Annotated in this window: 102 protein-coding genes, 2 tRNA genes and 1 pseudogene (2 of these 105 cut by a window edge); 51 read left to right on the plus strand and 54 right to left on the minus strand. The window is 67.3% G+C overall.

Annotation, left to right across the window (positions count from 1 at the left end; all coding sequences use genetic code 11):
- The 5 genes from DTS01S_RS11735 to DTS01S_RS11755 form a co-directional block, all read right to left on the minus strand.
- Nucleotides 1-8, minus strand: partial view of a TIM barrel protein gene (locus tag DTS01S_RS11735; protein WP_017404560.1) — the beginning only. It extends 814 nt beyond the left edge of the window; only the first 8 of its 822 coding nucleotides appear in the window; it begins with the start codon at nt 6-8; its stop codon lies beyond the left edge, outside the window.
- On the minus strand, nt 5-952 hold the full coding sequence (locus DTS01S_RS11740; protein ID WP_016452425.1) for a sugar phosphate isomerase/epimerase family protein: 948 nt from the start codon (nt 950-952) through the stop codon (nt 5-7). Before DTS01S_RS11740 ends, DTS01S_RS11735 begins: the two co-directional genes overlap by 4 nt.
- 24 nt (nt 953-976) lie before the next feature.
- Complete coding sequence (locus DTS01S_RS11745; RefSeq protein WP_016449899.1) at nt 977-2,014, minus strand: ABC transporter permease; 1,038 nt, start codon at nt 2,012-2,014, stop codon at nt 977-979.
- A gap of 29 nt (nt 2,015-2,043) precedes the next feature.
- The gene (locus DTS01S_RS11750) at nt 2,044-3,594 is read right to left on the minus strand and encodes a sugar ABC transporter ATP-binding protein (protein WP_034364969.1); all 1,551 of its coding nucleotides are present in this window, start codon (nt 3,592-3,594) and stop codon (nt 2,044-2,046) included.
- A gap of 73 nt (nt 3,595-3,667) precedes the next feature.
- Nucleotides 3,668-4,654, minus strand: a complete 987-nt coding sequence (locus DTS01S_RS11755; protein WP_016452423.1) for a sugar ABC transporter substrate-binding protein — start codon at nt 4,652-4,654, stop codon at nt 3,668-3,670.
- A 262-nt stretch (nt 4,655-4,916) separates the two neighbouring features.
- On the opposite strand from DTS01S_RS11755, the pseudogene DTS01S_RS30450 reads away from it, so the two are divergent.
- From DTS01S_RS30450 to DTS01S_RS11765, 3 genes and pseudogenes are all read left to right on the plus strand, one after another.
- Nucleotides 4,917-5,066: pseudogene (locus tag DTS01S_RS30450) on the plus strand (myo-inosose-2 dehydratase); the annotation flags it as partial.
- A gap of 44 nt (nt 5,067-5,110) precedes the next feature.
- The gene (locus tag DTS01S_RS11760) at nt 5,111-6,208 is read left to right on the plus strand and encodes a porin (RefSeq protein ID WP_061287760.1); all 1,098 of its coding nucleotides are present in this window, start codon (nt 5,111-5,113) and stop codon (nt 6,206-6,208) included.
- 135 nt (nt 6,209-6,343) lie between these two features.
- Nucleotides 6,344-7,318: a DUF4434 domain-containing protein gene (locus tag DTS01S_RS11765; RefSeq protein WP_061287761.1), complete on the plus strand. Its 975-nt coding sequence runs from the start codon at nt 6,344-6,346 to the stop codon at nt 7,316-7,318.
- A 16-nt stretch (nt 7,319-7,334) separates the two neighbouring features.
- Here the strand turns inward: DTS01S_RS11765 and DTS01S_RS11770 are convergent, their stop codons facing one another.
- From DTS01S_RS11770 to DTS01S_RS11825, 12 genes are all read right to left on the minus strand, one after another.
- Complete coding sequence (locus tag DTS01S_RS11770) at nt 7,335-8,480, minus strand: acyl-CoA dehydrogenase family protein (protein WP_016452419.1); 1,146 nt, start codon at nt 8,478-8,480, stop codon at nt 7,335-7,337.
- 26 nt (nt 8,481-8,506) lie between these two features.
- A complete protein-coding gene (locus tag DTS01S_RS11775) occupies nt 8,507-9,208 on the minus strand; it encodes an alginate O-acetyltransferase AlgF (RefSeq protein ID WP_061287762.1) in 702 nt (233 codons plus the stop codon).
- The gene (locus tag DTS01S_RS11780) at nt 9,205-10,689 is read right to left on the minus strand and encodes an AMP-binding protein (RefSeq protein WP_061287763.1); all 1,485 of its coding nucleotides are present in this window, start codon (nt 10,687-10,689) and stop codon (nt 9,205-9,207) included. The genes DTS01S_RS11775 and DTS01S_RS11780 overlap by 4 nt, the downstream gene beginning before the upstream one ends.
- Before the next feature lie 69 nt (nt 10,690-10,758).
- The gene (locus DTS01S_RS11785; RefSeq protein ID WP_016449889.1) at nt 10,759-10,998 is read right to left on the minus strand and encodes an acyl carrier protein; all 240 of its coding nucleotides are present in this window, start codon (nt 10,996-10,998) and stop codon (nt 10,759-10,761) included.
- Nucleotides 10,999-11,020: 22 nt separating this feature from the next.
- Nucleotides 11,021-12,601 carry an MBOAT family O-acyltransferase gene (locus DTS01S_RS11790; RefSeq protein WP_016452417.1) on the minus strand — a complete coding sequence of 527 codons (1,581 nt, stop codon included), beginning with the start codon at nt 12,599-12,601 and terminating at the stop codon, nt 11,021-11,023.
- A 13-nt stretch (nt 12,602-12,614) separates the two neighbouring features.
- A complete protein-coding gene (locus DTS01S_RS11795) occupies nt 12,615-13,748 on the minus strand; it encodes an alginate O-acetyltransferase AlgX-related protein (RefSeq protein ID WP_017404549.1) in 1,134 nt (377 codons plus the stop codon).
- 3 nt (nt 13,749-13,751) lie between these two features.
- Nucleotides 13,752-14,798, minus strand: a complete 1,047-nt coding sequence (locus tag DTS01S_RS11800) for an alginate O-acetyltransferase AlgX-related protein (protein ID WP_017404548.1) — start codon at nt 14,796-14,798, stop codon at nt 13,752-13,754.
- Nucleotides 14,799-14,852: 54 nt separating this feature from the next.
- The gene (locus tag DTS01S_RS11805; protein ID WP_017404547.1) at nt 14,853-17,720 is read right to left on the minus strand and encodes an NfrA family protein; all 2,868 of its coding nucleotides are present in this window, start codon (nt 17,718-17,720) and stop codon (nt 14,853-14,855) included.
- Complete coding sequence (locus DTS01S_RS11810) at nt 17,717-19,438, minus strand: glycosyl transferase family protein (protein ID WP_016452413.1); 1,722 nt, start codon at nt 19,436-19,438, stop codon at nt 17,717-17,719. The genes DTS01S_RS11805 and DTS01S_RS11810 overlap by 4 nt, the downstream gene beginning before the upstream one ends.
- 42 nt (nt 19,439-19,480) lie before the next feature.
- On the minus strand, nt 19,481-21,712 hold the full coding sequence (locus tag DTS01S_RS11815) for a hypothetical protein (RefSeq protein WP_061287764.1): 2,232 nt from the start codon (nt 21,710-21,712) through the stop codon (nt 19,481-19,483).
- Between the two features lie 99 nt (nt 21,713-21,811).
- A complete protein-coding gene (gene wecB, locus DTS01S_RS11820) occupies nt 21,812-22,996 on the minus strand; it encodes a non-hydrolyzing UDP-N-acetylglucosamine 2-epimerase (protein ID WP_061287765.1) in 1,185 nt (394 codons plus the stop codon).
- Between the two features lie 583 nt (nt 22,997-23,579).
- A tRNA-Ser gene (locus DTS01S_RS11825) sits at nt 23,580-23,669 on the minus strand.
- Nucleotides 23,670-24,261: 592 nt separating this feature from the next.
- Between DTS01S_RS11825 and DTS01S_RS11830 the strand changes: the two genes are divergently transcribed.
- The 3 genes from DTS01S_RS11830 (at nt 24,262) to DTS01S_RS11840 (ending at nt 28,300) form a co-directional block, all read left to right on the plus strand.
- Complete coding sequence (locus DTS01S_RS11830) at nt 24,262-25,284, plus strand: hypothetical protein (RefSeq protein WP_227472547.1); 1,023 nt, start codon at nt 24,262-24,264, stop codon at nt 25,282-25,284.
- Nucleotides 25,285-25,329: 45 nt separating this feature from the next.
- On the plus strand, nt 25,330-26,430 hold the full coding sequence (locus DTS01S_RS11835; RefSeq protein ID WP_034364978.1) for a M15 family metallopeptidase domain-containing protein: 1,101 nt from the start codon (nt 25,330-25,332) through the stop codon (nt 26,428-26,430).
- Nucleotides 26,431-26,500: 70 nt separating this feature from the next.
- Entirely contained in the window at nt 26,501-28,300 is a 1,800-nt protein-coding gene (locus DTS01S_RS11840) for an SAM-dependent methyltransferase (protein WP_061287767.1), read from the plus strand.
- A 51-nt stretch (nt 28,301-28,351) separates the two neighbouring features.
- Here DTS01S_RS11840 and DTS01S_RS11845 read toward each other — a convergent pair whose 3' ends face one another.
- A complete protein-coding gene (locus DTS01S_RS11845) occupies nt 28,352-29,569 on the minus strand; it encodes an MFS transporter (RefSeq protein WP_061287768.1) in 1,218 nt (405 codons plus the stop codon).
- Nucleotides 29,570-29,675: 106 nt separating this feature from the next.
- Between DTS01S_RS11845 and DTS01S_RS11850 the strand changes: the two genes are divergently transcribed.
- Nucleotides 29,676-30,632, plus strand: a complete 957-nt coding sequence (locus tag DTS01S_RS11850; protein ID WP_016448914.1) for a LysR family transcriptional regulator — start codon at nt 29,676-29,678, stop codon at nt 30,630-30,632.
- A gap of 179 nt (nt 30,633-30,811) precedes the next feature.
- Here the strand turns inward: DTS01S_RS11850 and DTS01S_RS11855 are convergent, their stop codons facing one another.
- Nucleotides 30,812-31,075, minus strand: a complete 264-nt coding sequence (locus DTS01S_RS11855; protein ID WP_016452405.1) for a hypothetical protein — start codon at nt 31,073-31,075, stop codon at nt 30,812-30,814.
- A gap of 202 nt (nt 31,076-31,277) precedes the next feature.
- Here DTS01S_RS11855 and DTS01S_RS11860 point away from each other — a divergent pair, with 202 nt between their 5' ends.
- Together DTS01S_RS11860 and DTS01S_RS11865 are read left to right on the plus strand one after the other, a co-directional pair.
- On the plus strand, nt 31,278-31,571 hold the full coding sequence (locus tag DTS01S_RS11860; protein ID WP_016452404.1) for a DUF2789 domain-containing protein: 294 nt from the start codon (nt 31,278-31,280) through the stop codon (nt 31,569-31,571).
- An 86-nt stretch (nt 31,572-31,657) separates the two neighbouring features.
- Nucleotides 31,658-33,595, plus strand: a complete 1,938-nt coding sequence (locus DTS01S_RS11865) for a hybrid sensor histidine kinase/response regulator (RefSeq protein WP_061287769.1) — start codon at nt 31,658-31,660, stop codon at nt 33,593-33,595.
- 33 nt (nt 33,596-33,628) lie between these two features.
- Here DTS01S_RS11865 and DTS01S_RS31185 read toward each other — a convergent pair whose 3' ends face one another.
- The 3 genes from DTS01S_RS31185 to DTS01S_RS11875 form a co-directional block, all read right to left on the minus strand.
- Entirely contained in the window at nt 33,629-33,751 is a 123-nt protein-coding gene (locus tag DTS01S_RS31185) for a hypothetical protein (RefSeq protein ID WP_016448910.1), read from the minus strand.
- Between the two features lie 188 nt (nt 33,752-33,939).
- Nucleotides 33,940-34,029, minus strand: a tRNA-Ser gene (locus DTS01S_RS11870).
- A 13-nt stretch (nt 34,030-34,042) separates the two neighbouring features.
- On the minus strand, nt 34,043-35,002 hold the full coding sequence (locus DTS01S_RS11875; protein ID WP_061287819.1) for a LysR substrate-binding domain-containing protein: 960 nt from the start codon (nt 35,000-35,002) through the stop codon (nt 34,043-34,045).
- Between the two features lie 185 nt (nt 35,003-35,187).
- Here DTS01S_RS11875 and DTS01S_RS11880 point away from each other — a divergent pair, with 185 nt between their 5' ends.
- Nucleotides 35,188-35,595: a tautomerase family protein gene (locus DTS01S_RS11880; RefSeq protein ID WP_047472670.1), complete on the plus strand. Its 408-nt coding sequence runs from the start codon at nt 35,188-35,190 to the stop codon at nt 35,593-35,595.
- Between the two features lie 68 nt (nt 35,596-35,663).
- Here the strand turns inward: DTS01S_RS11880 and DTS01S_RS11885 are convergent, their stop codons facing one another.
- Both DTS01S_RS11885 and DTS01S_RS11890 read right to left on the minus strand, forming a co-directional pair.
- Complete coding sequence (locus DTS01S_RS11885; protein ID WP_016448907.1) at nt 35,664-36,581, minus strand: SPFH domain-containing protein; 918 nt, start codon at nt 36,579-36,581, stop codon at nt 35,664-35,666.
- Between the two features lie 127 nt (nt 36,582-36,708).
- A complete protein-coding gene (locus DTS01S_RS11890; protein ID WP_016448906.1) occupies nt 36,709-37,134 on the minus strand; it encodes an NfeD family protein in 426 nt (141 codons plus the stop codon).
- A 151-nt stretch (nt 37,135-37,285) separates the two neighbouring features.
- Between DTS01S_RS11890 and DTS01S_RS11895 the strand changes: the two genes are divergently transcribed.
- Nucleotides 37,286-39,871 (plus strand): arginine/lysine/ornithine decarboxylase, encoded by a 2,586-nt coding sequence (locus DTS01S_RS11895; RefSeq protein ID WP_061287770.1) that lies wholly within the window; start codon nt 37,286-37,288, stop codon nt 39,869-39,871.
- An 87-nt stretch (nt 39,872-39,958) separates the two neighbouring features.
- Here DTS01S_RS11895 and DTS01S_RS11900 read toward each other — a convergent pair whose 3' ends face one another.
- The 3 genes from DTS01S_RS11900 to DTS01S_RS11910 form a co-directional block, all read right to left on the minus strand.
- Nucleotides 39,959-41,014 carry a Bug family tripartite tricarboxylate transporter substrate binding protein gene (locus DTS01S_RS11900; RefSeq protein ID WP_061287771.1) on the minus strand — a complete coding sequence of 352 codons (1,056 nt, stop codon included), beginning with the start codon at nt 41,012-41,014 and terminating at the stop codon, nt 39,959-39,961.
- A gap of 145 nt (nt 41,015-41,159) precedes the next feature.
- Nucleotides 41,160-42,407 (minus strand): CaiB/BaiF CoA transferase family protein, encoded by a 1,248-nt coding sequence (locus DTS01S_RS11905; protein WP_043790188.1) that lies wholly within the window; start codon nt 42,405-42,407, stop codon nt 41,160-41,162.
- Nucleotides 42,408-42,446: 39 nt separating this feature from the next.
- Complete coding sequence (locus DTS01S_RS11910) at nt 42,447-43,400, minus strand: hydroxymethylglutaryl-CoA lyase (protein ID WP_061287772.1); 954 nt, start codon at nt 43,398-43,400, stop codon at nt 42,447-42,449.
- 158 nt (nt 43,401-43,558) lie between these two features.
- Here DTS01S_RS11910 and DTS01S_RS11915 point away from each other — a divergent pair, with 158 nt between their 5' ends.
- A complete protein-coding gene (locus DTS01S_RS11915) occupies nt 43,559-44,290 on the plus strand; it encodes an IclR family transcriptional regulator (RefSeq protein ID WP_016452393.1) in 732 nt (243 codons plus the stop codon).
- Nucleotides 44,291-44,314: 24 nt separating this feature from the next.
- Here the strand turns inward: DTS01S_RS11915 and DTS01S_RS11920 are convergent, their stop codons facing one another.
- The 4 genes from DTS01S_RS11920 to fabI form a co-directional block, all read right to left on the minus strand.
- Nucleotides 44,315-45,235, minus strand: coding sequence for a ZIP family metal transporter (locus DTS01S_RS11920; protein WP_016452392.1), 921 nt, complete (start codon nt 45,233-45,235; stop codon nt 44,315-44,317).
- A 45-nt stretch (nt 45,236-45,280) separates the two neighbouring features.
- On the minus strand, nt 45,281-45,916 hold the full coding sequence (locus DTS01S_RS11925) for a superoxide dismutase (RefSeq protein ID WP_061287773.1): 636 nt from the start codon (nt 45,914-45,916) through the stop codon (nt 45,281-45,283).
- Nucleotides 45,917-45,985: 69 nt separating this feature from the next.
- Nucleotides 45,986-46,111 (minus strand): hypothetical protein, encoded by a 126-nt coding sequence (locus DTS01S_RS31190; RefSeq protein ID WP_255247318.1) that lies wholly within the window; start codon nt 46,109-46,111, stop codon nt 45,986-45,988.
- Between the two features lie 215 nt (nt 46,112-46,326).
- Nucleotides 46,327-47,127: an enoyl-ACP reductase FabI gene (gene fabI / locus DTS01S_RS11930; protein WP_016448897.1), complete on the minus strand. Its 801-nt coding sequence runs from the start codon at nt 47,125-47,127 to the stop codon at nt 46,327-46,329.
- A gap of 123 nt (nt 47,128-47,250) precedes the next feature.
- Between fabI and DTS01S_RS11935 the strand changes: the two genes are divergently transcribed.
- From DTS01S_RS11935 to DTS01S_RS11950, 4 genes are all read left to right on the plus strand, one after another.
- On the plus strand, nt 47,251-49,068 hold the full coding sequence (locus tag DTS01S_RS11935; protein WP_016448896.1) for an extracellular solute-binding protein: 1,818 nt from the start codon (nt 47,251-47,253) through the stop codon (nt 49,066-49,068).
- Between the two features lie 96 nt (nt 49,069-49,164).
- Nucleotides 49,165-50,193 carry a microcin C ABC transporter permease YejB gene (locus DTS01S_RS11940; protein ID WP_016448895.1) on the plus strand — a complete coding sequence of 343 codons (1,029 nt, stop codon included), beginning with the start codon at nt 49,165-49,167 and terminating at the stop codon, nt 50,191-50,193.
- Between the two features lie 104 nt (nt 50,194-50,297).
- Entirely contained in the window at nt 50,298-51,440 is a 1,143-nt protein-coding gene (locus tag DTS01S_RS11945; RefSeq protein ID WP_074924285.1) for an ABC transporter permease, read from the plus strand.
- Complete coding sequence (locus tag DTS01S_RS11950) at nt 51,437-53,125, plus strand: ABC transporter ATP-binding protein (RefSeq protein ID WP_046240372.1); 1,689 nt, start codon at nt 51,437-51,439, stop codon at nt 53,123-53,125. The genes DTS01S_RS11945 and DTS01S_RS11950 overlap by 4 nt, the downstream gene beginning before the upstream one ends.
- A gap of 24 nt (nt 53,126-53,149) precedes the next feature.
- On the opposite strand, the gene DTS01S_RS11955 is transcribed toward DTS01S_RS11950, so the two are convergent.
- Nucleotides 53,150-53,776 carry a lipocalin family protein gene (locus tag DTS01S_RS11955; RefSeq protein ID WP_016448892.1) on the minus strand — a complete coding sequence of 209 codons (627 nt, stop codon included), beginning with the start codon at nt 53,774-53,776 and terminating at the stop codon, nt 53,150-53,152.
- Nucleotides 53,777-54,022: 246 nt separating this feature from the next.
- Here DTS01S_RS11955 and DTS01S_RS30875 point away from each other — a divergent pair, with 246 nt between their 5' ends.
- Entirely contained in the window at nt 54,023-54,184 is a 162-nt protein-coding gene (locus tag DTS01S_RS30875; protein ID WP_012204826.1) for a hypothetical protein, read from the plus strand.
- An 89-nt stretch (nt 54,185-54,273) separates the two neighbouring features.
- On the opposite strand, the gene DTS01S_RS11960 is transcribed toward DTS01S_RS30875, so the two are convergent.
- Nucleotides 54,274-54,609 carry a MerR family transcriptional regulator gene (locus DTS01S_RS11960; protein ID WP_017404303.1) on the minus strand — a complete coding sequence of 112 codons (336 nt, stop codon included), beginning with the start codon at nt 54,607-54,609 and terminating at the stop codon, nt 54,274-54,276.
- Nucleotides 54,606-55,595, minus strand: a complete 990-nt coding sequence (locus DTS01S_RS11965) for a DnaJ C-terminal domain-containing protein (protein WP_061287774.1) — start codon at nt 55,593-55,595, stop codon at nt 54,606-54,608. The genes DTS01S_RS11960 and DTS01S_RS11965 overlap by 4 nt, the downstream gene beginning before the upstream one ends.
- A gap of 168 nt (nt 55,596-55,763) precedes the next feature.
- Here DTS01S_RS11965 and DTS01S_RS11970 point away from each other — a divergent pair, with 168 nt between their 5' ends.
- From DTS01S_RS11970 to typA, 9 genes are all read left to right on the plus strand, one after another.
- Nucleotides 55,764-56,591 (plus strand): c-type cytochrome, encoded by an 828-nt coding sequence (locus DTS01S_RS11970; protein WP_016452385.1) that lies wholly within the window; start codon nt 55,764-55,766, stop codon nt 56,589-56,591.
- The gene (locus tag DTS01S_RS11975; RefSeq protein WP_026062106.1) at nt 56,588-57,928 is read left to right on the plus strand and encodes a c-type cytochrome; all 1,341 of its coding nucleotides are present in this window, start codon (nt 56,588-56,590) and stop codon (nt 57,926-57,928) included. Before DTS01S_RS11970 ends, DTS01S_RS11975 begins: the two co-directional genes overlap by 4 nt.
- A 10-nt stretch (nt 57,929-57,938) precedes the next feature.
- Complete coding sequence (locus DTS01S_RS11980; RefSeq protein WP_016452383.1) at nt 57,939-58,340, plus strand: thioredoxin family protein; 402 nt, start codon at nt 57,939-57,941, stop codon at nt 58,338-58,340.
- Nucleotides 58,341-58,618: 278 nt separating this feature from the next.
- Entirely contained in the window at nt 58,619-59,197 is a 579-nt protein-coding gene (gene rimP, locus DTS01S_RS11985) for a ribosome maturation factor RimP (protein ID WP_026062108.1), read from the plus strand.
- An 86-nt stretch (nt 59,198-59,283) separates the two neighbouring features.
- A complete protein-coding gene (nusA, locus tag DTS01S_RS11990) occupies nt 59,284-60,771 on the plus strand; it encodes a transcription termination factor NusA (protein ID WP_016448885.1) in 1,488 nt (495 codons plus the stop codon).
- Nucleotides 60,772-60,794: 23 nt separating this feature from the next.
- Complete coding sequence (gene infB, locus DTS01S_RS11995; RefSeq protein ID WP_016448884.1) at nt 60,795-63,650, plus strand: translation initiation factor IF-2; 2,856 nt, start codon at nt 60,795-60,797, stop codon at nt 63,648-63,650.
- Between the two features lie 6 nt (nt 63,651-63,656).
- Nucleotides 63,657-64,028: a 30S ribosome-binding factor RbfA gene (rbfA, locus tag DTS01S_RS12000; protein ID WP_016448883.1), complete on the plus strand. Its 372-nt coding sequence runs from the start codon at nt 63,657-63,659 to the stop codon at nt 64,026-64,028.
- Nucleotides 64,029-64,032: 4 nt separating this feature from the next.
- On the plus strand, nt 64,033-64,998 hold the full coding sequence (gene truB, locus DTS01S_RS12005; RefSeq protein ID WP_016448882.1) for a tRNA pseudouridine(55) synthase TruB: 966 nt from the start codon (nt 64,033-64,035) through the stop codon (nt 64,996-64,998).
- A 23-nt stretch (nt 64,999-65,021) separates the two neighbouring features.
- A complete protein-coding gene (gene typA, locus DTS01S_RS12010) occupies nt 65,022-66,851 on the plus strand; it encodes a translational GTPase TypA (protein ID WP_026062109.1) in 1,830 nt (609 codons plus the stop codon).
- 123 nt (nt 66,852-66,974) lie between these two features.
- Here typA and DTS01S_RS12015 read toward each other — a convergent pair whose 3' ends face one another.
- On the minus strand, nt 66,975-67,865 hold the full coding sequence (locus DTS01S_RS12015) for a LysR family transcriptional regulator (RefSeq protein WP_034364354.1): 891 nt from the start codon (nt 67,863-67,865) through the stop codon (nt 66,975-66,977).
- Nucleotides 67,866-67,948: 83 nt separating this feature from the next.
- On the opposite strand from DTS01S_RS12015, the gene DTS01S_RS12020 reads away from it, so the two are divergent.
- The 4 genes from DTS01S_RS12020 (at nt 67,949) to DTS01S_RS12035 (ending at nt 71,945) form a co-directional block, all read left to right on the plus strand.
- The gene (locus DTS01S_RS12020) at nt 67,949-69,145 is read left to right on the plus strand and encodes a CaiB/BaiF CoA transferase family protein (RefSeq protein ID WP_061287775.1); all 1,197 of its coding nucleotides are present in this window, start codon (nt 67,949-67,951) and stop codon (nt 69,143-69,145) included.
- A gap of 1 nt (nt 69,146) precedes the next feature.
- A complete protein-coding gene (locus DTS01S_RS12025; RefSeq protein ID WP_061287776.1) occupies nt 69,147-69,644 on the plus strand; it encodes a MaoC family dehydratase in 498 nt (165 codons plus the stop codon).
- Between the two features lie 42 nt (nt 69,645-69,686).
- The gene (locus DTS01S_RS12030; protein WP_061287777.1) at nt 69,687-70,700 is read left to right on the plus strand and encodes a Bug family tripartite tricarboxylate transporter substrate binding protein; all 1,014 of its coding nucleotides are present in this window, start codon (nt 69,687-69,689) and stop codon (nt 70,698-70,700) included.
- 153 nt (nt 70,701-70,853) lie between these two features.
- Nucleotides 70,854-71,945, plus strand: coding sequence for an enoyl-CoA hydratase/isomerase family protein (locus tag DTS01S_RS12035; protein WP_017403804.1), 1,092 nt, complete (start codon nt 70,854-70,856; stop codon nt 71,943-71,945).
- A gap of 75 nt (nt 71,946-72,020) precedes the next feature.
- Here DTS01S_RS12035 and DTS01S_RS12040 read toward each other — a convergent pair whose 3' ends face one another.
- Nucleotides 72,021-72,686, minus strand: a complete 666-nt coding sequence (locus tag DTS01S_RS12040) for a TetR/AcrR family transcriptional regulator (RefSeq protein WP_017403805.1) — start codon at nt 72,684-72,686, stop codon at nt 72,021-72,023.
- A gap of 156 nt (nt 72,687-72,842) precedes the next feature.
- On the opposite strand from DTS01S_RS12040, the gene DTS01S_RS12045 reads away from it, so the two are divergent.
- A complete protein-coding gene (locus tag DTS01S_RS12045; RefSeq protein ID WP_017403806.1) occupies nt 72,843-73,538 on the plus strand; it encodes a DAPG hydrolase family protein in 696 nt (231 codons plus the stop codon).
- A 15-nt stretch (nt 73,539-73,553) separates the two neighbouring features.
- Here DTS01S_RS12045 and DTS01S_RS12050 read toward each other — a convergent pair whose 3' ends face one another.
- The 4 genes from DTS01S_RS12050 to smpB form a co-directional block, all read right to left on the minus strand.
- Entirely contained in the window at nt 73,554-74,390 is an 837-nt protein-coding gene (locus DTS01S_RS12050; protein WP_016448873.1) for an anti-sigma factor family protein, read from the minus strand.
- A 10-nt stretch (nt 74,391-74,400) separates the two neighbouring features.
- Nucleotides 74,401-74,934, minus strand: coding sequence for an RNA polymerase sigma factor (locus DTS01S_RS12055; protein ID WP_017403807.1), 534 nt, complete (start codon nt 74,932-74,934; stop codon nt 74,401-74,403).
- 30 nt (nt 74,935-74,964) lie between these two features.
- Nucleotides 74,965-75,381 (minus strand): COG4315 family predicted lipoprotein, encoded by a 417-nt coding sequence (locus DTS01S_RS12060; protein WP_017403808.1) that lies wholly within the window; start codon nt 75,379-75,381, stop codon nt 74,965-74,967.
- A 109-nt stretch (nt 75,382-75,490) separates the two neighbouring features.
- Complete coding sequence (gene smpB / locus DTS01S_RS12065) at nt 75,491-75,964, minus strand: SsrA-binding protein SmpB (RefSeq protein WP_016448870.1); 474 nt, start codon at nt 75,962-75,964, stop codon at nt 75,491-75,493.
- Between the two features lie 168 nt (nt 75,965-76,132).
- Here smpB and DTS01S_RS12070 point away from each other — a divergent pair, with 168 nt between their 5' ends.
- Nucleotides 76,133-76,585 (plus strand): type II toxin-antitoxin system RatA family toxin, encoded by a 453-nt coding sequence (locus tag DTS01S_RS12070; protein WP_016452375.1) that lies wholly within the window; start codon nt 76,133-76,135, stop codon nt 76,583-76,585.
- Nucleotides 76,578-76,922 (plus strand): RnfH family protein, encoded by a 345-nt coding sequence (locus DTS01S_RS12075; protein ID WP_016448868.1) that lies wholly within the window; start codon nt 76,578-76,580, stop codon nt 76,920-76,922. The genes DTS01S_RS12070 and DTS01S_RS12075 overlap by 8 nt, the downstream gene beginning before the upstream one ends.
- 19 nt (nt 76,923-76,941) lie before the next feature.
- Here DTS01S_RS12075 and DTS01S_RS12080 read toward each other — a convergent pair whose 3' ends face one another.
- Complete coding sequence (locus DTS01S_RS12080) at nt 76,942-77,496, minus strand: DUF4124 domain-containing protein (protein WP_017403810.1); 555 nt, start codon at nt 77,494-77,496, stop codon at nt 76,942-76,944.
- Between the two features lie 84 nt (nt 77,497-77,580).
- Between DTS01S_RS12080 and guaB the strand changes: the two genes are divergently transcribed.
- Complete coding sequence (gene guaB, locus DTS01S_RS12085; RefSeq protein WP_013803023.1) at nt 77,581-79,056, plus strand: IMP dehydrogenase; 1,476 nt, start codon at nt 77,581-77,583, stop codon at nt 79,054-79,056.
- A gap of 113 nt (nt 79,057-79,169) precedes the next feature.
- On the opposite strand, the gene ilvD is transcribed toward guaB, so the two are convergent.
- A complete protein-coding gene (gene ilvD / locus DTS01S_RS12090) occupies nt 79,170-80,864 on the minus strand; it encodes a dihydroxy-acid dehydratase (protein ID WP_017403811.1) in 1,695 nt (564 codons plus the stop codon).
- 93 nt (nt 80,865-80,957) lie between these two features.
- Between ilvD and DTS01S_RS12095 the strand changes: the two genes are divergently transcribed.
- The 4 genes from DTS01S_RS12095 (at nt 80,958) to guaA (ending at nt 84,387) form a co-directional block, all read left to right on the plus strand.
- Nucleotides 80,958-81,887 (plus strand): LysR family transcriptional regulator, encoded by a 930-nt coding sequence (locus DTS01S_RS12095; RefSeq protein WP_061287778.1) that lies wholly within the window; start codon nt 80,958-80,960, stop codon nt 81,885-81,887.
- Between the two features lie 142 nt (nt 81,888-82,029).
- Nucleotides 82,030-82,308 carry a type II toxin-antitoxin system Phd/YefM family antitoxin gene (locus DTS01S_RS12100; protein ID WP_012204855.1) on the plus strand — a complete coding sequence of 93 codons (279 nt, stop codon included), beginning with the start codon at nt 82,030-82,032 and terminating at the stop codon, nt 82,306-82,308.
- Complete coding sequence (locus tag DTS01S_RS12105; RefSeq protein ID WP_012204856.1) at nt 82,305-82,739, plus strand: type II toxin-antitoxin system VapC family toxin; 435 nt, start codon at nt 82,305-82,307, stop codon at nt 82,737-82,739. The genes DTS01S_RS12100 and DTS01S_RS12105 overlap by 4 nt, the downstream gene beginning before the upstream one ends.
- Before the next feature lie 31 nt (nt 82,740-82,770).
- Nucleotides 82,771-84,387: a glutamine-hydrolyzing GMP synthase gene (gene guaA, locus DTS01S_RS12110; protein WP_016448864.1), complete on the plus strand. Its 1,617-nt coding sequence runs from the start codon at nt 82,771-82,773 to the stop codon at nt 84,385-84,387.
- A gap of 91 nt (nt 84,388-84,478) precedes the next feature.
- On the opposite strand, the gene DTS01S_RS12115 is transcribed toward guaA, so the two are convergent.
- Nucleotides 84,479-86,350 (minus strand): DUF2075 domain-containing protein, encoded by a 1,872-nt coding sequence (locus DTS01S_RS12115; RefSeq protein WP_061287779.1) that lies wholly within the window; start codon nt 86,348-86,350, stop codon nt 84,479-84,481.
- The gene (locus DTS01S_RS12120; protein WP_016448215.1) at nt 86,347-86,721 is read right to left on the minus strand and encodes a nucleotide pyrophosphohydrolase; all 375 of its coding nucleotides are present in this window, start codon (nt 86,719-86,721) and stop codon (nt 86,347-86,349) included. The genes DTS01S_RS12115 and DTS01S_RS12120 overlap by 4 nt, the downstream gene beginning before the upstream one ends.
- Nucleotides 86,722-87,040: 319 nt before the next feature.
- On the opposite strand from DTS01S_RS12120, the gene DTS01S_RS12125 reads away from it, so the two are divergent.
- The gene (locus DTS01S_RS12125) at nt 87,041-88,183 is read left to right on the plus strand and encodes a DUF3883 domain-containing protein (protein WP_061287780.1); all 1,143 of its coding nucleotides are present in this window, start codon (nt 87,041-87,043) and stop codon (nt 88,181-88,183) included.
- 157 nt (nt 88,184-88,340) lie between these two features.
- A complete protein-coding gene (locus tag DTS01S_RS12130; protein WP_034364426.1) occupies nt 88,341-89,627 on the plus strand; it encodes a M16 family metallopeptidase in 1,287 nt (428 codons plus the stop codon).
- Nucleotides 89,628-89,694: 67 nt separating this feature from the next.
- Here DTS01S_RS12130 and DTS01S_RS12135 read toward each other — a convergent pair whose 3' ends face one another.
- Complete coding sequence (locus DTS01S_RS12135) at nt 89,695-90,054, minus strand: 5-carboxymethyl-2-hydroxymuconate Delta-isomerase (RefSeq protein ID WP_237426717.1); 360 nt, start codon at nt 90,052-90,054, stop codon at nt 89,695-89,697.
- A 45-nt stretch (nt 90,055-90,099) separates the two neighbouring features.
- Nucleotides 90,100-91,080 (minus strand): Bug family tripartite tricarboxylate transporter substrate binding protein, encoded by a 981-nt coding sequence (locus DTS01S_RS12140; protein WP_026062744.1) that lies wholly within the window; start codon nt 91,078-91,080, stop codon nt 90,100-90,102.
- A gap of 105 nt (nt 91,081-91,185) precedes the next feature.
- Between DTS01S_RS12140 and DTS01S_RS12145 the strand changes: the two genes are divergently transcribed.
- The gene (locus DTS01S_RS12145) at nt 91,186-92,130 is read left to right on the plus strand and encodes a LysR family transcriptional regulator (protein ID WP_254787929.1); all 945 of its coding nucleotides are present in this window, start codon (nt 91,186-91,188) and stop codon (nt 92,128-92,130) included.
- 25 nt (nt 92,131-92,155) lie between these two features.
- On the opposite strand, the gene DTS01S_RS12150 is transcribed toward DTS01S_RS12145, so the two are convergent.
- Genes DTS01S_RS12150 through DTS01S_RS12160 form a run of 3 tightly spaced genes read right to left on the minus strand, consistent with a single transcriptional unit; the run spans nt 92,156 to nt 94,644 of the window.
- Entirely contained in the window at nt 92,156-92,455 is a 300-nt protein-coding gene (locus tag DTS01S_RS12150) for a putative quinol monooxygenase (protein WP_016452308.1), read from the minus strand.
- A gap of 3 nt (nt 92,456-92,458) precedes the next feature.
- On the minus strand, nt 92,459-93,478 hold the full coding sequence (locus DTS01S_RS12155; RefSeq protein ID WP_061287782.1) for a zinc-binding alcohol dehydrogenase family protein: 1,020 nt from the start codon (nt 93,476-93,478) through the stop codon (nt 92,459-92,461).
- 59 nt (nt 93,479-93,537) lie between these two features.
- Entirely contained in the window at nt 93,538-94,644 is a 1,107-nt protein-coding gene (locus tag DTS01S_RS12160) for an alkene reductase (RefSeq protein ID WP_061287783.1), read from the minus strand.
- A 220-nt stretch (nt 94,645-94,864) separates the two neighbouring features.
- Here DTS01S_RS12160 and DTS01S_RS12165 point away from each other — a divergent pair, with 220 nt between their 5' ends.
- A complete protein-coding gene (locus DTS01S_RS12165; RefSeq protein ID WP_061287784.1) occupies nt 94,865-95,425 on the plus strand; it encodes a dihydrofolate reductase family protein in 561 nt (186 codons plus the stop codon).
- Between the two features lie 29 nt (nt 95,426-95,454).
- Here the strand turns inward: DTS01S_RS12165 and DTS01S_RS12170 are convergent, their stop codons facing one another.
- The 3 genes from DTS01S_RS12170 to DTS01S_RS12180 form a co-directional block, all read right to left on the minus strand.
- Complete coding sequence (locus DTS01S_RS12170) at nt 95,455-96,405, minus strand: LysR family transcriptional regulator (protein WP_016448205.1); 951 nt, start codon at nt 96,403-96,405, stop codon at nt 95,455-95,457.
- 133 nt (nt 96,406-96,538) lie between these two features.
- Nucleotides 96,539-98,053: a 4-hydroxyphenylacetate 3-hydroxylase family protein gene (locus DTS01S_RS12175; protein WP_061287820.1), complete on the minus strand. Its 1,515-nt coding sequence runs from the start codon at nt 98,051-98,053 to the stop codon at nt 96,539-96,541.
- Nucleotides 98,053-99,201: a branched-chain amino acid ABC transporter substrate-binding protein gene (locus tag DTS01S_RS12180; RefSeq protein WP_061287785.1), complete on the minus strand. Its 1,149-nt coding sequence runs from the start codon at nt 99,199-99,201 to the stop codon at nt 98,053-98,055. The genes DTS01S_RS12175 and DTS01S_RS12180 overlap by 1 nt, the downstream gene beginning before the upstream one ends.
- A 287-nt stretch (nt 99,202-99,488) precedes the next feature.
- Between DTS01S_RS12180 and DTS01S_RS12185 the strand changes: the two genes are divergently transcribed.
- The 7 genes from DTS01S_RS12185 (at nt 99,489) to DTS01S_RS12215 (ending at nt 105,713) form a co-directional block, all read left to right on the plus strand.
- Entirely contained in the window at nt 99,489-100,406 is a 918-nt protein-coding gene (locus DTS01S_RS12185) for a branched-chain amino acid ABC transporter permease (protein WP_061287786.1), read from the plus strand.
- Complete coding sequence (locus DTS01S_RS12190; protein ID WP_026062742.1) at nt 100,406-101,587, plus strand: branched-chain amino acid ABC transporter permease; 1,182 nt, start codon at nt 100,406-100,408, stop codon at nt 101,585-101,587. Before DTS01S_RS12185 ends, DTS01S_RS12190 begins: the two co-directional genes overlap by 1 nt.
- Nucleotides 101,577-102,404 carry an ABC transporter ATP-binding protein gene (locus DTS01S_RS12195; protein WP_061287787.1) on the plus strand — a complete coding sequence of 276 codons (828 nt, stop codon included), beginning with the start codon at nt 101,577-101,579 and terminating at the stop codon, nt 102,402-102,404. Before DTS01S_RS12190 ends, DTS01S_RS12195 begins: the two co-directional genes overlap by 11 nt.
- The gene (locus DTS01S_RS12200; RefSeq protein ID WP_016448200.1) at nt 102,397-103,095 is read left to right on the plus strand and encodes an ABC transporter ATP-binding protein; all 699 of its coding nucleotides are present in this window, start codon (nt 102,397-102,399) and stop codon (nt 103,093-103,095) included. Before DTS01S_RS12195 ends, DTS01S_RS12200 begins: the two co-directional genes overlap by 8 nt.
- Before the next feature lie 115 nt (nt 103,096-103,210).
- Nucleotides 103,211-104,494, plus strand: coding sequence for a flavin-containing monooxygenase (locus DTS01S_RS12205; protein WP_061287788.1), 1,284 nt, complete (start codon nt 103,211-103,213; stop codon nt 104,492-104,494).
- A gap of 53 nt (nt 104,495-104,547) precedes the next feature.
- Nucleotides 104,548-104,982, plus strand: a complete 435-nt coding sequence (locus DTS01S_RS12210) for a RidA family protein (RefSeq protein ID WP_012204875.1) — start codon at nt 104,548-104,550, stop codon at nt 104,980-104,982.
- Nucleotides 104,983-105,035: 53 nt separating this feature from the next.
- Nucleotides 105,036-105,713 carry a DUF1028 domain-containing protein gene (locus tag DTS01S_RS12215; RefSeq protein WP_061287789.1) on the plus strand — a complete coding sequence of 226 codons (678 nt, stop codon included), beginning with the start codon at nt 105,036-105,038 and terminating at the stop codon, nt 105,711-105,713.
- A gap of 67 nt (nt 105,714-105,780) precedes the next feature.
- On the opposite strand, the gene DTS01S_RS12220 is transcribed toward DTS01S_RS12215, so the two are convergent.
- Together DTS01S_RS12220 and DTS01S_RS12225 are read right to left on the minus strand one after the other, a co-directional pair.
- The gene (locus DTS01S_RS12220) at nt 105,781-108,750 is read right to left on the minus strand and encodes a diguanylate cyclase (protein WP_082774905.1); all 2,970 of its coding nucleotides are present in this window, start codon (nt 108,748-108,750) and stop codon (nt 105,781-105,783) included.
- A gap of 317 nt (nt 108,751-109,067) precedes the next feature.
- Nucleotides 109,068-110,039 (minus strand): LysR family transcriptional regulator, encoded by a 972-nt coding sequence (locus DTS01S_RS12225; protein WP_016448196.1) that lies wholly within the window; start codon nt 110,037-110,039, stop codon nt 109,068-109,070.
- Nucleotides 110,040-110,155: 116 nt separating this feature from the next.
- Here DTS01S_RS12225 and DTS01S_RS12230 point away from each other — a divergent pair, with 116 nt between their 5' ends.
- Entirely contained in the window at nt 110,156-111,397 is a 1,242-nt protein-coding gene (locus DTS01S_RS12230; RefSeq protein WP_061287790.1) for a serine hydrolase domain-containing protein, read from the plus strand.
- A protein-coding gene (locus tag DTS01S_RS12235) for an MFS transporter (RefSeq protein ID WP_061287791.1) crosses the window boundary here: on the plus strand, nt 111,394-111,835 show its start. Its footprint extends 731 nt past the window's final position; only the first 442 of its 1,173 coding nucleotides appear in the window; the start codon lies at nt 111,394-111,396; its stop codon lies off the right edge, out of view. The genes DTS01S_RS12230 and DTS01S_RS12235 overlap by 4 nt, the downstream gene beginning before the upstream one ends.

A 111,835-nucleotide genomic window follows, 5' to 3' on the forward strand; every position in this document is an offset into this window, starting at 1 on the left:
TTCGTCATGGGCCGGGACTCGGGTGGGAAGCGGTGGTCAGGGGCGCAAAGCGGTCCGGGAAATGCCTTTCCAGCTGTTGCTGTATCTGCTGGCGCATGAAGCGGCTGGATTCGGCCGCACGCTCTTCCCAGGCGAACACGCAGGACGACAGAACGCCGTCGAAGCCGGCGCTGCCCAGCGTGCCGAAGAACAGGTCCCAGTCGATCTCGCCCTGGCCCATGTCCAGGTGCTGGTGCACGCGGATGTGGTGCGAGCCCGGCGGGTTGACGATGTAGCGCAGCTGGCTGCTCTTCCTGTGGTCGAAGGTGTCGGCCACGCGTACATGGGCCAGCAGCGGCGCGGCTTCGCGCAGCATGGCGGCCATGTCGCCGCCGTAGTGGAAGGTGTGCGGGGCGATATAGGACAGCCGCAGCGCCTTCGAGCCCATGTTCCTCACGATGTCCATGGCCGGCCGCAGCTGCTCTATCCAGTCCTCCGGATGCGGCTCCACGGACAGCGTGATGCCTTCGCGCTCCAGGATGGGCAGCAGCTCGTCCATGGAGCGGAACCAGGCGGCCTCGCACATCTCCTTCGGATTCGCGCCGGCAGGACCGTTCACCGAGCGCTCGGGCGAGGCTCCACGGCCGAACTCCGAGACCATCAGCGCGCACTCCATCTCGATGGCCACCTCGATGGCCTTCTTCCAGCAGCGCATCGCCCATTGCCGTTCGTCCTCGAACGGGCTGGCCCAGCGGTACATGGGCTGCAGCGATGCCAGTGCCACGCCGCTGGCGCGCATGGCCTGGCGGAATGCGGCCATGCGCTCCTTGGTGGCGCGCGGCATCACCCACCAGTCCAGGAAATCGCTGCGCGGCGACAGCTCGATGTGCGCATAGCCCAGTTCGGCCACGGCCTGCGGCAGCCGGTCCAGCGGCTCGTGCCGGATCATGTAGGGATCGAGGGCGATTTTCATGGTGTCTGCCTGCAGGGCGCGCCGTCAGCGCCGCGCCTTCTTGTTGCGGTACTGGTCGGCGACCACGGCCGCGACGATGATGGCGCCCTTGACCATCTCCTGGTAGTAGGCGTCGATGCGGATGAAGGTGAAGCCCGAGGTCATGACGCCCAGGATCAGCACGCCGATCACCGTGCCGGTGATGCGGCCCATGCCGCCGGCCAGCGAGGTGCCGCCGATCACCACGGCGGCAATCGCATCGAGCTCGTACATGACACCCATGCCCGACTGGCCCGAGATGGCCCGCGCCGCCGTCACCGTGCCGGCGATGCCGCCGAGCAGGCCGGCAATCATGTAGACCCAGACCAGATGCCGCTGCACGTTGATGCCCGAAACCACGGCTGCCTGGCGGTTGGAGCCGATGGCATAGGTGAATTTGCCGAAGCGCGTATGGCGCAGCACCACGTGGAAGACGGCGGCGAGCACCAGAAAGATGATCACCGGATGGGCGCCGGAGCCGATCGCTGCGAAGTCGTCGGTCAGCATGGAGACGGGCGTGCCGTTGGTGAACCACTTGGCAAAGCCGCGTGCGGCCACCATGGTGCCCAGCGTGGCGATGAAGGGCGGAATGCCCGTGAAGGCGATCAGCGAGCCGTTGAGCAGGCCGACCATCAGGCCCACGCACATGCCGGCCGCCACCGGCCAGACCACGGGCAGGTCGGTCAGCTGCGGGAACACGGCACGCGGAAAGTCGGACACCTGTGCCAGGCTGGCGGACACCACGGCGGTGGCGGCCACCACCGAGCCCGACGACAGGTCGATGCCGCCGGTGATGATGACGAGGTTGACGCCCACGGCGATGATGCCGATCACCGCCATCTGCAGCACGATGATCTGCAGCCGCTCGGCGTTGAGCAAAAAGCTCTGGCCCACGGTGAGCCAGCCGGCCGCCTCGAAGAACAGTGCAATGCCCAGCAGCACCAGAAAGATGCTCAGTTCCGGCGGCCGCCTGGCCCGGTGCAGCGGGCCGGTGCCCGGGCCGGGCGGGGAGGGGGCCTGCGAAATCGATGGGGTATTGCTCATCTTGCCTGTCTCCGCTTGGGGTCCCCGGCTCAGCGGGAAGCCAGTTCCATGATCCGTACCTGGTCTGCGTCCCTGCGCTCGACGATGCCCGTCATGCGTCCCTCATGCATGACCAGGATGCGGTCGCTCATGCCCAGCACTTCGGGCATCTCCGAGGAAATCATCAGCACGGCCGCGCCCTCGGCGGCCAGCGTGCCGACAAGGCGGTGGATCTCGGCCTTGGCGCCGACATCGATGCCGCGCGTGGGCTCGTCGAGGATGAGGATGCGGGGCCGCGTCAGCAGCCAGCGGCCGATCAGCAGCTTTTGCTGGTTGCCGCCCGACAGGTTCTGTATCTGTTCATGCAGGCCGGGCGACTTGATGCGCAGCGTGCGCGCCATGTGCTCGCAGTCGCGGCGCAGCGCAGCCCGCTCGACGAAGCCGCACTTCACATGGCGGCTGCTCAGCACCGCCATCTCCATGTTGGCCTGCAGGTCCAGGCCCGTGAAGCAGCCGGTGTCCTTGCGGTCCTCGGTGAGAAAGGCCATGCCGTGCCGCATGGCCTGCGCGGGCGAGTCGATCTTCACCGGCCGGCCGTCGATGCGGATCTCGCCGCTGGTGGCGGGCACCACGCCGAACAGCGCCTCGGCCAGATTGGAGCGCCCGGAGCCCACGAGGCCGGCCACGCCCAGGATTTCCCCGGCGCGCAGCTCGAAGCACAGACCGCTGAACACGCCCTGCACGCCCAGCCCGTCCACGGACAGCACCACGTCGCCCAGGGCCACGTCCTGCTTGGGGAACATCTGTGTGATCTCGCGCCCCACCATCATGCGGATGATGTCGTCGCGCGTGACGTCGGCGGCCGCATGCGTGCCTATGTAGCGGCCATCACGGAACACCGAGAACTCGTCGGCGATCTCGAACAGCTCGTTCATCTTGTGCGTGATGTAGACGATGCCTTTGCCCTGGCTGCGCAGGTGGCCGATGATGCGAAACAGGTGCTCCACCTCCCTGTCGGTGAGCGCGGAGGTGGGCTCGTCCATGATCAGCACCTCGGAGTCGAAGGACACGGCCTTGGCGATCTCCACCATCTGGCGGCTGGCCACGGTCAGCGTGCGCACCTCGGCCCCGGGATCGATGCCGATGGCCAGCCGGTCGAACAGCGCCTGCGTGCGCTGGCGCAGCTGGCGGTGGTCGACCAGGCCGAGGCGGTTGAGCGGCTCGCGGCCAATCCAGATGTTCTCGGCCACGCTCATGCCGGGCATGAGGTTCAGCTCCTGGTGGATCATGGCAATGCCCTGCTGCAGCGCATCCAGCGGGCCGTGCAGCGTGACGGGCCTGCCCCTGAGGCGGATCTCGCCCTGGTCGGGCGCATGCATGCCGGCAATGATCTTCATCAGCGTGGATTTGCCGGCGCCGTTCTCGCCCATCAGCGCATGCACGCTGGCGCTGCGCACGCGCAGCTGCACATCGGCCAGTGCCACGACGCCGGGAAACGACTTGCCCACGCCACGCACTTCCAGAAGCCAGTCGCCAGCAGGGGATGGGGAAGCTGCAGGCCAGGGGGCGGCCTGCGGCCTGCCCGGCGAGACGGTGGGCATGGGCATTCCTTGGAGGACAGGTTGTGAAGAGGTGGCGGGGGTGACGGGGCGACGCGGACCAGGCGAGGCCGGCTCAAGGCCTGGCGTACTGGTCCATGTTCTCGGGCGTGACCAGTTCGAAGGGCACGTTCACGAAGCGCTCCACGGCCTGCTTGCCGGCCAGGCGCAGGGCGGCATCGACGGCATTGGCGCCCTGGCCCGCCAGGTTCTGGAAGACGGAGACCTTGAGGTCGCCGTTCTTCATGGACGCCAGCCCGTCCGGCGTGGCGTCTATGCCGGCCACGATCATGTCGGGCGTCCATTTCCTGGCCGACTTCAGCGCGTTGATGGCGCCTATCGCCATCTCGTCGTTGTTGGCGAGGATGGCGTCGAACTTCATGCCCGAACTCAGCCAGTTCATGGTGATGTCCTGGCCCTGCGTGCGGCTCCATTTGCCTTCGCGCTTGTCCAGGATCTTCATGCCTGCGCACTCGCGGGTCGCCAGCACTTCCTCGATGTCGCGGGTGCGAACGCGCGCCGAATCGTTGGACAGCTCGCCCATCAGCACCAGCAGGTCGCCCCGGCCGCCCAGCAGCTTGCAGACCTGGCGGGCCTGTAGCGTGCCCGACAGCTTTTCGTCGGACGCGACCACGGCAGTGCCTGCGGGCAGCTTGTCGAAATCCACGGGCTGGCGGTTCACGTAGACCAGCGGAATCCGGGCGGCGCTCACCATGCGGGTGATCTTGGGCGTGGCGTCGGTATCGACCGGGTTGACGATGATGGCGTCGGCCCGCTGGGCAATCATGTTCTGGATCTGGCTCAGCTGCTTGCCCACGTCGTTGCTGGCGTCCTCGATCTGCACGCCGGCTCCGTGCTTTTTCGCTGCATCGACGATGCCGTTGCGCAGGATGGTCAGGCCCGTGTCGTCAAACAGCGCCATCGCCACGCCGATCCTGAGGGGCTGCACCGGGGCCTGGGCCTGCGCTGCCCGTGGCTGAGCCTGAGCCTGAGCCTGGCCATGCAACGGCAGGGCGGCCAGAAGGGCTGCGGCAATGGCAGCCAGCAGGTGTCTTTTACTCATCCCTCGTCTCCTTGTTCCTGAGCGGCAGCGGGGCGCATGCAGGCCTCGCATGGACTCGCCACACACCGGATTGCACCGGACCGTGAGGGGAACTGTAGTTCCGCGCCGTGAAATTTTGGAAGTTAATTTCTAAGTGATTACACCTAAGGAAAATAATTTCCAATAGTTTTAATCTTTTGACCATGTTCTGAACGGCGGACATCGGAGACAAGGCAAGCCATGACAAGCACTGTGAGATTGACCGTCAGCCAGGCGCTGGTCCGAGGCGGTGCTGCGCACGCTCAGGGATGCCGGCTACCAGGGCTGGCTGGTGGTCGAGGCCGAGCAGGACCCCGCCATCGCGCCCGGCTACGCATACGCGAAAAAGGGCTACGAGACGCTGCGCGCGCTCGTGGAGCGGCTGGGCGCCTGAGGCCATCCGGCATCGAGGCATGAAAACCAAGGGAGGACAACGTCATGACATCTGCAATCCACCACGCCCTGTGGGGCCCTGCGGCCCGGGCCACCCTACCTTGCCTGTGCGCTGCGGCGCTGGCCGGCGCAGCCAGTCTGGCCGCGGCGCAAGGCAGCGTCACGCTGTATGGGCGCATCGTCAGCGGTGTCGACTATATGAACCGCATTGCCGGGGGGCCGGGCCGGTCTTCCGATCAACTCCGGCACGCCGGGCAATGGGGCGCGACCTGGTGGGGGATGCGCGGGGCCGAGGACCTGGGTGGCGGCCTGAGCGCCGTCTTCCATCTCGAAAGCCAGTTCTCCGCCGACGATGGCACGGTGGGCGACAGCTTCTTCAGCCGCTATGCGGTGGTCGGCCTGCGAAGCCAGACGTACGGCACGCTGCTGCTGGGCCGGGCCATGGGCATTCCGGACGGCGAGGTCTGGGCGCTGGACCCCATGGGCCTGCAGGCCATGGGCGCGGGCACGCTGCAGGGCAACCGGACCTGGGGGTCGCGCCCCAATGCCATCAGCTACCAGTCGCCTGCCTGGGGCGGGCTCTCGTTTCGCACCCAGCTGGGGCTGAACGGGGAGGCGGGCCGTTCCCGGGCCTGGCGCCAGGCCGCCGCCAGCGTGGGCTATGAGCAGGGGCCGCTGGTGCTCAAGGCCTTCTACGAAGAAATCCGCGACGGCAACGGCGCGTTCAGTTCGCTCTACACGGCATCGCGCCTTTACACGGTGGGCGCAACCTACCGCGTGGGCGGCCTGAAGCTGTTCACGGGCTACAGCCAGATCCGGTCAGGTGCGCTGACGGTGGCCGAAGCCGACAACCCGGCAGGCGCCCGCAGGCAGCAGACCTACTGGATGGGCGCCAACTACCAGGCCACGCCGGCGCTGGTGCTGGTGGGCGGCGCCTACCGCGCCAACCGCAGTGGCGGCGGCGCCAGCCTGCTGAGCCTGGGTGCCAATTACCATCTTTCCCGGCGCACCATGCTGTATGGCACGGTCGGCACCCTCTCCAACGGGGGCACAGCCTCGTTCTCGGTGGAGGCCAACAGCGGCAAGCCGCTGCCCGGCTCCGGCCAGCAGGGGCTTTACGCGGGCGTCGTGCACTCGTTCTGAAGCCGCCTTTGCCGCGCATCAACCCTCAGCCCGGCCGGGTCAACCCCCGCTGGGCCGGCCCCCTTGGGGCGGGGCGATGCCGCTTGGCTGTATTCTTGGCGCTTGCCTTCACGCAGCCTTGCGGCCGTCCCCAACATGCATTTGTCCAGACGCGAATTCCTCGGCGCCGGCGTGGCCGCCGCCTGTGCCTCGCTGGTCGGTTGTGCGGCCTCGGCGCCCGTGTCGGGCAGTTTCCTGCAGCCGTGGCGCAGCCATCTGGAGATGCCGCGCGACCAATGGCGCCAGCGCCTGGCCGCCACCCAGGCGCTGGGCTGCCGCGAGCTGTTCGTGCAATGGAGCGGCCTGCTGGGCGATACCGAGGCGGACAGCTGGATGCTGGCCGACGCGCAGATCGCCGACCTGCTGGACATCTGCACCGAACTGGGCATGGGCGTGCACCTGGGCCTGCCCTATGACGAGCGCTGGTGGAAGCAGATCAGCCTTGACAACGCCGCAGGCCCTGCGCCCTACCTGGTGCATATCGCCGAGCTGGGCGCCAGCCACATGTACGCCAGCACCTGGCCGCGCCATGCGGCCTTTCGCGGCTGGTACATCCCCTACGAGCTGGAGCAGTACCACTGGGCCGCGCCCGAGCGCATCGAGCTGCTGGTGAGCGCGCTGCAACCGCTGGCCCAGGCGGCAGCGGCCACATCCGGCCAGGTGCCCGGCATCTCCACCTATTTCAGCCAGCTGCAGACCCTGGGCAGCCTGCCCACGCTGTGGAGCATCCTGCTGGACCGCGTGTCCCTGCGCCCCATGGTGCAGGACGGCGTGGGCGTGGCGGGCCTGGGCAACTACGAGGCGCTGGCGCCGCTGCAGCAGATGCTGCTCGAGCGCAGGGCGCCGTTCGATCTCATCGTGGAGCTGTTCGAGCAACTGCCGCCCGCGCGGCCCGATGGCTCGGACTTCCAGGCGCGCACGGCCAGCTTCGAGCGCGTGCGTCGCCAATGGGACGTGGCCCGCGACTACGGCGCCCAGCGCGTCGTTGCCTTCGCCATCGATCCCTGGGTGCTGAACGACACGCCCGAAGCCCGGCAACTGCTGCGCGGGTGGAAATCCGCCGCGCGCTGAGCGGCAGGCGGCCGGGTCAGAAGCGCTTGGCGATGATCTCTCGCAGGATCTCGCTGCTTCCGCCGAAGATGCGCAGTGCCCTTGCATCGGCCCAGGCACGGCCGATGCCGTATTCCGCCATGTAGCCGTAGCCGCCGTGCAGCTGCAGCAGCTCGTCCAGCACCTGGCCCTGCAGCTCGGTGGCGTTGAGCTTGGCCATGGCGGCGGTGACGGAGTCCAGCGAGCCTTCCATGTGCTGGGCCAGGCAGTCGTCCAGGAAGACGCGCAGCATGGTGGTCCTGGCCAGGGCGTCGGCGAACTTGAAGCGGGTGTTCTGGTAGTCGAGCACGCGGCGCCCGAAGACCTTGCGGTTGCGCACGAACTCGGCAGCCTCGTCCAGCATGCCTTCGGTGGAGGCCGCCGCACGCAGCGCGATCGCCAGCCGCTCCTGCGCCAGCTCCTGGGTCACATGCTCGAAGGCTGCGTTCTCGCGCCCCAGCAGGTGGTCGGCCGGCAGGTGCAGCTCGTCGAAGAACAGCTCGCAGGTGTCCTGGCTGTGCTGGCCTATCTTGCGCAGCGCCGGGCCCTTGCCCAGGCCCTTCATGCCTTCTTCCACCACGAACAGCGACAGGCCGCGCGCGCCCAGGTCGGGCTCGGTGCTGGCCAGCACCACCATCAGGCCGGCGTTGACGCCGTTGGTGATGAAGGTCTTCTGGCCGTTGAGCACGTAGCCGCCGCCTTCACTCTCGCTCTTGCGGCGGGCGCGCGTGCGCACGGCCTTGAGGTCGCTGCCCGCGCCGGGCTCGGTCAGCGCGATGGCGCCGATCAGCTCGCCCGTGGCCATGCGCGGCAGCCAGCGGTCCTTCTGCACCTGCGTGCCGAAGTTCCAGAGATAGGGCGCCACCATGTCGGAGTGGATGGAAAAGCCGATGCCCAGGCAGTTGGCACGCGCCAGCGCCTCGATGACCACGGCCGCGTGGCCGAAGTCCCCGCCCTGGCCGTAGGGCGGGGGCAGGTCGCAATTGAGCAGGCCGCTGTCGCCAGCCTTGCGCCACAGGGCGCGCGGCGTGATGCCCTCTGCCTCCCAGTCATTGATGTGGGGCAGGATCTCGGTGGCCACGAATCGGTCCACCTGTTCCTTGAACAGCAGGTGGTCTTCACGCAATACGGAGCGGGTGCGCATGTCTGTGTCGGTCTCCTTGGGCTGGGTCAGGGGCGATAGGTGTCGGTGGCGCTGGCCTGGCCGCGCAGCACGGGGGAGGCGGCCGTACCCGTCATGAACAGGCTGTAGTGGTCGCCGGGCTGCAGCTGGGGCAGTGCCAGCGGCGCGCTGACGGCCTTGGCGCAGCTGGCACTGAGCTGGGCGCTGACCGGGTTGATGGAGCGGCTGGCCGATGCAGCCGGCGCCACGCCCGTAAACAGGGGCGTGCCCGCGGGCGCGACCTCCAGGCTGCCCTGGGGGCAGTCCGTGGTGAGGTTGTAGAAACGCAGCTCGGCCTTGAGCGCGTCCTGGCTGCCGCCGGAGTCGTCGATGGCCGTGAAGCGCGTGGCCGCGTTCTTGCCCTGGCGCTGCGGCACCAGGGTGGTGAAGCTGCCCGGCGCCACCTTCATGCTGCCGGCGCTCTTGCCGTCCAGCTGGATGGCAAAGAGCGTGTCGCCCTTGACGATGGCGTAGCTGCTGGCCGGCTTGCTGCCGGACAGCGTCTGCTCGGGGCCGTCGGCGATCTTCACGCGCAGGCTGCCCGCGTCGGGGTGGACCACGCGCACGAAGGACGAGCCTGCGGGGGGGCGCGCGGCGTACAGCTGGGCCAGCGTGCCTTCGGCATGCGCTGCAGGCAGGCAGGACAGGGCCGCCAGCCCGGCCAGGGTGAACAGTGCTTGGCGCCTCACAGCGGAAAAAACGGAAGTCATGCCTGCAGATCCTTGTTTGATTGGGCGGGGCGCATGCGCGAGTCGAGGTACATGCGCTCCAGTTGCTTGCGGTCGGCCTTGTCGGTCTGGGTCAGCGGAAAGCCATGGCAGGCCAGCAGTTCCGACGGAATCATGTAGGGCGGCACGCGCTGGGCCAGCAGTTCGCGCCATCCGGCCAGGTCTTCGGGCAGGGGGTGCATGCCGGGCGGGCCGCTGCGGTCCAGGTCCACGAAGCCGATCATGCGCACGATGAAGCCATCGGGCCGCTTGAGCGCCACCGCCGCGCCTGCGCGCACGCCGGGCAGGGTGGCCAGCACGGCATCGACCTCGGCCAGCTCGATGCGGTAGCCGTGCATCTTGATCTGGTCGTCGCGCCGGCCGTGGAAGGTGACCAGGCCCTCGCCGTCGATCTCGCCCAGGTCGCCCGTGCGGTAGCCTCGCTTGCCGTTGCGCATGAACATGCGTGTGGCGTGCAGGTCGGGGCGGTTGAGGTAGCCGCGCATCACGTGGTCGCCGGCCACGCAGATCTCGCCTTCGTCCAGGAACACATCGGCATAGGGCTTGGCCCGGCCGATGGGAAAGGGCAGCGGCGCGCGCTGGCGCAGCGCGGGGTCGATCTCCACCCAGGTGGTGGAGCAGGTGGCCTCGGTGGGGCCGTAGGAGTTGATGATGCGCGCCTGGGGAAAGCGGCTCCACAGCGCCTCGGCCACGGTGGGCGTGAGCGATTCGGCGCCGAAGACGAAGACGCGCAGGTCGGGCAGGTGCTGCTGGTCGAAGTCGGCATCCAGCAGCTGCTGGCGCACGAAGGAGGGCGTGGATGCCCAGACGTTCACATGGGTGCGCGCCAGGTAGGCGGCAAAGGCCTGGCGGTCGGCAATGGTCTCGCGCGCGCACAGCACGCAGGCACCGCCCGTGACCAGGGCGCCCATCCAGTTGAACAGCGAAAAGTCGAAGCTGAACAGCATCTGGTCCATGAACACCGGCGCCTCGCCCAGGGCCAGGCAGTCGCGTATCCAGCCGGCGAACAGGCCCATGCTCTCGCGCCCGATCTGCACGCCCTTGGGATCGCCCGTGCTGCCCGAGGTGAACATGATGTAGGCCAGCGATTTTTCCTGCAGCGGCTGCGCGGCGATGCCGGTGTCCACAAAGCTGCGGGCCTGCGCGTCGTAGCGCAGGCCGGCCTGCACCAGCGTGGCGATGCGCGCCATGCGCTCGGCCGGGTTGATCACGTCCACGGGGACAAAGGGCACGCCCAGGCGCAGGCAGCCGAGGATGGCCACGAGAAAGGCCGTCTCCTTGTGCCCCGTGATCAGCAGCGGCTCGTCGCGGCGAGCGCCGCGCGCCAGCGCCTGCTGCTCCCATTGCGCCACGGCCTGGGCCAGTTGCTGCCAGTCCAGCGTGCCGGCGGCATCGATGACGGCCGGCCGCTGCGTGCCGGCGTCGGGCTCGATGAAGTCGAAGCGGTCAAAACTGAATCGCATGCGGGCTCCTTGCGGCGGTGGATGGATGGGGATGGCTGCGCAGGCCGGGCCGACAGTGCCGGCGTCTCATCACGCCTTGCGCTGCTCGGCCACGTACTGCGCCAGCGTTTGCACGGACTCCAGGTGCAGGTCGATCTCCGATGGCGGTATCTTGACGCCGAATTCCTTCTCGATGGCCAGGGCCACGTCCACGGCGGACAGCGAGTCCACCAGGCCCGATTCGAGCAGCAGCGTATCGGGCTCGACCGAGGTCAGGATGATGGCTCCGATGATCTGGGCAATCTTGGTTTCGATGTCATTGTGGGACATGCTTTTTTCTCCAACAGGCGTTTCAGAACTGGAAATACAGGAAGCGGGTTTCCTTGTGCAGGTTGACCAGGCACAGGAAGAGCAGGACCAGGGTCACGGCCGTCCAGCCCGCGCTGGGGCGCCAGCGCATCCAGGCCCGGGGCGCCTCCTGCACCTTGAACATGGCGGGCGAGAAGCGGCCCAGGATCTGGTGGGCATTGGGCGTGAACCAGGCAATGGCCAGCAGCAGCAGCACCAGGGCCAGCTGCATATGGTGGCCTATGGCCAGGCGGATGGCATCGCCCAGTGCCAGTCCCTGGACGTGGGACAGCGACTCCAGCGCCTCCACGCCGCGCAGGCCGGCCATGCCCTTGAGCAGCAGCATGGCGTCGCCCACGCCGTGGGCGCGGAAGAAGGTCTGGGCGATGAGCACGGCGATGAAGGTGATGACAACGCACAGCGCCTGCACGCCCCGGCCCGATTTGCGGGCGGCGGCCGGCTTGCGGCTGACCACGAAGATGCGCCAGGCATGGTTGACCGACAGGTAGAAGGCATGCAGCAGGCCGAAGATCACGTACTGCAGGCCGGCGCCGTGCCAGATGCCCGCCAGCCCCATGGTGAACAGCGTGGGCACGACGATGGTGGCCGCAAAGCCGCCCGGCGTGCGCGCGGCGCTCGATCCCACGGACAGCCCGCGCTTTTCGCGTGCGCGCGAGATGGCCATGGCCACGGGGTAGTACAGGTAGGCCGTGAGGTAGCGCGTCAGCGTCATGTGCCAGCGCGCCCAGAAGTCGATGATGCTGCCGGCCTTGTAGGGCGAGTTGAAGTTCAGCGGGAAACGGATGCCGAACATGCGCGCCAGGCCCAGGGCCATGTCCGAATAACCCGAGAAGTCGAAGTACAGCTGCAGCGCGTAGCTGAGGCTGGCGCCCCAGGCGGCCCAGAACTGCAGCTCGCCGGGCGCGGCGAAGCCGGCGTCCGCATAGGGTGCGATCTCGTCGGCCAGCAGCACCTTCTTGGCCAGGCCGATCACGAACAGCGTGCCCCCGATGGACAGGTTGTCCGCGCGGAACCGGTAGTTATCCGGCTGCGCGAACTGCGGCATCATTTCCTTGTGGTGCAGGATGGGCCCGGCAATCAGGTGCGGGAAGAAGGTGACGAACAGCACGTAGCTGAGCAGGCTGCGTTCCTTGACGATGCCCGAGCGGCAGTCCAGCAGGTAGCCGATCTGGGTGAAGGTGAAGAACGAGATGCCCAGGGGCAGGATCAGCTCGTGCATGCCGCCCTGCGTCAGCCCCCATTCGCCCAGGAAGTTGAACAGGGTGGCGAAGTACTTGTAGTGGAACAGTGCCGCCAGGTCCGCGCCCACGCCCAGCGCAGTCACCAGCCCCTGCAGCCGCGCATGGCCGGCAAAGCGCAGGATCAGCCGGCTCACCACGTAGTTGAAGGCAATGGACAGGGCCAGCAGGGCGACGAACTGCGGATTCCACCAGCCATAGAAGACGAAGGACGTCAGGCACAGCCAGAACGCGGCCAGCCGCAGGCTGATGGCGCCGGCCAGGTAGTGGCCCGCCAGCGCGATGGGCAGGAACAGCAGCAGGAAAAGATAGGAGTTGAACAGCATGTAGCGGGCGGTTTCACGCAGGCGGGGAGGCGGCGTCCAGCTCCTTGAGCGCCGCTTTTTCATCGTCCGTCAGGGGCAGGGACAAGGTGTTTTCCGAGAACTCCCAGATCACCAGCCGCAGGCTGGCCGGCCAGGAGGCGCGGCGCTTGAGGGCGGACACCATGGCGCCGCTGAACTGGCCGCCATCCATGCTGAGGTTCCAGACTTCATGGCCCAGCGCGCGGCCCAGCTGTGGCGCGAAATTGCTGCGCAGGCCGTTGGAGCTGCCGGCCAGCAGCACCTGCACGGGCGGCGTCTCGTCCAGCAGGCCGCCGCCGCGCACGGGGGTGATGGCCTGGGGGCGTATTTCGTCGCGCTGCGGGCGCCAGCCTGCCGGTGCGTCGGCCAGGCCGGCCAGGGCCAGCAGGTCGCCGGGCAAGGGCTGCAGCGGCCCGGGTGCAGACTCCTCGAAGGCCTGGCTGCCGCGCTGCCCGCCCAGCAGCGGCAGCGCGGCCCGGGCCACGGCCAGGGCGGCGGCGCGTGCGCCCTCGGCGTTCATGTGCACGTCGGTGCGAAAGAACACGGGCTGCGTCTGCTCCTGGGCCTGCAGGGCGGGGCGCAGGTCGGCAAAGGCAATGCCGTCGGCCTGCAGGCGCTGCTGCCACAGGTCCAGGCGCTGCAGCATCACGGGGGCCACGGGCAGGCCGCACAGGTGGTCGGCCTCGATGCGCGACTTGTCGGGCACGGCCACCACCAGGGTGGCAATGCCCTTGTCCTGCAACTGCCGTGTCCAGTGGCGCAGCAGGCGCTGGCGCGCCTCGAAGGGTGCTGCGCCTACCCCGGGCTGGGGCCGCAGGCCGTCGCGGTAGAACATCCATTGCGGGCAGCCCAGGGCCACCTGCGCGCCCGTATCGCCCAGCAGGCGATAGCGCAGCGCGGCCTGGCCCGTCTCCAGCGAAGACTGGGCGGGCAGGCGCAGGCCCTTGTTCAGCGCCGTGCCCGCGCGGCCATCGAGCCAGGCCGACAGCTGCAGCTCGCCGGCCTTGGGGCCGTGGCGGGCCAGCGACCAGCCACCCCAGGCCAGGCCCGACAGCAGCAGGGCGCCCCAGATCCAGGCATTGCGCCGGTGGCCCTTGTCGGTTTGCAGGTCGTGCGCGGCTTGGTCCACGGGTCAGCCCTTGAGTGCGGCGCGCAGCCGCTCCAGCCAGGTGGCGCTGGGCATGAGGGAGGCGTTGTCCCACTGGCCGGCCGCGTTGGGGCCGTAGCTGTAGGTGGGCTCGAACATCTGCCACACCAGCACCTGGGGCTTGTGGGACTTGAAGGCCGGCGACTCCAGGTACTCCAGCAGCATGGTCCACTGGCCCACGTTGCCGGGCTTCCAGTTCAGCGAGACCGGGCGGTCCAGCAGGTTGGAGAGCTTTTGCGGAAAGCCGAAGTAGGGCTGGACCATGCTGTGGCCCGTCACATGGACGGGCGCGGGCTCGTCGTCGAGCAGGCCCTTGGCGGGGGCCTGGCGGCGCACGGTATAGACCTCGCGGCCCACCTGCTTGCGCTCTTCGGCGGTGAGAAAGAGCTCGGCCAGGTCGCCATAGCGGCGCTCGGTGACGGTGTCGCCCAGGGCCAGGCCGCTGCCGGCGCGGCCCGCCAGCTGGGGCACCTCGCCCTGGACCATGCGGGCCGTGGCTTCGGCCGTGGCGTCGGCCGCCGCCTGGGTCCAGTGCTGGTCGGTGCGGTAGAACACGTCCTTGCCGCTGTCGCGCACGGTGCGCAGCACGGCCTCGTCGTCGAAGCTGGGAATGCCTGCGCCCTGCAGCGCCTGCAGCACCTGCTTGTAGCGGCCCTGGACATCGGCGCTCATGGCCTTGCCATCGGGCATTTTGTCAGCGTAGAAGCGCACCTTGTCGGGCAGCAGCAGCACCTGCAGCTTCACGCCGCGCGCGGCCAGCAGGTTGCGCGCCTCGGTGATCAGCCGCGTGGATTCCGTGATGCCGGCGCGGTCCACCTGGGTCAGGCTGCCCCAGCCCGGAAACAGCCAGCCGTCCTTGCCCCTGAGAACGATGGAGGAGCTGTCCTGTGCCTGTGCCTGTGCCTGTGCCGTTCCCTGCGCTGCCAGCGCGCCCAGCACCAGGGCGCAGCCGGCCAGCCCGCGTGCGGCGCGCGCCATGCCCGAGCGCAGTCCGTGCAGGGCGGGGCGGGGTGCTTGCTTGGTCGAATCCATGGGAGCTTTCTCCTTTTCTCTTGTCTGTGTGGTGGCGGCGGCGGGGCGGGGCTTTCAATAGGACAGCGTCAGCGTCATGAACAGGCCCTTGGCGCGGTCGGCCTGGCCGCCGCCGATGTTGAAGCGGTACTGCATGGACCAGTCCAGATAGGACTGGGCCGTGCTGTAGTGGCTTTCGCGGAACCATTGGCGCAGGCTGATGCCCACGCCGGCGCTGGCCGACCAGCTGCTGCCATTGCCTTGCAGGGCCAGGGTCTGTCCCTGCTGGGCGGCCAATTGGGCTGCGGTGGGCGTGGCGCCAGGGGCGGCCTGCAGGGAACGCACTTGCACGCGGTTCCTCTGTTTGATCCAGTCGGCCGCGACCACGCCGAACGGGAAGATCACCAGGCCCTGGTTGATGCCGTCGGCGCGGAAGCTGCGCCCGATGCGGGCCTCGGTGGAGAAGAACCATTGCTCGCGCTTGTAGCGCCCCGAGCCGTCGCCCACCACGGCGCCATTGGTCTGGTCTGTCAGCGTGAAGCGCGAGGCCATGCTCTGGTTGGCATAGCCGGCCTGGCTGTAGCCTTCCATGGTGAACCAGCTGGAGCGGTCCGTGCGCCGGCCCGTGCCTTCGTAGAAGCCGTGGGTGACATAGGCCAGCCAGCCGCCCTGGCCCGCGCCCGCGCTGTACTTGGCCGAGATGGGATTGCCCAGTGCCGGGCCCGTGGGGTTGAGCGGATCGCGCCCGCTCATCAGGCAGCGCAGCTGGGGCGATTCAGGCGTGATGAAGCCCGAGCGCGTGGCGGAGCCGATGTTGAACTGGCGCTCTATGCCAAAGGTCAGCGCGTACTTGGTGGACGGCGTGAAGCGCATGCCCAGCGAGCCCGTGGTGGTGGGCAGGCCCGAGATGCCGCGGTTGTCGCCTGCCTGCACATTGATGGGCAGGCCCGTGCAGGGGTCGATGGCGCTTTGGCCCAGCGTGGTGCCGCCCCCGTCATGCAAGGTGCTGCCCAGCCGTCCGTAGACATCGAAGATGCGCGTCGATGAGTTGAGGAAGTTGGACGGGCGCCAGTAGGCCTCGGCCGTGCCGAAGACGGCGTCGCCGGCCTGGGTGAGGATGCCGTCCGAGAATGCACGCCCCGCCGGCCGCGCGCCCCGGTAGCCCAGGGAGACGATGGCGCCCCATTCGCGCGAGTAGCCGGAGACGGCGCTGCGCGCGTTCTCGCGCTGGCCCGGCGTCAGCTTGGCGGTGCCGGCATCGTCCAGGTCGATGGCTTGCTTGAAGGTGCGCACGGCGCCCCGGCTGTCGCCGGTGCCGGCCAGGGCATAGCCCTCGTCCAGCATGGCGCCCGCAGGCGCCTCGCCCGTGGCGCGGGCGGCACGAAAATCCTGCAGCGCCTTGGCCGGCTCTTCCTGGCGCGAGTACAGGTAGCCGCGCTGCATCAGCAGCTGGGCGTCGTTGGGGGTGAGGGACAGGGACTTGTCCAGCCGCAGCAGGGCCTGGCCCTGCTGGTCGCGGTTGCCTGCGGCCAGCGTGGTGGTCAGCAGCTTTTGCAGCTGCTCGTTGTCGGGGTCCTGCTCCACGGCCGTTTGCGCATGTTCGATGGCGGCCTTGTAGTCCTGGCGCGCGTAGGCCGCATAGGCCTGGGCGCTGGGGCCGCCTGCGCCCTGGGCATCGGAGGGCTGCAGCTCGCAGACCGTTCCGTAGGGCGTGTCGCGGCAGTCCTGCAGCGGCGGCGGGTAGTCGGCCATGGCCAGGGTCTGCGAGGCACCGCGCGTATCGGCCACCATGGGCGTGTCGCGGCCCGGGCGCAGTCCATCGGCTTGCTTGAGGCGGCGGGCCACGGATTCATCCTGCGCCGGCATGGGCGCCAGCAGCGCGCGGGCGCGTGCCGCGTCGCCCGCAGCCAGGGCTGCGTCGGCCGCGATCAGGCGCAGGTTGGCCGATTGCTTTTCGTCCAGCCAATTCTGCTTGAGCACGTCGTCGAAGTCCTCGTTGGCCAGCGTGGTCTTGCCCTGGCGCTGGCGTATGTAGCCGCGCATGCCCAGGGCGGCCGTGTCCTCGTTGTCCTGCGCCAGTGCCTCGTCGGCAGCCTTTTCCGCGTCGGGCAGCTGCTCGGCCAGCATGAGCGAGGTGATCAGCAGCAAGCGGTGCGATGCCGTTCCCGGCGCCAGCGCCACGGCCTCGCGTGCAAAGGGCACGGCCTGCGCCGGGTTGTTGGCGATCAGCGCCTGGTAGGCCTTTTGCGCGGGCAGCACGGCCTGGCTGCGGCGCAGGGTCTGGCGCTTGGCCACCAAGTCGCTTTTGTTGGGGGGCTCCAGGGCCAGGGCGGCATCTGCGGCCTCGATGGCGGCGCCCAGCTGGTCCTGGGCTTCCAGCGCACCAATCCACAGCAATGCCCATTGGCCTTGCGTGGGGTCCAGGCGAAAGGCCTGCTCGGCCTTGCGCGCGCTGTCTGCGTAGTTCCTGGCGTTGTAGTCGGCGTAGGCCTCGGTGGCGATGGGAAAGGCCTTGTTGTAGGCCTCGGAGGCCGTGGCCGCGCCGCCACCTGCGGCGGCCCCGCCTGCCGCAGCCGCGCGCACATTCGTCTCGGCCTGCTGCAGCGTGGCCTCGTCCATCCCGGCGGCGCGGGCCGAGGCGATGGCCTTGAGCGCTTCCTCGTTCTTGCCCTGCCTTTGCAGCGAGTAGATCAGCAGCATGCGCAGGCGCAACAGGTCGGGACGCAGCTGTATGGCCGATGCGGCGGCGCTGGCGGCCCGCGCAAAGCGGCCGGCCTGGTAATGGGCATAGGCCTGGTTGGCCAGCTGCCATGCGCGGCCCCTGAGCGGCGCCTCGGCCTTGACGGCTGCTGCGGCCTGCGGCCAGGCCGGCGGCGCGTTCCAGCCGGCGCCCAGCAGGGCGGCCAGGGTGAGTGGGCGAACGAGGGGTGCGAGACGCTTCATATGCCGGCCCTTGGTGTGCTTGGATTGCCTGTTGCGGCCAAGCCGGGATGTGCCGGGGGATCGGTGGGCTCCCCCTGCTGGAAGCTGATGGCCTCGCGCAGCGTGGCCTCGTCGAGCCAGCCTTGCTCCATGAGGATGGCGCCCAGCGGGCGGCGTTCGCGCCGCTGGATCTCCAGCGCGCTGGCCAGCCGGGTTTCGTCGATGGCCTGCCAGGACAGCAGCAGCTCGCCCAGGCGCTGGCGCTGGTGCACCAACTGGTCTGTGGAGGGGAAGTCGTGCATGGTCTTGTCCCAGGCCAGGCGCTTGCCCGTGACCAGGTGGACGATGAACAGCTTCCAGGCGCGCGCCGCTGCCATGGCATTGATGAAATTGCCGATCACCATGCGCGGGACGGACAGCAAGGCGTGCTCCCAGCCGTACAGGCGCGAGACGAACCATGCGCGCTGCACCACGCGCAGCAGCAGGGCGACGACGTTGATGCTCATCAGCGTCACCAGCCAGCCATTGGGGGCGAACAGGGAGGGGTAGTAGACCGTCCACCAGCCCATGTGGTCGGCCAGCAGGAAGACCAGGAAGTTCAGCAGCAGCAGATAGGCCAGGATGGCCACGAAGGAGGTCACCAGCCCCTTGCGGTCGCGGAACAGCAGGTACTTGGTGGACAGCGGCCCGGCCCAGCCGACCTGGCTCCAGCCCTGCAGGCCGATGCCCAGCGTCCAGCGCGCCTTTTGCCGGTAGGCGGTCTTGAAGGTGTTGGGAAAGAACTCGCGTATGCCCAGCGGCATGGTCAGCGTGGACACCTTTTCCTTGCCCAGCCCGAACAGCGGCTTGCGCCGTATCACGTAGTCCACGGGGAATTTGCCGAAGATCTGCTTCATGCCCCGGCGCGCCAGCCGCGCGCCGATGTCGTAGTCCTCGGTCAGCGTGTCGGTGTTGAAGGGCTGGTTGTGGGTCTCGGCGGCCAGTTCCTCCATCGCCTTGCGCGAAAAGCAGGTGCCCACGCCGGCCGAGGGCACCATGTGCGACATGCTCTCGCGCACCACCAGGTCCTTGGTGTGCCATTCGGCGAATTCGTCCATGTAGGTGCCGGCCACCAGTTCGTACCACTCGCGCTCCAGCGAGGTCACGGGCAGCTGGATGAAGTCCATGCGCGGCAGCAGGTAGTTGTAGTACTTGAGTTCCAGCGGGTGCAGCACGTCTTCGCTGTCGTGCAGGATCAGGCCGGCAAAGGGCTCGGGCTGCAGCGTGTTCTGCTGGAAGATGGCCTGCACGATCCAGTTGAGGCAGTCGGCCTTGCAGGTGGGGCCGTCATGCGGCACCTCCACGCGGACCAGCTGGCGGTAGCGCCGGCGCATGCGCTCCACCTCGTTCTTGGTGCGCTCGTCGTTGCGGTAGGTGCCCACGAAGATCATGTAGTTCTTGTAGTCCAGCGTGCCCACCATGCTCTCGAGCATGGGCGCGATCACGTCGTACTCCAGCCAGGCCGGCACCATGATGGCCAGCGGCTTTTCCTCGACCTCCTGCAACTGCTGTGCCTTGAGCGGCTGGTAGCGGCGCTTGACGGTCAGCGCGCGCCAGGCCTCGCGCACCCAGTACCAGGCATCGATGAACAGGTCATCGATGCTGGACAGCAGGATGATGACGGCCACCACGGCGCTGGTGATCTCCAGCGCGTGGTAGTAGTCGGCCACCAGGTAGGGCCAGTAGAGGGAAGAGATCATGGTGATCGCCTCATGCCGTCGTCATCGTGGCTCGGGCCCGGCTCAGTGCCTGGGCTGCTTGCTGCGCGCCACCGCCCAGGCCAGCAGCACCAGCAGCACCACCACGACCAGCGCAATGGCGATGCCGGGCACGCTCCAGGACAGGAAGTTGCGCCATTCGTGGAAGGCGCCTTCGCGCGGACCGGACGGAATGCCGGCATCGGGGTTGCTGCTGTCGACCCAGGCCAGCGGGCCGTCACCGCCGATCACGGCGATGTTGCCGCGATTGAGCAGGAAGGGCTCGCCCAGGCCGCCAGTCCACTCGCCGATGGCACGCCACAGCACGCCCTGCTGGCCGCCGGCAGTGACGACTTCGGCCGAGGACAGCTGTTTCAGCCCCTTGATGTCCAGCCAGTCCAGCGACTTGCCGCGAATGCGCAGCTGCTGACCGTCCGTGACCGTCACCAGGGGCTTGGCGCCGTCCACCGGCACCTCCATGGCCACGAAGGGCATGGAAGGCTTGGCGGGCGCATCGGCCTGGGCCACGACCAGCTCGGCCTGCGAGGCCGACAGGCCGCTGGCGGCTGCCAGGTTGGCCATGCGCTCCAGCGCGGCCGGCGCGGCCGACAGGTAGCTGGCAGGCACCAGCAGCTGCGACCTGGCGCCCAGCAGGGGCAGCAGGCCGATGAAGCTGCCGTTGGGCTCGGCCTTGCCGGGCGTCACATAGCTGATGGCCGGCAGCACGCTGGCGGGATAGGGCTGGGGAATCTCGTTGCAGTCGGCCGAGTAGGGCTGGCGCTGCACCGACACGCGCAAGGTGTTGTTGATGCCCAGCGCGTAGCCGGGCACGCGGGCGCGCAGGCGCTCGGGCTGGCCGTTGGCCTCCAGCTGGCGGGCCGACAGCAGCATGCCGTTCCAGAACAGCGTGGCCACGGGGCGCGTGGCCGAGGCGCCGGGGGCTGCGGCCACGTACAGCGTGATCTCGCCCGGCATCCGGCCCTGCGAGGCGACGGCACTCAGCGGGAAGTTCATCGTCCACTCGCCGCGCGACAGCACGTCGAAGCTGTCGGGGCTGCCGCCCAGGCTGGACAGGCGTATGCCCTTGGCCTCGTCCCATTGCGGGGGCTGGGCCGCAGCCACCGTCACGTTGTCGCTGACCAGCAGGCGCTGCAGGGCGGCCTCCTGCAGGCCGGCCACGCGCGCACCCGCATCGGAGGCCACGGCCAGCACCATCTGGCGGCCCATGGGCAAGGCTCGCAGTTGCTGCGAGGCCAGCGCCTCGCTGGCCAGCGGCGCGCGGCGGGCACGCCATTGCTGCAGCGCCTGGCCCGCATCGGGGTCGGCCGCCAGCTGGGCCTGCAGGGCCGCGAAGGCGGCGGTCAGGCGCTGCTGCAGTGCCTTGTCGGCCACCACGATGTCGCCGCTGACCTGGGCGGCCCCCAGCATGAGCAGCGCGCCCAGTTCGGCGTCACTGGCCAGCTTGTGCTGAGGCTCGGCGCCCCGCAGCGCGGCAAAGGCGGGCACGCCGGCCAGGGCGGCGGGAACCTCCAGGCCGCGCAGGTCGATCACCTCGCCCACGGCAGGAAGGGCCCGTACCTGCATGCGCCTGTTGTTGCGCTGCAGGCTGGCGCCGATGCGCCAGGCGCTGTCGAACGAGGCCTGCTCCAGCTGCCTGCCCGACACCAGCACGGTGGTGCGCACGGGCAGGGTGTTCCAGACATCCTCGATGGTGCGCACATCGCGCGGGTCCACGCGGTAGCTCAGGCGTGTCTGCGGCGAGATGGTCAGCGAGTTGGCGAGGGAGTGGTTTTCGTCGCAGCGCTGCTGGCTGTTGTTGCGGTTGCGCCAGTTCACGCCCAGGCGCACGAAGTCGCTGGCGCGCGCAGGCTGGGCCACGGGCAGGTTGCGCTGCAGCGTGCCTTCGCCGTCCGGCACGGTCTGGGATACGGCCGGCGTACCGTTGAGCGAGATCACCACGGTCGAGGTCCCCGGCTCTCCCTTCAGGTAGCGGCCATCGAAGGCGATGCTGGCATCGCCCAGAGGCAGGCCGCGCGGCACGGGCAGGTAGAAGTCCTGGGTGGCCGTGCCGGCCAGCACGACCGGGTCGACAATGCCCAGCTCCTTGAGCGTGACGCTGCGCTGCAGCCCGTCGCTGGCGCCCAGCTGCCGTATGGCGTCACCCAGCGCCGAGGCGGATGCCGTCTGGGCGAACAGGGCGCCCAGGCCCAGCAGCGAACCCAGCGCCCAGCGGGCCCCGGTGCGGGAAAACGAATGGCGGTGGATGGTCGGTTGCATGGGGGGCCTCTTTTTCACTTCGGTGCTCGGTTCGTGACGCGATTCGTGACACGTTCAGTTGCTGCAGGGCGGCTGCCGTTGCGTTGGGACTGGCGGCCTTCAGGCCGGCGCCAGGCCCTTGCCCATGGTGGCGAGGATGCCTGCCGGTCCGGCGGCAAACTCCTCGAAGGGCTGTCCCAGCAAGGCCCGTACGATGCGCTGCGAGGCCCGTCCGTCGCCATAGGGATTGATGCGGCGCGCGAACGAGGTGCGGTGGCCTTCATCGGTCAGCAGGCGGTTCACCTCGGCCACGATGCGCGCGCGCTGCGTGCCCACCAGCAGCACGGTGCCGGCCGATACGGCCTCGGGCCGCTCGGTCACATCGCGCATCACCAGCACGGGCTTGCCCAGGTAGGGTGCTTCCTCCTGCACTCCGCCGGAATCGGTCAGGATGATGCGGGCCCGCTGCATGAACCAGACGAAGTCCACATAGTCCAGCGGATCGATGAGGCGGATGTTGTCCATGCCGCCCAGCGTACGCATGACCACCTCGCGCACGGCAGGATTGAAGTGCACCGGGTAGACGATGAGCAGGTCCGGATGGCGCCGCGCCAGCTCGGCCAGCGCGGCGCAGATGTTCTGGAAGCCTTCGCCGAAGTTCTCGCGCCGGTGGCCCGTGACCAGCAGCAGCGGGCGCTGCGCGTCCACCCAGGGATGGCGCCCGGCAATGTCGCGGGCCAGCTCGGGCCGGGCATCGAGCCGGTCGCACAGCGTGGCCAGCGCATCGATGACGGTATTGCCGGTCACGGCGATGCGGCCCTGCAGGTTCTCGCGCAGCAGGTTGGCACGCGACGTGGGCGTGGGCGCGAACATCCACTGGCTGACCACATCGACCACGCGGCGGTTCATTTCCTCGGGAAAGGGCTGGGCCAGATCCCCCGTGCGCAGGCCGGCTTCCACATGGCCCACGGGAATGCGCCGGTGAAATGCTGCCAGCGCACAGGCCGTGGCCGTGCTGGTGTCGCCGTGCACGAGCACGTAGTCGGGCTTTTCCTGCTCCAGCACGCCGTCGGCGCCCGCCACCACGCGGGAGAACAGGCCGTTGAGTGTCTGGCTGGGTTGCATGACGGCCAGGTCGTGCCGGGCCTGCAGGCCGAACAGCTCCATCACCTGGTCCAGCATCTGGCGATGCTGGCCCGTCACGCACACCACGCTTTCGATGCCGCGCGTCTGCGACAGGGCCGTCACCAGCGGCGCCATCTTGATGGCCTCGGGACGGGTCCCGAAAAACGAAAGAATTTTCATGCCAACCCCTTTGCGTCTTCTTGTGCTCTTCGCTCCTGCGTTGTTCTGGTGCTCCGCGCCCGGAGAGCGGGGGCCGTCTCAGCCCGAGGGCGGGCCGGGCAGGCTGCAAGGCGGTGTGGAATATACGTCGGGTTTTTGGCTTTTTCGATCGGCTTGGCGTCTCTGATTGAAAACTATCGTCAATTGAGTGAAATTGACGGAAATTAAGAGGACTTGAAGGGATTTTGTGACATTGCTTTCCATTTGGAACCTCCGTCGGATCGCTCACCCTGCAAGCCTCTTGCGGCTGGGCCTGAATGCTTGTTCGCGCCGCGCTGCGGTTGCACAAAGCTGCGCGCCTGGGTGCTTTGTTGCAGCTAGTACATCACTGAAACAAGGCTGTGCCTGTCGGACACCTGCGTATTGCATGCCCAGGCAGGGGTCTGCGCAAGGCTTGAGGGGCAGGTGCAGCCTGTGACTTTCCCTATGCGCTGACGGCCTGCCGGGTGGATGCGGCGCGAGGCTGCGCAGGGCAGGACCCGGGCCGAATGCAGGCCCGGAAACGAAAACGGGCCCCGTGTAGGGGCCCGTTTTGCTGGGTGTATGGCGGAGAGGGCGGGATTCGAACCCGCGGTGGGGATTAGCCCACACACGCTTTCCAGGCGTGCGACTTAAACCGCTCATCCACCTCTCCGAAGCCCTCGATTGTAGCAGTGATTTCGGGCGTCCACGGTAAGAAACTGGTGCCGGCTGCGCTGGCCCGTGCGGCGATGGTTGCCCCACTCAGGGCCTGCAGTGCAACCGTGGCAATGCCGGGTGTTGCCTGTCCGGGCGCGGACAGGCGGGTAGTGACGGCAGGCAATACCGTGACATGGGACGGATTTGCGATGGGTTCAATGCATGCGCCTGGTGGTCATCCACTGATTTTCAGGGTGGAAAATGTAATGGAGTTCGTGTAAATGGAAGGTGCCGGAATGCGGTGTGAATCTCCGGTGCGGTCCGTCCATCTGTGGCGACATTTTTCATGTGTACAAGATGGTATTTTCATTGCCCATCTGCGTTGGTGCAAGCTATTGATATTGTTGATGTTTCTTGAAAAAAACACCGCCAATGAATTGGTATTTGCACGGGGTCCGGCAGGCAATGCAGGGGACGAATTACCTTCATGCGGCGTTGGATGCATTTTGCAACAGACATCGAATGGGAGCTTGTGGAAAATGCCTGCGCCGATGAAATGCAGCAGTAACGGATTTCCGTCTGGCAAATCATAGGAACTCGCTATCACCATGGCTTCCCACTCAATGCACGCCGATTCTTCATTTCGCCAGACGCCGGTATTGCCCGCACTGGCCTTCGGGCTTGTGGCGCTGCTGGGTACGACGGCGTTCGCTGCCGGGCTGCAGCGGCAGGTGCTGGAAAGCCTGCCGTCCGGCACGGCCAAGGGGGCGCCTGCCTATGAGTTGTCCCTGCCTGCCTGCACGGCGTCGGCCTGTCCCTTCGAACTGAGGCTGGTGCGTGCCGGTATGGAGCAAGGCAAGCCAGCGGCGCTGGCCTGGCCTGCTTCAAGAGGGCAGGCCCAGCTGGCGCCATCCGATCCGCTGTACGGCGTGGGCGATCCCTTGTCCGAGGCCGCGCAGCGCACTCGCGTCTGGACGACCGGCGAGGAAGAAGGCACGGTCACCGCTGCGGCGCGGACCTTGCGCCTGCCCGGCGTGCAGGGCGGGGCGCGCGCCCTGCTGGTCACGCAGATGGGCGGCTTCGACCATCCCAAGCGCCGCCATGCGCTCTATGTCGCCACGGCCCAGGGGCCGCATCTGGCCTGGCAGTACGAAGAGCCTCCAGGCAGCTACCAAAGCTGGGTGCTGGCGCCCACGGGCCGGATCCCGGTGCTGCTGGTGCGCTATGACTCACCGCAGGACGACGCCCCCGACCAGATCGAGACCCGCAGCCTGCGCTGGAACGCAGGCCGGCAGGCGTTTGCCGAACAGGCATCGGCGCCGCCGGCTGCCGTGCAGGCCGTGGTGGCTGCGCGCTATGCCGGCGTGGCCGCCGCGCGTGCAGCGCGCGCGCAGCAGGCCGACTGCCTGGGAGGCTATGCCGTGGTGCTCACACGCCCCGCAGGAGCTGCGCCGCATCACGCCCTGGTGCAGGTGGCCGCGGATATGGCACAGGCGCATGCCGAATCGCTGCGGCTGCGTGCCTGCTCGGCCAGGCTGCAGCCGCGCACGGTGCCTTTGGCGCATCTGCTGCCGAAGGCGGAACAGGCGCCCGGCCGGAAACCTGACCGCAAGACCGATCCCGCCCGCTGAGCCCGTGCAGCGCGTGACACCGACAACCGCAAAGAGGGAAGACACATGCCAGACATCAAGGACAGCGTAGGCGAGGGCGGCAGCAACCAGGTCCATGACGTGGCCCTGCTGCAGGCCATGCTGCGCGTGGTGAAGGACGCCAAGAATGCACCCTATCTGGGCGTGGACTACGACGGCAGCTACGGCGCCCAGACGCGCGCCGCGCTGGAGCGTTTCCAGAACGACCACAAGCTGGCGGCGGCCAAGGCCGCGCCCGGCCAGCCGCAGGCCGGTGGCGCCAAGGAGGCACTGGGCCTGGCGGCAGCCGGTGGCGCCACGGTGGCCAAGCTCAGCGCCATGCTGCCTGCATCGCACCAGAACATGCGCTCCGCGAACAACTCCAAGACGGTGTATATCGAGGCCAAGGCCCAGGATGCGGCCACCAGCAAGGCCGCCATTGCCAACGATGCGGAGTACGAGCCCACCTTTCGCGCCAAGCTGGCCAGCCTGGTGCAGCAGATGTACGACACGCACAAGATCGCGCTGTGGATCACGCCCACCGGCCGCCGCCGCACCTTTGCCCAGCAGGCGGCAGAGACCCAGACCAAGGCCGGCCCCGGCGAGAGCAACCACAACTTCGGCCGGGCGGCCGACATCGGCTTCAAGCGCTTCCAGTGGGTCAAGGGCGACGGCAGCATCGTCACCGATGCCGACTGGCTCAACCAGCTGCACACCGCCAAAGCGGCCGATGCCGCGCGCTGGTGGGATGAGCGCGACCGCCTGGCCGCCAAGCAGGGCCTGCTGCCGCTGAAGTTCGAGCGCGTGCACCTGCAGGCCTTCGCCCAGGAAGGCGTGAGCAACCAGCGCTCGCTGGCCAAGCTGCTCAATGCCGTTTCGCAGAACAACATGCGCTGGAAATCCGCCTACCAGGCCGACCTGCAGTCCCAGGGCAAGCACTGGGTCACCGTGGGTTCGGCCAAGTCCATCTGGGCCGGAACGGCCTCCGTGACCAAGGCCGATCTGGCCAAGGCCCGCACACTGGCCACGGGCAAGCAGGTGAAGGAAACGCAGATCACCCAGGACGAGGTGGCCGCCATGCGCCGCATGCTCAAGGCCGATTTCGAGCAGGCCGACCTGAACTGGTCCAAGTGGGCACCCGTGCCCTGAGCCCGGCCGGACGTCTGCCGCCTGCCGCGCGGACAGGCGCCACTGCCGTGCATCTCCCGGAGAAAGCATCTTGAGAACCGACTATTCGAAGGGCGAGGCCGCGCTGCGCGTGCCCTTGCCCATGTCCATGCCCATTTCCCTGTCCCTTTCCGCCTCTGCCGGTGCGCCCACCGGGCCGCCCGCTGCGGTCCGTGCGCCGCAGGACGTGCTGTCCGGTGTGCGCGTCGCCTCGCAACTGCTGCAGGACTTTCGGCCCATCACCGAAAGCATCGAGTGGGAGCTGGGCCATCTGCATTGGGCGCAGGCGGGCCTGTTGACCTTTGCCGAGAACGAGGTGCCCTACGTGGTCAACAACAGCGGCCGTCTCTCCGAAGATGCGGCGGCCCTGCTGTTCCATCACTGCGCGGACACGGCGCCGCAGGGCACGATTGCCGTGCTGGAGCTGGGCGCGGGCTGCGGCCTGTTCGCGCGCATGTTCCTGCAGGCCTTCCGGCACCTGTGCCAGCAGGAAGGGCGTGATTTCGACCAGCGGCTGGTCTGCTACGTGACAGACGGCTCGCCGCGCACCGTTGCGCAGTGGCACGAGCGCGGCCTGTTTGCCGAGTTTGGCGGCCAGGTCGTGGCAGGCTGCTGCGACGCCATGCACCCCGAGGCCGTTCGGCTGCACGACGGCAGCACGGTGCCGCTGCCGCCGCTGCATGCCGTGTTCTGCAACTACGTGCTGGATGTGCTGCCCGCCACCGTCGTGCGGCGCCAGAACGGCGGGCCGGTGCAGGAGCTGCGCATACGCACCCGCCTGACGGACGATGCCCAGCTCGTGCGCCAGTACACCGCGCTGTCGCCGCATGAGATCCGCGCCCTGGTGGATCACGCGGATGCGGCCGAGCGCGCGCGCCTGCTGCCCCTGGTGGGCCTGTTCGAGCAGGAGACGGGATTTTTCGACTGCGGCGACGCGGCACTGTCGCCCTGGGTGGATGCCGCCCTGTCCGTCAGCGAGGACGCGACACGCCTGCTGGTCAACCACGGCGCCTTCGGCGCGCTGCAGACGCTGCAGCAGCGGCTGGCGCCCAAGGGCCTGGTGCTCATCAACGACTACGGCGCCTGCACGCCCGAGGCGGCGGCCCAGTCGGGCGCCTCCCAGCGCTTTGGCCGCACCAGCGCCATCGGCCTGAACTTCCCGCTGCTGGCGCAATTGTTCGGGCGCGAGGGCTGGCAGGTGCTGGCGCCTCCGGGCGATGCGCAAAGGGCCATCCATGCGCGGCTGCTGATCGGCGAGGGATGCGAGCGCACGGCGGCCGCCTTTCTCAACCGCTTCAGCGCCGACGCGCAGCAGTTCTTCGAGGCCCCGGCCCATGAGGCCCGCACGCACCTGGAGTCGGGCCGGCAGGACGCCGCGCTGGAAAGCTACCGCCAGGCCATCACCCGCAGCCCGCGCGACTGGCGCCTGCTGGGCGAGGTGGCGGAGTTCGTGGGCCTGCAGCTGCGGGACTTTGCGGCAGGCATCGAGCTGGCGCGCAGCGCGCTGGAGCTCAACCCCTGGCTCAGCACCTGGCTGTGGAACGTGCTGGGCGACTGCCTGTTCTGCCAGGAGCAGTTTGCTGCCGCGCATGACGCCTACCTGCAGGCCGAGCGCATAGACCCGCGCGATGCCCGCACCCAGCTCAACCTGGCCTACACCTGGCAGCAGTGCGGCGACCCGGGGCGCGCGCTCGCCTGCATCGCCCAGGGCCTGGCGGGAGATGCCCATGGCGTGCACACGCAGCGCCTGATGGAAAAGCAGCAGCAGATCCTGGCGCAGATCGCTGCCCTGCGTGCCTCGCAGCAGCAGCGGCTGGCGCAGCGCGCGGCGCGTCTGCAGGCCGGGGCATAGGCAGGCCAGGGCATAGGCTGGCAGGCCCGCCAACGGCCCGGCCTGCCAGCTTCAGTGCTGGCGGCCGGCCAGCCGCACGCCCAGCGCTGCCGCCGATGCCGCGCAGGCCAGGGCCACCACGCCGCTCCAGCCCCATTGCGCCAGGGCCAGCGCGCCCAGCGCCGAGCCCGAGGCCATGCCGATGAACACGCCCGTGAACAGCAGCGCATTGAGCCGGCTGCGCGCCGCAGGCTCCAGGCCGTACACCAGGGTCTGGTGCGCCACCAGCGTGGCCTGGATGCCGAAGTCGAAACCGATGGCGCTGGCCACCAGCAGCGGCAGCTGTGCGCCGGCCGGCAGCCAGGGCGACAGTGCCAGCACGGCGAACGATGCCAGGGCCAGGCCCGCACCCAGGCAGGTCACGCGCTGCGGGCCGCTGCGGTCGGCCAGCCGGCCTGCCAGCGGGGCGGCCAGCGCACCGGCCGCACCCGCCAGGCCCAGGGCGCCGGCAGCGGCGCTGCCCATGTGGAACTGCTGGTGCAGCATCACGGCCAGCGTGGACCAGAACGCGCTGAAGGCCACCGACAGCAGGCCCTGTGCCAGTGCCGCGCGGCGCAGCGCAGGCTGGCTGCGCCACAGCTGCACCATGGAGCCCAGCAGCGCGCCATAGCCCAGTTGCGTGGTGGGTTTGAAACTCGGCAGCCCGCGCCACAGGGCCACCCCCAGCAGTGCCATGGCAGCGGCGGCCAGCAGGTAGACGCTGCGCCAGCCCCCATGCTCGGCCAGCAGGCCGCTGACCACGCGCGACAGCAAGATGCCCAGCAGCAGCCCCGTCATCACCGTGCCCACCACCTTGCCGCGCTGGTGCTCGGGCGCCAGCGTGGCGGCGGCCGGCACCACGTCCTGCGCCAGGGTGGCGGCCAAGCCCACGGCCAGGCTGGCAGCCAGCAGCGGCGCCAGGCCCGGAGCCAGCCCGCTGGCCAGCAGGGCCAGCATCAGCGCGGCGGTCTTGGCCAGGATGATGCGCCGGCGGTCCATGCGGTCGCCCAGCGGTGCCAGCAGCAAAATGCCCAGCGCATAGCCCAGCTGGGTCAGCGTGGGCACAAAGCCCACGGCGCGTTCGCCTGCGCCCAGGTCGGGGCCGAGCACCCCCAGCATGGGCTGGCTGTAGTAGAGCGAGGCCACGCCCACGCCCGCTGTGGTCGCCATCAGCAGCACCAGCGATGCCGGCACGCCGGCGCCCTGCGCGCCCGCAGCGGTTTGCATATGCGTAGATTGAATAGAAGACATGTTGAGGCGCCTGTCAGGCGCAGTTGAAAAGCGATGGCCGTAGTGTGGTGCGGCGCAGCACACCACGGTAGTGGCTGCGCCTGCAGAATCGATATACGCTTGGCGTATGACCCTTGCCGACCTTCCCCTGCCTTCTGGCGCTGACCGCATCGAGCTGCTGCAGACCTTTGTGCGCATCGTCGAAAGCGGCAGTCTTTCGGCCGCTGCGCAGCAGATGTCCACCACCCAGCCCACGGTCAGCCGGCGCCTGCAGACGCTGGAGCGCGCGCTGGGCCTGCGCCTGCTGCGGCGCTCCACCCACGCCATGGCGCTGACCGACGACGGCCAGCGCTGCCTGGAGCATGCGCGCGAGCTGCTGGAGGCATGGCACGCGCTGGAGTCCGACCTGCGCGGCGCCCAGGACACGCCGCGCGGCCTGCTGCGCGTGGTCGCGCCCCACGCCTTCGGCCAGGACCAGCTCATGGCGCCGCTGCTGGCGTTTCTGGACCGCCATCCGGCCGTCAAGGTCGAATGGCTGCTGCATGACCGCCAGCCGGACTTCATTGCCGAAGGCATCGACTGCGCCGTGCAGGTCGGCACCGTGGTCGACCCTTCGGTGATTGCGCTGCGCGTGGCCGAGGTGCCGCGCATTGCCGTGGCCGCGCCTGCCTTGCTGGGGCAGGGCAGCGTGCCCCAGCACCCGCGCGAACTGCAGGGCCTGCCCTGGATTGCGCTGCGCACCTTCTACCAGCGCGAGCTGGAGCTGCACCGCGTGGGCGATGAGCGGGTCTGCAAATCCTGGCGCCTGCAGTTCGAGCCCCGGCTCAGCACCGACAGCCTTTATGCGCTGCGCAACGCCGCCCTGGGCGGACTGGGCGCGGCCCTGGCCTCGGCCTGGATCGTGCGCGAGGATCTGGAGGCCGGCCGCCTGGTGCATCTGGCGCCCGACTGGCAGGCGGCGCCGCTGCCCGTGCATCTGGTCTACCCACCCGCGCGCCACCAGCCGGCGCGGCTGCGCGCCTTCATTGCGGCCATGCGGGAAGTCATGCCGGGCCTGACGGGAATGCGCGCGCCGCTGCCCTGAGTTGCTTGCTGCATCGTGTCCGCCCACGGCACCAGCCCCGACCTGAACCTGCCCGGTGCGCCGCGCAGTGTGATGTTGGCGCTGCGGCACAGCTTCTGAGGCTGCGCCCGGCATGGCCGGGCTTCTCCAAAAGACAAAGGCCCACGCGAGTGGGCCTTTGTCTATCCGGGCGTTGCCGTCTACTCGGTCGCCTTCTTCAGCGATTCCTTGGCGTTCTCTGCCGACTGCTTGGAGCGCTTGTTGTGGTAGTCCGACTTGACGTTGTTCACGGCCTTGCCGACCGGCCCGCTGTCCTTGGCCTTGGCGTCGGCCTGCTTTTCCTTCACCTTGTGGTCTGCAGCGTCGGCGGCTTCGGAGGCGGCCTTGCCCACCTGGGCATGGACGGGTGACAGGGCAGCGGCAGCTGCGAAGGAAATGGCGGTGGCAAGCAGCAGTTTCTTCATGGAATGCAATGTCCTGTGATGAGATGGCTGCATGGTGCGCCGGACCGCCGAGGCAACCGTGTAGGAGCAGGGCTTTGCACGGCGCGGGCGCTGCGGCCCACTCGCAGAAGGGCCGCCGACGGCAGCTTGCTTCAGTGTCCGACATGGTGCCGCCGGCCGAGCTTCTAGCCTTGAGCCAACCCCGTCACAACAAGGACCCCCCATGATCACAGCCGAACCCACCATGACCAATCTTTTCGACCAGCTGGGTCTGGACTCCAGCCCGGAGGGCATCAAGCAGTTCATCCTCTCGCACCGGCTGGAAAAGGATACGCTGCTGGTGGATGCACCGTTCTGGACCGACGCGCAACGTGCCCTGTTCTCGCAGCAGTGGCATGCCGATGCGACCTGGGCACTGGTGGTGGATCAGCTCAGCGAGGCCTTGCATGCCGAGCCGGACCTCCAGGCTGCGCCTTCGCCCGCAATTGCCGGGCACGAGCAGGAGGCTCGTCCCTGATCCTGTGATGCAACCGCTTGCGATGAACCCGTGGTGCTTACAATTTTTCCGGCTCGTTCAACCCATTTGCCTACGGAGTCGTTCACATGCTGACCTCGACTGGTCTGGCGCCGGCCCCTGCAGGCTCCGACGCACAACTCCCCCTTGATCCGGGCCTTGCTGCTTTGGAGGCCTTTCCGGACGCAGTCTTCGTCGTCGGACTCGATGGACGCCTGGCGCGCTGCAACCGCCATGCGTTGAGCCTGCTGGAGCATTCCGGCGATGCCCTGGAGGGCAGTGTTTTCGAGGACCGCTTCGTCGCCAGCAGCGGGCGCGCAGGCTGGTTCAACAGCCAGTGCGAGCCCGCAGGCGCCCCACGGCAGGCCAGCCGCTGGCCCTTGCTGACCTGCACGGGACGCGAGCGGCCCGTGGCCTCATGCAGCTCGCGCGTACGGCTCGGCGATGGCAGCCTGGCCCTGCTGCTGAGTGTGCGCGAGGCGGATGCACCCCCGTCCGGGGCATCGCAGGCTCTGGCCGTGCCTTCCCGGTCCAGCCCTCTTTCCAGCGCCGAGCGCAGCTTTGCCTTGCTGGTGCAGAGCGTGACCGACTGTGCGATCTACATGCTGGATCCCGAGGGCCGCATCGTCAGCTGGAACCTGGGTGCCAAGCGCATCAAGGGCTATGAAGAGGACGAGGTCCTCCATACCCATTTCTCGCGCTTTTACACACCAGAGGACCAGCAGGCGGGGCTGCCACAGGCGGGACTGCGCACGGCCGTCAGCACCGGCCGCATGGAGGCCGAAGGCCTGCGCGTGCGCAAGGACGGCTCGCGTTTTTGGGCATCGGTCGTGATCGATGCCATCTACGACGAGGGCCAGCTGATCGGTTTTGCCAAGGTCACGCGTGATGTGACGGAGCGCAAGGCTGCCGAGGCCCAGCTGCGCCAGGCCTTGAAGATGGAGGCCATCGGCCGCTTCACGGGCGGGGTGGCCCATGATTTCAACAATCTGCTGATGGCCGTGCTCAGCAGCCTGGAACTGCTGCGCAAGCGCATGCCGCCCGACGATCGCCTGCGTTCGCTGGTGGAGATAGCCACGCGCGGCGCACAGCGCGGTGCCTCGCTGACCCAGCGCATGATGGCCTTTGCGCGGCAGCAGGAATTGAAGACGCAGGCCGTGGACGTCGCTGTGCTGCTGACCGGGATGCAAGGCCTGCTGCAGCAGACGGCTGGCCCGCATATCTTTCTGAAGATGGCCCTGGCCTCAGACCTGCCGCGCATCGCCACCGACCCCAGCCAGTTCGAGAGCAGCATCCTCAGCCTGGTTGCCAATGCGCGCGATGCCATGCCGGGCGGCGGCGTCATCAAGATCACGGCGGCCGTGGAAACCACGCTGCCGCGCCAGCTTGCGGGCCTGGCCTCGGGCTCGTATGTCTGCGTGCGCGTGGTGGACACCGGCGAGGGCATGGACGAACAGACACTCTCGCATGTGGTCGAGCCCTTCTTCACCACCAAGGGCGTGGGCAAGGGCACCGGCCTGGGCCTGGCCATGGTGGACGGGCTGGTGGCCCAGTCCGGCGGCAAGCTCGTGCTGCACAGCGCCCTGGGCAGCGGCACCACGGTGGAGATGTGGATGCCCGTCTCCAAGGACGAAAGCGCGGCCTGCCATCTGGGCGGGCAAAGCGTGCAGGACGTGGGGCCCCTGGATGTGCTGCTGGTGGATGACGACCCGCTGGTGAGGGCCAATGCCTCGGCCCTGCTGGAAGACCTGGGCCACCGCGTCACGACCCTGGGCGCCGGGCAGGAGGCCATCGACCTGCTTGCGCGGCAGGCGCGCTTCGACGTGGTCATCTCCGACTACGCCATGCCCGGCATGAACGGCGTGGAGCTGGCCCGGCATATTGCCGCGCGATACCCGGGCCTGAACTTCATCCTGGCCAGCGGCTTTGCCGACATACCGGCACTGCCACCAGGAATGACGCGGCTGGCCAAGCCCTATTCGCAGGACGATCTACGCCAGCTGCTTCATCAGCTCGGGAAGGCTTGAGCCCCTGGAAAGCCGCGAGATCCTGAGACGGCCTCAGACACCAGCCTTCTCGAACAGCCGGCGCAGTACCTGCATGGGCAGGAACTTGACGCCGCGCCGCTTCAGCTCGCGGCGAAAGAGGCGCTCCCTCTCGATAAAGTTGATTTTTGGTTTCATCTCGTTCCGGGTGCAATGACTGAACCGGGCAATCTATCAGCGCAGAGGGGCGCTGCTGTAACACCCTGTCATTGCCCCCTTGATCGAGGGCCATCATCGCCGCGTGCGGCCGTGCAGGCATCGGGTGGACGAAAAAAAGCCCTGGGACCAACGTCGTCAGGGCTTTTTCACTGGCTTGGCGCCATGTCTGGCGGAGAGGGCGGGATTCGAACCCGCGGTGGGGATTAGCCCACACACGCTTTCCAGGCGTGCGACTTAAACCGCTCATCCACCTCTCCGAAGACCGCGATTCTAGCATCGATTTTTTGGGGTGGCCGCGAAGTTTCCTGCATGCGTGATCGATATGCCCTGGACGGCTGGCGCTTCGGGCATGACCCGTGCCTGCGCCTGCAGCCAGTTGCAGAAGATGTCGAGCCGGGTCTGCACCGCAGTGCTGCGGCGCAGCGCCAGGTAGCGGTAGCCGGAGGCAGTGAAGCCGAAGGGCGCCAGCAGGCGGCCGGCCTGCACGTCGTCCATCACCAGGTGCCAGGGGGCGACGGCCGCGCCCAGGCCGCGCAGCGCCGCTTCCAGCGTGAAGTAGTAGTGCTCGTAGACGGGGCCGGCCGCTGCGGGCGCGGCGATGTCCATGGAGGCGGCCCACAGGTCCCAGGCGTTGCGCCGGCCGCGTGTGTGCAGCAAGGGGAGGCTGGCCAGGTCTTCAGGCTGCTGGAGGCGTCCTGCCATGGCCGGGGACATCACCGGGCCCAGGTATTCGGCGAAAAGAGGCAGGGACGTCTCGTTGTCTGCAAGGGCCTCGCCACTGTCGTGCGTGATGGCCGTGATGAGCAGGTCGCAGCCTTCGCGTGCAGCGTCGGTGCCGGTGTCGGTGGTGCGCAGGCGCACCTCGATGCCGGGGTGGTGCGCGTGAAAGTCGAACAGCCGGGGGATCAGCCATTTGACGGTGAAGGTGCTGAAGCTGGCCACGTCCAGAGGGCCTTCGTGGGCGTCGCCCAGGCTGCGCACCGCCTCATGGATCTGCTCGAAGGCCTGGGTCAGCGCCGGCTGCAGGGTGCGTGCTGCCGCAGTGAGCGTGGGGCGGGCCTTGGTGCCTGCGAACAGCGGCAGGCCCAGGTGCTGCTCCAGCTGCCTGACCTGGCGGCTGACGGCGCCGGGCGAGACGCACAGCTCGTCCGCAGCCGCCGTCATGCGGCCCAGGCGTGCGGCGGCTTCAAAGGCGCGCAGGGCGGCCAGCGGGGGCAGGTGGCGGGTCATGGGCCGGGTCATGGGTCGGGTCACGGGGCGGGTGGAGGCTATGTGAGTTCCAGGTACATAGAACCGGCCGAATCATCGCTTTTCAGGCCATGGGCCGGTCGGTAGATTTGCCGCTTCGGCTGGCAATCCTGCGTGGATTCTGGCCGGACTTTCCATCTCCATTCGATCCCAAAGCACATAGCACCATGCCCTTCGTCCACACCTATCTGCCCCAGTCCACCTCCACTTCCCAGCGCGATGCCGTCGTGCAGGGCATTCACCGCGCCCTGGTGGAGGGCATAGGCATGCCAGAGGACGAACTGTTCAACATGGTGCATCCGTACGCTCCCGGGCAGTTCGCGTTCAGCCGCAGTTTCAACGGGATGGCGCGTTCGGATGCGGTGGTGGTGGTCGAGATCACCATGCGGCGCGGGCGCAGCGATGCGATGAAGAAGGCCTTGTATGCGGCCATTGCGCGCAATCTGCATGAAGGGGCGGGGGTTGCGCCGGCCGACGTGTTCATCTTCATGCATGAGAACGACTACTCGGACTGGTCCGTGGGCCACGGGCGCTTCGCCATGGGCCTGGTGCAGCAGGTGGGCGCACCCGCCTGATCCGCACAACGCCGCTGCAATGAAAAACGGGCCGCGATGGCCCGTTGTTCATGGCGTGGCGGCGGCTCTCAGCTGGTGCGCTGGCCGGTCTGGATCATCTTCATGGCCGAGGTGATCAGGCTGGAGACTTCGGTCATGTTGCTGGGCACGATCAGCGTGGTGGTGGCATCAGAGGCGACCTGGCCATAGGCCTCGACGGCCTTTTCGGCGACCTTGAGCTGCACGGCCTGCTCGCCACCGGGCTGGCGGATGGCGTTGGCCACGCGTTCGATGGCCTGGGCCGTGGCGTCTGCGACCGCCTTGATGGATTCGGCCTCGCCCTGGGCCTTGTTGATGACGGCCTGCTTCTCGCCTTCGGAGCGGGCGATGAAGGCTTCGCGCTCGCCCGTGGCGATGTTGATCTGTTCCTGGCGGCGGCCTTCGGAGGCTGCGATCAGGGCGCGCTTTTCGCGCTCGGCCGTGATCTGGGCCTGCATGGAGCGCAGGATTTCGGCCGGCGGCGTCAGGTCCTTGATTTCATAGCGCAGCACCTTCACGCCCCAGTTGAGCGCGGCCTCGTCGATGGCGGAGACCACCTGGGCGTTGATCATGTCGCGCTCCTCGAAGGTCTTGTCCAGTTCGAGCTTGCCGATCACGGAACGCAGCGAGGTCTGGGCCAGCTGGGTGACGGCCATGATGTAGTTGGACGAGCCGTAGCTGGCGCGCATGGGATCGGTGACCTGGAAGTAGAGGATGCCATCCACCTGCAGCTGGGTGTTGTCGCGCGTGATGCAGACCTGGCTGGGCACGTCCAGCGGGATTTCCTTGAGGCTGTGCTTGTAGGCCACGCGGTCCACGAAGGGCACGAGGAAGTTCAGGCCGGGCGTGAGCGTGCCGGCGTACTTGCCGAGGCGTTCCTTGACCCAGGCGTGCTGCTGGGGCACGACCTTGATGGACCGTGCGATGAAGATGGCCGCGATGACCAGAATGACGATGGCGATTTCCATGGTGTCTCCAGGCCCCGGAGGGGCATTCGGTGAAACAAGAGGGCGGCGGGACGGCTGGCGGATGGTGCCTGCCACTATGCCCGATGCAGATGCCCGCGCCGTGAAGCGCGGGCGTGGGGATGGGCAATCAGAGTTTGTCCACCAGCAGCCGGTTGCCGACGACCTCGGCCACGCGGTGCATGCCGGCAGAGGGCAGGTTGCCCGGACGGCTGATCACGGTCCATTGGGCGCCGCGGTAGCGGACCTGGGCCGTGCCGTCGGAGTTCCATTGCTCGACCATGACGGATTCGCCGACATCGAGGTTGACGTCGCGGTTGCTGGAGGCGGGCTGGCGGCTGGGCAGGCGCCGGCGCACCAGGTAGCAGGCCAGTACGAAGGCGCTGCCGAGCACGGCGGCAATGACGAGCTGGGCAATGGGCGCCAGGCCCATGTGGGCGCACAGCGCGCCGACGATGGCGCCCAGTGCCAGCATCAGCAGATAGAAGCTGCCGGTCAGCAATTCGGCGATGACCAATGCGCCGGCGACGAGCCACCAGATGGTGGAATATTCCATTCCCAGACTCCCTGTTTATGACGGTTGCTTGTGTTTAGTGCACCACATTCTGGGTGAAAAGCCGCACGCTTCAAAGGCGCAATAAGGATATTCCTTACACTTCGCGCCTGTTTCGTTTTTTAGGCCCGCTCAGGTTACGGAGGCTGCCCCCATGAAGTTTCGCTTTCCCATCGTCATCATCGACGAGGACTACCGTTCCGAGAACACCTCGGGCCTGGGCATCCGCGCCCTGGCACAGGCCATCGAGCAAGAAGGTTTCGAGGTGCTGGGGGTGACCAGCTACGGCGACCTGTCGCAGTTCGCGCAGCAGCAAAGCCGGGCCAGTGCCTTCATCCTGTCCATCGATGACGAGGAGTTCTCGCTGGGTGGCGAAAGCGATCCCGTGATCCACAGCCTGCGCAGCTTCATCGGCGAAGTGCGCCGCAAGAACGCCGATGTGCCGATCTACATCTACGGCGAGACCAAGACCAGCCGCCACCTGCCCAACGACATCCTGCGCGAGCTGCACGGCTTCATCCACATGTTCGAGGACACGCCGGAGTTCGTGGCCAAGCACATCATCCGCGAGGCCAAGAGCTACCTGGAAGGCGTGCAGCCGCCGTTCTTCAAGGCGCTGCTGGACTATGCGGAAGACGGCTCCTACAGCTGGCACTGCCCCGGACACTCGGGCGGCGTGGCCTTCCTCAAGAGCCCCGTGGGCCAGATGTACCACCAGTTCTACGGCGAGAACATGCTGCGCGCCGACGTGTGCAACGCGGTGGAGGAATTGGGCCAATTGCTGGACCACAACGGCGCCATCGGCGAGAGCGAGCGCAATGCCGCGCGCATCTTCAATGCCGATCACTGCTACTTCGTGACCAACGGCACGTCCACGTCGAACAAGATCGTCTGGCACCACGCCGTGGCGCCCGGCGACGTGGTCGTGGTGGACCGCAACTGCCACAAGTCCATCCTGCACTCCATCATCATGACGGGTGCGATTCCGGTGTTCCTCAAGCCCACGCGCAACCACTTCGGCATCATCGGCCCGATCCCGCAAAGCGAGTTCTCGGTGGAGTCCATCCAGGCCAAGATCGCGGCCAATCCGCTGCTCAAGGGCGTGGATGCCAAGACGGTCAAGCCCCGCGTGCTGACGCTGACGCAGTCCACCTACGACGGCGTGCTCTACAACACCGAGACCATCAAGAGCATGCTGGACGGCTATGTGGCCAACCTGCACTTCGATGAGGCCTGGCTGCCGCACGCTGCCTTCCACCCGTTCTATGGCAGCTACCACGCCATGGGCAAGAAGCGCGCGCGCCCCAAGCACTCGGTGGTGTATGCCACGCAGTCCATCCACAAGCTGCTGGCCGGCATCAGCCAGGCATCGCATGTGCTGGTGCAGGACAGCCAGACCGAAAAGCTGGACCACCACCTGTTCAACGAGGCGTACCTGATGCACACCTCGACCAGCCCCCAGTACAGCATCATCGCCAGCTGCGACGTGGCCGCCGCGATGATGGAGCCGCCCGGCGGCACGGCCCTGGTGGAAGAGTCGATTCTGGAGGCGCTGGACTTCCGCCGTGCCATGCGCAAGGTCGAAGACGAGTTCGGCGACGACGACTGGTGGTTCGAGGTCTGGGGTCCCGAGAAACTGGCCGATGAAGGCGTCGGCTCGGCCCAGGACTGGATCATCCGCGGCCAGGACGCGGCGCCCAAGCGCTCCAAGGCCAAGAACGGCAAGGAGTTCGACAACTGGCACGGCTTTGGCGAACTGGCCGACGGCTTCAACATGCTGGACCCGATCAAGTCCACCATCGTGACGCCGGGCCTGGACCTGGACGGCGATTTCTCGGACACGGGCATCCCGGCCTCCATCGTGACCAAGTACCTGGCCGAGCACGGCGTGGTGGTGGAGAAGACGGGCCTGTACTCGTTCTTCATCATGTTCACCATCGGCATCACCAAGGGCCGCTGGAACACCATGCTGACTGCGCTGCAGCAGTTCAAGGACGACTACGACCGCAACCAGCCGCTGGCACGCATCCTGCCCGAGTTCTGCCAGCAGCACCGCCGCTACGAGCGCATGGGCCTGCGCGACCTGTGCCAGCACGTGCACGAGCTGTACGCCAAGTACGACATCGCCCGCCTGACGACCGAGATGTATCTGTCGGACCTCAAGCCCGCGATGAAGCCCAGCGATGCCTACGCCCACATCGCGCACCGCAAGACCGAGCGCGTGGAAATCGACCACCTGGAAGGCCGCATCACCGTGGGCCTGGTCACGCCGTACCCGCCCGGCATTCCGCTGCTGATCCCCGGCGAGGTGTTCAACCGCAAGATCGTGGATTACCTGCTGTTCGCGCGTGAGTTCGCCAAGGAGTGCCCTGGCTTCGAGACCGACATCCACGGCCTGGTGGAGCTGGAGGACGCGGACGGCGAGGTGCGCTACTACGCCGACTGCGTGGCCCAGGCCGCTCCTGCCCGCAAGGCGCCGGCTGCCGGCAAGTCTGCGGCCGGAAAATCCGCAGCGGCCAAGGCGGCGGCCAAGGCGGCGGCCAAGCCGGCTGCCAAGGCTGCGGCAAAGCCCGCTGCCAAAAAGGCCGTGAAGGCTGCTGCCGTCAAGGCGCCGGCCAAGCGCCCCGCAGCGGCCCGCAAGGCCGGGTCGGCGCCGGAAGTCGGCACGGCTGCCAAGCCGGCGCGTGGCCGCAAGATGGTGCAGGTGGGCGATGATGGCCCCTTCGGCCGCACGATCTGATCGGCTGGCCGGCTGACGACGGCCCGTCAAAAAGGCGCGGTCCCCGCAAGGGGCGCCGCGCCTTTTTTCTTGCCCGCTGTTTGCCGCTCACTCCAGGCGGATCCTGGCATCGCGGATCAGCGCGGCCCAGTCCGTCTGCTCCTTGAGCAGGTACCGGGCCGCGTCCTGCATGCTGCCGCCCAGGGCCGTGCTGCCCTCGGCCTGCAGTTGCTGCTGCACGGCGGGCTGCTGCAGGGCCGCGTTCACGGCGGTATTCATCTTCTGCACGACGGCGGCCGGCGTGCCCTTGGGCGCGACGATCAGCTTCCAGTCCACGGCCTCGAAGCCTGCATAGCCCGACTCGGCCACGGTGGGCACCTCGGGCAGGATGGGCAGGCGCCTGGCCGAGGTCACTGCCAGGGCGCGCAGCTTGCCGCCCTTGAGCAGCGGATAGACGGCCTGGGGCGTGCCGAACATGTAGTGCGTCTGCTTGCCCAGCAGGTCGGTCACGGCCGGCGCTGCGCCCTTGTAGGGCACGTTGAGCACCTGGATGCCGGCCTTGAAGGCCAGCATTTCGCCGGCCAGGTGGCCCACCGTGCCCGTCGATGCCAGTCCCTGGCGGATGCCGCCCGGGTCGGCCTTGGCGGCCTTGACCAGGTCCTGCACCGATTTCCATGGCGAGTCCTGCGGCACGACCAGCACCGTGGGCTGGGCGGCGACCAGGGCCACGGGGATCAGGTCGGTGCGGGGGTTGAAGGGCATGCTGGGCAGCAGGGCGGGGTTGATGGCGAGGTTGGCGGTCTGGCCCATGCCGAAGGTATAGCCATCCGGCGCGGACTTGGCCACCGCATCCAGCCCGATGTTGCCGCCCGCGCCGGGCTTGTTGTCCACCACCACGGTCCATTGGTTCAGCGTGCCCACGCGCTCGCTGATCTGGCGCGCGACCGCGTCCGTGCCGCCGCCCGGCGTGTAGGGCACGACCATGCGCACGGCGCGCGAGGGCCAGTTGCCGGGCTGGGCCTGGGCCGCCAGCGGGAGCAGGGCGGCAGCCAATGCGGGCAGGGCGCACAGCAGCAACTGGCGGCGCGGGGCGGAACAAGGGCGGGCCTGGGTCAGTGTCTGTGTCCGGTTTTGGGCGGCCGGGTTGCGTTGGATGGCGGGCATGGTGTTGTCTCCGGGAATTTTTGGGAAAAGGCCTCCCCGCCGGGCGCGCGGCAAGCGTCGTCCGGTGTGGGGTGGATGGGGTGCAAGGTTGCAGGGGCGCCGCGCGTCGGGTGGACGGCGGCGGCTTCAGTGGCTCAGCCTGGCATCAATGGGAGGCCTTGGCGTGGCTGTCGGTGGCCTCGCCCCGGGCCAGGGCCAGGGCCTGCTCGCTGCTGTAGCCCAGTGCTGTGAGGATCTCCAGGCTGTGCTCGCCCAGGCGCGGGGGCGACAGGCGCACATCCAGGCGCTTGCCGTCCAGCGTGAAGGGCAGCAGCACGGTCTTGGTCTCGCGGCCATCGGGCAGGGTGATGGGGGCCAGCGCGCCTGTGGCGTTCAGGTGCGGGTCTTGCAGCAGGTCCTGCGGGCGTGCGATGGGGGCGAAGGGCAGGCCGTTCTTCTCGAAGACCTCGGCAATGTGGGCAGCGCTGTGCGGGGCCATCTTCTCGCGCAGCAGCGGCATCAGCCAGCTGCGCGCCAGCACGCGGTCGTTGTTGCTGCCAAGGCGCGGATCGTCGCGCAGCTCGCCCAGGCCGAAGGCATCGCAGAACAGGCGCCAGGCGCCGTCGCTGACCACGGCCAGGAAGATCTGCTCGCCGCCCTGGACCTCGAACACGTCGTAGATGGCCCAGGCCGAGATGCGTGCCGGCATGGGCGCGGCCGGCTTGCCGGTGACGGCGAACTGCATCATGTGCTGGGCGACCAGGAAGATGTTGTTCTCGAACAGTGCGCTTTGCACTTCCTGGCCGCGCCCGGTCTTCTCGCGCTGGGCCAGGGCAGCCATCGCGCCCATGGCGCCGAACATGCCGCCCATGATGTCGTTGACGCTGGCACCGGCGCGCAGCGGGTCGCCGGGGCGGCCCGTCATGTAGGCCAGGCCGCCCATCATCTGCACCACCTCGTCCAGCGCCGTGCGGTGCTCGTAGGGGCCTGGCAGAAAGCCCTTGTGGCTCACGTAGATGAGGCGCTCGAAGCGGTCCTTGAGGCTGTCGTAGTCCAGCCCCAGCTTGCGCATGGTGCCGGGCTTGAAGTTCTCGCAGACCACGTCGGCCGTGGCGATCAGGCGCAGCGCGGCCTGCTTGCCTTCCTCGGTCTGCAGGTCCAGCGTCACGCTCTTCTTGTTGCGGTTGAACAGCGGGAAAAAGCCCGAGCCCGAACCCAGCAGCTTGCGCGTGGCATCGCCGTCGCGGCCTTGGCCCACGGGCTCGACCTTGATGACTTCGGCGCCCAGGTCGGCCAGCATCATGCCGCAGGACGGACCCATGACCATGTGGGTGAACTCGACCACGCGGATGCCTGCGTAGGGCAGTGGCGTGGCCTGGCCTGCGGCCGTGTCGGGGGAGGTGGGTTGGCTCATGGGAAAACGGTGAATGAATGTATGGGTTGTCGCCGCGGCTCAGGCCGGTGCGTAGGGGTGGGGCGCAAAGCCCTTGGGCAGTCCGGCCAGCGGCGTCATGCCGTGCAGCTCCTCGCCGGGCAGGCCTGCGGCCAGCGGCTGGCGGGCGGCGATCAGGCGATCGATGTCCACGCCGGTGCGGATGCCCATGGCCTCGAACATGAAGACCAGGTCTTCGGTGACCACGTTGCCCGAGGCGCCCGGCGCGTACGGGCAGCCACCCAGGCCGGCCAGCGAGGCATCGAAGGTGCGCGCGCCAGCCTCGTAGGCGGCCAGGCAGTTGGCCAGGCCCAGGCCGCGCGTATTGTGCATGTGGGCCGCGCCTGCCTGTTCGCCCAGCTCGGCCCGCAGCCGTGTGAACAGGCGCCGCACCTGGGCCGGGTTGGCCATGCCCGTGGTGTCGGACAGGCCCGATTCGTCGGCGCCGGCTGCCACGCAGGCCAGGGCCAGTGCAATCACTTCGTCCTCGGGCACCAGGCCCTGCAGCGTGCAGCCGAAGGCCGTGGAGATGCCCGCCTCGATCAGGGCATGCGGTGCGATCTCGTCGCGCAGCGCGGCAATGGCCCGCACCTCGTCCACCATCTGCATGGGGGTCTTGCGCACATTGGCCATGGAGTGCGCGGGGCTGGCCGATACGGGCAGCGTGACCTTGTGGACGCCGGCGCGCAGCGCAGCCTCGGCACCGCGCAGATTGGGGACCAGGGCCATCACGGTGACGCCGGGCAGCGTGATGGCGTGGGCGACCACCTCGGCCGCGTCGGCCATCTGGGGCAGCAGCTTGGGCGAGACGAAGGAGCCGACCTCGATCTCCTGCAGGCCCGCATGGGCCAGGGCGTCGATCCACGCCAGCTTGTGCGCTGTGGACATGGTGGAGGCCACGGACTGCAGGCCATCGCGCGGGCCGACTTCGCTGATGAGTACGTCAAAACGGTGGGAGGACATGGGCAGGGACATCCGGTGGTGGGTGGCGATGACCGCAGGATTCGCCTGTTGACATCGGTTGCTTGAGTCGTTCTAATAGATAGAACTTGATTCTCTCTATTGAAATATTCCTTGCTGCACGCGCCATCGTCAAGCCTGCGTGCCTGGGGTTTTCCCTTGAGTGCCTTTTTATGCCTCGCAAATCAGTGACGGAATCGGTAGCCGACGAGAACGCCGCGCCGGGCGGCGTGGCTGCGGTGGACCGGGCCTTGAGCCTGCTGGCCGCCTTTGGCGACGGAGATGACGGGCTGACGCTGGCCCAGCTGTCGGAACGCACGCGCCTGTACAAGAGCACCGTGCTGCGGCTGCTGGCTTCGCTGGAGCATGGCGGCTGGGTGCTGCGCATGGATGACGGCCGCTACGCCGTGGGCCCGGCCGTGGCACGGCTGAACACCGTGTATGCCCGGCATTTCTCGCTGGACAGCGTGGTCATGCCCGTGCTGCGTACCCTGGTGCAGGCCACGGGCGAGAGTGCGGCCTACCACGTGCGCCAGGGGCAGGACCGGCTGTGCCTGTACCGCGTGGATTCGCCCCATCCCGTGCGCGACCATGCGCGCACCGGCGATCTGCTGCCGCTGGGGCAGGGTGCGGGCGGGCGGGTGCTGTCCGCGTTCGATGCCGAGCTGTACGCCGCATCGCGCGGCGGCAGCCGCACGCAGCTGGCCCGCGTGCGCGCCGATGGCTACTGCGCCATGGTGGGAGACAGGCACCGGGAGATCGCCGGGATTTCTGCCCCGGTCTTCAAGCGCGATGGAGAGTTGGCAGCGGCACTGACACTGACCATGCCAGCCCACCGCTACGAGGAGCGCCACGCCCGCCATGTGCTGGCGGCGGCGCGGGAGCTGGGGCTCTTGCTGCCCTGAGCCAGGCGTGCGCGGTGCGCGGACTCAGCCCAGCGCCGTGTCCAGCACCATCATCAGCACAAAGCCCAGCATGAGGCCGCCCGTGGCAAAGGCCTCGTGGCCCTTGCGGTGCGACTCGGGAATGATCTCGTGGCTGATCACGAAGAGCATGGCGCCTGCCGCAAAGCCCAGGCCCCAGGGAAGCAGCGCGGCCGAGCCGCTGACGATGACTGCGCCCAGCACGGCGCCCAGCGGCTCCACCAGGCCCGATGCCATGCCCAGCGCCACGGCAAAGCTGCGCTTGTAGCCCGCAGCCAGCAGGGCCACGGCGACCACCAGGCCCTCGGGCACATCCTGGATGGCAATGCCTGTGGCCAGCGCATTGGCGCGCAGTCCGTCGTTGCCCGCATAGCCCACGCCGATGGCCAGGCCTTCGGGCAGGTTGTGCAGGGCAATGGCAAAGACGAACAGCCAGGTGCGCTGCAGCTTGCGCGCGCCTTGCGGGTCCAGGCCTTCGCGGCCCTTGATGAAGTGCTCGTGCGGCAGCAGCCGGTCCATGAGCATGAGCGCCGCGCCGCCCAGCAGGATTGCCGTGCCGATGACAGCGCCTGCCGCCCAGCTCCCGCCCCCAAACAGGCCCTGCGTACGCACCGCTTCCAGCCCCGGCAGGATCAGCGAGAAGGCGCAGGCCGCCAGCATGACGCCGGCGCCAAAGCCGAACAAGGTGTCCTGCGTGCGCTCGGACAGGCGCTGGGACAGCATCACGGGCACGGTGCCCAGGGCTGTCGCCAGCGCGGCTGCCGAGCCGCCGGCCAGGGCCTGGAAGACCACCGGATGGTTCTGGGCATAGGCCCAGAACTGGCTGGTGAGCGCCCAGGCGCCGGCCATCATGATGGCCAGGCCGATCCACAGGCGGATGTTGGACCGTACGCTGGTCTTGGAGCGGAAGCGTTGTGGCAGATCCATGCTGGTCGGGAATGGGTTGGGGCGTTGGCGGGCAGGCTTGGCCGATCAGCCGCGGGCTGCGGCGTAGCGGCGGGCCACTTCGGCCCAGCTGACTACGTTGTAGAACGCCGCGATGTATTCGGGGCGGCGATTCTGGTACTTGAGGTAGTAGGCGTGTTCCCACACGTCCAGGCCCAGGATGGGGGTGGCTCCGGAGCCGATGCCGGCCATCAGCGGGCTGTCCTGGTTGCCGCTGCTTTCCACGGCCAGCTTGCCGTCCTTGCCCACCACGAGCCACGCCCAGCCGCTGCCAAAGCGCGTGAGCGCGGCCAGGGTGAAGGCGGCCTTGAAGGCATCGAAGCCCCTCAGCTCCCTGTCGATGGCCTGGGCCAGCTCGCCCGAGGGGGCGCCTCCGCCACCCTGGTCTGTCGGGGCCATCACGGTCCAGAACAGGCTGTGGTTGGCATGGCCGCCGCCGTTGTTGCGCACGGCGCCGCGCACGCCTTCGGGCAGCAGGGACAGGTCGGCGATCAGCTGCTCCACGGGCTGGCTGCCGTGCGGCGTGTCCTTGAGTGCGGCATTCAGGTTGTTCACATAGGCCTGATGGTGCTTGGTGTAGTGGATCTCCATGGTCTGCGCATCGATATGGGGCTCCAGCGCGTCGTAGGCGTAGTTCAGGGGAGGCAGGGTGTAGTTGCTCATGTGGTTTCTTTCAGGGACTACGGGGGAAATCGGTGCGTCGTAAGGCGTGTGGGGGGGCGAGACCTGCAGTCAGTGCGCCAGCCGCGAGGGCAGGGCCGTTGCCGCGATGTTGAAGACCCGGGACGAGGCCTGCCGTGCCGCATCGATGGGGGCTGGAACGGGAGAGGGCAGGCTGAGGTCAGGGGTTGCTTGCATCTCTGCTGGATCCGAGGGTTTCAGAGATTCCTTGATATTGATCTGAGAATTGTATTATTCATGAGAATCATTCTCATTCAAAACAAAAATGACCTCAGTCAAGCTGATGTGTATTTCCTTGCGCGTGCAGGCAGGACCCGCAGTCGTGGGTTCCGGGCGAAAAAAAGCCCCGCAGGCGGCAATGCCTGCGGGGCCGGTCGGGTGGCGGTGGCCGCTTAGACCTGGTCGGCCGACAGGCCTGCAGTCTGGCTGAAGCCGCCGTCCACGTAGGTGATCTCAGCCGTCACGCCCGAGGCCAGGTCGGACAGCAGGAAGGCGGCCACATTGCCCACATCCTCGATGGTCACGTTGCGGCGCAGCGGCGATGCATCGGCCACGCGGCCCAGCAGCTTGCCGAAGTCCTTGATACCCGATGCGGCCAGCGTCTTGATGGGACCGGCCGAGATACCGTTGGCGCGGATGGCGCGGCCGTCTGCCGTGCGGCCCACGGCCTCGGCCAGGTAGCGCACCGAGGCTTCCAGCGATGCCTTGGCCAGGCCCATGGTGTTGTAGTTGGGGATGGAGCGCAGCGCGCCCAGGTACGACAGCGTCAGCAGCGAGGACTTGTCATTGAGGTAAGGCAGGGCCGCCTTGGCCATCGCGGGGAAGCTGTAGGCGCTGATGTCGTGCGCGATCTTGAAGCCCTCGCGCGACAGGCCTTCCAGGAAGTTGCCGGCGATGGCCTCGCGCGGCGCGAAGCCGATGCTGTGCACGAAGCCGTCGAACTTGCCCCAGGTGGCGCCCAGGTCGGCGAACAGCTTGTCGATCTGGGCGTCGTCGGCCACGTCGCAGTCAAAGATCAGCTTGGAGTCGAATTCGGCGGCGAACTCGGTGATGCGGTCCTTGAAGCGCTCGCCCACATAGCTGAACGCCAGCTCCGCGCCCTGTGCGTGGCAGGCCTTGGCGATGCCGTAGGCGATGGAGCGGTTGGACAGAACGCCCGTGATCAGCAGTTTTTTACCGGCGAGAAAGCCCATTGTTGTTCTCCAGAGGAAGTGAGTGGAAGTGCGCAGCAGCTGGCGGCGAAGGCGGGGCCCCGCGTCAGCGTTTGCCAGCGGGCGGCTGGCTGCGTGGTGCAGAATTGTCGCATGCGCCATTGGATGATTTCTTCGCTGCTGCTGGCCTCGGCGTGTGTGCCGGCGTGGGGCTCGCATGCCTATGCCCTGTGGGGAGAGCCCCGCTATGCCGAGGGCTTCAGCCATTTCGACTATGTCAACGCCAAGGCCCCCAAGGGCGGCGAGCTGCGCCTGGTGAGCAACCTGCGCATCTCCACCTTTGACAAGTACAACCCGTTCACCATCAAGGGATCGTCTCCGGCCTATCTGGCCGAACTGATGTTCGACACCCTGCTGTGGCCCTCGCTGGACGAGACCGCCACGGGCTACGGACTGCTGGCAGAGGATGTGCAGGCTGCCCCCGACGGCCTGTCGGCCACGTTCCGGCTGCGGCCGCAAGCGCGCTTTCACAACGGCAAGCCCGTGCTGGCTGCCGATGTCAAGTTCAGCTATGACACGCTGGTGGGGCCGCACGCATTGCCTGGCTACCGATCGCTGTTCTTCGATGTGGCGGGGGTCGACGTGCTGGATGAACGCACGGTGCGCTTTCGCTTCAAGCAGCCGAACCGGGAACTGCCGCTGGTTGTGGGCGCGATTCCCGTCTTCAGCCGCGACTGGGGCATGGAAAACGGCAAGCCCAAGCCCTTCGACCAGGTGGTGACGGATACGCCCATCGGCAGTGGGCCCTACAGGATAGGACCTGTGCGCTTCGGCAAGGACATCACCTATGTGCGCGACCCGGACTACTGGGGGCGCGATCTGCCCGCGCGCGTGGGCACGGCCAATTTCGACCGCATCTCCGTCAAGATCTACCGCGACAACACGGCGAAGCTGGAAGCGCTGAAGGCCGGCGAGTTCGACCTGATGCGTTTTTACAGCGCTGGCGACTGGGCGCGGCGCCTGTACGGCAAGCGCTTCGACCGGGGCGAGCTGGTCAAGGGCGAATTCAGCAACAAGCTGCCCTCGGGGTTCCAGAGCTATGTGCTCAACACCCGGCGCCCTTTGCTGCAGGACGTGCGCGTTCGCCGTGCGCTGGACCTGGCCCTGGACTACGAATGGATGAACCGGCAGATGTTCTACGGCTCCTACCAGCGCGTGCGCGGGCTGTTCGGCAACACGGCCTGCGAGACCCATGGCGAGCCCTCGCCAGAGGAGCTGGCGCTCATGGAGCCCCTGCGCAAGAGCATTCCGCCGGAGGCTTTCGGCCCTATGGCCGAGCCGCCGCGCACCGATGGCAACAACTCGCTGCGTGCCAACCTGCGCCAGGCGCGGCAATTGCTGGCCGATGCCGGCTGGACCATTCAGGATGGCGTGCTGCGCAATGCGCGGGGCCAGGCCATGGAGCTGGAGTACCTGGACAGCAGCGAGTCGGGCATACGCCAGGTCTCGCCCTGGATACGCAATCTGGAAAAGCTGGGCATACGGCTGCGCTTTCGTTCGGCGGACTTCGCGCTGTACCAGCAGCGCGTGGAGAAGTTCGACTACGACATCATCTCCATTGCCTACCAGGGCACGAACAACCCGGGCCAGGAATTCGCCGACCTGTTCGGCAGTCGGGCGGCGGACACGGACGGCTCGGGCAATTTTCCCGGAGTCAAGAATCCCGCCGTCGATGCCTTGATCCGGCGCATGACCGAGGCCAAGACCGAGGCGCAGCTGTTGCCCGCGTGCCACGCACTGGAGCGTGTCATCGCGCATGGACACTACCTGATTCCGCAGTGGAGCGCGGGAACGCACCGCATGGTCTACGACTCCTGGCGGCTGGTGCGGCCCGCCGTGGTTCCCGCCTACGCCAAGGGCGAGAGCTGGGCCATGGATACCTGGTGGGCCCGCATGCCGGTGCTGACCGCGCCGCCTCCATGAGCGGGCGCTGCCGCCGCATCGTTGCGATCCGTTGCATGATGGGCACGCTCCCGGGCCGGGGTGCCCCCCGGCAATCGACATAATGCAGGACTTCTTATGTGGGCCTACATACTCAAACGCTTGCTGCTGATGGTGCCGACCCTGCTGGGCGTGCTGCTGCTGACCTTCGTGGTCGTGCAGTTCGTGCCCGGTGGCCCGGTGGAGCAGTACCTTGCCGAAGCCAAGGCCAGCGTGGGCCGTGGCGGCGAAGGCGGTGGCCTGGCCTACCGTGGCAACCAGGGGGTGGACCCCCAGCGCATAGAGCAGATCAAGGCCCTCTACGGGTTTGACAAGCCGGCCCATGAGCGCTTCTTCCAGATGCTCGGGCAGTTCGCGCGGTTCGACCTGGGGCGCAGTTTCTTTCAGAACAAGGATGTCTGGCAGCTGATCAAGGAGAAGCTGCCGGTCTCGGCCAGCCTGGGCCTGTGGACCTTTTTCATCAGCTACCTCGTGGCCGTGCCCCTGGGCATTGCCAAGGCCGTGCGTGCCGGCTCGCGTTTCGACTTCTTCACCACGCTGCTGATCCTGGTGGGCTATGCGATTCCGGGTTTTGTGCTGGGCGTGGCGCTGCTGGTGATCTTCGGCGGGCAGCTGCAATGGTTTCCGCTGCGCGGGCTGACCTCGGCCAACTGGGATGAGCTGTCCTGGGGCGCGCGCATCGTGGACTATCTATGGCATATCGCGCTGCCGGTCACGGCCATGGTGGCGGGCAGCTTCGCCATCACCGCCATGCTCACCAAGAATGCCTTTCTGGAAGAGATCCGCAAGCAATATGTGCTGACAGCCCGCGCCAAGGGCCTGTCGGAGCGGCAGGTGCTTTATCGGCATGTGCTGCGCAATGCGCTGATTCCCATCGTCACCGGCTTTCCGGCCGCCTTCATCGGTGCCTTCTTCACGGGCTCGCTGCTGATAGAAACGCTGTTCTCGCTGGACGGCCTGGGCCTGCTCAGCTATGACAGCGTGATACGGCGCGACTATCCCGTGGTGCTGGGCACGCTGTACCTGTTCACGCTGATCGGCCTGGTGACCAAGCTGGTCAGCGATCTTTGTTATGTGTGGGTGGATCCGCGTGTACGGTTTGACTAGGTACCTTCCGAGCCGCTTCGCGGCTTGCCCGGTATGCACGGCGCCCTGTATCACGGGGGGCGGACGGGCGGCGCGTGGCGCCGGGCTTCGTTTCCTGGAGCGACATGGACACTGAAATGCAATCCGTTGTGGTTTCTGGAACGGGGCTGCCGGGGGCTGGGGCGCCTGCACCGCTGGCGGCGGCGGCGGTTTCGCCGGCGCGGCGGGCTTGGCTGCGGTTCAGGCGCAATCGGCTGGGATATTGGAGCCTGGTCGCTTTTTGCGTGATGGTGGTGCTGAGCCTGGGCGCCGAGCTGATCAGCAACGACCGGCCCCTGGTGGTGCGCTACGAAGGCCAGACCTACTGGCCGCTGTGGAACGATTATTCCGAGAAGACCTTCGGCGGCGACTTCGAGACGGCGGCCGACTATCTGGATCCCTACATCCGGGATCGCCTGAGCCAGGGTGGCAACTGGGCGCTGTACACGCTCAATCCCTACGGGCCGCAGGCGCTCAACTACTTTGCGAGCTTGCCCAATCCGGCGCCGCCCTCGCGCGAGAACCTGCTGGGCACGGACGATCGCGGGCGCGATCTGCTGGCGCAACTGATCTACGGCTTTCGCGTGAGCGTGCTGTTTGCGCTGGCGCTGACGGCCTCCGGCGTGGTGCTGGGCGTGGTGACGGGGGCCATCCAGGGCTTTTTCGGCGGCAGGACCGATCTGGCGTTTCAGCGCTTCATCGAGATCTGGGGCTCCATGCCCGAGCTGTATCTGCTGATCATCTTCAGCGCGGTGCTGGCGCCCAGCGTCTCGCTGCTGCTGGTGCTGCTGTCGCTGTTCGGCTGGATGGGGCTGTCGGACTATGTGCGGGCCGAATTCCTGCGCAACCGCCAGCTCGACTACGTGAAGTCGGCGCGTGCGCTGGGCGTGGGCAATGGCGCGCTGATCTGGCGCCATCTGCTGCCCAACAGCATGACGCCCGTGGTCACCTTTTTGCCGTTTCGCATGAGTGCAGCCATCCTGGCGCTGACTTCGCTTGATTTCCTGGGCCTGGGCGTTCCCCCCGATACGCCCAGCCTGGGCGAGCTGCTGAGCCAGGGCAAGAACAGCATCGATGCCTGGTGGATCTCGCTGTCCACCTTTGCGGTGCTGGTGGTGACGCTGCTGCTGCTGACCTTCATGGGCGATGCGCTGCGCGATGCCCTGGACCCGCGCAAGGCCGCTGCCACCGATGCAGCCCCGGCCGTTGATGCGAAGGACGCCGCATGAACGCAGAGCAGCCGGCAATGGACATGCCTTCCGCCCCCGGTCGCGGCCGGACGCTGCTGTCTGTGCGCAACCTGCGCGTGCGCTTTGGCAGCAAGGACGTGGTGCACGGCGTGAGCTTCGATCTGGCGGCCGGTGAGAAGCTGGCGCTGGTGGGTGAGTCCGGTTCGGGCAAGACCATCACGGCGCTGTCCCTGCTGCGGCTGGCCGGTGACGCCCAGCTGGGCGGGCAGGCGCTTTTCGACGGCCGCGACCTCCTGCGCCTGCCCGAGCGCGAGATGCGGGCCGTGCGCGGCGGCGACGTGGCCATGATCTTCCAGGAGCCCATGACGGCGCTCAATCCGCTGATGACCGTGGGCGAGCAGGTGGGCGAGGTGCTGCGCCTCAAGCAGGGGCTGACGCGGGCGCAGTCCCTGGCCCAGGCGGCCGAACTGCTGGCGACCACGGGCATTGCCGAGCCCGTGCGCCGTGCCCGCGCCTTTCCGCATCAGCTCAGCGGCGGCCAGCGCCAGCGCGCCATGATCGCCATGGCACTGGCCAGCAGCCCGCGCCTGCTGCTGGCCGATGAGCCGACCACGGCGCTCGACGTCACGCTGCGCGGACAGATCCTGCAATTGCTCGATGACCTGCAACGCCAGACCGGCATGGCCGTGCTGATGATCACCCACGACCTGCACCTGGTGCGGCGCTTTGCCGATCGCGTGGCGGTGATGGAGCGCGGGCAGCTGGTGGAGCAGGGCGAGGTGCCGGCGGTCATGGCAGCTCCGCGCCATGCCTACACGCGCAAGCTGCTGGCCAGTGTGCCGCGCCGCGATCTGGTCGAGGCGCAGGCCGGTACACCGGGGGCGGCTCCCGAGCCGCTGGTCCATGCGCAGGGCCTCAAGGTCAGCTACCCGGTGCCGTTGACGGGCGTGCGCGGCTGGTTTGGCCAGGGGCGTTTTGTTGCCGTGCAGTCCGCCGACCTGGACCTGATGCCCGGGCGCACCGTAGGTGTGGTCGGGGAGTCGGGCTCGGGCAAGTCCACGCTGGCCCAGGCCGTGCTGGGACTGCTGCCGCATGAAGGCCAGCTGCGCATCGCTGGTCAGGCCTGGAGGCAGCCGGCCACGCGCAACTCGCCGGCCAATCTTGCGCTGCGGCGCAAGGTGCAAGTGGTGTTCCAGGACCCGTATTCATCGCTGTCGCCACGGCTGACGCTGGAGCAGATTGTTGGCGAGGGCCTGCGCGTGCACGCCCCGGCGCTCACGGGGCGGCAGCGCCGTGACCGTGTCGTGGACATGCTGTCTGCCGTCGGGCTGACGGATGAGCAGTTCCCCGGTCTGCTCGATCGCTATCCGCATGAGTTCTCCGGGGGCCAGCGCCAGCGTATCGCCATTGCGCGTGCCCTGGTGCTGGAGCCTGAAGTGCTGGTGCTTGACGAGCCTACCAGTGCGCTGGATGTGACCATTCAGCAGCAGGTGCTGGGCCTGCTGCAGCGGCTGCAGCGCGAACGTGGCCTGGCCTATCTGCTCATCACGCACGATGTGGACGTGATCCGCGCCATGGCCCATGACGTGGTGGTGATGAAGGATGGTGCCATCGTCGAATCCGGCCCCGTGGCCCAGGTGCTGGGCGCGCCGCGTGAGTCCTATACCCAGCGGCTGGTGGAGGCTGCTGGCTTTTCGGGTGACGGCATGCCCGAAGGGTTCTGAGTTCGCCGGCCTGCCGCCGGGCCGCTACCAGCTGCCTGTGGGATTGACCCCGTCCTGAAGAATCCACTGCACCTTGTCCACGGGCACGCCCAGCAGCCGGGCCTGGGCCAGCAGGCGCGCTGCCACGCCATCGGGCAGTTCAGGGGTGCGCGAAAGAATCCAGAAATAGCGCAGGTCCGAGCCGACCACCATGGCCCAGCGGTAGTCGGCATCCAGGGCCACCACGTTGTAGCCGCCGTAGAACGGTCCGAAGAACGAGACCTTGAGCGCCGCAACGCCGGGGCCATGCACCGTGCGGGCCTTGCCTTCAGCGGACTTCCAGCGCCGGCGGCCTGCGTCGTAGCCCCGGTTCAGCACATGCACGCTTCCATCGGGAAGCGGCGTGTATTCGGCCTGGGTGCGCTCCAGGCCTTTTTCGAAGCGGTGGTCTATGCGGGCCACTTCGTACCAGCGGCCCATGTAGCGCTGGATGTCCCAGCCGCGTACGGGCTCCACTGTGGCAGGAATGGGCGGGTTGCGCAGGCCCTTCCAAAGCAAGGCGGCTGCAGCGGCCCCGACGGCAAGCCCAGCCAGGCCTGCCGCGGGCCGAACCCAGGCAGGGCGGGGTGTGGACGGGGTGGTGACTTCTGTGCGTGGTTGGCGGGGTGACATCGTGCGGAACTCCGTGTTCAGGCAGAGCGCATGCCAGGGGCATCATGTGCGCTTGGCAGCGTGCTCCTACTTTAGGACAGAACGCCGGGCCGCGGTGTAGGCCGGCGCTGCCGGAACTGCGGCTGTGCGGGCTGCGCAACGCAGGAACTTTCCCTATGCCGGAGCAGGCCATGTGTTTTTTTATGCGCGGGCCTGCAGGTCTATGGCCTAATTGCGCGTTCTCATTTTTTTGAAGAAGGAAATGCCATGGGCAACAAGATCGTTACCGAAGCCGACCGCAAGTTCACTCCCCAGCCTCCCCTGCCCAACGGCGTCACCCTGCCGACGCCCGGCCGTGGCCAGCGCGTGAGCCGCGCCCGTGGCGCCCACACCCATACCAAGAAGAACCCCGGCAAGCGTCACCGCTGAGCACGGCGGGCCGCATGCATGCCTGCTGCGGCCGCGTTCTGAAAGCAAGAGCCCTCGAAAGAGGGCTTTTGCTTTTGGGGCGAATGCGCTCAGTGCTGCAGTGCCTGGAGCTTGCGGCGCAGCATCTGCACTTCCTCGATCAGGTCCGCCGTCAGCGCGGCCAGTTGAGGGTCGGCATCGAAGCTGTGCTCCAGATGGGCTATGCGGCGCGCGCGCACCAGGGTCTGGCTGCTGAAGCGCCACTGTGCCTGCGGTGCGGTCGCTTCGCCCGGCGGCTCGTTTTCGCAGTACAGCACGCCGGTCTGCACACGCTCCACCACCCAGTCGGTGTTGCGCTGGCAGTGGCGGGCGAGATCGTGCAGATCCAGTGCGCCTTCATCCAGCAGTTCTGCAGGTTCGTAGAAGGGATACAGCGGCGTGCTCATCGCGAGGCTCCTTGGCCCGTGCCGTGCTGGCGGGCATCGAACGAGGGGAAGGCCTGGGCCAGTGCCTCATAGGCCTTTCGCTGGGCGTCGGTCTGCGGCTCCGGCAGGCTGATGCCCAGCACCAGATACAGATCGCCTGGCGTGGCGGCGGGCAAGCCCTTGCCCTTGATCCGCAGCTTGCGGCCGGCGCGGCTGCCGGCAGGGATGCCGACATCGAATTCGCCGGCAATCGTGGCGAGACGGACCGTGCCGCCCAGCGCGGCTTCCCAGGGCGCGAGCGCGATGGGCTGATAGACGTCCTTGCCCTCGGCCCACCAGCGCGGGTCGTGGCGCAGATGCACCTGCAGCAGCAGGTCGCCTGCAGGACCCTTGCCCAGGCCCTGGCCGCCCTGGCCTGCCAGGCGGATCATCTGGCCCTCGCGCACGCCCTTGGGAATGCTGACCTGCAATTCCTTGTCCCGCGCCACCGGCCGCCCGTCCTCATCCAGCACCGTGCTGCGCAGGTGCAGGCTGCGCTGGGCGCCGTGGTAGCTGTCCAGCAGGTCCAGCTCGATGCTGGCGTGCTGGTCCTGCCCCCGCAGGTCGGGTGGAGGTCGGTGCTGCCCGCCGCCCGCATGGCGCGCGCGGGCGCCCTGGCCGAACATCTGCGAGAAGAATTCGCTGAAATCCGCATCGCCGTCCGGCATGGAGCCATCGCCGCTGCGAAAGTGGAAGTCCTGACCTTCCCAGTCCGGTGGCGGCTGGAATCCGCCGGCGCCTGCGCTGCGGCGGGGCGCATCGGCCAGCGCGTCGTAGGCCGCACGCTTTTCGGGATCGGACAGCACGGCGTTGGCTTCATTGATCTCGGCCATGCGTTGCGAGGCATCCGCTTCCTTGCTGATGTCCGGGTGGTACTTGCGCGCCAGCTTGCGGTAGGCCTTCTTGATCTCGTCAGCACTGGCCTGCCGGTCCACGGCCAGGATGCGGTAGTAGTCCTTGTATTCCATGAATTTCCGTCCTCCAGCCCTTGCGGGCGATGTTCTGGACAAGCCAGAAGCCAGCATAGCCCGGTCATGGCAGGGTCTCAACCGATGGGCCTTTTCCTGCTGGACTGGCATCTTGTGACGGGTTTACTACATTCGCGCGTCGGCAGGACGCAACAGGAGGCGTCGGACATGGCACATGGCAGGCGATGGCGGTACGGGACAGGGCTTTCAGGCGTCAAGGGGGCAAGGAGCTTGCTGGGCGCATGGCTGGCGGCCTGTGCATGCGGCGTGATGGCGCAGTCCGCCCAGCCGGCACCGGGCGTGCCGATGGCGGACCTGCCCCCCGCCGTGGTCAGTGCGCCTCTGCCCGATGTGGGCTCCATGGCGTCCAGGGTACTGGCCTGCACGGCCTGCCATGGTCCCGAGGGACGGGCCACACCCAGCGGCTACTTTCCTCGCATTGCGGGCAAGCCTGCGGGCTATCTTTACCGCCAGCTCAAGAATTTCCAGCAGGGGCGCCGCAGCTATCCGGCAATGAACCGGCTGATCGAATTCATGTCGGACGACTATCTGCGCCAGATCGCCGTGCATTTCGCAAGCCTTGAGCTGCCCTATGCGCCGCCCGTGCCGGCGCAGCTGCCGCCCGCCGACCTCGCGCGTGGCGAGCAGCTGGTGCTGCAGGGCGACGCGCAGCGGGGCCTGCCCGCCTGTGCTGCCTGCCATGGCCAGCGGCTCATGGGCGCGGGCGACGATATCCCGGGTCTGCTGGGCCTGTCACGCGACTATCTCAACAGCCAGATAGGCGCCTGGCGCTCGGGCCAGCGCCAGGCGGCCGCTCCCGATTGCATGGACCAGGTGGCCAAGGCGCTGACGCCGCAGGAAGTCGTGGCCGTCACGGCATGGCTGTCGTCGCGGCCTGCATCGGCGACGCCGGGAGGGCACGAGGCCTTGGCGCGCTCCTTGCCGCTGCGCTGCGGTGCGGTGGCCGCTGTGGGCGGTCAGGAGGGCAGGCCATGAGTGTCCAAGTGGAAAATCCGGCCAGCGCGAGCGTACGCGGGCGGTGGCCCCTGCTGGCTCTTGTGGTCCTGGCCCTGGTCCTGGTGGGGCTGCTGCTGGTCTGGCTCAACCTGCGGGGGGAGCAGGGGGTTCATGCCTATGGCCACGGCGGCTGGTCGGGATCGACCGAAACACGGGCCGCCTTGGTCGAGCGCGGCGCCTACCTTGCGCGGGTAGGCAACTGCGCTGGCTGCCACACGGCGGCGGGCGGTGCCGAATATGCGGGCGGGCGGGGCTTGCCCACCGCGTTCGGCACGCTGTACACCAGCAATCTCACCTCCGACAAGGAGACGGGCTTGGGACTGTGGTCGGCGCAGGACTTCTGGCGTGCGCTGCACAACGGGCGCTCGCGTGGTGGGCGCCTGCTGTATCCCGCCTTCCCGTATGACAGCTACACCCGCGTGACGCGCGCCGATTCGGACGCCTTGTTCGCCTATCTGCAAAGCCTGCCCGCCGTGCGCGCGCAGACGCCGCCGCATGCGCTGGACTTTCCCTATGGCTGGCAGGGGTCGCTGGCCGTCTGGCGGGCGCTGTTCTTCTCGCCGAAGGATTGGCAGGACCAGCCAGGGAAGGCCCCGGCCTGGAATCGCGGCGCCTATCTTGCCCAGGGGCTGGGCCATTGCGCGGCCTGCCATGCGCCGCGCAATGGCCTGGGTGCCTCCGGCCAGGCCATGTCCGGCGGCTTTGTGGCAGGGCAGTCCTGGTATGCGCCTTCGCTGCTCGATCCCGGCGAGGCGGGTGTGCGCGCCGGCCAGGAATCCGCCTGGGTGCAGTTGCTGCAGACGGGGTCCGGCCCTTCAGGCTCGGCACTGGGCCCCATGGCCGAAGTCGTGGCGCGCAGCACCCAGCACTGGCAGCCACAGGATCTGCAGGCGCTGGCTTCCTATCTGCAGGAGCGGGGTGCTGCTGCCCCAGCTGCCGGCACAGACGGGCACGGCGCCATCAAGGCTGTGCAGCCTGGGCAGATGGCCTTGGGGCGGGCCGTGTACGAACGGCAGTGCGCGGTCTGCCATGGTGCGCAGGGCCAGGGAACACCGGGCGCGTTTCCTGCGCTGGCCGGCAATGCTTCCGTGACCATGGCCGAGCCGCGCAACCTGCTGCTGGTGCTGCTGGACGGTGGCTATCCCCCGTCCACGCGGCAACAGCCGCAGCCGCATGGCATGCCGCCCTTTGGCCATGTGCTGTCTGACGCACAGGTGGCCGCCGTGGCCAGCTATGTGCGCAATGCCTGGGGCAACAAGGCGGCGGAAATCGGTACCATGGAGGTTTATCGCGCCCGGGAAGGGCGTGGTTTCTGAGAGGTTTTCCATGGATTCAATGGCCGGCAAGCTGCCGGACGACAGCGCGGCAGCCAGCCCCTGGTGGGTGGTTTGCCTGTGTGCGCAATGGTGCGGCGTTTGCAACCAGTACCGGAGCGCGTTTGCGGAGCTGGCCACCCAGTTCCCGCAGATGCACTTCGTCTGGCTTGATGTCGAGGACCGCGAGGATGTGGCCGGGGACCTGGACATCGAAACCTTTCCCTCTGTGCTGATCGCTGACGGCGAGCGCGCGCGCTTTCTGGGGCCGGTGCTGCCCCAGCCGGGCGTTGTGGCGCGCATGCTGCAGTCATTGGCCCAGGACCCTGGCGCGGCCCCGGCCGACCCCGCCGAAGCGCAGGCCCTTTTGCGGCGGCTTCAGTCGGCGCAGGCGCTTGAGCGCGTGGGCGCCTGAGCATCCCGCGGAGGGGTGTCCGCCCTGGCCTGGGCTGCCTTGCGCAGTGCCTGCCAGCGCCTGTTTTTGTACGGCGCGAACTTGGCCTGGAGGGCGTTTGCGGATACAATGGCATATTCACGACCAAACGGGCGGGTACCAACCGCCCTTTTTTTTGGGCGATCTTCGGGCGACCTTAGGGATTGCCATGGGGCTCGGCGCTGTTGGGACATGGCTGCTGCCAAGGTTCCAGGGGCGTTCCGGGTCTTTTGTGTTTGCAGGATTGAATTTAATTACACGTGGCACTACAGCAAATCGTTGAACAAACCGTGACAGGTCTGGGCTATGACCTGGTGGAAATAGAACGCTCGGCAGGCGGGCTGTTGCGCGTCACAATTGATTTGCCTTGGCAGCCCCCGGTGGAGGGCGAGCCGGTGGTGCCGGAGCAGTTCGTGACAGTCGAGGACTGCGAGAAGATCACGCGCCAGCTGCAGTTCGCGCTGGAGGTCGATGGCACGGATTACACGCGCCTCGAGGTCTCCTCCCCGGGCATCGACCGCCCCCTGCGGCATGAGCAGGACTTCATCCGCTTTGTCGGGGAAGTCATCGACCTGACCCTCAAGGAGCCCATCGGCGCCGCCGCTGAAGGGCAGGTCAGCGCCAATCGCAAGAAATTCCGCGGCACGCTGGAGCGTGCCGAAGGTGGTGGCTGGCAGATCGTCTGGAGCGACGAGCCACCCGTCAAGCCTGGCCAGAGGGTCAGCAAGAAGCGTGTTCCCGCGCCCCTGCAGGCGCTGGGTTTCACGCTGGAGGAGCTGCGCGAGGCGCGTCTGGCTCCCCTTGTGGATTTCAAGGGGCGTTCTGCCAAGCCGGTCTGATCGGAGCGGGCAGGGTACGTCGAATCATTGGGGCAGAAGGGCATTGCCATCCCCTTTCTGCGTGATTGAAATAGGAGAGTCGTCGCATGAATCGCGAATTGTTGATGTTGGTAGAAGCCATTTCGCGCGAAAAGAACGTGGAGCGCGATTTGGTGTTCGGTGCAGTGGAATCGGCCCTGGCCCAAGCCACGAAGAAGCTGTACCAAGGTGAAGTGGACATCCGCGTGGCCATCGATCGCGACAGCGGTAACTACGACACCTTCCGCCGCTGGCTGGTGGTGCCCGATGATGCGGGCCTGCAAAACCCCGATGCCGAAGAAATGCTGATGGACGCACAGGACCGCGTCCCCGGCATCTCCGAAGGCGAGTACATCGAGGAAGAGATCGAGTCGGTGCCCATCGGCCGCATCGGTGCGATGGCGGCCAAGCAGGTCATCCTGCAAAAGATCCGCGATGCCGAGCGCGAAATGCTGCTCAACGAGTTCCTGTCGCGCGGTGACCGGATCTTCACGGGCACGGTCAAGCGCATGGACAAGGGCGACATCATCGTCGAGGCCGGCCGTGTCGAAGGACGCCTGCGCCGCAGCGAAATGATCCCCAAGGAAAACCTGCGCAACGGCGACCGCGTGCGGGCCATGATCATGGAAGTGGACGCCACGCTGCGCGGCGCGCCCATCATCCTGTCGCGTTCGGCGCCGGAGTTCATGGTCGAGCTGTTCCGCAACGAAGTGCCCGAGATCGAGCAGGGCCTGCTGGAGATCAAGAGCTGCGCTCGCGATGCCGGCAGCCGCGCCAAGATCGCCGTGCTCAGCCATGACAAGCGTGTCGATCCCATCGGCACCTGTGTCGGCGTGCGGGGCACCCGCGTCAACGCCGTCACCAATGAATTGGCTGGCGAGCGCGTGGACATCGTGCTGTGGTCCGAGGACCCCGCACAGTTCGTGATCGGTGCGCTGGCTCCGGCCAATGTGTCGTCCATCGTTGTGGACGAGGAAAAGCACGCCATGGACGTGGTGGTTGACGAGGAAAACCTCGCCATCGCCATCGGCCGTGGCGGCCAGAACGTTCGCCTGGCTTCCGAGCTTACCGGCTGGAAGATCAACATCATGGACGCGGCTGAGTCTGCGCAAAAGCAGGCGGACGAGTCTGCCGTTGCGCGCCAGCTGTTCATGGAAAAGCTCGATGTGGACGAGGAAATCGCCAACATCCTCATCGAGGAAGGTTTCGAGACCCTGGAAGAAGTGGCCTACGTGCCGCTGCAGGAAATGCTCGAAATCGAGGCGTTCGACGAAGAGACGGTGAACGAGCTGCGCACCCGTGCGAAGGATGCCCTGCTGACGCAGGAAATCGCGCACGAGGAAAACGTGGGCAAGGTGTCGCAGGATCTGCTGACGCTCGAGGGAATGACTCCGGAGATCGTGGACAAGCTGGCCGAGGCCAATGTGCACACTCGCGACGATCTGGCCGATCTGGCCATCGATGAGTTGACCGAGCTGACCGGGCAGACCGAGGAAGAAGCGAAGGCTTTGATCATGAAGGCGCGTGAGCACTGGTTCACCGAAGGGCAAGAGTAAGGTCAGGGAGGTTCAGAGCATTTATGTCCAGTAATACGGTTGCCGAGTTTGCAAAAGAGCTCAACAAGACCCCTGACACGTTGCTGCAGCAGCTCAAGGCTGCAGGCGTCGCCAAGGACAACGCATCGGATGCGTTGACCGACGGCGACAAGCAGCAACTGCTCAGCCATCTGCAGGCCAGCCACGGAAGTGGCGCCAAGAAGATCACGCTGACCAAACGGTCCACCAGCGAGATCAAGCAGGCCGATTCGTCGGGCCGCGCCCGCACCATCCAGGTGGAAGTGCGCAAGAAGCGCACCTTCGTCAAGCGCGACGAGGCCGCCGAAGGCGCCTCCGACCCCGCTGCCGTTGCGGCTGCCCAGGAGCAGCGCGCGGCGTCGGAGCGCGAATCTCAGGAATTGGTGCGCCGCGAAGGGGAAGCACGTCGCCAGGCCGAAATGATCGGCCGGGAGGAGGAAGAATTGGCACAGCAACGCCGTGAGCGCGAAGAGCGCGAGCTAGTCCAACAGCGCGAGCGCGAAGCCGAAGAGCGCGCAGCCGCCTATGCGGCTGCCGAAGCCGCAAAGATTGTCGAGGCCAACCGCGCTAAGCAGGAAGCCTCGCGCGAGCAGGCTGCCGGCCAGATAGCGCGCGCCGAAGCCCAGCTCGCGGCACGCGCCAAGGCCGAGGAAGAGTCCAAGGCCCGTGCGGCCGAGGAAGCCGAACGCGCCAAGGATCTGGAAGACCGCCGCCGCAAGGCGCTGGCCGAAGCCGAAGCCATTCGCGCCATGATGGCCGCGCCCAAGAAGGTGCTCGTGGCCAAGAAGCCCGAAGAGCCCAAGCCCGTGGCAAAGCCTGCAGCGCCTGCTGCCGCCGATGCCAAGAAGACCACGCTGCACAAGCCCGCTGGCACGACCGCCGGCGGAGCCGGTGCGCGAGCGCCTGCCGGCGCCGGCAAGGAAGTCAAGTCCGCCAAGCTCTCCTCGAGCTGGGCCGGCGATGGCAAGAAGAAGGAAATCAAGACCCGTGGCGACAGCTCCGGTGGCGTGGGCGGCCGTTCCAACTGGCGCGGCGGCCCGCGTGGCGGCCGTCGTGGCAATGACCGCAATGACGGACAGCACCAGAGCGCGGCAACGGAATTCCGCGCCATCGAAGTGCACGTGCCCGAGACCATCACCGTGGCCGAGCTGGCGCACAAGATGTCGGTCAAGGCATCCGAGCTGATCAAGGTGCTGATGAAGATGGGCCAGATGGTCACCATCAACCAGCCCCTGGATCAGGACACCGCCATGATCGTGGTCGAGGAAATGGGCCACACCGCCAAGGTCGCTGCGCTGGACGATCCCGAAGCCTTCACGGCCGAGGAAGTGTCCCAGCAGGAAGCTGCCCAGGAGTCGCGCGCCCCCGTGGTCACCGTCATGGGCCACGTGGACCACGGCAAGACCTCGCTGCTGGACTACATCCGCCGCACCAAGGTTGCGTCGGGTGAAGCCGGCGGCATCACCCAGCACATCGGTGCCTACCATGTGACGACGCCCCGCGGCATCGTCACCTTCCTGGACACCCCGGGCCACGAGGCCTTCACGGCCATGCGTGCCCGTGGTGCACAGGCCACCGACATCGTCATCCTGGTGTGCGCTGCCGACGACGGCGTGATGCCCCAGACCAAGGAAGCCATCAAGCACGCGAAGGCGGCGGGTGTGCCCATCGTGGTTGCCATCACCAAGGCCGACAAGCCCGATGCCAACCTCGACCGCGTCAAGCAAGGCCTGGTGGCCGAGCAGGTGGTGCCTGAAGAGTACGGCGGCGAGTCCCCGTTCATTGCCGTGTCGTCCAAGACCGGCCAGGGCATCGACGAGCTGCTGGAACAGGTCCTGCTGCAGGCGGAAGTGCTGGAGCTGACCGCTCCCGTGGAAGCCGCTGCCAAGGGTCTGGTCATCGAAGCGCAGCTGGACAAGGGCCGCGGCCCCGTGGCCACGGTGCTGGTGCAGTCCGGCACGCTGAAGGTGGGCGACGTGGTGCTGGCAGGCCAGACCTACGGCCGCGTGCGCGCCATGCTGGACGAAGACGGCAAGCAGACCAAGTCCGCTGGCCCCTCCATCCCGGTGGAAATCCAGGGTCTGTCCGACGTGCCCCAGGCCGGCGACGACTTCATGGTGCTGCAGGACGAGCGCCGCGCCCGCGAAATCGCGACCTACCGCGCCGGCAAGTTCCGCAACACCAAGCTGGCTCGCCAGCAGGCTGCCAAGCTCGAGAACATGTTCGCCGAAATGGGTGCGGGCGAGGTCCAGACCCTGCCCATCATCGTCAAGGCCGACATGCAGGGCTCGCAGGAAGCACTGGGCGCATCGCTGCTCAAGCTCTCCACCGAAGAGATCCGCGTGCAGCTGGTCTACTCGGGCGTGGGCGGCATCAGCGAGTCCGACGTGAACCTGGCGCTGGCCTCCAAGGCCATCATCATCGGCTTCAACGTCCGGGCCGATGCCCAGGCGCGCAAGACGGCCGAGAGCAACGATGTGGACCTGCGCTACTACAACATCATCTACGACGCCGTCGAAGAGGTGAAGGCAGCGATGTCCGGCATGCTGGCTCCCGAGCGCAAGGAAGAGATCATCGGCATGGCCGAGATCCGTACCGTGTTCGTGGCGTCGAAGATCGGCACCGTGGCCGGCTCGTACATCACGCAAGGCCAGGTTACGCGCAATGCGCATTTCCGCCTGCTGCGCGAGAACGTGGTCATCTACACGGGCGAGATCGAATCGCTCAAGCGCCTGAAGGACGACGTCAAGGAAGTCAAGGAAGGCTTCGAGTGCGGTATCAAGCTCAAGAACTACAACGACATTCGCGAAGGCGACGTGCTCGAAGTGTTCGAGATCAAGGAAATCGCGCGCTCGCTGTAATTCGACATGGCAACACGCAAGTCCGCTGCGCCGAACCGCAGCTTCAAAGTCTCCGACCAGATCCAGCGGGATCTGGCGGAGCTGATCGCACGCGAGTTGAAGGACCCGCGCGTGGGCATGGTGACGCTGCAAAGCGTGGAGGTGACTCCGGACTATGCCCACGCCAAGGTCTACTTCAGCCTGCTGATCGGCGATCCGCAGGAGACGCAGGACGCCCTGAACCAGGCCGCAGGCTTCCTGCGCAACGGCCTGTTCAAGCGCCTGCACATCCATACCGTGCCCACGCTGCACTTCATCTACGACCGCACCACCGAGCGTGCGGCCGACATGAACGCCTTGATCGCCAAGGCCGTCTCCTCGCGCGGGAAGGAAGAGTAGCCCCATGAACGCGCCACGCACAAGGGTGCAGCGGCGCCCTGTGCATGGGGTGTTGCTGCTCGACAAACCGCTGGAGCTGTCCAGCAACGACGCCTTGCAGAAGGTCAAGTGGTTGCTGCGCGCCGAAAAGGCCGGACACACCGGCACGCTGGACCCGTTGGCCACCGGCGTGCTGCCGCTGTGCTTCGGTGCGGCGACCAAGTTCAGCCAATTGCAGCTCGAAGCTGCCAAGACCTACGAGGCGATTGCGCGCCTGGGTCAGACCACGACCACGGCCGATGCCGAGGGCGAGGTGCTGCGCGAGCGCGCCATCGATCCCGCCGCCCTCACGGCCGAGCGGCTTGCCGCCGTGCAGGCGCAGTTCACGGGCCCCATCCGCCAGGTGCCGCCCATGTACAGCGCGCTCAAGAAGGACGGCAAGGCTCTTTATGAATATGCGCGTGCCGGCATCGAAGTCGAGCGTCCGGCGCGCGAAGTGACAATCCACGCACTGGAGCTTTCGCTGACGCAAGACAGCCAAGGCCAGCCGGCGATCCGGATGCTGGTGACCTGCAGCAAGGGCACCTATATCCGCACGCTGGCGGAGGACGTGGGAGAGGCCCTGGGCTGCGGCGCGCACCTGCGCGCGCTGCGCCGTATCGACACCGGCGGGCTGGGTGTCGAGCGCTGTATCTCGCTGGAGGCGCTGGCCGCCATGGGCGAGGACGAGCGTCTGCAGCAGTTGCAGCCTGTCGATGCCTTGCTGGCCAGCCACACGGCTGTCACGCTGGGCGAGCAAGATGCGGCCCGTTTTCTCACGGGCCTGCCCCGCAAGGGCGCTTGGGCCGATGCCGAGGCGGTGGCTGTGTATGGCGAAAACCCCCAGGCTCTGCTGGGGGTGGGGCGCGTGGTGCGTGGGGAACTCATCCCCGCCCGCCTGCTCAGTTCACTGGAAATTCAACAGATTTTGGAAGACACGCCGCGCCCATGACGCAGCGGCAATGGGAAAACACTATGAGCAAACAAATCCGCAATATCGCGATCATCGCCCACGTGGACCACGGCAAAACCACCATGGTGGACCAGCTGCTGCGCCAATCCGGAACCTTCGCCGAACACGAGAAAGTCGTGGACACGGTGATGGACAACAACGCCATCGAACGCGAGCGTGGCATCACCATCCTGGCCAAGAACTGCGCCGTGAGCTGGAACGACACGCACATCAACATCCTCGACACACCCGGCCACGCGGACTTCGGCGGTGAAGTGGAGCGTGCCCTGTCCATGGTCGACGGCGTGGTGCTGCTGATCGACGCGCAGGAAGGCCCCATGCCCCAGACGCGCTTCGTGACCAAGAAGGCGCTGGCCCTGGGCCTGAAGCCCATCCTCGTGGTCAACAAGGTGGACAAGCCCGGCGCGCGTCCCGACTACGTGGTCAACGCCGCGTTCGACCTGTTCGACAAGCTGGGTGCCACCGACGAGCAGCTGGACTTCCCCGTGGTGTACGCCTCGGGCATCAACGGCTGGACCTCGCTGGAAGAAGGCGCTCCGGGCGAGCAGTGGGGCCCCGACATGTCGGCCCTGTTCGACACCATCCTGAAGCACGTGCCTTCGGTCAAGGGCGATCCCGCCGCTCCGCTGCAAATGCAGATCTCGGCGCTGGACTACTCCACCTTCGTGGGCCGCATCGGCGTGGGCCGCATCACCTCCGGCACGCTCAAGCCTTCGACCGACGTGCTGGTCATGGAAGGTCCTGACGGCAAGAGCTACAAGGGCCGCATCAACCAGGTTCTGAAGTTCCAGGGCATCGACCGCGTGCAGGTGACCGAAGCCGGCCCCAGCGACATCGTGCTGGTCAACGGTATCGCCGACCTGGGCATGGGCGTCACGCTGACCGACCCGCTGAACCCCCGGCCGCTGCCGATGCTCAAGATCGACGAGCCCACGCTGACCATGAACTTCTGCGTCAACACCTCGCCGCTGGCGGGCCGTGAAGGCAAGTTCGTGACCAGCCGCCAGATCTGGGACCGCCTGCAAAAGGAACTGCGTTCCAACGTGGCCCTGCGTGTCAAGGAAACCGACGAAGACGGCATCTTCGAAGTGTCGGGCCGCGGCGAACTGCACCTGACCATCCTGCTGGAAGAAATGCGCCGTGAAGGCTACGAGCTGGCCGTGTCCAAGCCCCGCGTGGTCTACCGCGACGTGGACGGCGTGCGCCACGAGCCCATCGAGCTGGTGACGGCCGACATCGAGGAAGGCCACCAGGGTGGCGTGATGCAGGCCCTGGGCGAGCGCAAGGGCGAGCTGGTCAACATGGAACCCGATGGCCGCGGCCGCGTGCGCCTGGAATACCGCATTCCTGCGCGTGGCCTGATCGGCTTCACCAACGAATTCCTGAACCTGACCCGTGGTTCCGGCCTGATCTCCAACATCTTCGACAGCTACGAGCCGCACAAGGGCGAAATCGGCGGCCGCAAGAACGGTGTGCTGATCTCCATGGACGAAGGCGAAATCTTCACCTACGCCCTGGGCAAGCTGGACGACCGTGGCCGCATGTTCGTCAAGGCCAACGATCCCGTGTACGAAGGCATGATCATCGGCATCCACAGCCGTGACAACGACCTGGTGGTCAACGCCACGCGTACCAAGCAGCTGACCAACTTCCGCGTGTCCGGCAAGGAAGATGCCATCAAGATCACGCCCCCGATCGACCTGTCGCTGGAATACGCGGTGGAATTCATCGAGGACGACGAGCTGGTGGAAATCACCCCCAAGAGCATCCGCGTGCGCAAGCGCCACCTGTCCGAGAACGAGCGCAAGCGCGCTTCGCGCGCAGGCGCATAAGCGCCATGGCGCCGAGGGCGCGCGCAAGCCAGCCGGCTTCGCCGCCCTGATTGTCAAAGGCCGCATCCGCGGCCTTTGTCTTTTCTGCGGCGGCTTCTGCCACGCCGTCCGCCAGGCCGTCCGTCAGGCGTTCAGCCGCAGCAGCAACTCGCGCAGGCGCTGGCCGGCCGCTGCGCTCTGGTGCGGGTTGAGCGCCAGGGCCAGGCCGATGGAGGGCAGGGTCCCGGCGTCTTGCAGCGTGCGGAACACCACGCCCGGCGTGCTGCCCTTGGCCACGACGGCCGGCACCAGGGCCACGCCCAGGCCCGCGCCCACCAGGCTGACCAGGGTCTGGGCCTGCACCGCATGCTGCTTGACCTGGGGCATGAAGCCCGCGTTCTGGCAGGCCAGTACCACCAGCGCATGCAGGCCGGGCACTTCGCTGGGACGGTAGTTGATGAAGGGCTGGTCGGCCAGATCCCGCAGCCGCAAGGCGGGCCGCTGCAGCAGCGGGTTGCCTTCGGGCAGCACGGCCACCAGTTCGTCCTTTTCCACGGGCGTGATGGACAGCTCGGTGGCCTGCGTCACCGGGTAGCGCAGCAGGCCGGCATCGAAATCGCCGCTGGCCACCTGCGCGCAGATCTCGCGCGTGGTCGATTCGGTCAGCACCAGGTCGATCAGCGGATATTCGCTGCGAAAGGCCTGCACCAGCCGTGGAATCAGCGAGAACGTGGCCGAGCCTATGAAGCCTATGTGCAGCCGGCCGCGCTCGCCGCTGGCCGTGGCCTGCGAGACCTCCTGCACCTGGCGCGCATGGTGCAGTGCCAGCTCGGCACTTTCCAGGGCCGCCCGGCCTGCCTCGGTCAGCTCCGTGCCCCGGCGGTCGCGCTGGAACAGCTGCACGCCCAGGCTGTCTTCGAGCCGGCGGATGGATTGGGACAGTGGCGGCTGCGACATGTGCAGCTGCTCGGCCGCCTGCCGGTAGTTGAGCGTGCGGGCCAGGGTGACGAAGTGACGCAGTTGGCGCAGGTCCATTGATATCCACCGTGTATCAGCGATGCTGAATTAAGTCTTAGACGCAACTTCAAAGATATCAAATACTGGCTCCCTGAAGCAACATGGAGACCACAGTGCAGGCTGCGTTGACAGGGATTCGGGTGCTGGATCTGTCCAGCGTGGTGTTCGGGCCGCTGGCCAGCCAGGTGCTGGCCGACTATGGCGCCGAAGTCATCAAGATCGAGCCGCCGGCCGGCGACTCCACGCGCCATACCGGCCCGGCCGTGGAGCCCGGCATGGCAGCCATGTTCATGGGCACCAACCGCAGCAAAAAGAGCGTGGTGCTGGACCTCAAGCGGGAAGAGTCGCGCCAGGCCCTGCATGCGCTGCTGGCCACGGCCGATGTGTTCATGCACAGCATGCGCCCGCAAAAGCTGGCCCCGCTGGGCCTGGACCCCGCAACGCTGCGCGAGCGCTATCCGCGCCTGGTCTATGCAGGCCTGCATGGCTTTGGCGAAGACGGCCCCTATGCAGGCATGCCCGCCTATGACGACGTCATCCAGGGCATGAGCGGCCTGGCCGACCTGATGGAGCGCCAGACGGGCGAGGCGCGCTACCTGCCCACCATTGCGGCCGACAAGACCTGCGCCCTGGTGGCCGCGCATGCCGTGCTGGCGGCGCTGTTCCAGCGCGAGCGCAGCGGCCACGGCTGCTTTGTGGAAGTGCCCATGTACGAGACCATGGTGGGCTTCAACCTGGTCGAGCATTTCTACGGCATGCACTTCAGCCCCGCGCTCAGCGGCGCTGGCTACCCGCGCGTGATGGCGCCCTGGCGCAAGCCCTACCGAACGCTGGACGGCCACGTCTGCATGATGCCGTACACCGATGCGCACTGGCAGCGCTTCTTCGCCGCCGTGGGCCAGCCGCAGCTGGCCCTGGATGCGCGCTTTGCCAGCCAGGCCAGCCGCACGGCCCACATTGCCGAGCTGCTGGAGACCGCTGGCGAGTATGTGGCCCTGCACGGCACCCAGTACTGGCTGGACACCTGCCAGCGCCTGGAGATTCCCGCCGCCCCGGTGGCGCGCATGGATGAGCTTCCCGCCGATCCGCATCTGCAGGCCACGAAGTTCTTCGTGCCGCTGCACGACCCCGCCATGGGCACCGTGCACCTGCCTCGCTCCTCCGTGCGCATGGATGGCCGGCAGGCCCCCATGGGCATGCCTCCGCGCCTGGGCGAGCACACGGCGGCGCTGCTGGCCCAGGCGGGCTGGAGCGCCGAGCGCATCGCCGGCCTGCAGATCACGCAACAGGAGACATGAGATGACAGTGAACACCCCGCAGCCCCACCCTGGCGCCGCCTGGAACGCCGTGCCCCGCATGGGCCAGGGCTTTTTCTGGCAGGACCTGAAGGTTGGCCAGCAGCTGCGCACCTTCCGCCGCACCGTGACCGAGTCCGACCTGGTCGCCTTCATCAATGCCACGGGCATGCTGGAGGCCATCTTCATCGAGGAGGGCTACGACGGCGGCGCCATTGCCGGCCGCCCCGTGCCGGGCGCCATGACCTATGCGCTGATCGAAGGCTTCATCCTGCAAAGCATGATCCAGGGCACGGGCCTGGCCATGCTGGAGCTGCACCAGAAGATCCTCGGCCCCGTGCTGGTGGGCGACACCATCGAGGCCCTGGTCGAAGTCACCGCCATCAAGCCCACCTCCAAGGGCAACCGCGCCGTCGTCACCTCGCGCATCGAGGTCTTCAACCAGGGCCACCAGAAGGTCATGGAATACACGGCCGTGCGCCTGCTGGCAGGGCGCAGCTAGGCGGACAAAAGAATTCCCATAACGACACCAGGAGACAACAGCATGGACAAGAAAGGCAACAAGGCCGCAGGCAGACAAGCGCGGCGCAGGGTGCTGGCCGCCGTGGCGGCCTGCATGGCAGCCGCAGCGGCAGTGCCGGGAGCGGCCCTGGCCCAGCAGGCCTGGCCCAGCAAGCCCATCACGCTGGTCGTGCCTTTCCCGCCGGGCGGGCCCACCGACCTGGTGGCGCGCGTGCTGGCCCAGCAGGTGGGGCAGCAACTGGGCCAGACCGTGATCGTGGACAACCGGCCCGGCGCCAACGGCAACATCGGCAACGCCCTGGTGGCCAAGGCCGCGCCCGATGGCTACACCGTGCTCTACAACACCTCGTCCATTGCGCTGAGCCCGTCGCTCTACAAGAAGATGAGCTACGACGTGAACAAGGACCTGATGCCCGTGGCGCTGACGGCCGTGGTGCCGCTGGGCCTGGTGGTCAACCCCAAGCTGCCGGTGAAGAACGTGCAGGAGTTCGTGCGCCATGCCAGGGACAAGGCGGGCCAGCTGTCCTATGGTTCGGCCGGCAACGGCAATGTCACGCACCTGGCGGCCTTCCAGGTCGTGCAGCACTACCAGATCGAGGCCAGCCACGTGCCCTACAAGGGCAGCGCGCCGGCCGACGTGGATCTGGTGGCCGGGCAGATCGACTTCATGACCGACACCATCAACTCCGTCGCACCCTTCATCAAGGAGGGACGGCTCAAGCTGCTGGCCGTGAGTTCCTCCAAGCGCCTGCCCAACTTCCCCGACGCACCCACGCTGGCCGAAAGCGGCATGTCCGGCTTCGAGGCCGGGGCCTGGCAGGGCGTGATGGTGCCCGCTAAGACGCCAGCCGCCATCATCCAGCGGCTCAACCAGGAGCTGATGCGCGCGCTCAAGGACCCGGGCGTGGTCGAGAAGCTGCAGCTGCAGGGCGCCGAAGGACTGGGCTCCACGCCCGAGGAATACGGCGCCTACATCCGCAGCGAGATCAAGCGCTGGGCCGGCGTGGTCAAGAGCACGGGCGTCTCTCTGGACTGAGTGCGCTGCGGTGCGCGGCGGCTGCCCGCCCTGTCGTGCACTTGCGCAAATTGGCACCTGTTTGTCAGGGGTGGGCGCGGATTTTCAGCTATGGTTGCGGCTCATCGCCCCGGGCTGCCGGGGCAGGGCATGCATAGCAACAAGGAGCAAGATATGACGGGAGCTGCCGGCGAAGTCCTCAGCGAAGTGCGGGGCCGCATTGGCATGATCACCTTGAACCGGGCCAAGGCGCTGAACGCGCTGTCGCTGGGCATGGTGCGCGATCTGCTGGCCACCCTGCTGGCCTGGCAAAAGGACGATCAGGTGCTGGCCGTGGCCATCCGCGGCATGGGCAAGGAAGGGGCCTTCGGCGCCTTCTGCGCGGGCGGCGACATCCGTTTTCTGCACGGCGCAGGCAGCACGGGCAATCCGCAGCTGGAGGACTTCTTCACCGAGGAGTACGCGCTCAACCACCTGATCCACACCTTCGGCAAGCCCTACATCGCCTTCATGGACGGCATCGTCATGGGTGGCGGCATGGGCATCAGCCAGGGCGGCACGCTGCGCATCGTCACCGAGCGTACCAAGATGGCCATGCCCGAGACGGCCATCGGCCTGTTCCCCGATGTGGGTGGCGGCTACTTCCTATCGCGCTGCCCCGGTCACGCGGGTGAGTGGCTGGCGCTGACGGGCGACGTGATCGGCGCGGCCGACGCGCTGGACTTCGGCCTGGCCGATGGCTATCTGCCCTCGGACCAGCAGCCTGCGCTGTGGGAGGCCCTGGCCGCCGGCAGCTTTGCCGATGCAGCGGCCGTCGAGGCGCTGGTGAAGTCGAAGTTCACGGCCCCGGCCAAACCAGCGGCCCAGCCCCGCGCCGAGATCGACCGCGTGTTTGCCCTGCCCACGGTGGCTGCCATGGTGCAGGCACTGGAAGCGGCGGATGGCGAGTGGGCGCAGCACACGGCAGCCACGCTGCGCAAGCGCTCGCCCCTGATGCTGCACGTGGTGCTGGAGCAGATTCGCCGCGCACGCGGCATGACGCTGGCCCAGGACCTGCGCATGGAGCGCGACATGGTGCGCCACTGCTTTTACCTGCGCCCCGGCCAGAGCGAGACCATCGAAGGCATTCGCGCCCTGGCCGTGGACAAGGACCACCAACCGCGCTGGAACCCCGCGCGCATCGAAGACGTGCAGGACGCGCAATGGCGTGCCTTCTTCGACAGCCCCTGGCCAGTGCACTCGCACCCGCTGGCGGCGCTGGACTGATCGCGCGGCGGTTGCTCAAACCTCCAAGGGTTCAAAAGGCCATCCGGCACCGCGCCGGATGGCCTTTTTTTCGGTTCAGCAATCAGCGGGCTCCATGCGGCAGGAATGGCCTGCCAGCAGCCGTACCGCGTCGTCAATGCGCGGGCCCGGATCCCATTCGGGCACGGGCGGCGTCAGGCCCAGGGCCATCTGCCGCAGCGGCTCGGCAATGGTCATGGACAGCAACAGGTCGCAGATGACGTCGGGCTGCTCTGCCCTGAGCAACCCCTTCGCGCACTGGCGCCGCAGCCAGTCCACCAGCATGCCGCGGCCGCGCTCTATGCCGTTGCGCTGGTAGACCTCCAGCAACTCGGGCTTGGCGGGGAAATCGGTGGTGAGCAGGCGGAACATCCCCACCGCCTCGGCCGACAGCACGCGCGCGGCAATCACGCGCAGGATCTCGGCCAGCGCCGGAGCCACCTCTGAGGCCGACTGCGCATCGGCCGACAGGGCGGGGCGGAAACCGTCTGTCCAGCTGCGCACCACCAGGGCCACCAGATCCTCACGGTTGGCGGCAAAGCGGTAGAGCGTCTTCTTGGCCAGCCCCGCGCGCCTGGCCACGGCTTCCATGGTGGTGGCGGCATAGCCTTCGTTGAGCAAGAGCCAGGTGGCGGCGGCCAGGGCGGCATCGTTGGCCTCGTGCTCGGGCCGGGCCGGCCGCCCGCGCGGCCTGGGGGCCGCAGGAGTGATTTCGGATTCCATTGGATTTCTTGTCGTTCCGTTCGGTGTTGTGCAGGGTCGTGCCTGGTTGTGCAGCATTTTGTTACCCGGCTGGGATTATCCGATTGTTTGGAAACGTTATTCGTTTCTTTAATATAAGATGGCTTTTCCTCATCAACCCAGGAACGGAAAACACCCATGAACTCCCATGCCTTCGAGCCCGACATTTCCCGCATCGACGAGCTGCTGCACATCACGCCGCTGCGGCTGGAGACGGGAATCCAGCGCCTGCCCAGCGGCTGCCTGGTGGTGGCCTGCCGCACCGACCTGCACGGCTGCAGCGGCCGCATGCTGGACTGGTGGTTCAAGTTCTTCGAGACCACGCAGCACATCAAGTGGTGGCATCCGCATGACCACATCGCGCATCGCGGCTGGGATGCGCAATGGAAGAAGGGCGAGAGCTACATAGGCGCGTCCATCGAGGCCGTGGAGTCCCTGGCCGATATTCCGCCCGTGGCGGCCAGGCTCAAGTTCCATGATCCGCGCGAGCTGTTCGACCCTGCGCAGCTGGAGCTGGCCTTTGCCGAAAAACGCGCATCGGCCGCCGTGTATGCGCGTATCGGCTTCGGCGAGCATGTGCAGCTGGACGTCAGCGGGGACCCGATGGACGGGCAGATGGTGCACCTGGCGCGTGACACGCCCTTTGGCTGCGTGCTGCGCAGCCGCTTCCTGCTGGGGCAGTCCTGCACGGACCCGGCGGCCGAGCTGCCCGACGCGCTGGGCCTGGGCCTGCTGCGCCACTGCTACACGGAGTTCACCTACCTGTCGCGCTTTCTGCCCTCGCTGTACTACGGCGAACATGGCAACGGCGAGGCGGCGCCGCTGCCCTGGTAGCCGTGGCCCCAGGCTTCAAAGCTGCTGGTGCACGGCCGTGGCCAGCTGCAGCAGCCGGTTGCGCGGCAGGGCGCCGCTGAGCGCATAGCCAAAGCCCTGGTCCACCCAGTAGAAGCTGGGCACGGGGCCGTCGCTGCTGAAGCGAAAGGCGGTCTCGCCACGCGTGGCCGGGTCCTCCAGCGCGCCCAGATACAGGGTGATGCGCTCGCCGGCCGCATCCTGGTACATGAACTGGGCGCGTGCGCCGCTGTCGCCGGGCAGCAGCCGGCCGCCCACCAGCTCATAGCCCAGTTCCGTGAGGGCTGGCAGCTTCAGCGGCCGGCCCAGCCGCTTGGAAAGCCATTGCAGCAAATGGGCCTGTTGCGCTGCCTCGACCTCGACCGGGTGGCGCTGCTCGGGCTGGTAGACCGCGTGGGCGACTGCTGCCTGATGGGCGAAGCGGGCAGGTGCGGCAGCGGCCAGCGTGTCCGCCGTTGAGGGTGCCGCAGGCGCTGCCTGCTGCCCGTGCACCAGCCAGCCCAGGCCGAAGGCCAGCAGCCAGCCTGCGGCCATGCCGCCCCAGCGCCACCATTGCTGCTGGCGCTGTTGCAGGCCCTGCAGCTGCTCGGCGGCGGCGCGCATTTCATCGGGCATGGGCGGTTCGCTGCGGGCGCCGTGCAGGGCGCGCAGCAGCTGCCGCTGGCGCTGCCATTGCTCCACGCGTGCTGCGCTGTCTGCATCCAGCTGCTCGCGCAGCGCCTGTGCCTGTGGGGCCGGCAGGCGGTCATCGACCAGGGCATGCAGCTGCTCGTCGGGGATGGCCGTGGCAGCCGAGACACAGGAGGAGGGGGAGGTGGGGGCGGGGGCAGTCATGGCGGCCTCGTCATTTGAGCCGGCGCAGCGACGGGGCTGCGGCTTGGGGTGCAGCAGTCTGGGCGGGCGAAGCTGCGGGCGGCGCCTCCATCAGCTCGCGCAACCGGGAGCGTGCGCGCGACAGGCGCGACATCACGGTGCCCAGGGGCAGCTGCAGCACGCGCGCCGTGTCGGCATAGCTCATGTCCTCCACGCTGACCAGCAGCAGCACGGCCCGCTGCTCGGCGGGCAGGCGCTGCAGGCAGCGCTCCAGGTCCAGGGCAGCGTCGCTGCTGTCCTCGGGCGCTGCCAGGGACTCGGACAGGCTGTCGATGTCCAGCCACTGCCCTCGTGCGGCAGAGCGCCGCTGGTTCAGGTAGAGGTTGTGCATCAGGGTGAACAGCCAGGCGCGCAGATCGCCATCGGAGCGCCACAGCATCCATTTGCGGCAGGCGCGTTCCAGCGTGTCCTGCACCAGGTCGTCGGCTGCCCAGGCATCGCCTGCCAGCAGCCGCGCGTAGCGGCGCAGGCCGGGCAGGTGCTCCAGGATCTGGCTGCGGTCCATGGGCAGGTCCGATCGCGCAGGGGGCCGGACTCAGGGGCGTGCGGTATGCCAGACGCCCATGACGCCGTCGCCCGTGGTATCGCCGGCCTTGCCGTCCTTCACCCAGTAGTACAGGGGCTTGCCCTTGTAGGCGATCTGGCTGCTGCCATCGTCGCGCTGGATCACGCTGTAGTTGCCGCCAGAGGGCGCCTGCTTGCCCATCAGGGGCGGCCAGTTGGTCGCGCAGGGGCCATTGCAGACGGACTTGCCACTGCCGGCCGTGTCCTTGTCGAAGGTATAGAGCGTCATGCCGTTGGCGCCGACCAGCATGCCGTTTTGCACGCTGACCGCACTGGGCGGCGTCTGGCCAGAGGCGTTGGCCGCAGGCGCGGAATAGCAGCCTGCCAGGGCCAATGTCAGGGCTGCCGTGAAGGCACAGGTACCAAGTTTCATGCCGAGCTTCTTCATCGCTGTCTCCGGTGCTTGCCGGCGCGCGAAATTGCGGCCGGACACTGCAATGAACACTGGGCCGTGCCGGTTTATTCCGCAGCAGTGCAAAAAAAGCTGCGGATGCCCGTCAGCGGTTGAAGCTCTTCATGGCGCGCTCGACCTCGCGCTTGCCTTCGCGGTCCTTGATCACGTCGCGCTTGTCGTGCTCGGCCTTGCCCTTGGCCAGGGCAATGTCGCATTTGACATAGCCGTTCTTCCAGTGAAGGTTGATGGGCACCAGGGTGAAGCCCTTTTGCTCCACCTTGCCGATCAGGCGCAGGATGTCGTCCTTCTTGAGCAGCAGTTTCTTGATGCGCGCCGCGTCGGGGTTGACGTGGGTGGAGGCGGTCTTGAGCGGGTTGATCTGGCAGCCGAGCAGGAACAGCTCGCCGTCCTTGACGATGACGTAGCCGTCCGTCAACTGCACCTTGCCGCTGCGCAGTGCCTTCACTTCCCAGCCGTGCAGCACGATGCCGGCCTCGAAGCGTTCCTCGAAGAAGTAGTTGAACGCGGCTTTTTTGTTGTCGGCGATGCGCGACTGTGTTTCAGGTTTCTTGGCCATGGAGTAATAGATGCGGCGAAAACCTGGAGATGAAAGGTCTCCCTACAATACTGGATTGCCGTCTTCCCGCCGTGCGGGATTTTAGTTTCGCCTTGCCGTCATTGTGACAGCCGGCTGTGCCATGGCGGCGCTGCCGGTGTTTTGCATGCCGTGCAGCCCGCCCCATTCATGAAAAAAGTCAACAAGTCCGTCCTGATCTGGTACAGCCCCCAAGAAATGTTTGCCCTGGTGACGGACGTGGCCCACTATGCCGACTTCCTTCCCTGGTGCGACCAGGCCAGGGTGCTGGAGCAGGACGAGCAGGGCATGACGGCCGAGGTGGGCATTGCATTCGGCGGCATGCGCAAGTCCTTCGTCACGCGCAACACGCACAGCGTGCTCGACGATGGCGGGCGCCAGGTCAGCATCCGCCTGATCAAGGGGCCGTTCTCGCGGCTGGAGGGCCACTGGATGTTCCGCCCCGTGGGCGACGGATCGCAGCGCGCCTGCCGTGTCGAACTGCAACTGGACTACGGTTTCGACAACATGGCCCTGGCCGCCGTGGTCGGCCCGGTGTTCGACCGCATTGCAGGCTCCATGGTCGATGCCTTCATCAAGCGTGCCGAGCAGGTCTATGGCTGAGCCCCAGCCCGCTGTGCGCATCACGCTGGCCTGCAGTGCGCGCGCCGGCGAAGTCGTCGAGCTGTTTCTGCAATTGCCGGCCGGTGCCACGATTGCCGATGCGGTGGCGGCGGCGGGCGGCTGGCAGGCGCTGGGCTTTGCGCAGGCCGGGCCGGCAGGCCTGTGGGGCCGCAGCGCGCCTTTGACGCAAGCCCTGCGCGACGGTGACCGAGTGGAGCTGTACCGGCCCTTGACCGTGGACCCTAAGGTGGCGCGCCGCGAGCGTTTCGCACGCCAGGGCGCTCGGGCCACGGGGCTGTTCCAGCGCCAGAGGCCTGGAGCCAAGGCCGGCTACTGAGCCGGCCCGGATTCGGCGATCAGCGCATTGCGCCGCAATCGGAGGCGATGATGGCGTCGGCGCGCTTGAGTTCCGCATCGCGCGTGGCGTCGTCCATGAAGCCGCGCTCGCCCTGCTCATTCGTGTAGCCCAGCAGGCGGCCCGAAGACAGCGCGGTCTTGGACTGCTTGGCGCGTGCGCAGTTGTCCTGGCGCTGCTTGGCAATCCGTTCCTTTTCCGCCTTGGCCTTGGCGGCCTCCTGGGTTTCGGCCTTGCGCTTTTGCTCTTCCAGGGCCTTGTCGGTGCCTGCGGGCTTGGTGTCCTTGGCGGCTGCGGCAGGTGCTGCCGGTGCCGCGGCGTCCGCCGCAGGCGCCGTGCCTGCATCCGCAGCTGCCGCAGCGGCGGAGGGCGCGGCGGCAGGCGGCGGTGTGCTGCCGCCAGGCTGGCGCAGGATGTTCTTGGCGGGAATGTCAGGAGGCGGTGCGCGGTCGCTGAAGACCTTGCGGCCTGTGGCGTCGACCCATTGCCACTGGGCGGCTGCGGGCAGCGAACAGGCGGCAAGCGTGACTAGCAAAACAAGCTTGATGGCGTGCATGGTGAGTTGGGGATCGGGCCGAATGGCCTACAGCATACATTGTGATCCGGCGCACGGGTACAATCCTTCTTTTGGAGCTCTCACATGCGCCTTCTCGGTAAAGCCCTGACCTTCGACGACGTCCTTCTGGTCCCCGCTTTCTCCCAGGTCCTGCCCAAGGACACTTCGCTCAAGACGCGCTTTTCGCGCAACATCTCCCTGAACATTCCCCTTGTGTCCGCCGCCATGGACACCGTGACCGAGGCGCGTCTGGCCATTGCCATCGCGCAAGAGGGCGGTATCGGCGTCATCCACAAGAACATGACGGCCGAGCAGCAGGCCGCCGAAGTGTCCAAGGTCAAGCGCCACGAATCCGGCGTGGTGCACGACCCCGTGGTCATCACCCCCGAGCACACCGTGCTGCAGGTGCTGCAGCTGTCCGAGAATCTCGGCATCTCGGGCTTTCCCGTCTGCGACGGCGGCAAGGTGGTGGGCATCGTCACCAGCCGCGACCTGCGCTTCGAGACCCGCTACGACGTCAAGGTCAGCCAGATCATGACGCCGCGCGAGCGCCTGATCACCGTCAACGAGAAGGACGGCACCACGCCCGTGGAAGCCAAGGCCCTGCTCAACAAGCACAAGCTCGAACGCATCCTGGTCGTGAACGACGCCTTTGAACTCAAGGGCCTGATCACCGTCAAGGACATCACCAAGCAGACCACCTTCCCCAACGCAGCGCGTGACAGCGCAGGCCGCCTGCGCGTGGCCGCCGCCGTGGGCGTGGGCGAGGGTACCGAGCAGCGCGTGGAACTGCTGGTCAAGGCCGGCGTCGATGCACTGGTGGTGGACACGGCCCACGGCCACAGCAAGGGCGTGATCGACCGCGTGCGCTGGGTCAAGCAGAACTACCCGCAGGTCGATGTCATCGGCGGCAACATCGCCACCGGCGCCGCTGCGCTGGCACTGGCCGAGGCAGGCGCCGACGCCGTCAAGGTCGGCATCGGCCCTGGCTCCATCTGCACCACGCGCATCGTCGCCGGTGTGGGCGTGCCCCAGATCATGGCCATCGACAGCGTGGCCCAGGCCCTGCAAGGCACGGGCGTGCCGCTGATCGCCGACGGCGGCATCCGCTTCTCGGGCGACATCGCCAAGGCCCTGGCCGCTGGCGCCTCGACCATCATGATGGGCGGCATGTTCGCCGGCACCGAAGAGGCTCCGGGCGAAGTCATCCTGTACCAGGGCCGTTCGTACAAGAGCTATCGCGGCATGGGCTCCATCGGCGCCATGCAGCAGGGCTCGGCCGACCGCTACTTCCAGGAATCGAGCACCGGCAATCCCAATGCCGACAAGCTCGTGCCCGAAGGCATCGAAGGCCGCGTGCCCTACAAGGGCTCCATGGTCTCCATCGTCTACCAGATGGCCGGCGGCGTGCGCGCTGCCATGGGCTACTGCGGCTGCGCCACCATCGAAGAGATGAACAACACGGCCGAGTTCGTGGAGATCACCGCCGCAGGCATCCGTGAATCGCACGTGCATGACGTGCAGATCACCAAGGAAGCGCCGAACTACCGCGCCGACTGATCCAGGTCCGGCGCCTTGGCGCGAGATGGAAAAGAGGTCCGGGCAGCCACTGCCCGGACCTCTTTTTTTCGTGCGCTCACGAAGCTCAGATGGCGAAGCTCAGATGACGACGCTCAAATGGCGAAGTTGTCCAGCACCGCGCCCGAGCTGGCGCTCGATGCGTTGAACGCGAACTTGGCCTGCACGCCCCGCGTGTAGCGGGGCGCGGGGGCCTTCCATGCCGCACGGCGCTGGGCGAGCACGTCTTCGGGCACGTTCAGCTGCAGCTGCAATGCGTGCGCGTCGATGGTGATCGAGTCGCCCTCGTGCACCAGCGCGATGGTGCCGCCCACGGCCGCTTCCGGCGCCACGTGGCCGACCACCATGCCCCAGGTGCCGCCGGAGAAGCGGCCATCGGTGATCAGGCCCACGCTCTCGCCCAGGCCGGCGCCGATCAGGGCGCCCGTGGGTGCCAGCATTTCCGGCATGCCGGGGCCGCCCTTGGGGCCCAGGTAGCGCAACACCATCACGTCGCCGGCCTGTATCCTGCCGTCGAGGATGGCCGCCAGTGCCGATTGCTCATCGTTGAACACGCGTGCCGGGCCGGTGATGACCGGGTTCTTCAGGCCCGTGATCTTGGCCACCGCACCTTCCGGACTCAGGTTGCCCTTGAGGATGGCCAGGTGGCCCTGCGGGTAGAGCGCATCCGAGAGGGGGCGGATGACCTGCGGGTTGGGCGGTTCGTCAGGCACGCCGGCCAGGGTCTCGGCGATGGTCTGGCCCGAGATGGTGATGCAGTCGCCGTGCAGCAGGCCCGCATTCAGCAGGATCTTCATGACCTGCGGGATGCCGCCCGCCTGATGCAGGTCCACCGCCAGGTATCTGCCGCTGGGCTTGAGATCGCACAGCACCGGCACCCGCTGGCGGATGCGCTCGAAGTCGTCGATGGACCAGGGCACGCCGGCCGCATGGGCGATCGCGAGAAAGTGCAGCACGGCATTGGTGGAGCCCCCGGTCGCCATGATCACCGAGACCGCGTTCTCGATGGACTTGCGCGTCACGATGTCGCGCGGCTTGAGGTCCATCTTGATGGCCTCGATCAGCACCCTGGCGGATTCCTTGGCCGAGTTTTCCTTTTCATCATGGGGATTGGCCATGGTGGAGGAGTAGGGCAGGCTCATGCCCAGCGCCTCGAACGCGCTGGACATGGTGTTGGCGGTGTACATGCCGCCGCACGAGCCAGTGCCGGGAATGGCGTGCTGCTCGATGTCCTTGAGCTCCTGGTCGCTGATCTTTCCCGCGGCGTTCTCGCCGACGGCCTCGAACACGCTGACGATGTTCAGGTCCCGGCCTTTCCACCTGCCGGGCAGGATGGTGCCGCCGTAGACATAGATGGCCGGCACATTGGCGCGCAGCATGCCCATCATGCCGCCCGGCATGTTCTTGTCGCAGCCGCCGACCACCAGCACGCCATCCATCCACTGGCCGCCCACGCAGGTCTCTATGCAGTCGGCGATCACCTCGCGGCTGACCAGCGAGTACTTCATGCCTTCCGTGCCCATGGACATGCCGTCCGAGATGGTCGGCGTGCCGAACACCTGCGCGTTGCCGCCGGCCTCCTCGATGCCTGCGATGGCCGCGTCCGCCAGCCTTTGCAGGCCGGAGTTGCACGGCGTGATCGTGCTGTGGCCGTTGGCCACGCCGACCATGGGCTTCTTGAAATCCTCTTCCTTGTAGCCCATGCCGTAGAACATGGAGCGGTTGGCTGCGCGCGCCTTGCCTTCGGTGATGTGGGAGCTTCGGCGGTTGATCTGGTTCGGCGGGGTCATGGCATGTCTCTCGTTGTGGGGGTTGGATGAGTATGGGCCGACTGATTCATCTGATCCAATCCTATTCATCGGCATGATTGATATGCTGCGCATATGAATGAGCCCCTCATTGATCTGCGCGTCTGGCGGCAATTCCTGGCCGTGGCGGACGAGCTGCACTTCGGCCGCGCCGCGTCGCGCCTGCACATGACGCAGCCGCCGCTCACTCAGGCCATCGCCCAGCTGGAGCGCAGCCTGGACGTGGCGCTGTTCGAGCGCTCGAGCCGCCACGTCGCGCTGACGCCGGCCGGCGAGGCGCTTGTGCCGCAGGTGCGTGAGCTTCTGGCGCGGGCGGCGGCGCTGCCGGGGATTGCGCGGGCTGCGGCAGCGGGAGAAGTGGGGCGCGTGCGGCTGGCCTTTGTCTCCACCATCGGCTTCACCCGGCTGCCGCTGTGGGTGCGGGACTTCGTGGCAGGCACGCCAGGTGTGGCGATGGAGCTGGTCGAGGCCACCAGCGATGTGCAGATGGAAGCCTTTGAGCGCGGGCAGATCGATGCCGGACTGATGTTGCATGCCCCCGGGCATGCGCCGGCCGGCCTGGAGCGCCTGGCCGTGGGACGGGAAGCCATGGTGCTGGCCCTGCCGCAGCAGCATGCGCTTGCCGGTGCGGACCGGCTGATGCTCGACGAAGTGCTGGAGCAGCCGCTGGTGATCTTTCCGCGCCGCATCATGCCCTCGCTCCATGACGCGGTGACGGATCTGTACCGACGGCACGGACATGTGCCGCGCATCGCGCAGCAGGCGATACAGATGCAGACCATCGTGAACCTGGTCTGGGGCGGCATCGGCCTGGCCTGGGTGCCCGCCAGCGTGATGCAGTTCTGCAGGCCCGGCGTGGTCTACCGCGAGGCGGTTTTCGCCAGCGCCCGTGCAGGCAGCAAGGCCGTTGCCCTGCCGGTCTGCGAGACCAGCCTGGCCTGGCCGGCCGGAGCCATGTCGCCCGCGCTGGCGCGGTTTGTCGGCTTCGTGCGCGAACAGCGCTGAGTGGCGTTCACCGATAGCCCTCCCCGAGGCAAGGCCCGCGAATATCCGCATGGTTCTGGTCTGAATTTTTGGAAATTCTGGCCAGAATGATAGAATTCGGGCCAGGCCGGACACCAGGCCTGCTTTTGTTTTCAGCCCCGCCATGCAATCTGTCGGCATCTACGAAGCCAAGACCCGTTTCTCCGCCCTGATCGAACTTGTCGAGCAGGGCGAGGAAGTGCGCATCACCCGCCACGGCAAGGAAGTGGTGCGCATGCTGCCGGTGCGCCGCCGCCCCGTGATCACCGACGAGCAGATCGCCCGCGAGCTGGAGCAGATGCAGGCGCTGCAGGCCACGGTGCGGCCAGCCCAGCCGGCCCAGTCGGCACAGGCGCCGGACTCCACCACCCGACTGCGCCACGCAGGCCGGAGCCAGGCATGACCTCCTTCGTGCTCGATGCCTCCGTCACCGCCGCCTGGCTGCTGCCCGATGCCGCCAGCGTGCACACCCAGCGCCTGTACACCCGCATCCGCCGCCATGAAGTGGACCCGCAGGCGCCCAACCTCTGGCAGTGGGAATGCGGCAACCTGATCGCCTCGGGCGTGCACGGCGGCCGCATTCCGCACAGCTCGGTCGAAGGCCTGTGGGGCGTGCTCGAGGCCATCCGCCACCGCGTGGAGCTGCACGAGCTGGCGCCCGCCCAGCACAAGGCCGTGCTCGACGTGGCGCTGGACACCCGCCTGCCGGTGTATGACGCGGCCTACCTGTGGCTGGCGCAGTCGCTGCGCCTGCCGCTGGCCACTTTTGACGCGGCCCAGGCCGCCGCCGCCCGCAAGCGCGGGCTGGCGCTGCTGGCCCCTGAAGATTTCTGATCCCCTTCCATCACCTTTGCCTGAGATGACCATGCAACACGACAAGATCCTCATTCTTGACTTCGGCTCCCAAGTCACCCAGCTGATCGCCCGCCGCGTGCGCGAAGCCCATGTCTACTGCGAAGTCCACCCCTGCGACGTCAGCAGCGACTGGGTGCGCGAATTCGCCGCCGACGGCCGCCTCAAGGGCGTGATCCTGTCGGGCAGCCACGCCAGCGTCTACGAAGTGGACGACCGCGCCCCCGACGCCGTGTTCGAGCTGGGCATTCCCGTGCTGGGCATCTGCTACGGCATGCAGACCATGGCCACCCAGCTGGGCGGCAAGGTCGAAGGCTCGCACACCCGCGAATTCGGCTACGCCGAAGTGCGCGCCCATGGCCACACCGAACTGCTCAAGGGCATCGAGGACTTCGCCACGGCCGAAGGCCACGGCATGCTCAAGGTCTGGATGAGCCACGGCGACAAGGTCACCGAGCTGCCCCCGGGCTTCAAGGTCATGGCCTCCACGCCGTCCTGCCCCATCGCCGGCATGGCCGACGAGGCGCGCCGCTTCTACGCCGTCCAGTTCCACCCCGAAGTCACGCACACCGTGCAGGGCGCGGCCCTGCTCAACCGCTTCGTGCGCGAGATCTGCGCGGCGAATGCCGACTGGATCATGGGCGACTACATCGAGGAAGCCGTCGCCAAAATTCGCGAGCAGGTGGGCGACGAGGAAGTCATCCTCGGCCTGTCGGGCGGCGTGGATTCGTCCGTGGCCGCGGCCCTGATCCACCGCGCCATCGGCGACCAGCTGACCTGCGTCTTCGTGGACCACGGCCTGCTGCGCCTCAATGAAGGCGACATGGTCATGGAAATGTTCGAAGGCAAGCTGCACGCCAAGGTCATCCGCGTGGACGCCAGCGACCTGTTCCTGGGCAAGCTGGCCGGCGTCAGCGAGCCCGAGGCCAAGCGCAAGATCATCGGCGGCCTGTTCGTGGACGTGTTCAAGGCCGAGGCCGCCAAGCTCAAGGCCGGCGATGCAGGCCACAAGGGCGCCACCTTCCTGGCCCAGGGCACCATCTACCCCGACGTCATCGAGTCGGGCGGTGCCAAGAGCAAGAAGGCCGTCACCATCAAGAGCCACCACAACGTCGGCGGCCTGCCCGAACAACTGGGCCTGAAGCTGCTCGAGCCCCTGCGCGACCTGTTCAAGGACGAAGTGCGCGAACTCGGCGTGGCCCTGGGCCTGCCGCGTGAAATGGTCTACCGCCACCCCTTCCCGGGCCCGGGCCTGGGCGTTCGCATCCTGGGTGAAGTCAAGAAGGAATACGCCGACCTGCTGCGCCGCGCCGACGCCATCTTCATCGAGGAGCTGCGCAACTGGACCGACGAAGCCACCGGCAAGAACTGGTACGACCTCACCAGCCAGGCCTTCACCGTCTTCCTGCCCGTCAAGAGCGTGGGCGTCATGGGCGATGGCCGCACCTACGACTACGTCGTGGCCCTGCGCGCCGTGCAGACCAGCGACTTCATGACCGCCGACTGGGCCGAGCTGCCCTACGGCCTGCTCAAGAAGGTGTCTGGCCGGATCATCAACGAAGTACGCGGCATCAACCGGGTGACCTACGACGTTTCGACGAAGCCGCCGGCGACGATTGAGTGGGAATGATTGCGCAATAGGAAACGGCCGGAGTCGTCCGGCCGTATTTCCGAATCAAGCCCGCGGCACTGCGGGCTTTTTTCTGCCCGCCCGCCGTTGTTCAGTGGGATGCTGGAATAGCCGAATGCTCGCGCAGGTATGCCCTCAGCTTCGCGTCCGTGGCATACACATAGCACCCCTTCATGCCACGGGTCATCAAGGTGCGATAGGTGTTCTTGATGATGCTTTCCGCCAGCCGTGCGGCCTCGGCAGGCTGCTCCTTCGTCATCTTCACGAATCCCTTCATGGTCTTGTCATGTCTGTCCCTGGCTCGGGGCACTGCCACCAGCGTGTCGCCCATGATGGTCAGGTCTGGCCCGATGATGACTCCCACATAGTCCACTTCCAGCCCCTGGCAGGTGTGTATGCAGCCGACCTGTGCCACAGAGTTCGGTGCCACGATCCAGAGGCTGCCGTCCTGGTCCAGATTCCATTGGCGCTCGTAGTCTCCGATGACTACGTCCATAAGCTTGGGATTCTTCTTGCTGTTCCATGGCCAGCAGTAACCAGCCACAACGCGTGCCCGGTTGTTGGCGTTCTTCGTCTCGATGGCCTTGTGCAGATCCGAGGGGTCGTCAAACACCTGAAAGTCAAACGGAATATCTGCAAGGCTAGGGTTGGCGGTAGTTCGGATCTGCAACGTATGGTCTACCCAGGCCAGATAGCCGTCGGAGCCGGCGCACCGAAATTGGGAAGTCAGCGAATATTCCTCTACCTCAGCATTCCGCCCGGCTGCAAACTTGCGGATGATCTCCTTGGAACCTACATCCTTGAGAGTCACGCGCTGGTCTTCGTCGATGAAAAAGATGCTGCACTTGGCAGCTTCTATCAGCTCCTTGACCTGATGGGTGCCCAGATTCCCATAGAAGCCGCTTTTTTCGGTTAGGCGATGTGCTTCGTCCACGACCAAGACATCAAAGGCATCCTGCACGGTTTCCGTGAAGGAGCCTGATCCGCCGAAAAGATTGACCAGATGTGCGTTGTCGCGCGTCTGTATCAGCTTGTCGCTATAGACAGCGCGTGGGGCAGCGTTCTTGGAAATGTATTTGACGGTCAAGCCTTCGCGCAGAGCCGCAAGCAGGTTGACGGCGATCACCGACTTGCCGGTTCCAGGACCGCCCTCAATGATCAAGACGCGAGGCCTGCCGCTGGCGCTGGCCTGGCGGCATGCGGCCTTCGCAGCCTCGAACACTTCCTTCTGGTCGTCGATTAGCGCGAACTCGCTGTTGCCCTTCAGCAGCTTGCCGACCACATCCGCCAGCGCTTTGGATGGCCGCATCCTTCCTCGTTCAAGATCGAACAGCACCTGGCGGCCTCGGCCATGCCGGATGTGCTGTTTGATGAACTCGCGGAGTTTCTTGCGGTCTTCATCGCCTTTCAGGAACAAAGGTGCCCGCTCGATATAGGGCTGGTACTGGGGGGAGTCGATGATGCCATCGGCGGCATAGTTGTGCAGGTAGGCGCAAGGCTTCAGCTGCAGCCCGCCGTCATAGATGGCCTCGTTGAACCCCTCCAGAAATGCCGTGTACGACCACGCCTGGTAGCTGGGGTGAATGCGCGCCTGGTCAGGGCGCATTCCACCGCGCAAAAGCACGATGGCATCGCGGTCGGTGGCGCCGACCGATGACCATTGCTTGAGTTCGACCACCACCAGCCGTCGAGAGCCGTCGTCGGCATGTCCGGCAAGAATGACATCGATGCGTTTTGACGATTGCGGCAGGATGAATTCGACAGCGACCCCGATGTCGGGTGCGATTTCCGGGTCACGCAGAAGGCGGGCAATGTAGCCCAGCGACTCGCGCCATGATCGGATCTCCGCCTTGGCTACCTTGCGGTGAGTCGCTGCCTGGTACTTCGCGTAGATGACGTCTTCAATATCGCGTTCGTCGTAGTCGAGCAGGAATTGTGTCTTCTCGGCCTGATAAACGATCATGGCTCGGGCAGCTGGTCGTATTTGGTGCTGACGCCGCGCGACGCCTCGACAGGGTATTTGGCGGCGTTGGAAGCCAGCTTGCTGGCGATGGCTGCGTTGAGGTCCACGTCCAGCACATCCGCCAAGCGGATGAGGTACAGGGCGACATCGGCCAGTTCGTCGCGTACCGCCGAGGCGGTTTTAGGATTCGAGGCGGCCGAATGAGAGTCGGCCTCGGTCATCCATTGGAATATTTCGGTCAACTCACCCACCTCGCCCGAGAGAGCCATGACCAGATTCTTGGGTGAATGGAATTGCTGCCACTCCCGCTCTTGCGCAAACTGCCTCAGCGCGTGTACCGCGCCCGTCACGTCAATCAGACTTTTGTCCACATCCAGACCCTTTCGGAACGGATTGTTACCTATTCTGCAGTTCCTAGGACTCAGAGACCTGAAGTATCGCTGCGCCTAGGAAGATTCTGAGCCCGGGCGAGGCTTGGATGTAAGAACTAGCCGCCTGATTCCCAGGCCAGGTGCAAGCACTTGCGCGCAGACAGACGAAGTCCAGTGTTCCCCATGAAAGACATGGCTGCTACCAGACCAAGCATGCGTTTGTAACGTAAAGTACTATTTCTTTGCAATTTGCTGTGTGCTGCTGCGGACCTAGCCCGTGGGTATTGATTCCGCATGAAGATACTTCTCCCAAACGCTGATGGCTGTTGAACTCTCTCGCCTTCAAAGTCCTGCGGCCGTTCAGGCGGCGTTGGACGAGTTTTCACGTCTTGGTCGGACGGCATTCCTGAAGCGATACGGATTTGGAAAATCGCGCGATTTCTTGGTTCGCAATGCAAGAACCGGGCAGCTATGCGACTCCAAGGCCATCGTCGGAGCTGCGTTCGGCCATCAGTTCCCGCAGGAGGGACCGCTCAAGCCGACTGATTTCTCCGGTGGAGAGGCCACCGTCGTTCCTCGATTGCAGCATCTGGGCTTCGATGTCGTGCGCATTGGTGAAGACTGGACCTTCGATGAGGTGCAGGCCACGGTCGCGTCGTATTTCGAGATGCTTTTGCTGGAGGCCGAGCAGCAGCGCTACACCAAGACCGAATTCAATGCGCAGTTGCGCCAGCGGCTGCGTGAGCGCAGCAAGGGATCGGTGGAGCTGAAGTTCCAGAACATCAGCGCCGTCCTGCATGACCTGGAGCTGCCCTTCATCCGCGGCTACAAGCCCCGGAGCAACGCTCAGCTTCTGTTGCGTCAGGCGGTGCAGCAGTTCGTCCTGAATCAACCGGGCCTGGTTTCCCGCGTGGTGGATGCGATGGAGGAGGTCAAGACGTCTGATGAGCAGAGTTTTCATGCCTGCCTGGTTGAACCGCCTGCGCTGGAGACAGTGGCGCAGTTGGCGAAAGACGGCGCCAAGGTCAGATTTCCACGCAAGACGAACTGGGCCCAGCGGGATGAAGCCAACCGGCATCTTGGCCGTGCCGGAGAGCAGTGGGTCATCGGATTCGAACAGCGGCGACTTATCCATGCCGGGTATCCGGAGCTTTTCCAGCAGCTGGACTGGGTGTCTGACCGGCTCGGCGACGGGAGCGGCTACGACATCCTCTCGCATGAGCGACCCGGCGAGCATCGCTTCATCGAGGTCAAGACCACCAATGGCGGGCATGCCTCGTCCTTCATCATCAGCCGCAACGAACTGGATTTCGCAGCAGAGGCCGGGGATGCCTTCCATCTCTACCGGGTTTTTCAGTTCCGGGAGGAACCAAGGCTCTACATCCTGAACGGGCCGCTGGCGGACCAGCTGCACCTGGAGCCCATCGATTTTCGGGCGTCGTTCCGGCGCCTGGTCGGGTAACGCGCAGGGCGGCCTAGCCAGAGCTCCCCGCAGCTTTGATCACAGGCACATGAAAGAGGGCTGAAGAGACCTGCCCTGCGCATCCTCTGGAGCGCGACGACAATAGCCCATGATTCAAGAAAAGCCCCTGGCGGCAACCGAACTGGAGCGGCCTGCCATGGCCTTGCGCACTCTTGCGAATGGGGTCCGGCTGCTGGCGCTGCCCATGCCGCACCTGCAGAGCGTCAGCGTGGGCGTGTTCCTGCGCGTGGGCTCCCGCGACGAGACCTCCACCAGCAACGGCATCAGCCATGTGCTGGAACACATGGCGTTCAAGGGCACGCACACGCGTTCCGTGCAGGAGATCAACCTGGATGCGGAGCGGCTGGGCGCGGAGGTCAACGCCTTCACCGGCAAGGACATCACCGGCTATTTCATGACCGGCCTGGGCTGGCATGCGCAGGCCTTGCTGGGAATGATTGCGGACATCGTCCTGAACAGCGTGTTTCCCGAGCATGAGCTGCAACGAGAGCTGCAGGTGATCCGGCAGGAGGCCATCGAGTACGAAGAGGACCCGGAGGACAGCGCCGGCGATCTGCTGGACCGCGCCATCTGGGGCGACGACCCCATGGGCATGCCGGTGATCGGCACGGTGGCCAATATCGAAGGCTTCACCCGGCAGGATCTGGTGCGCCATGTGCAGTCCCATTACGTGGGAGAAAAGACCGTCGTCGTCGCGGCCGGAAACTTCGATGTGCCGGCCTGGCTGGAGCAGGCGGCGCAGCTGTTCGCCGGCATGCCTGCGTCGGCCGATCCCGCTGTGGCGTTGCCCCCTCAGCCCGCAAAGTATGTGGGGCAGGCCCTGGCGCAACGCTTCACGCAGGTGTCCCAGGTGTTCGTGAACCTGGCCTATCCCCTGGTGTTCGAGCCGTTGCAGGGCGAGCATCCGCAGCGTGCGCGTCTCGTGGCCTCGCTGGCGGCCCATCTGCTGGGCGAGGGGATGTCGTCGCCCCTGGTCGATACCGTGCGCGAGCGGCTCGGACTGGCCTATACGGCCTATGCGGCGATGGAGGGCGGTGACGTCTGGGCCAATTTCATCGTGCATGCGGTCACGACGCCGGACAAGCTCGAAGCGCTGGTGGCAGCGACAGGCGGCCTGCTGCGCGCCCAGGCGGCCGGCATTGACCCCGTGCATCTGGAGCGGGCCAAGAACCAGCTGGCGGTCTCGCGGGTGCGCGCGGGCGAGCGGACCTACGCCACCATGGAGCGGGCTGTCGAGGACCTCTTTGCCCATGGCAGCGTGACATCCGTGGCCGAAACGCTGGCGATGATCGACGGCATCGGGGCCGAGGAAGTGCGCAAGGTCTTCGAGCGCATGCTGGCCCACCCTCCGGCGGTGGCCATCACCGGCAAGGGCGCCAATGCCCGGACCGTGCGGCAGCTGGCCGCAGGCCTGGCGGCCTGAGCCGGCAGCGCGCGGCCAGCGGCCAGCGGCCAGCGGCCAGCCGCAACACATGGCGCTTTTCCCGTTGTCATGGAATTGGGGGAGCGGACTGCGGCGCGTTCCATTGCCGCTTGAGGTAGTGCGACTTCGGGTGCTCCTGCAGGAACACGCAGCACTGCACCCACGCCGCTGACTCCGGGTGCGCGTCGACGGCGCGCGAGAGATGCTCGAACACGGCCTCGGCCATGGCCGAGCACATCTGCGGCGGGCGCGGGTTGGTCAGCGTCAGGGTGGCGATCAGTTGCTGCGCGTGGGGGTCCTCGCCGCACAGTCCGACGGCGATGGGTGCCACGCGCGACTTCAGGTCCGCGAGCCGTGCCCATCCGCGCTCGGCCAGCGCAAGGTGCATGGCGTGCAGGACCGGCTCCCACTGGATCGACGGGAGCAAGGATGGCGATACCTCGATGGCGATGTGCGGCATGGGGCGGCGCCTTCAGTCGAGCTTGATGCCGACTTCGCGGATCAGCGTCTGCCAGCGTGCCCGCTCGCTGTCCAGCAGGCGTGCGAATGCCTGGGGCGAGTTGTCGATGGGCACCGAGCCGAGTTCGGCCAGCCTGTCCTGCGTGGCCTTGGCCGCCAGCGCCGCGCCCATGTGCTTGACCAGCCAGGCCTTGCGGTCGGCCGGGGTCGCGGCGGGCGCGAGGAAGCCGTACCAGCCGCTGATCTCGGCGTCCACGCCGGATTCCTTGAGCGTGGGCACGCCGGGCAGCGCGGGAATGCGCCTGGCGGACGTCACGGCCAGCGCCTTGAGGCGCCCGCTTTGCACATGCTGCAGGATGGCCGGCGTGGCTTCGAACACCATCTGCACCGTGCCGCCCAGCACGTCGTTGAGTGCAGGCGCGGAGCCGCGGTAGGGAATGTGCAGGATCGAGGTGCCGGTCTGGCGCTTGACGAGTTCTCCCGCCAGGTGCTGCGGCGTGCCGTTGCCGGCGGATGCGTAGGAGAACTTGCCCGGGTTCTTGCGCAGCCATTCAAGCGCCTCCTTGGCCGTGGCCGCCGAAAAGGAGGGATGCACGGCCCAGATCAAGGGCACCGAGGCGGCCCATGCCAGCGGTGTGAAGTCCTTGGCCGGATCGAAGTTGAGCCTGGAGTACAGCGCCGGGTTCGCGGCCATGGGGCCGAGTGCGCCCAGCAGCAGCGTGTAGCCGTCGGCCTCGGCGCGTGCTGCCGCCTCCGTGCCGATGTTGCCGCCCGCACCGCTGCGGTTGTCGACGATCACCGTGCTGCCGCTGTCCGTCTGCAAGGCGTTCGCCATCAGACGGGAGACGGCATCGGTGGTCGCACCTGCCGGATAGGGGCAGATGATGCGGATGGGCTTGGAAGGGAATGCCTGCGCGCGCGCCGAGGGGCTTGCGCCCAAGGCTGAAATGGCCGTCGCCGTGCTGGCGTACTGAAGGAAGTTGCGTCGTTTCATCGGTGCTCTCGTGACCAGAGTTGTCTCGTGGCCGTAGTGTCGGCAGGCCCTTGTTTCTTCGCAATTCGCATTTTCTGGCCGCGCCTATCGGATAATCCGATGGCCATGCCCGCACGCAACCGCGACCCCCTTGATCTCGTCTCATTGCGCCAGTTGCGCTACTTCGTGTCGGCGATGCGGGCGCACAGCTTCAGTGCGGCATCGCGCGATGCCTCGATCTCGCAGGCGGCGCTGTCGGAGCAGATCGCCTTGCTGGAATCGACCCTGGACGTGCAGCTGTTCGACCGTGCGAGCGGGCGCGCCATAGCCACGGCCTCCGGACATGAGCTCGACCGCCGGGTGTCGGCCTGCCTCAGTGAGCTGCAGGCGGCGCTGCGCGACGTGCAGGCGCGTGCGAGCACCGTGGCGGGCCTGGTGCGCATCGGCCTGGTGCAGTCCTACGCGGGATGCTGGGTACTGCCCGTCGTGCGCAGTGCCCAGGCGCAGTGGCCGCAGCTGGCGATCGCACTGCGCAGGCGCACCGCACAGGCCTTGGTGGAGGGCGTGTTGCGTGGCGATTTCGATCTCGCCGTCAGCTTCGATCCGGAGCCGCATGCCGATCTGGAGATCCTGGCCTGTTTCGACGAGCCCGTGGTGGCCGTGGGATTGAAGCCCCGCCGGCGGCGACGCCTGCTGGAGCTCAGCGAGGTCGCGAACCACCCCCTGGCCTTGCTGCCAAGCGAATACGCCATGCGGCGCCAGCTCGACAACGCCTTTGCGGCGCAGGGGCTGAAGCCGGGCGTGCATCTGGAGTCCGATACGCTGGAGGACCTGGTGCATGCCGCCCGTGAAAACGGCATGGTCGCGCTGCTCAACGGTGCCGCGGCAATGAGCCTGGACGTGCAGGACGCAGTCCCGTTGGCCGAAAGAAATCTGGGCCGGCAAGCCTGCCTGGTGCGCTCACGCAGCCGTCACCACGGCTTTGCCGCCCAGTACGTATGGGACGAGCTTTCGGCGGCAACCCCCACGCTGCCGCCAGCGTGGGGGCGGCGCGTTGCAGCCGCGCGCTAGTCGTCGGCCGGGTCCGTACCGCCCGTCAGGGCACTTCCTTCAAGCCCACCAGTTGCAGGGGGCGTGCCAGCAGTTCGTCGAAGCGTTTCTCGAACGCCTTGAAGTACGGCATGCTGAAATGCGCATCCAGCGCTGCCTGGTCCCTGAATGACTCCCGCATGTAGAAGGTGCCGGGTTTGTCCGCCAGCTCGAACAGCGTGTAGTCCAGGCATCCGGCCTCTTGCCGGGTGAATGGCACCAGCGCGCGCAGGGCGTCGCGCAGCTGGTCTTGCTGGCCGGCCTTCGCTTCAAGGATGGCCAGGTTGAAAATGGTCTCTGTCTTCATGGCTCAGCCCCAGTTCTCCAGCACCACCTTGCCGCGCGCCTTGCCCGACTCGATCAGGGCATGGGCGCGCTTGAGGTTGTCGGCGTTGATGCTGCCGAAGCGCTCGGCCAGCGTGGTGCGGATCAGGCCGGCATCGACCAGTGCGGCAAGCTCGTTGAGCAGGCGGTGCTGGCCGATCATGTCGTCGGTGCCGAACAGGGCGCGGGTGAACATCAATTCCCAGTGCACCGACACCGACTTGCGCTTGAGCTTGGTGATGTCCAGCGACGCGGGATCGTCGATCAGGCCGAATTTTCCCTGGGGCGCGATCGCCTCGACGATCTGTGCGAAGTGCAGGTCGGTCTGCGTGAGGCTCACGATGTGGTCCACCGTGGGAAAGCCGATGCGCTTGAGTTCGTCGGCAATCGGCTGGCTGTGATCGATCACGTGGTGGGCGCCGAGCTCCTTGACCCAGGCCTGCGTCTCGGGCCGCGATGCGGTGCCGATGACGGTAAGGCTGGTCAGCCGCGTGGCCAGCTGCGTGAGGATGGAGCCCACGCCGCCGGAGGCGCCGATGATGAGCAGTGTCTTGTGGCTGGGGTGCTTGCCCGGCGCGATGCCCAGGCGGTCGAACAGCATCTCCCATGCGGTGATGGCGGTCAGGGGCAGGGCCGCCGCCTGTGCGAAGTCCAGCGACCTGGGCGCGTGGCCCACGATGCGCTCGTCCACCAGGTGCAGCTCGCTGTTCGTGCCAGGGCGCGCAATGGAGCCGGCGTACCAGACGCGGTCGCCCGGCTTGAACAGCGTGACTTCGGGGCCCACGGCCTTGACGATGCCGCTGGCATCCCAGCCCAGCACCTTGTGCGTCTGCCCCTCGGCGGGCGCGCCGCTGGCGCGCACCTTGGTGTCCACCGGATTGACGGACACGGCCCTGACTTCGACCAGCAGGTCGCGGCCGGTGGCCACGGGATCGGGCAGGGTGATGTCGATCAGCGATTCGGGTTGGCTGATGGCCTGGGGTTTCTGGTATCCAACGGCTTTCATGGTCGTGCTTTCAAAGGTTGAGGAAGAGGGGATAGCAAGGAGGGCGAGCAGGGAGGGCTTCAGGCAGTGGCGAGGGCTGCGTAGTCCGAGTAGCCGCGCGCGTCGCCGCCAAACAGGGCCTTCGGATCGAATGCGGCCAGCGGCGCCTGGGCGGCGTAGCGCGCCGGCAGGTCCGGGTTGGCAATGAAGGGGCGGCCGAAGGCGACGAGGTCTGCCAGGCCCTCGTGCAGGATGGCTTGGGCGCGCTCCGCGTCGTACTTGCCCGCAACGATCACCTTGCCCTGGTAGGCGCGGCGCAGCGCGTGGCGGAAGTCCTGCGGAATCTCGGGCGCATCGTCCCAGTCGGCTTCGGACAGGTGGATGTAGGCCAGGCCGATCTCGTCGAGCTTGCTGGCCAGATGCAGGATGGTCTCGATGATCTGCGGGCAGTTCATGTTGCGCTGCGTGATGAAGGGCGCCAGGCGGATGCCGGTGCGCTCGGCCCCGACCTCGCCCGCCACGGCGGCCGCGACCTCTTCGGCGAAGCGCGTGCGCTGGGCGATGCCGCCGCCGTAGGCGTCGGTGCGGTGGTTGGAGGTGGTGCGCAGGAACTGATCGATCAGGTAGCCGTTGCCGCCGTGGATTTCCACGCCATCGAAACCGGCACGCATCGCATTGGCCGCGCCCCTGCGGAAGTCGCCGATCACGTCCTGGATGTCCTGTGCGCTCAGTGCGCGCGGCACGGGGCAGTCGACCATGCGGCCGACACCGTCGTCGCCGACCACCCAGACCTGCGCTTGCGGCGACAGCGCCGAAGGCGCGACCGGCAGGCCATCGGCGTGAAAGCTGGCATGCGACATGCGGCCAACGTGCCACAGCTGCAGCACCATGCGCCCGCCGGCGGCGTGCACCGCGTCCGTGACGCGGCGCCAACCGTCCACCTGCGCCTCTGAATAGATGCCGGGGGTGAAGCTGTAGCCTTGGCCCTGGCGGGAGATCTGGGTGGCTTCCGAGACGATCAGGCCGGCGCTGGCGCGTTGTGCGTAGTAGGTGGCCATCAATGCGTTGGGCACGTCGCCTGGCTGGCTGGTACGGCTGCGCGTCATGGGGGCCATCACCATGCGGTTGGGCAGGCTGAGCGGGCCGAGCTGCAGGGGGCGAAACAGGGGCGTGGAGGCGGTGGTCATGCGGTTCCTTGGCGGAGCTGTAGAGGTGTTGGGGCGGGAGCGGAAACCCGGTTCGCAAGTCGTCTGGGCATGGAGCGATGTTGACCTGGGCGTTTCAATTGAAAAAGACCCGCAAGACTGAAGGCGGCTTCAAAAGAAATTTGACGATGAGCTCAGGGCGCGGCCTGCACGACACCCGGGCGGATGGCCGTGCCGCGCCTGCCTGGCTACCATCTCCCCCATGAAGACCCAATACTTCGCCGCCACCTCACTCGACGGATTCCTGGCCACCGAGGACGATTTCCTGGACTGGCTGTTCCCGCTGGGCGACATGCAGGCCACGGGCTACCCGGAGTTCATTGCCGGCGTGGGCGCGCTGGCCATGGGGTCCGCCACCTACGAATGGATGCTGCGCCACGCGGAGACGGTGGCCAGGGAGACCGGGGCGGCGTGGCCCTATACGCAGCCTGCCTGGGTGTTTTCCAGCCGCACGCTGCCTGGTATCCCGGGTGCCGATATCCGGTTCGTCAGCGGTGATGTGCGTGCCGTGCATGCGCAGATGCAGGCTGCGGCCGGCGGGGGCAATCTCTGGATCATGGGGGGCGGAGACCTGGCGGGGCAGTTCTACGACGCGGGCCTGCTGGACGAGATGATCCTGAGCGTGGGCTCGGCCACGCTGGGCCGGGGCAAGCCGCTGTTCCCGCGCCGGGTGCTGCATCCGGTGCTGCGCCTGCTGTCGGTTCGGCAGATCGGCGAGGGCATGGCGGTGCTGCATTACGAGGTGCGCAAGAGCACCGCTTGACGGGCTCCCTGATTCGGTCTGCGCGCCGCTCAGTTCGCCTCTCCGCGCCCAGGCGCCGTCATCCCCGGAATGTATTCATTGGAGATGAAGCTGCGGCAGCGGTGCATGAAGGCTTCCACCACATGGCGGGGCTTTTGTTCGCGGGCCCAGGCCAGGCCCAGTTTCATGGGGCGGTGGTTGCCGTTCAGGTGCAGGTTGACGATCTTCTTGCCGTCCAGCGCATGGGAGTTGCGCGGGCGCACGTTGACCAGGGAGTAGCCCACGTCGTTGGCGACCAGGGAGCGCACCACGTCGGGGCTGGCGCTGCGGGCCGCGATCAGGGGCGAGACGCCGGCTTCGCGGAACAGCGACATGAAGTATTCACGGCTCAGGGGCAGGTCCAGCAGGACCATGGGCAGCTGGGCCAGCGCCTCCAGCGTGGTGGAGCGGTGGTTGGCCAGCGGATTGAGTTCGCTGACGATGACCATGGGCGGCAGCTGGGCCAGGGGCTCGAAGCAGATGTCCGATTCGGCCACCAGCAGGTCGTAGGTGATGGCGACATCGATCTGCGCGGTGCGCAGCTTGTGGATCAGGCCTTCCTGGTGGTCCTCGATCTGCGTGACCGTGGCCTTGGGGTGGGCGCGCGCGAATCCCTGGCACAGCTCGGGGGCGACCATGGCCGCCAGCGTGGTGAAGCAGCCCACGCGCACGGGGCCGCGCACCTGGCTTTGCGCGCTGCTGGCCACGTCGTACAAGGCCATGGCCTGGTCGAGCAGGCTGCGGATTTCCCGCAGGACTTCGGCGCCTGCGGGCGTGACGGACAGGCCTTGCGCATGGTGGCGCACGAACAGCGGCACCTGCAGCTCGGCCTCCACCTGGGTGATGGCCGATGAGATGGACGAGGGCGAGACGTGGATGCGGTTGGCGGCCTCGGCAATGCTGCCGAACTCGCCCGCTGCCACGCAGTATTCCAATTGTCTGAAGGTCAGTCGTGTCAGCACGGTGTGCAAGAGGTGGAGAGGGGGAGGGCGGCCAGGGTGACCTGCCGCGTAGTTGACCAAGCGGCGGGCCGCGCTGCAAGAGGCCCTTCCCGCAAGGCGCCTGCATTGTGCGGCGGTCGGGCCCCGGCAGCCTTCAGTCGCTGGCGTTGTGATTGCGAAACCATTGCGCCACCGCACCGTCGCCCTGGGCCGGCGCCTGCGTGGCCTTCACGCGGTCCGTCAGACCGGCGGACTTGCCCACGAAGTCCAGCGGCGCATCCCAGTTGAAATGCCGGTACACGGCCGCCGTCTGGGCGTAGGGCGGGCATTGCGCAAACAGCTGGAAGCTGAGCCGGTGGCCGGCGTGGTCCGAGTCGAGCAGGTCGCGCGCATAGGCCAGCAGCCTGCGGCGGTCGTCGGCCTGCGATTGCGGGCCGAGCGTGTAGAACTTGCGCAGCCAGGGGCCGGTTTCCTCATTCTCGAAGCTGGCGTGGTCCGGCGTCAGGCAGACCTGGCCGCCGCACAGCTCGCGCACGGTGTTCATCATGTGGTGCAGCTGGCCGGTGGCCAGCGACCTTCCGGTGAACAGCAGCGACTGGTTGGGCATCATCAGCCCGGCCGGGCTGCGCTCGGCCAGCGCGATGGCGGCCGTGAGGTGGGCGTTGATGCCTTCGCGGTAGCAGGCCAGGCCGGCCAGCCTGTCCTGCACGGCCTGCAGCTTCTCCACGCCGGTCTGGCGCGCGTTGTGCAGGGCCGTGCCTATCAGCATGTCGGCCAGCTTCAGGCTGCGCTGCAGGAAGGTGAAGGCCGAGTAGCGGTGCAGCGTCTCGCGCAGGAAATGGGCGGCCCGGGTGTGGCGGTAGAACAGCACGTTCTCCCAGGGAACCAGCACGTCGTCGAAGACCACGATGGCGTCCACTTCGTCGAAGCGATGGCTCAACGGATGGTCCTGGGCCGATGCGCGGGCGGCCAGGCCCGGGCGGCAGATGAAGCGCAGGCCGGGCGTGCCCAGGTCGCAGATGAAGCCTATGGCGTATTCGGACTGCGCCGCGTCGCCCCAGTGCGCCAGCCCCGGCTTGGTGAAGGCCTGGTTGGCATAGGCGGCAGCGGTCTCGTACTTGGCGCCGCGCACGATGACGCCTGCATCGGTCTCCTTGACCACGTGCAGCAGCACGTCGGGGTCCTGGTCCTGCGGCAGGCGCGAGCGGTCGCCCTTGGGGTCGGTGTTGGCCGATACGTGGAACAGGTCGCCACGCACCACGCGGCGGATGTGGGTGCGGATGTTGGCGGAAAAGCGCGGGTCCAGCTCGTTGAGCACGTCCTGGCCGTCGAACAGCGACCACATCTCGCCCACGCTCTCGTCGCCCACGCGCATGACCACGCCGCCCATGTCCTCCAGCAGCAGGTCGGTGGCGCGGCGCTTGTCCCACCAGTCCTGGCGCGTCAGCGGCAGCTTGTGGGCGATGGGGTGGCGCTCGCCGTCGCCTTCGTCGCAGGTGAGCGCGTCGCGCAGCGCGGCCTCGTGCTGCAGGTCGTACATGCGCGCGCGGATGTCCACCAGCGGCTTGAACATGGGGTGGGTGGTCACGTCCTTGACACGCTCGCCGTTCATCCAGACCCGCCGGCCATCGCGGATGGAGTCGCGGTACTGGCTGCCTGTCCTGATCATCAGCGGCTGGCCCACTTGCCGTCTTTGACCTCGTGCAGCTGCAGCTCCACGGGCACCTGCGTCTGGCCGTTGGCATCGAAAGTCACGGTACCGGTCACGCCGTCGTAGCGTATGGCGCGGATGGCCTTGGCCACGGCCTGCCGGTCCTTGGTGCCTGCCGTCTTGAGCGATTGCAAAAGGATGCCGGTGGCGTCGTAGGCGTACTTGGTGTACGGGCTCTCGGAGTCGGCATAGCCCTTGGCGGCATAGGCGCGGCTCATGGCGTCCAGCCGGGGGTTGGTCTGCGATTTGGGCGTGCCGACGATGGTGCCGTCCGCGGCCGGGCCGGCGATCTGGATGAGCTGCGGGTCGAAGATGCCGCTGATGCCCAGCATGGGCTGCTTCATGCCCAGCTCGGCCATCTGCTTGCGCACGATGCCGGCCTCGGTGATCACGCCGCCGAAGTAGACCGCGTCGGGGTTCAGGCTCTTGATCTTGGTGAGGATGGAGCGGAAATCCGTGGTGCCCACGGGGTAGCTTTCCTCGGCCACCACGCTGCCTTTTTCTGCCTTGTAGAAGCTGCCGAACGAGGCCAGGTTGGCGCGCCCGTAGTCGCTGGTGTCGGCAATGATGGCGATCTTTCTTGCGCCCAGGCCCGTGGCGGCCCAGGCGGCCAGGGGCTTGTTCTCGTTGACCAGGGTGGGCGTCACGCGCGTGGTGTTGGCGAAGTTCTGGTCGGTGATCTTGGGGCCGATGGCGCCCCAGACGATGAAGGGCATCTGCACGCGGTTGAACACCGGCAGCGTGGCCAGGGCCACGGGGCTGTTCCAGTGGCCGATGGCGCCCACCACGTCGCGGTCGTTGACCAGCTTGAGCGCGGCGGACACGCCGGTCTGCGGGTCGGAGGCATCGTCCAGCACCACGCCCTCCACCTTGAACGGCACGCCGGCCGTGGCATTCCACTGGTCTATGGCCAGCAGGAAGCCGTTCTTCGCGCCCAGGCCCTGCTGTGCGTTGCCGCCGCTGACGGGGCCGATGAAGCCCAGCTTCACGGTGGACTGGGACCAGGCCGCGCCGCAGGCCAGCGTGGTGGCGGCCAGCGCCAGGGCGGATGCGGCAAGGCGCCGGCGCGATGGCAGGAGGGCGGTGGTTGTCGTGAAGGCTTGCATGGTCGGTCGGTCCTTTTCAGGTGAAGACGAGGGGCAGCCATGGCGGCCCGGGGAGGCCGGGGCGGCGGGGCGCCACGGTGCGTGGCGGGCTGGCCGGCGCTGTCTGGCAACGCCGCCGGATCAATGTATCGCCGCACCTGCCCGGGACTGGATCGCGTTTTCCGAAGCAGCGCCTCGGCAAAAGCGACGCAGGTTTTGTGCGGTTTCTTGCTTCAATGGTTGCGTGACATGGAGACAAGCGAAGCCCCGCCAACCCGGCCGAACCCGACACAAGAGGAACCCTATCGATGCATGACGCGCTGTTCCAGCAACTCATCAACTGGCTGACCCTGGGCTGCATCTACAGCCTGCTTGCCCTGGGTTTCAGCCTGTTGTTTGGCGTGCTGCAGGTGATTCACTTTTCCCATGGCGACGTGGCCATGGTCGCCCCCTTCATCGCCCTGGCGGCCGTGCAGGCCCTGGCCACCGCGCTGGGCGGCTCGGCCCCCTGGCTGGTGCTGGGCCTGGCCTGCCTGGTGGCCATTGCGGCGGTGGGAGGGCTGGGCGTTGCCCTGGACCGGCTGGTGATCAGCCGCTTTCGCAATGCGCCGGCCATGATGCCGCTGGTGGCCACGGTGGCGCTGGGCATCGTGATCCGCGAGCTGATCCGCCACCTGTACCCGCAGGGCAGCAATCCGCACGCGTTCCCGGCGATTGCGCAAGGGGCCGTTCCCACCCCGTTCGGGCCGCTGCCCCTGATCAGCGTGGTCTCGGTGCTGGTGGCCATGGCGCTGGTGGGCGTACTGCTGTACGTGCTGCACCACACGCCCATGGGCATGCGCATACGCGCCGTGTCGCAGGACCGCGAAACCGCGCGGCTGTTCTCGATTGCGCCGGGGCCGGTGTTCCGCAACACCTTCTTCATTGCCTCGGCCACCGGCGCGGTGGGCGGCATCTTCCTGGCCAGCTATGCGGGCGTGGTGCGCTTTGACTTCGGCGTGCAGGCGGGGCTGATCGGCTTTTCCGCCGCGGTGGTCGGCGGCCTGGGGCGGCTCGGGGGCGCCATTGTCGGCAGCCTGCTGATTGCGGCCATCGAGACCATCGTGCAGGGCTATGTGCCCAACGGCACCTCGTACCGCCTGGTGTTCGTGTTCGCCCTGGTGATCCTGGTGCTGATCTTTCGCCCCGCCGGCCTGTTCGGCGTTCAGAAAATGGAGAAGGTGTGATGCAGACAACGACGATACAGGCGCCGCCGCAGGCGGCGCCACGGAGTGCGGGCTCGGCCGCCATCGTGCTGGGCGTGGCCCTGGCGGGCGCCGTGCTGCTGCGCCAGTTCCTGCTGGCCGAAAGCTGGATCACGGTGCTGGCGCTGCTGGCCTGCTTTGCCGTGGCCCTGGTCGCGGTGCAGAAACGCCCGCTGGTGGAGGACCGCATCGTGGCCGCCTTCGGCCAGTGCAGGCCGCTGGCCGTGGGCACGGGCGTGGTGCTGGCCCTGGTGTTTCCGTGGGTGCTGGGCGGTGACAGCTATGCCATGCACCTGATGATCATTGCCTGCCTGTACGCGGTGCTGGCGCTGGCGCTGAACTTCCAGCTGGGCAGCGCCAACATACCGAACTTCGCCACCGGCGCGTCCTACGGCATCGGCGCCTATGCGTCGGCCCTGCTGGCCATCCACTTCGGCGTGAGCTTCTGGATCTGCCTGCTGGTGGCCGCCGCCGTGGCCACGGTCTTCGGCTTTTTGCTGGGCCTGCCGTCCATGCGCACCCGCGACAGCTACCAGGCGCTGGTGACGATCGCTTTCGGCATCGTCGTGCACCAGCTGCTGATGAACCTGGAGTGGACGGGCGGCGCCAACGGCCTGGTGGGCATTCCTTCGCCCACATTGTTCGGCCATTCGTTCAACGACCCCATCACGCTGTGGGGCCACAGCCTGCCGGGCCAGGCCAACTTCTACTACGTGGCCGTCGCACTGCTGGGGCTGGCCATCGTCTCGGCGCAGCGCCTGCACAGCTCGCGCGTGGGACTGGCCTGGAATGCCCTGCGCGACGACGAGATCGCCGCGCGCGCCTGCGGCATCAACGTCACCTGGTTCAAGGTCAAGGCCTTTGCGGTGGACGCCTTCCTGGCGGGCTTCGCGGGCACGGTGTATGCGTTCTATGTGAGCTTCATCTCGCCGGACAACTTCACCTTCCTGGTGTCCGTGACCATCATGACGCTGGTGATCGCAGGCGGCATGGACAACACGCTGGGCGTGATCGTCGGCGCCTTCCTGCTGACCATGCTGCCGGAGAAGCTGCGGGCGTTTTCCGACTACCGCATCCTGTTCTACGGCCTGGTGGTGATCGCCTTCCTCATCATCCGCCCGCGCGGCATCTTCCCCCAACGGGTGCGCAACCATGAGCATTGATTCCCATCCCAACCACCATGCCGCGCCCGCAGGCCCGCTGGTCCTGGAGGGGCGTGGCCTGACCATGCGCTTCGGCGGCCTGACGGCGGTGCAGGGCGTGGACATCCACCTGGCGGCGGGCGAGGTGCTGGGCATCATCGGGCCCAACGGCGCGGGCAAGTCCACCTTGCTGAACCTGCTGACCGGCATCTACCAGCCCACCGAGGGCGAGGTGCTGCTGCAAGGCCGCTCGCTCAAGGGCATGGCCGCGCACGACATCGCGGGCGCCGGCATTGCGCGCACCTTCCAGACCAGCCGGCTGTTCGGCTCGCTGAGCGTGCTGGACAACGTGATCATCGGCATGCACGCGCGCACCCGCTGCGGCGTGCTCACCGCGCTGCTGCGCCCGGCCGTCTCGCGCGCCGAGATGAAGCGCGGCGCCGAGCGCGCCTGCGCGCTGCTGCAAAGCGTGTCCAGCGACCTGCACCAGCGCCGCAACGTGCTGGCCAGCAGCCTGCCGCAGGCCGACCGCCGCCGCCTGGAGATTGCGCGCGCCCTGGCCGCCGAGCCGCGCATCGTGCTGCTGGACGAGCCCTCCAGCGGCATAGACGACCGCGACACCGATGCGCTGATCGCCGACATCCAGCGCCTGCGCGAAGGCAATCCGGCGCTGGGCTTCATCATCATCGAGCACGACATGCGGCTCATCGCCACCTTGCCGCACCGCGTGATGGTGCTGGACTACGGACGCAAGATCGGCGACGACAGCTTCGAGGCGGTGCGCCGGCTGCCGCGCGTGCAGGAAGCCTATCTGGGCAGAAAGGCCAGCCATGCTTGAACTGGACTCCATCAGCACGCGCTATGGCGTGGTGAACATGCTCAACCAGGTCTCGCTGCAGGTGCCCGAGCACAGCATCGTCTGCCTGCTGGGCCCCAACGGCGCGGGCAAGACCACCACCTTCAAGGCGATCGCGGGCCTGCTGCCCGTGCACCACGGCGCCATCCGCGTCATGGGCCAGCCGCTGGCGCGCATGCGCACCGAAGACCTGGCCGGCCTGGGCGTGGGCTTCGTGCCCGAAGGGCGGCGCCTGTTTGCCGAGCTGACCGTGCAGGAGAACCTGAAGATCGGCCACGACGCGCTGCGCCCGCAGCAGGGCTTTGCCCAGGCGCTGGAGCGCGTGGTGGCCCTGTTCCCCCGGGTGGGCGAGCGCCTGTCGCAGGCAGCGGGAACCCTGTCCGGCGGCGAGCAGGCCATGGTGGCGCTGGGCCGCGTGCTCATGGGCGAGCCGCGCCTGGTGGTGATGGACGAGCCCACGCTGGGCCTGTCGCCCAAGCTCATCGAGGAGTACTTCGAGACGGTGCAGCGCATCCACAGCCAAGGCATCACCGTGCTGCTCATCGAGCAGAACGCCGAGGCGGCGCTGTCCATCGCCCACACCGGCTATCTGCTGCTCAAGGGCCAGCTGGTGGCCTCGGGCACGGCCAGCGAGCTGCTGGCCAACGACGTGGTGAAGCACCTGTACCTGTAGCGCCGCACGGGCGGCCTTCACCTCCTTCCCTTTTTTGTTGCGGACCACACCAAGGCAGTCGGCACCGCGCCGATGCGGGACGGCCTGCGCCTTTTTTTCCTGAGAGACCCACACCATGACAGCTGACATCCAAACCATCAACACGCTCGTGGTCGGTGCCGGGCAGGCCGGCATCGCGGCCAGCGAACACCTGAGCCAGCTTGGCGTAGAGCACCTGGTGCTGGAGCGCCAGCGCATCGCCCAGGCCTGGCGCACGGGGCGCTGGGACTCGCTGGTGGCCAACGGGCCGGCCTGGCATGACCGCTTTCCGGGCCTGGAGTTCAAGGGCGACCGCGACGGCTTTCCCGGCAAGGACGAGGTGGCCGACTACTTCGAGGACTATGTCCGCCAGATCAAGGCGCCCGTGCGCACCGGCGTGGAGGTCAGGCGGGTCACGCGCAACCAGGGCCGGCCGGGCTTCACGGTGGAAACGTCCGAGGGCGTGATCGAGGCCCGCAACGTGATCGCGGCCACGGGGCCGTTCCAGGTGCCGGTGATCCCGCCGATAGCGCCGGCTGCGCCCGCTGCACCCGCCGATGGCCGCCTGCTGCAGATCCATTCCGCGCACTACCACCGCCCCGCGCAGCTGCCTGAAGGCGCCGTGCTGGTGGTGGGCGCAGGCTCCTCGGGCGTGCAGATCGCTGACGAACTGCAGCGCGCGGGCCGCAAGGTGTTCCTGTCGGTGGGCGCCCATGACCGGCCGCCGCGCGCCTACCGCGGCCGTGATTTCTGCTGGTGGCTGGGCGTGCTGGGCGAATGGGATGCGGCCATTGCCAAGCCCGGCCGCGAGCATGTCACCATTGCCGTCAGCGGCGCGCGCGGGGGCCACACCGTGGACTTTCGCGCGCTGGGACACCAGGGCATCACCCTGGTGGGGCTGACCGAGTCCTTCGCCGATGGCAGGGTGCGCTTCAGGGACGACCTGGCCGAGAACATCGCCAACGGCGACGCCAACTACCTGGCCATGCTGGATGCGGCCGACGACTACATCCGCCGCAACGGCCTGGACCTGCCCGAGGAGCCCGAGGCGCGCAGGCGCCTGCCCGATCCGGAGTGCATGACCCATCCGCTGCGCGAACTCGACCTGGCCGCCGCAGGCATCACCTCCATCATCTGGGCCACGGGCTACAGGGTGGACTTCAGCTGGCTGCAGGTGGACAGCTTCGAGCCCGGCGGCAAGCCACGCCACCACCGCGGCGTGGGCCATGAGCCGGGCATCTACTTCCTGGGCCTGCCCTGGCTGTCGCGCCGTGGCTCGTCCTTCATCTGGGGCGTGTGGCATGACGCCAAGTTCGTGGCCGACCACATCGCCAAGCAGCGCCGCTACAGCGACTACGACGCCGCCGCCCGCAGCAGGTAGCAGGTAGCGCGCTCTGAGACACCTTCCCATCCACCCCCTGCAGGAGCCAGACCATGCCCACCCATACCCGCATCCGCATGTTCAACACCAAGGACACCTATCCCAACCAGTCGCTGGACAACGACCTGTGCCAGGCCGTGCGCGCCGGCAACACCGTCTATGTGCGCGGCCAGATCGGCACCGATTTCGAGGGCAACCTGGTCGGCCTGGGCGATCCGCAAAAGCAGGCCGAGCAGGCGATGAAGAACGTCAAGCAGCTGCTGGAGGAAGCGGGCAGCGACCTGTCGCACATCGTCAAGACCACCACCTACATCATCGACCCGCGCTACCGCGAGCCCGTCTACCGGGAAGTGGGCAAGTGGCTCAAGGGCGTGTTTCCCATCTCCACGGGGCTGTGCATCTCGGCCCTGGGGCAGCCGCAGTGGCTGATGGAGATCGACGTGATCGCGGTCATCCCCGATGACTGGCAGCCGCCGGCCAGCGCCTGAGCGTCAACCAAAGCAAGCACCTGGTACAGCCGCATCGGCAGGAGGAAGAAACCATGACTTTTTCGATTGTGGGGCGCTGCGAGCGCACCGGGCAGCTGGGCGTGGCCATCAGCTCGTCCAGCATTGCGGTGGGCGCGCGCTGCCCCTGGGTGCGCGCGGGCGTGGGCGTGGTGTCCACGCAGAACATCACGCTGCCCGCCCTGGGCCCGCGCGTGCTGGACCTGCTGGAGCAGGGCGCCGACCCCCAGGCCGCGCTGCGCCAGGCGCTGGACGACGGCAGCTGGCCCCAGTACCGCCAGGTCACCGTGGTGGACGCGCAGGGCCGCACCGGCGTCTTCAGCGGCAGCCAGGCCCTGGGCATCTTCACCAGCGCCGTGGGGCGGCAGTGCGTGGCGGCGGGCAACCTGCTGGCCAGCGAACGCACCATCGAGGCCATGGTGCCGGCCTTCGAGCGCAGCGCGGCGCTGCCGCTGGCCGAGCGCCTGCTGGCCGCCATGCAGGCCGCCATGGCCGCGGGCGGCGAGGCCGGGCCCGTGCATTCGGCCGCGCTCAAGGTGGCGGGCGAGCACAGCTGGCCCATGGCGGACCTGCGCGTGGACTGGTCCGAGCAAGATCCCATCGGCGCGCTGCAAGGCCTCTGGGCCGCCTACGCGCCGCAGATGCAGGACTACCAGACGCGCGCCATCGATCCCACGGCCGCGCCCAGCTACGGAGTGCCCGGCGATGAGTGAGGCGGCCGGGTAGCTGACACATCGCCTTGCCCGGGCGCACGGGCGTGTCGCGGCACTGGCATCGCGTTCACTTGGCGTCTGAAATCACGGGGGTATCGGGCGTCCAGCACGTGGTGCGGTTGCGGCCATTGCGCTTGGAGAAGTACATGGCGGCGTCGGCCCGCTCCAGGCAGCGCTCGACCGATGCCTCGCCCTCGTCCATGAGGCATACGCCCAGGCTCACGGTGAAGCGGATCGGGCTGTCCTGGCCCTGTACGGACACGGCCAGCGCCGCCACGGCCTCACGCAGGTTCTCCGCGCGCCGCAGTGCGGTCGGGGCGTCCACGTCCGTCAGCAAGACGGCGAATTCCTCGCCGCCCAGCCGGCCCAGCATGTCGCCCTGGCGCAGCTGCTTGGACACCGCGATCACCAGATGCCTGAGCACCTCGTCGCCCACGCCATGGCCGAAGCTGTCGTTGACGCGCTTGAAATGGTCGATATCCAGCATGATCAGTGCCGACGGATGGCTCAGTCCCAGGCGCAGGTGCTCCAGCTCCGACTCCATGCGCGTGATGAAGGCCCGCCGATTGCTGGCACCCGTGAGCGCATCGGTCAATGCCAGGGCTTCGAGTTGCGTTTCGCGCCTCTTGTAGTCGGTCACGTCGTGGAATACCCAGCAGTAGCCAAGCAGCCGCTCCTGCCTGCGAAGCGGCAGCAGCTCCGTTTCTATATGGCGGCCGTTGGACAGGGCAAAGATCGTTCGTTGCGACAGGGCACCTGCCCCCGGTTGCGGCGCAGGCTGCAAGGCCGTTGCCATGGCCGGGGGCAAATAGGACAGCAAAGTCTGCAGGCTTTTCCCCACAAGGTCCGTGGCGGACAGCGGCAGCTCGAACAGGTCCACCAGCATTGCGTTGCTTGCCCTGATGCACTGCCCCGCATCGTCGGTCACCAGGATGCCCGACGGAAATTTCTCGATGATGGCCTCCAGCCGCTGCTGTACCTGGTGCAATGCGCTTTCCGCCTGATGGCGGGCATCTACGTCGAACAGTGTCCAGATCACATTGCCCTGGGGGTCTTCGGGATCCAGCAGTGCCCCCTGCATGTCGAACCAGCGCATGTGGCCGCCCTTGACCTTCAGTGCCCACTCGGTACGCACCGTGCCCTTCAGGCTCAGGCGCTCGTACAGCGATGCGAAGCTGTCGAAACTGTCGCTGGACGGATGCAGCTGCTGGAATGAGCACTGCGGCTCGAGCGCGCCCGCGGCAAGGCCGAAGCACTCGGCTGCCCGGGCATTGGCGTAGACGATGCTGCGGCGATGGCTGGCGACAAGCACCAGGGCGCTTCCGCGCTCCAGCAGGGCGCTCACCATATGGGTCTGCTCCACCCGTTCCTGGATATCGGTGTGCATTCCCAGCATGCGCAGTGCCTTGTTGTCGGCATCGCGCAGGGTCACTTCCCCGCGCGATTCGATCCATCGCCAGGAGCCATCGGCCTGCCTTATGCGCATCTCGACACGGAATGGGTCGCCGTGTTCGAGGTGGCGCCTGAGCCGTTCCTGGACGCGAGGCTGGTCCAGTGGGTGCAGCAGATGCATGAAGCCGGCCACGGTGAACGAACCGAGTGCCTGGTCCGGCATGCCCAGCATCTGGTAGCAGCGGGCATCCCACAGCACCTGGTCGTGTTCGCGGTCCCACTGCCAAAGTCCGTCACGCACGGCACCGATGGTCAGCCGCAGCCGCTCCTCGCTCTCGTGAAGCGCCTTGCGCAGGCTTTCGTCCTGGGTGACATCGAGGATGTAGCCATGCCAGAGCACGGTTGCGTCTTCAGTGCGTTGCGGGCGTGCATGGCCCTGCAGCCAGCGCACGGAGCCATCGGCGGACTGTACGCGGTACTTGCAGGCCCAGTCCCCCTGGCTGCGCATCGCTTCGTCGATGGACCGCCTGAGCGCGGAGATATCTTCCGGATGAACCCGCTGTGCCAGGTCCTGCAAGGCAGGGTCTGCCGTATCCGGATCGATGCAGTGCATGGCATAAAAGCCGGGGTTGGCAAACGACAGGGCATAGTGGCCGGCAGGGTCCCAGCTGTACTGGAACAGGCCGCCCGGCACTTCCTGCGACAGGAGATGAAAGCGCTCTTCGGACTGGACCCGCTGGTCCTCCTCCCGCCAGCGCTGGAACGCCAGCCAGGCCGTCAGCATCCCGCCCAGAAAAATCAGCAGCGTGCCTATGCCGTTGCGCCACAGGCTCTGCCGTATGGTCTCGTTGAGCGGGCCGAACACGGCCTCGTGGTCCAGCCCCGTGCTCACCAGTATCGGAAAGCCGCTGACGCGGCTCCAGGCATACATGCGCTGTATTCCGTCGGTGCTCGCCAGCACCTCGTAGGTGCCATGCGTGACATCGGGGGCAAACAGCGCCACCCGCTTCGCGGGCAACTGGCGCCCGAGCACCCGATCCTGGTTCTGCGAGCGTGCAAGATAGGTGCCGTCCTCGCGCAGCAGCAAGATCACGTCGCGCGGGCTGTCGAAGATGGCCTGCAACTGCCGCGACAGGTACTGCGGCGACAGCGACACCACCAGCACGCCCGCAAACGCGCCACGGTGGTGCAGGGCGCGGCTCAGCTGGATACCCCATTGCCCGGAAACCCGTCCCTGTACCGGACGGCCAATGAAGGTTCCCTGCGTCAGGCCCTTCAGATGCGCCTGGAAATGTTCGCGGTCGAAAATGGACACGCCCTGCGCAGGCGGCTCCGAGGCTGCCAGGCTCGAATACACCACCTGGCCCTTCGCATCGGCCACGGCCACCTGGACGATGGTGCCGGGCGGATAGGCCTCCTGGACGCTGGCGACGGCCCGCCCGAACGCCTCGGAGTCACCCGACTCGTAGTCCTGGGCCAGGTCCCGCAGGGAATAGTTCAGGCCCGACAGCATGGTCCCGGCCTGCGCGGAAACCGCCTGGGACATCTGCGAGACGCGCAGCCATGCCTGATCCTGTGTGTAGCGCTGCATGTACTGGTGGCTGGCCAGCAACGCGGCCCAGTACAGCCCCGCTGCGAGCGCCATCAAGCAGACGCCTGCAATGACGGCCAACGATGTTCTTGCGTGCGAGCGCGAGGAAAGGGCGGGACGATGGATAGCGGTGGAACGAGAAGACATGCAACGCAGCGAGACAAGAAAAAAGATCTGCAACGCCAGCTGTCAACCGCAATGGCCCACCGATACAGCGCCCCGCACGCCACAGCGCTCGAGACGCAGGTCCTGCCTGCCGGTGGGCCAGAGCAACCGATATGACTCTGTGAATACGTCGCTCTATAAGCATGCTAACTCAGATGGGGGCCTGCGCGATAGCCAGCAAGTCAGGGCAGCAGCCGGCGCGCAGCCTATCCGCGCGTCCCGGATGTCTGGGGTGTCTTGGGTGTCTTGGGCGCCCCGGTCCTGGCAGCGTCCTGGACCTGCCCGGGCTGCGCCTGTGGAAACACCCGCGCGCACAGGAAGTCCACCAGTGCCCGCAGCTTGGGCGAGGGGTGCCTGCTGGCGGGCCACAGCACGTGGAAGACATTGGTGTGCTCCATCCAGTCCGCCAGCACGGGCTGCAGCCGGCCGTCGGCCAGCGGCTCGCGGATGGAAAAATCCGGCAGGTAGGCGATGCCCAGGCCCTGCAGCGCAAAGCACAGCCGGGTTTCGATGTTGTTGCAGATCATGGAGGTGGGCAGTTGCAGCTCGGGCGCGCCCGCTGCGCGCCGCAGCACCCAGGGCTCCAGCTTGCCGCTGTGGGGGTAGCGGTAGTGCAGGCAACTGTGTTGCAGCAGATCCTCGGGCACCCGGGGCGTGCCGCGCTGCGCCAGATAGCCGGGCGAGGCCACCAGCAGGTAGCCGAAGGCGCCCAGCCGGCGCGCGGACAGCCGGGAGTCGGCGGGCGCGCCCGTGCGCACCACGGCATCGAAGCCTTCCTCGATCACATCCACCAGCTGGTCCGTGAAGTCCAGGTCCAGCTCGATCTCGGGATAGGCGCGCATGAACTCGCCCAGCACCGGCAGCACCAGCGAGCTGACCAGGGGCAGGCTGACCCGCAGCCGGCCACGCGGCGCGGCGCTGGCCTGCGACAGCTCCAGCTGCGCGGCCTCGATCTCGGCCAGGATGCGCCGGCTGCGCTCCAGGAACAGCGTGCCCTCGGCCGTCAGCGTGATGCTGCGCGTGCTGCGGTGGAACAGGCGCACGCCCAGCCGGTCCTCCAGCCGCGCCACGCTCTTGCCGATGGCCGATGCCGAGACTCCCATCAGCCGGCCTGCCGCCACGAAGCTGCGGGTCTCGGCGACCTGCACGAACACCAGGAAACCGTTGAGGCTGTCCAAGGCCACTCCTTCATTGCGGACAGAAAGCTCCGCATAACCCGGAAATCTACCCCACTTTTTCTTTAATCGAGGGCTTTCTATCGTCAGGACCCTGTTCATTGATCCCGGGAATCCCCATGACGATTGCTCTTTCTGCGGCATCTGCTGCACCCGCTGCGCTGCCTGCAGCCCCGTTGAACTCGCCCCTGTCCGACCGCATCCAGGCCGTGGTCCGGCAGGCGCTTGAGGCGCAGCGCCTGGTCGGCGCCGTGGTGCTGGTGGCGCGTGGCGGTGCCCTGGTCCACCGCCAGGCGGCCGGCTGGGCTGACCGCGAGCGCGGCCTGCCCATGGCCGTGGACACGGTGTTCCGCCTGGCCTCGGCGAGCAAGCCCATTGTTTCGGCGGCGGCCCTGGTGCTGGTGGCGCAGGGCCGGCTCGGTCTGGATGAGGGCGTGGACCGCTGGCTGCCGCAGTTCCGGCCCCGGCTGGCCGATGGCCGGCCGGCGCGCATCACCGCGCGGCAGCTTCTCAGCCACACGGCGGGGCTGGGCTACCGCTTCTTCGAGGCCGACGCACAGGGCCCTTATGCGCTGGCCGGTGTATCGGACGGCATGGATGGCTCGGGCATCAGCCTGGCGGAGAACCTGCGCCGCATCGCCAGCGTGCCGCTGCGGTACGAGCCTGGCACGGCCTGGGGCTACTCGCTGGCCACCGATGTGCTGGGCGCCCTCATCGAACAGGTGCACGGCAGGCCGCTGGAGCAGGCCGTGCGCGACCTTGTGGCCGGGCCGCTGGGCATGGCCGATACCGGCTTTGCCGTGACCGATGCGCTGGCCGCACGGCGCGTGGCCACGGCCTATGTCAGCGATGTGCCGCAGCCCCATCCTCTGGCCGAGGGCGAGACCGTGTCGCCCTTCGAGGGCGCCATCGGCATCCCGTTCAGCCCGGCCCGCATCTTCAATGCGCGGGCCTTTGCCTCGGGAGGGGCGGGCATGGCCGGCACGGCCGGCGACTTCCTGCGCCTGCTGGAGGCCCTGCGCCAGGGCGGCGGCACGCTCCTGCCCGACGCGCTGGTCGCCGAGATGGCGCGCGACCAGACGGGCGGGCTGGAGCTGCCCGATGCGCCCGGGTTCGGCTTCGGACTGGGCTTTTCCGTGCTGCGCGATCCGGCGCTGGCCGCGTCGCCCGAGTCGGCGGGCACCTGGCGCTGGGGCGGGGCCTATGGGCATTCCTGGTTCGTGGACCGGGCACAGGAACTCAGTGTCGTGGCCTTCACCAACACCTTGTACGAGGGCATGTCGGGGCGCTTCGTCAACGATTTGCGCGACGCGGTCTACGGGGTTTGTGAGGTCCACGGGGCTTCGGGAGAGCCGCAATGAACGGAACAAGCCAGGACCGCCTGCCCGTTGCCTCCCTGCTGGCGCTGGCCATGGCAGCCTTCATCACCATATTGACGGAGGCGCTGCCGGCCGGCCTGCTGCCGCAGATGGCCCAGGGCCTGGCCGTGACCGAGGCCTGGGTGGGCCAGACCGTCACCCTCTACGCCATAGGTTCCCTGGTGGCCGCCATACCGCTGACGGCCGCCACGCAGGGCATGCGCCGCCGCCCCCTGCTGCTGGCGGCGATCGCGGGCTTTGTCGTCGCCAACACGGTCACGGCTCTGTCCACGCACTTTGCGCTGACCCTGGTGGCGCGCTTTCTGGCGGGGGTCTCGGCCGGGCTGCTTTGGGCGCTGCTGGCCGGCTACGCGGCACGCATGGTGCCCGGCCATCTCAAGGGCCGCGCCATCGCCATTGCCATGGTGGGCACGCCGCTGG

The organism is Delftia tsuruhatensis NBRC 16741 (genome assembly GCF_001571325.1).
Lineage (GTDB): Bacteria > Pseudomonadota > Gammaproteobacteria > Burkholderiales > Burkholderiaceae_C > Comamonas > Comamonas tsuruhatensis.

Bases quoted from the DNA above. Each gene is read 5' to 3' on its own strand.
- DTS01S_RS11910 (WP_061287772.1), bottom strand. From the start codon at position 43,400: ATGTCCCTGCCCATGTCCTCCCACCGTTTTGACGTACTCATCAGCGAA.
- DTS01S_RS11925 (WP_061287773.1), bottom strand. From the start codon at position 45,916: ATGAGCAACTACACCCTGCCTCCCCTGAACTACGCCTACGACGCGCTG.
- DTS01S_RS11895 (WP_061287770.1), top strand. From the start codon at position 37,286: ATGAAGTTTCGCTTTCCCATCGTCATCATCGACGAGGACTACCGTTCC.
- DTS01S_RS12025 (WP_061287776.1), top strand. From the start codon at position 69,147: ATGACAGTGAACACCCCGCAGCCCCACCCTGGCGCCGCCTGGAACGCC.
- DTS01S_RS12030 (WP_061287777.1), top strand. From the start codon at position 69,687: ATGGACAAGAAAGGCAACAAGGCCGCAGGCAGACAAGCGCGGCGCAGG.
- DTS01S_RS12075 (WP_016448868.1), top strand. From the start codon at position 76,578: ATGGCTGAGCCCCAGCCCGCTGTGCGCATCACGCTGGCCTGCAGTGCG.
- DTS01S_RS11955 (WP_016448892.1), bottom strand. From the start codon at position 53,776: ATGTCACCCCGCCAACCACGCACAGAAGTCACCACCCCGTCCACACCC.
- DTS01S_RS12145 (WP_254787929.1), top strand. From the start codon at position 91,186: ATGCCCGCACGCAACCGCGACCCCCTTGATCTCGTCTCATTGCGCCAG.
- DTS01S_RS11740 (WP_016452425.1), bottom strand. From the start codon at position 952: ATGAAAATCGCCCTCGATCCCTACATGATCCGGCACGAGCCGCTGGAC.
- DTS01S_RS11815 (WP_061287764.1), bottom strand. From the start codon at position 21,712: ATGCAACCGACCATCCACCGCCATTCGTTTTCCCGCACCGGGGCCCGC.
- DTS01S_RS12205 (WP_061287788.1), top strand. From the start codon at position 103,211: ATGACAGCTGACATCCAAACCATCAACACGCTCGTGGTCGGTGCCGGG.
- DTS01S_RS12100 (WP_012204855.1), top strand. From the start codon at position 82,030: ATGCAATCTGTCGGCATCTACGAAGCCAAGACCCGTTTCTCCGCCCTG.
- DTS01S_RS11890 (WP_016448906.1), bottom strand. From the start codon at position 37,134: ATGGAATATTCCACCATCTGGTGGCTCGTCGCCGGCGCATTGGTCATC.
- DTS01S_RS12045 (WP_017403806.1), top strand. From the start codon at position 72,843: ATGAACTCCCATGCCTTCGAGCCCGACATTTCCCGCATCGACGAGCTG.
- infB (WP_016448884.1), top strand. From the start codon at position 60,795: ATGTCCAGTAATACGGTTGCCGAGTTTGCAAAAGAGCTCAACAAGACC.
- DTS01S_RS11900 (WP_061287771.1), bottom strand. From the start codon at position 41,014: ATGCCCGCCATCCAACGCAACCCGGCCGCCCAAAACCGGACACAGACA.
- DTS01S_RS11810 (WP_016452413.1), bottom strand. From the start codon at position 19,438: ATGATCTCTTCCCTCTACTGGCCCTACCTGGTGGCCGACTACTACCAC.
- DTS01S_RS12175 (WP_061287820.1), bottom strand. From the start codon at position 98,053: ATGATCAGGACAGGCAGCCAGTACCGCGACTCCATCCGCGATGGCCGG.
- DTS01S_RS11850 (WP_016448914.1), top strand. From the start codon at position 29,676: ATGACCCTTGCCGACCTTCCCCTGCCTTCTGGCGCTGACCGCATCGAG.
- DTS01S_RS11845 (WP_061287768.1), bottom strand. From the start codon at position 29,569: ATGTCTTCTATTCAATCTACGCATATGCAAACCGCTGCGGGCGCGCAG.
- DTS01S_RS11855 (WP_016452405.1), bottom strand. From the start codon at position 31,075: ATGAAGAAACTGCTGCTTGCCACCGCCATTTCCTTCGCAGCTGCCGCT.
- DTS01S_RS11760 (WP_061287760.1), top strand. From the start codon at position 5,111: ATGACATCTGCAATCCACCACGCCCTGTGGGGCCCTGCGGCCCGGGCC.
- DTS01S_RS11750 (WP_034364969.1), bottom strand. From the start codon at position 3,594: ATGCCCACCGTCTCGCCGGGCAGGCCGCAGGCCGCCCCCTGGCCTGCA.
- DTS01S_RS12160 (WP_061287783.1), bottom strand. From the start codon at position 94,644: ATGACCACCGCCTCCACGCCCCTGTTTCGCCCCCTGCAGCTCGGCCCG.
- DTS01S_RS11860 (WP_016452404.1), top strand. From the start codon at position 31,278: ATGATCACAGCCGAACCCACCATGACCAATCTTTTCGACCAGCTGGGT.
- DTS01S_RS11780 (WP_061287763.1), bottom strand. From the start codon at position 10,689: ATGCGATTCAGTTTTGACCGCTTCGACTTCATCGAGCCCGACGCCGGC.
- DTS01S_RS11880 (WP_047472670.1), top strand. From the start codon at position 35,188: ATGCCCTTCGTCCACACCTATCTGCCCCAGTCCACCTCCACTTCCCAG.
- DTS01S_RS11960 (WP_017404303.1), bottom strand. From the start codon at position 54,609: ATGAGCACGCCGCTGTATCCCTTCTACGAACCTGCAGAACTGCTGGAT.
- DTS01S_RS12050 (WP_016448873.1), bottom strand. From the start codon at position 74,390: ATGACTGCCCCCGCCCCCACCTCCCCCTCCTCCTGTGTCTCGGCTGCC.
- DTS01S_RS31190 (WP_255247318.1), bottom strand. From the start codon at position 46,111: ATGCAAGCAACCCCTGACCTCAGCCTGCCCTCTCCCGTTCCAGCCCCC.
- DTS01S_RS11790 (WP_016452417.1), bottom strand. From the start codon at position 12,601: ATGCTGTTCAACTCCTATCTTTTCCTGCTGCTGTTCCTGCCCATCGCG.
- DTS01S_RS11905 (WP_043790188.1), bottom strand. From the start codon at position 42,407: ATGAGCCAACCCACCTCCCCCGACACGGCCGCAGGCCAGGCCACGCCA.
- DTS01S_RS11940 (WP_016448895.1), top strand. From the start codon at position 49,165: ATGTGGGCCTACATACTCAAACGCTTGCTGCTGATGGTGCCGACCCTG.
- DTS01S_RS11915 (WP_016452393.1), top strand. From the start codon at position 43,559: ATGCCTCGCAAATCAGTGACGGAATCGGTAGCCGACGAGAACGCCGCG.
- DTS01S_RS12140 (WP_026062744.1), bottom strand. From the start codon at position 91,080: ATGAAACGACGCAACTTCCTTCAGTACGCCAGCACGGCGACGGCCATT.
- DTS01S_RS11885 (WP_016448907.1), bottom strand. From the start codon at position 36,581: ATGGAAATCGCCATCGTCATTCTGGTCATCGCGGCCATCTTCATCGCA.
- DTS01S_RS11775 (WP_061287762.1), bottom strand. From the start codon at position 9,208: ATGACTTCCGTTTTTTCCGCTGTGAGGCGCCAAGCACTGTTCACCCTG.
- guaA (WP_016448864.1), top strand. From the start codon at position 82,771: ATGCAACACGACAAGATCCTCATTCTTGACTTCGGCTCCCAAGTCACC.
- DTS01S_RS12035 (WP_017403804.1), top strand. From the start codon at position 70,854: ATGACGGGAGCTGCCGGCGAAGTCCTCAGCGAAGTGCGGGGCCGCATT.
- DTS01S_RS12230 (WP_061287790.1), top strand. From the start codon at position 110,156: ATGACGATTGCTCTTTCTGCGGCATCTGCTGCACCCGCTGCGCTGCCT.
- DTS01S_RS11765 (WP_061287761.1), top strand. From the start codon at position 6,344: ATGCATTTGTCCAGACGCGAATTCCTCGGCGCCGGCGTGGCCGCCGCC.
- DTS01S_RS12220 (WP_082774905.1), bottom strand. From the start codon at position 108,750: ATGGCGCTCGCAGCGGGGCTGTACTGGGCCGCGTTGCTGGCCAGCCAC.
- DTS01S_RS11975 (WP_026062106.1), top strand. From the start codon at position 56,588: ATGAGTGTCCAAGTGGAAAATCCGGCCAGCGCGAGCGTACGCGGGCGG.
- DTS01S_RS12155 (WP_061287782.1), bottom strand. From the start codon at position 93,478: ATGAAAGCCGTTGGATACCAGAAACCCCAGGCCATCAGCCAACCCGAA.
- DTS01S_RS12080 (WP_017403810.1), bottom strand. From the start codon at position 77,496: ATGCACGCCATCAAGCTTGTTTTGCTAGTCACGCTTGCCGCCTGTTCG.
- DTS01S_RS11945 (WP_074924285.1), top strand. From the start codon at position 50,298: ATGGACACTGAAATGCAATCCGTTGTGGTTTCTGGAACGGGGCTGCCG.
- DTS01S_RS11875 (WP_061287819.1), bottom strand. From the start codon at position 35,002: ATGACCCGCCACCTGCCCCCGCTGGCCGCCCTGCGCGCCTTTGAAGCC.
- DTS01S_RS12215 (WP_061287789.1), top strand. From the start codon at position 105,036: ATGACTTTTTCGATTGTGGGGCGCTGCGAGCGCACCGGGCAGCTGGGC.
- smpB (WP_016448870.1), bottom strand. From the start codon at position 75,964: ATGGCCAAGAAACCTGAAACACAGTCGCGCATCGCCGACAACAAAAAA.
- DTS01S_RS12020 (WP_061287775.1), top strand. From the start codon at position 67,949: ATGGAGACCACAGTGCAGGCTGCGTTGACAGGGATTCGGGTGCTGGAT.
- DTS01S_RS11770 (WP_016452419.1), bottom strand. From the start codon at position 8,480: ATGCGCACCCGCTCCGTATTGCGTGAAGACCACCTGCTGTTCAAGGAA.
- DTS01S_RS11755 (WP_016452423.1), bottom strand. From the start codon at position 4,654: ATGAGTAAAAGACACCTGCTGGCTGCCATTGCCGCAGCCCTTCTGGCC.
- DTS01S_RS11745 (WP_016449899.1), bottom strand. From the start codon at position 2,014: ATGAGCAATACCCCATCGATTTCGCAGGCCCCCTCCCCGCCCGGCCCG.
- DTS01S_RS11980 (WP_016452383.1), top strand. From the start codon at position 57,939: ATGGATTCAATGGCCGGCAAGCTGCCGGACGACAGCGCGGCAGCCAGC.
- DTS01S_RS12195 (WP_061287787.1), top strand. From the start codon at position 101,577: ATGAGCATTGATTCCCATCCCAACCACCATGCCGCGCCCGCAGGCCCG.
- rbfA (WP_016448883.1), top strand. From the start codon at position 63,657: ATGGCAACACGCAAGTCCGCTGCGCCGAACCGCAGCTTCAAAGTCTCC.
- DTS01S_RS11865 (WP_061287769.1), top strand. From the start codon at position 31,658: ATGCTGACCTCGACTGGTCTGGCGCCGGCCCCTGCAGGCTCCGACGCA.
- DTS01S_RS12130 (WP_034364426.1), top strand. From the start codon at position 88,341: ATGGCCTTGCGCACTCTTGCGAATGGGGTCCGGCTGCTGGCGCTGCCC.
- DTS01S_RS12015 (WP_034364354.1), bottom strand. From the start codon at position 67,865: ATGGACCTGCGCCAACTGCGTCACTTCGTCACCCTGGCCCGCACGCTC.
- DTS01S_RS12060 (WP_017403808.1), bottom strand. From the start codon at position 75,381: ATGAAGAAGCTCGGCATGAAACTTGGTACCTGTGCCTTCACGGCAGCC.
- DTS01S_RS31185 (WP_016448910.1), bottom strand. From the start codon at position 33,751: ATGAAACCAAAAATCAACTTTATCGAGAGGGAGCGCCTCTTTCGCCGC.
- DTS01S_RS12105 (WP_012204856.1), top strand. From the start codon at position 82,305: ATGACCTCCTTCGTGCTCGATGCCTCCGTCACCGCCGCCTGGCTGCTG.
- DTS01S_RS12095 (WP_061287778.1), top strand. From the start codon at position 80,958: ATGAATGAGCCCCTCATTGATCTGCGCGTCTGGCGGCAATTCCTGGCC.
- DTS01S_RS30875 (WP_012204826.1), top strand. From the start codon at position 54,023: ATGGGCAACAAGATCGTTACCGAAGCCGACCGCAAGTTCACTCCCCAG.
- DTS01S_RS11950 (WP_046240372.1), top strand. From the start codon at position 51,437: ATGAACGCAGAGCAGCCGGCAATGGACATGCCTTCCGCCCCCGGTCGC.
- DTS01S_RS11935 (WP_016448896.1), top strand. From the start codon at position 47,251: ATGATTTCTTCGCTGCTGCTGGCCTCGGCGTGTGTGCCGGCGTGGGGC.
- DTS01S_RS11830 (WP_227472547.1), top strand. From the start codon at position 24,262: ATGGCTTCCCACTCAATGCACGCCGATTCTTCATTTCGCCAGACGCCG.
- DTS01S_RS11785 (WP_016449889.1), bottom strand. From the start codon at position 10,998: ATGTCCCACAATGACATCGAAACCAAGATTGCCCAGATCATCGGAGCC.
- DTS01S_RS11805 (WP_017404547.1), bottom strand. From the start codon at position 17,720: ATGAAGCGTCTCGCACCCCTCGTTCGCCCACTCACCCTGGCCGCCCTG.
- DTS01S_RS12200 (WP_016448200.1), top strand. From the start codon at position 102,397: ATGCTTGAACTGGACTCCATCAGCACGCGCTATGGCGTGGTGAACATG.
- DTS01S_RS12115 (WP_061287779.1), bottom strand. From the start codon at position 86,350: ATGATCGTTTATCAGGCCGAGAAGACACAATTCCTGCTCGACTACGAC.
- DTS01S_RS12055 (WP_017403807.1), bottom strand. From the start codon at position 74,934: ATGGACCGCAGCCAGATCCTGGAGCACCTGCCCGGCCTGCGCCGCTAC.
- DTS01S_RS11965 (WP_061287774.1), bottom strand. From the start codon at position 55,595: ATGGAATACAAGGACTACTACCGCATCCTGGCCGTGGACCGGCAGGCC.
- DTS01S_RS11920 (WP_016452392.1), bottom strand. From the start codon at position 45,235: ATGGATCTGCCACAACGCTTCCGCTCCAAGACCAGCGTACGGTCCAAC.
- DTS01S_RS12190 (WP_026062742.1), top strand. From the start codon at position 100,406: ATGCAGACAACGACGATACAGGCGCCGCCGCAGGCGGCGCCACGGAGT.
- DTS01S_RS11835 (WP_034364978.1), top strand. From the start codon at position 25,330: ATGCCAGACATCAAGGACAGCGTAGGCGAGGGCGGCAGCAACCAGGTC.
- DTS01S_RS12210 (WP_012204875.1), top strand. From the start codon at position 104,548: ATGCCCACCCATACCCGCATCCGCATGTTCAACACCAAGGACACCTAT.
- typA (WP_026062109.1), top strand. From the start codon at position 65,022: ATGAGCAAACAAATCCGCAATATCGCGATCATCGCCCACGTGGACCAC.
- DTS01S_RS11800 (WP_017404548.1), bottom strand. From the start codon at position 14,798: ATGGATTCGACCAAGCAAGCACCCCGCCCCGCCCTGCACGGACTGCGC.
- DTS01S_RS12125 (WP_061287780.1), top strand. From the start codon at position 87,041: ATGGCTGTTGAACTCTCTCGCCTTCAAAGTCCTGCGGCCGTTCAGGCG.
- DTS01S_RS12150 (WP_016452308.1), bottom strand. From the start codon at position 92,455: ATGAAGACAGAGACCATTTTCAACCTGGCCATCCTTGAAGCGAAGGCC.
- DTS01S_RS12070 (WP_016452375.1), top strand. From the start codon at position 76,133: ATGAAAAAAGTCAACAAGTCCGTCCTGATCTGGTACAGCCCCCAAGAA.
- DTS01S_RS11970 (WP_016452385.1), top strand. From the start codon at position 55,764: ATGGCACATGGCAGGCGATGGCGGTACGGGACAGGGCTTTCAGGCGTC.
- DTS01S_RS12185 (WP_061287786.1), top strand. From the start codon at position 99,489: ATGCATGACGCGCTGTTCCAGCAACTCATCAACTGGCTGACCCTGGGC.
- truB (WP_016448882.1), top strand. From the start codon at position 64,033: ATGAACGCGCCACGCACAAGGGTGCAGCGGCGCCCTGTGCATGGGGTG.
- fabI (WP_016448897.1), bottom strand. From the start codon at position 47,127: ATGGGCTTTCTCGCCGGTAAAAAACTGCTGATCACGGGCGTTCTGTCC.
- nusA (WP_016448885.1), top strand. From the start codon at position 59,284: ATGAATCGCGAATTGTTGATGTTGGTAGAAGCCATTTCGCGCGAAAAG.
- guaB (WP_013803023.1), top strand. From the start codon at position 77,581: ATGCGCCTTCTCGGTAAAGCCCTGACCTTCGACGACGTCCTTCTGGTC.
- wecB (WP_061287765.1), bottom strand. From the start codon at position 22,996: ATGAAAATTCTTTCGTTTTTCGGGACCCGTCCCGAGGCCATCAAGATG.
- DTS01S_RS12040 (WP_017403805.1), bottom strand. From the start codon at position 72,686: ATGGAATCCGAAATCACTCCTGCGGCCCCCAGGCCGCGCGGGCGGCCG.
- DTS01S_RS12180 (WP_061287785.1), bottom strand. From the start codon at position 99,201: ATGCAAGCCTTCACGACAACCACCGCCCTCCTGCCATCGCGCCGGCGC.
- ilvD (WP_017403811.1), bottom strand. From the start codon at position 80,864: ATGACCCCGCCGAACCAGATCAACCGCCGAAGCTCCCACATCACCGAA.
- DTS01S_RS12165 (WP_061287784.1), top strand. From the start codon at position 94,865: ATGAAGACCCAATACTTCGCCGCCACCTCACTCGACGGATTCCTGGCC.